This window comes from Sphingobacterium sp. WM, from assembly GCF_029542465.1.
Classification (GTDB): Bacteria; Bacteroidota; Bacteroidia; order Sphingobacteriales; family Sphingobacteriaceae; genus Sphingobacterium; species Sphingobacterium cellulitidis.
In genome coordinates this window covers 2,941,249-3,056,591 of the sequence record NZ_CP120709.1, presented here as the reverse complement: position 1 = coordinate 3,056,591, position 115,343 = coordinate 2,941,249, and the positions used below count along the sequence as shown (strand labels likewise).

Sequence of the window (115,343 nt, the reverse complement as noted above, 5' to 3'; positions counted from 1 at the left end):
CAAAATCGGAAGACGCCGTCTAGATACACACTTCCTGGGTTTTGAAAAACTAGGCGCTAAGTTCGTTTATGATGCTGAAAACCATTTCTTCAATGTGGATGCTACCCAATTAAAAGGTACATACATCCTCCTTGATGAAGCATCCGTGACTGGTACTGCCAATATCGTAATGGCAGCAGTATTAGCAAAAGGAACAACAACCATTTACAATGCCGCTTGTGAACCTTATTTACAACAGCTTTGTAAAATGTTGAATAGAATGGGAGCTAAGATCTCCGGAATTGGTTCTAACTTGCTAACCATTGAAGGAGTTGAAAAACTTGATGGAACTACCCATAGAATGCTTCCTGATATGATCGAAATCGGATCATTTATCGGTTTGGCAGCTATGACAGGTTCTGAAATCACCATTAAGAATGTATGCTTCCAAGAGTTGGGAATTATCCCTTCGGTATTTGCTCGCCTGGGAATAAAATTTGAACTTAAAGGAGATGATATTTTTATTCCTGCTCAGGAAAACTACGAAATCGATACTTTCATCGATGGATCTATCTTAACCATTTCTGATGCTCCATGGCCAGGATTTACGCCTGATTTATTGAGCATCGTCCTTGTTACAGCAATTCAAGCTAAAGGAAATGTATTGATTCACCAAAAAATGTTTGAAAGCCGTCTGTTCTTCGTAGATAAACTTATCGATATGGGTGCTCAAATTATCCTTTGTGATCCACACCGTGCTACCGTTATCGGCTTGAACAAGCAAAATAAACTTCGCGGAATCGAAATGACCTCTCCGGATATCAGGGCTGGGGTATCCCTATTGATTGCTGCTTTGTCAGCTCAAGGGAAATCGGTTATCTATAATATCGAACAGATCGAAAGAGGCTATCAACACATCGAAGAACGCCTGAAAGCACTAGGAGCAGATATCAGAAGAGTAGAGGCACAACCTGCTGGACATTAACAAGAATTGTCTTCTTAGTGTTAAAAAAATTATTCTACACTTGAAAATCTACTAAGTCTATATATTTTTGTGCAAAATTAATTGTTCAAACACACAATGAAAAAAATCACATTACTATCTGCAGTTGCTGCTTTCGTATTAGCATCTTGTGCAGGAAACCCTGAAGGTAAAAAAGCAGAAACTAAAGATTCAGTTGCTATCACTCAAACTGAAGTTGTTGGTAATACATTAAATGTAGATACAGCAGCTTCTAAAGTAGTTTGGACAGGAACTAAAGTTACTGGAAAACACACAGGTACTGTATCTATTAAATCAGGTACTTTAAACGTAGATAATGGTAAGTTGGTAGGTGGAAACGTTGTCCTTGACATGAATACCATCAGCTCAACTGATCTAGAAGGTGAATTCAAAGGTAAACTAGACGGTCACTTAAAATCTGAAGACTTCTTCGCAGTTGCAAGTCATCCTGAAGCTACTTTCACTATCACTGAAGTTAAACCTGGTGCTACTGACCAAGATTTAAATATCTCTGGTAACCTAGTAATCAAAGGAGTTAGCAAAAACATTACTTTTGACGCTAAAATTGTTGAATCTACTGAAGCAACAGTGAAAGCTACAGCTAACTTTAACATCACTAGAGCTGATTGGGGTGTAAATTATGAAGGTAAATCTGATGATTTAATCTCTAAAGAGATCAATTTCGATATCAATTTAGTTGCAAATAAATAATTTTATTTAATTCTATATTAAAAGCCCTTAACCTTGGTTAAGGGCTTTTTTATGCAATTTTCCTTCCTTTTGCTTCCTCATAAGCAGTAGATAAGTCTTATTTTTGTAGCTTATCAAATTCGAAACAAATGAAAATTTCCCTGATCTGCATAGGAAAAACTGATGATCAACATATTGTTCAAGGTATTGAAGTATATACCAAAAGACTGAAACATTATGTCAATTTTCAGATTGTAACAATCCCTGATATAAAGAATTCTAAAAACCTGACAGAAGACCAACAGAAAGAAAAGGAAGCCCAGTTATTATTGAAAAATTGTACGAACCAAGATTATATTATCCTCCTCGATGAAAGAGGAAAGGAATATAGCTCAGTGGAGTTTTCAAACTTCCTGGAGAAGCAAATGATCGCCAGTGTTACACACCTGGTATTTATGATCGGAGGACCTTATGGCTTTGATGAATCTGTCTATCAACGCGCCAATACAAAGATTTCGCTTTCCAGGATGACCTTTTCCCATCAAATGGTCAGATTATTCTTCGTAGAACAGATTTATAGGGCCTACACAATTATGCGAGGTGAACCCTATCATCATGAATAATTTTATGTAAATTGAATATATTTAGCATCATATAATTGAATATTTGAATTAACAGAGGGGTTAGGATTATATGTTTTTTTAGGAGTTTAAAATCAAAATAGTAACATTTAGTAAAGAAAATATTATGGATGAAAATAAGTTTAAAAGAGATTATAAGTTCAAGAGCCAAGAAGGGGCTCATGGTGGAAATATTAATAAGTGGATTATTATTATCGGTGGAGCAATTGTAATATTATTGGCTTACTTATTAAGATAATTGCAGGGCGTTAGTCAGGTTAAAATAAATAAGGCGATACGGGGAGTATCGCCTTAAAATCACACTAACTATTAATAAAACCCTATAGAACTAGGTGTTTTCAAAACATAGATCCCAGAATAGACAATAGTCTACCTCCAAGACCCACTGTAAAAGTAAAAACCTTTTATTATAAAATCAAATAAAAGTTGCAACATTTATATTATAATTGAATTTTATCTATATTTTTTAAAAATTCAACCCACGCAACCTGGTCAGTTTTAAATGTTAAGTCATTTTCTTGCAACTCCTGCAAGGGAATTAATCTAAACGCTTGTAATTTTCCTTCTAGTGATTTTTCAGTAAAGTCGAAAGATTTTGTCTTAATGTTTAATTCTACTTCGTTTTTTTGCTCTACCTGATAGTATATTGAAATGATTTGACTCTCATTAAAACTCGATTTCTCAAAAAAATCTGTAGTATAAATATGCTTGATTACCTCAACCTCCATTCCTGTTTCTTCTAGGTACTCGCGCTTCAAGGCATCCAACAAACCTTCCCCATATTCTAAACCCCCTCCCGGAAATTTAGTGAATGAAACATTCTCTGTGCGCTCATCGCTTATTAGGACCTCATTGCGATCATTGATCAATATCCCATAAACCCGAACATTAAATAAAAACATAGTTTAGTATTTTGACCCTGCCTCGTTCCAACAAAGTCTAGATAAGTAATTTGTGTATTTCTTTTAGTATGATGATTTTGGTCAAAACAGGTGCTCCGTCTTGACCAAAATAAACCTATAAAGGCTGAAATCCTGAACCTACAGTTTCCGAATCCAAGCCTACCAATGAATAATGCTTAGGTAAAAACCATGAAATCGTACTCATAGCCTGCTTATATTCTTGTTCATTGGCAAAGTTCTTAGGCGTGATATTAAAAACCAGGTCCTGTGTTACCTGATCTTCATCCGTATAATTTCTTGCAATCAGCATAACCATCGGATTCCTAACCCCTGAATATTGTAGGAATTCGCGAATCTGATGTCGAGCGTAACTAGGTAATATCTCCTCCGAAGGTTGTCCTACCAAGATTTCCTCATCGTTTCCAATTACAAAATCCTCATTGTTCCTTGCAAAATGATGGTCATCCGTGTAAAACTCATTGCGTAATGCATAATTCATCAAATCCCCATAACTGAACATCCAATCCGGATTTTCTTTTCTGGTATTCAATGCTACTCCAAAACCACTTTGAAGTAAGTGCCCCAATTTATTCTTAATGACGTAGGCCTGAAAATTCTCTCCTGGCTCTACCGAACGTAAATTAAAATAGGGAAAGCCTTCTGAGCTCATGATAATCTCCGGTTCAGAAACCGCAAGATTCGCCTCCGCAATATGATCGATAAACTCCGCTACCCAATCGTTGTTCCTTTTTTCTAAAGGTATCGTTAGCAAGTTGTTAACGACTAATGTTTTTTCAAGATCTCCTAAATTCCCGGATCCCGCGTTTGCATCAAAAAAATGTATGTTACTCATAAGTCCTTTGAAAATACGGCTAAAAGTAAGGATTATTGTCTTAATGTTAAATGTTTAATTCAAAAATCATCTGATATAATCCTGAAATTGGCTAAGATAAACTGGTTTATTTTCTTATTTTTGTTAAAAAAGGAACCACTTTAATGTCAGATTTAAATACGACACGATCAGTGCAATACAATACATCAAAAATTAGCTACGAGGAATTCCGCCAGGTACTCATTGAAGATTATAAACTAGCCACCCAAAGCCGATATGTTAGCCTCCTTGGAAGAAAAGAAGTGCTAACCGGTAAAGCGAAATTTGGAATTTTCGGAGACGGTAAGGAATTAGCCCAAATTGCCCTGTCAAAGGTCTTCAAACCCGGCGATTGGCGATCAGGCTATTATAGGGACCAAACCTTGGCCTTCGCGCTAGGAATTAGCAATATCTATCACTTTTTCTCTCAATTATATGCTAATCCCGATATCAAGGCCGAACCTTCCTCCGCAGGAAGACAAATGGTCGCTCACTTCGCAACCCCTATCATTGATGAAAACGGTGAATGGATTGATCAAACAGCCCAGGTAAACTGCTTTTCCGATATCTCAACAACAGGTGGACAAATGTCCAGAATCCTAGGATTGGGGCTCGCCTCGAAATTGTATAAAAACAATCCAAACTTATCCCATAAAGAGAAATTCTCAAATAATGGCCAGGAAGTAGTCTTCTGTACAATCGGTAATGCCGCAACATCTGAAGGGGTATTCTGGGAAACAGTAAATGCTGCCGGAGTGAAGCAATTACCCGTTGTCATCTCCATTTGGGATGATGGCTATGGAATCTCCGTGCCTAATGAAATCCAAACTACTAAAGGCGATATTTCCGCCGTATTAAGAGGGTTTCAGGAAGATGAAGCCGGTCAAGGCTTTGAAATATTCCGGGTCAAAGGATGGGATTATGCCGGCCTTTGTGAAGTCTATGAAAAAGCTGCTGAACTCGCTAGAAATGAAAGTAAACCATGCTTGATTCACGTAGTGGAAATGACACAGCCGCAAGGCCACTCCACTTCTGGATCGCATGAACGCTATAAATCGGAAGAAAGATTGCAATGGGAAACTGATTTCGATTGTAATCAGAAAATGCGCGATTGGCTAATCGAATCTGGAATGGCAACTGAAGAAGAGTTGGCTGATATTGATGCCGAAGCAAAAGACTTTGTTCGTAAGGAACAAAAACGTGCCTGGACCGATTATCGCAAAACCCTACAGGTTGACCTGCAGGAAGCCATTGCTAAATTGGAAGGTATTAACCACCACGCAGCAGAAATCCCTTTAAAAACCTTGCTTTCAACAACAGAGCCTTCCCTAAAGGAGGTATATGTTAATGTTCGCCGTGTAATCCGTGAACTTAGAGGAATCGATGTTCCTGGCAAGGATGAACTGATCGCTTGGTTCCGGGAAAAACAAAAAATTAACCACGATAGATTTAACGATAAACTTTTCGTAGATACCAAATATTCCCCTTTAGCGGTTGAAACAATTGCGCCTCAGTATGATAACGATTCCCCTATCGTAGATGGAAGAGAAGTGCTGAATGCTTGTTTTAAAGCTAATTTTCATAACGATGCCCGATTGTTGGCATTCGGGGAAGATGTAGGTAAAATAGGCGATGTGAACCAAGGTTTCGCCGGCCTACAGGATGAATTCGGTAGCCAAAGAATATTTGATACCGGAATTCGTGAATCTGCAATTATAGGGAAGGGGATAGGACTAGCGATTAGAGGATTTAGACCTATTGCGGAAATCCAATACCTGGATTATCTGATTTATGCAATGCCTGTCTTAAGTGATGACCTTGCAAGCTTGAGCTACCGGACCAAAGGAAGACAAAGAGCTCCTTTGATCGTCAGAACCCGTGGACATCGATTAGAAGGAATCTGGCACTCCGGTTCCCCTATGTCCGTGTTATTGGGTGGATTGAGAGGAATGCATATCTGTGTGCCTAGAAATATGACTCAAGCAGCTGGTATGTATAATACCCTCCTGCAATCGGATGAACCTGCTGTAGTCGTTGAATGCTTGAATGGCTACCGCTTGAAAGAAAAGATGCCAAACAATATCAGTGAGTTCACTGTGCCAATTGGTAAAGCTGAAAAGATTAGAGAAGGCTCAGACATTACCGTGGTATCTTACGGTTCTACCCTTCGGATAGTACAGGAAGCTGCCTTAGAATTGGATAAATTAGGTGTTTCCATTGAAATAATTGATGCGCAATGTCTTCAACCTTTTGATAGAGACCAGATCTCTGTTGAATCATTGAAGAAAACAAATAGATTATTGGTAGTAGATGAAGACTTCCCCGGAGGAGCTTCGGCTTACATAACCCATGAAATATTAGAGAAACAAGGTGGTTATTACCATTTGGATGGCCAACCTAAAACGCTTTCGGCGAAAGCTCATCGTCCTCCTTATGGATCCGATGGTGATTATTTTACTAAACCTGCTGTTGATGATGTCGTTGAAACGGCTTATCAGATGATGGTAGATAGTAATCCAACAACATTTCCTCCTATCTTCTAGGAGGAAATGTTCCTTTTCTTAGTGTCCGTTGGTAAATAAAGATGCCGCGCCAATAATCGCAGCATGCTCTTGATATTGACCGATCTGAACATCAAAATCCGCCAATACTGTTTTATCCGGAAAAATACGATCCCAAGCCTTAACAATATTACCCCCAATTACAAAAGACTTACAATCATGCTTCTGACTAAAGAAGTTCATGAAGTTTAATAGGTGCTCTTGATATTCTGAAAGTAATTGGGAAACCTCCGCACTTTCCCCATGTTTTTCAAGGATCTCTCTTAATCCACTCTCTTTTAAGCCGCTTAACTCCTCAAATCTTTTTACAAACCATCGCGTCACAAGATATTCTTCATAGATGGAATCACGGTAAGCTGTATTCCAAAGATCCGCATCAAATGCTTTGTCCCCTTGATTCCATACCGAACTCCCTAATCCTGTTCCAAGGGTTATCCCTAAAATCCGCTCTTTATGCTCTAGTCCGCATCCAAAAACCTCTCCTTGTAAGAAGGCCGCAGCGTCATTGATAAATAATATCTTCAAATCTGCTTGACCTAAACCTTCTAAAATAGGTGCAGTTACTTCCAGGTTATAAATGCTATCGTATTTGGACTGCCCTTTCATTAAGGCAATTCCTTTTTCATAATCAAATGGACCTGGGGCTGCAATTCCAATGTTAACTACTTCTAAATCAGTCTTTTCTAGACATGACTTCATGTTCGAAGTCCAGTCATGAAAAATCGATTTAGCATTTTCCAGCGAATTTACATGCGAACGAGTGATGGTCTCGTTTAAAATTTTCCACGTATCTTTCTCCACAATTGCAGATGTGATATGGGTTCCGCCAATATCACACGAAAGAATATAATTGCTATTCTGCATTCTTTAAATAGGCCTTATATTTTAATAAATGGTCAGCTATTACTAGGGCTGCCATCGCCTCCACAATAATAACTGCCCGAGGTACTACACAAGGATCATGACGGCCTTTACCGGAAATACTGGTTTCATTCCCTACTGCATCAATGGTGCTCTGATCACGCATGATCGTCGCAACGGGTTTAAATGCTGTCCGAAAGGTAATATCCATTCCATTGGAGATCCCGCCTTGAATTCCTCCTGAAAAATTGGTTATTGTTTTTATCTCATCTTCTTGATTGATGAAGATATCATTATGCTCTGAACCCAACATCTTTGAACCCTCAAACCCTGAACCATACTCAAATCCATGAACAGCATTGATGCTCATCATAGCCTTGGCAAGGTCCGCGTGTAATTTGTCAAAAACTGGCTCCCCAAGTCCTACCGGAACTTTGCGGATGACCGTCGAAATTACTCCTCCAACAGTATCTCCATTCTTGCGAACCTGGTTGATAAATTCCTCCATTTCTGAAGCACTCGCCGGATCAGCACATCGTACAATGTTATTCTCACGGATTTCCAATAATCTAGAAAGATCCTTAAGATCAAGATTTGGAGAATCAATGTTACCTACAGACGAAACATGGGCAAATATTTCGATTCCATATTGTTTTAAAAATAACTTGGCAATAGCGCCAGCCGCAACACGTGCCGCAGTTTCTCGAGCTGAAGAACGTCCTCCACCGCGATAATCACGAATACCATACTTTACCTGATAGGTATAGTCGGCATGTGATGGCCTAAATTTATCCTGAATATGGGAGTAATCCTTGGAGCGTTGGTCCTCATTAGGAATCACGATGGCAATGGGCGTGCCTGTGGATTTTCCTTCAAAAGTTCCCGATAAGATTTGCGCAGTATCACTTTCCTTTCGTTGAGTGGTGATTTTGGATTGTCCTGGACGTCGCTTGTCTAATTCCGATTGAATAAATTCCTCGTCAATTTCAACCAATGACGGACATCCATCTACTATCACCCCAATCGCCTTTCCATGTGATTCCCCGAAAGTGCTTATCTTAAATAAATCTCCAAAAGTATTTCCTGCCATAATTCGATAATGCCCGTAAATATATAAAAATTGATAATAAGTTTGATTAGCTTGCCAGAATATTATTTTTCTGAAATCTGAAAGCCTTGCTCTTCTAAATGCTGCCAAAACATCGGATAGGATTTCTCTACCACATTTGGCTCTTCTATAATAACCTCGCTAAAGACTATCGCTAATGGCGCGAATGCCATCGCCATCCGATGATCTTCATAGGTCGCAAAAGTTAAGTTCCCAGGATCTTTTACCTTCGCAGTTTTTAAATGGTAGGTTTCCCCGTCCGCTATCAACTCTGCGCCAAATTTGCCAATCTCAGTCTGTAAGGCTAAAATCCGATCAGTCTCCTTGATTTTTAAAGTCTCCAATCCTGTAAAGGAAACATCTTTCTTCAATGCCGAAGCTATTACAACAACCGTCTGCGCTAAATCAGGACATTCCTTGAAATCAAATAAGGTCTTGTCAGAACCTGTATCCACCTTTCTAAGGTGTAAGCCGTCGGATTCAAAACTGGATTCTACTCCAAAATGAGTCATTATTTCAACAATTGCCATATCTCCCTGCAAACTACTTTCCTTTAGTCCCGGTAATACGATATGACCATCCTTGGATAATGCCACTATCGAATACCAATAGGAAGCTGCACTCCAATCGGGTTCTACATAAATGGTAGAGGCTGAAAATGGCTGTTTTGATATTTGAATTTTATTTTCTGTAAACTCATACTGAATTCCACATTCCTTCAACATCTCCAAGGTCATCGTAACATAAGGTCTCGAGGTCAATTCTCCTAGGATATTGATGGTTAAACCTTTTTTTAAGGAAGATGAAATTAATAGGAGTGAGGAAATGTATTGGCTACTGATATTCCCTTGAATCGAAATCTGTTCCTTTCCTTGGATCATTCCCCCCTCAATTTTCAATGGAGGATAGCCAACTTTGTTTTCATAATGAATGTCTGCACCTAAGTCTTTCAAAGCATCCACTAGGATACCAATAGGTCTTTGTTGCATTCTTTCAGTTCCAGTCAGAATAAAGTTGCCTTTTATTAAATTCAGGTAGGAGGTCAGGAAACGCATAGCTGTTCCTGCAGGACCAATATCAATTGTTGTAATCGCTGAATCTGCGTTGTTAGCTTGGTTTAAAGCTGCATTTAGGGTTACTGTATCTGCTGCTTCAGAGAGATTTTCTACTTGTACAAGCCCTTTACTCAATGCTCTGATAATAAGAGCACGGTTGCTCTCTGATTTGGAACCAGTAAGCTGAACCGTGCCTTTAATCTTGTGCGAAGGATGGGTTAAAATTAAGCTTTTCGCCGTCATTCTTATGCCTCCGCAACCGGTTTAGTGTTCATAACCTCGTTTTGCTTACGAATCGACTCGTTATGCAACAACTCTAAATATTTTGTCGTGAACTCTTCACTTAAGTTTAATGCTTTCGCTAATTGAATACGTTTTTGAACAATCTCATCCCAACGGTTAATCTGAAGGATAGTAACGTTGTTATCTCTCTTGAATTCACCGATTTTCTCAGCAATCTTCATTCGGTCTGCAATCTGCTTGATGATTTGATCATCCAATTTGTCAATTTGACCACGCAATTCTGCTAATTTATCTTCAAACGCTGGGTTATCTGATTCTGGCTTACGAACCGCAACGCTATCCAATAATTCTGCTAATGCAGCTGGAGTAACTTGTTGTTTCGCATCTGTCCATGCTACAGATGGATCAATATGTGACTCAATAATCAATCCTTGCATATCCATATCCATTGCCTTTTGCGTTACGTATGGAATCAATTCACGATTACCACAAATATGACTTGGGTCATTGATGATAGGTAATTCTGGTGCAATAGCTTTTAACTGGATTGCAATATCCCACATTGGCTCATTACGGAAAGCAGTTTTCTCGAAAGAAGAGAATCCACGGTGAATCGCCGCTAATTTCTTAATTCCAGCTCTGTTTACACGCTCTAAAGCTCCAATCCATAAGGATAAATCTGGGTTAACCGGGTTTTTAATCAAAACGGGTACATCAACACCTTGCAACGCGTCTGCAATCTCCTGTACCGTGAATGGGTTAGCCGTTGAACGAGCTCCAATCCATAAGATATCAATCCCTGCTGCTAAGGCCTCCTCAACATGCTTCGCCGTCGCTACTTCTGTCGCTGTCAATAATCCAGTCTCCTCTTTCGCTCTCTTCATCCACTCTAATCCAATGCTGCCAATACCCTCAAATTCCCCTGGACGAGTACGTGGTTTCCAAATGCCCGCACGTAAAACATTCACCTTTCCAGTGTTCGCTAATAAATGTGCAGTAGAAACTAATTGCTCTTCTGTCTCAGCACTACAAGGACCGGCAATGATTAAAGGTTTATCTCCGGTGTCTAACCAAGATTTTAATGGAAGAATGTCTAATGAATGTTTCATCGTATTTTTTTTTGATTATTTACTTAATTAATTATGTTGATTTAGATTTTTTCGTTCTTTAAGTACTCGCCCATGATACTGAAGTTCACCGTATGCTTAAGTACTTTTCTTATCGCAGCATCATAGTCTGCTTGCTTTTTCCATTCCACATCGACATAGAAATCATATTCGTTTCTTCTGCCTACAACCGGCATGGATTGAATTTTACTGAGATTTACATTTTGCTCAGCAAAACATTGTAACACCATCGCTAATGCCCCGATAGCATGGGAGGTTTGGAAAGATAGAGAGGCTTTATTCGCATTTTTCTGTTCCTCCAACTCATTCGATAGAATCAGAAAACGAGTGGAATTCTTTTTGTTGGTCTCAATTCTCTTTTCTAAAATTTCTAACCCATATAGTTTGGCTGCTGCCTCACTCGCAATTGCCGCCGTCTGGGTTAATTTTTCATCCAAGATCTTCTTCGCACATGCTGCAGTATCCATTCCTTCCTTGATGGTCCATTCTGGATGATCACTTAAAAACTCATCACACTGACGAATCGCAATAGGATGTGACTCTACAAAATGAATATCCGATAGCTTTACCCCAGGTAAGGCTAATAAGTGTTGCTGTATATTCAAATGAACCTCACCAATGATATGAAAGCGGTAATCCCTGAGTAAATTATAGTTCGGTAAGATACTTCCTGCTATGGAATTCTCAATCGCCATCACTACATAATCTGCCTTGCCTTGTTTCAGTAAATCACAAGTCTTTTTAAAGGATGAGCATTCAAGGGTCTCAATTTCTTTTCCAAAATATTTGAAAGCTGCTTCTTCATGAAAGGAAGCTTTAACTCCTTGGATGGCAATCTTTATTTTCTCACTCATTGTATGTCTTCTAATGCTTTTATATTGTCAATAAAAAAGGTCCCAAACTTTTCAGCTGGGACCCCTTAATATTTTCTAAATACCATATACTAGTCCCAGCTCTTATCTTTAAAATAAAAGAACCAAAAGTTGATATATGTATATTGTTTGTTCATTTCCCTTGTTATTGTTGTCAAATATAGAACTTCTTTAATTAAGTGCAAAATATTTTTTAAAAAATATTGTTTTTGAGTGAAAAATATGTGAAAAAATAAGGTAAAAAACAATAAAAAATAACCTGAAAAATAGCCTAAAAAATGATGAAAATACTCGAAAAAATATACTTATTATTTCAGTAAAAATCGTTTTTATGCACTTAAAGGCGCTTTTTGTGTTATTTTTAGTTTAAAAAACAGGAGTAAAAATTGCTTAAAATATGATGGAAATTTACTTAAAAAATATACCTAAAAAACATTTAAAAATAATATTAAAAATGAGGTGAAATGTTCGAAAATCGATAATATTTTATTGTTATTTTCTTAATGAAAGCTTAATAAAATGTTTCATTTCATGATGATAAATGGAAAAGGATATATTTGTACGATTTCTGAAGAGTGAAAAATATATGTTCTATATTCTAATTTCTGTCCTCTGTTCGGTGACTGTAGCTATTATTATTAAGCTAGCAAGACAACGTGGAGTAAATTATCTGCAATTGTTGGTTTGGAACTACCCAGTTGCTCTTTTGCTGACTTATTTCGTCCTAAAACCTCAAATCATTCCCTGGACATCAAATCTTCCCTGGAATCTATATTTACCCCTAGGTTTTCTATTGCCATTTATCTTTATCTGTTTGGCGCTTTCCATTCGCTTTGGTGGAATCGTGAAAACTGAGGTCGCTCAAAGATTATCCTTGTTTATACCTCTCATTGCTGCTTACTTTTGGATGAATGAACAATTTGAATCCAAAAAATTTATTGGTATTGCCGTAGGACTCCTGGCCATTGTGTTTTCGATAGGCTGGAGTAAAAACAATAAGTCAGAAGGTAAGAATACCTGGATTTATCCCTTGCTGGTATTTTTTGGAATGGGAATCATCGATATAATATTCAAGCAGATTGCTCTTCATACGCAGATCAGCTACATGTCTTCTTTATGGATAGTCTTTACCTTAGCATTGGGATTTGCCCTTATTTTTCTTCTTTATTTATTGTTCATTAGAAAGGAAACGTTTGATAAGAAATCCTTGTTATATGGTGCCATCCTTGGAATTTTCAATTTCGGAAATATCGTGTTCTATATGAAAGCTCATAAGGCACTTCCTGATAGTCCATCCCTAGTGTTTACAGGAATGAATATCGGAGTAATTGCTGTCGGGGCAATTGCCGGAGTACTACTATTTAAGGAGAAACTTAGTGTTTACAATAAAATAGGGTTATTTTTGGCCATTATTTCAGTTTTATTAATTGCATTGCTGTGAGTTTATTTGAAGATACATACCAAACTATTGAATTCCCTGCCGAAGGTATTTTTAGGGACAAAGGAAGTAAGTTTATTGCTTATGCCTATCCCTTCAAAGATGAGGCAAACCTGAAAGATATTATTGCCGATCTAAAATCGCAGCACCCAAAAGCCAGACACCATTGCTATGCCTATAGACTAAGCCCTGATAGGTCCGTTTTTAGAGTGAATGATGATGGTGAACCTTCTGGTACTGCCGGAAGACCAATCCTGAATGTACTGCTCTCCATGGATGTAACCAATATTTTGGTGGTAGTCGTTCGTTATTTTGGAGGTACCTTATTAGGAGTGCCCGGTTTAATCAATGCCTACAAAACAGCAACACAAGAAGCTTTGGCAAATGCTCAAATTGTAGAAAAAACTGTTAATGATGTTTATGAATTAAAATTCGATTATTTACAGATGAATGATGTCATGCGAATCGTTAAAGAAACGGACTTAGGGGTTTTAAGTCAAGATTTTGATACGAATTGTAAAATTACTTTTGAAATCCGTAAATTACAAGTAAATGAAGTGATCGGGAGAATGGAGAAGATTGAGGGGGTAGAGATCAATTACTTGCGAACCATATGATTAACGATTCTGAACTAATTATTAATTCCGATGGAAGTATTTACCATTTGAATTTATTGCCATCTGATATTGCCGATACCATTATTTTTGTTGGTGACCCTGACCGTGTTCCTGAAGTATCCAAATACTTTGATAATATCGAAATAAAAAAAGGTAGACGCGAATTTATTACCCATACTGGCTCCGTAAATGGAAAACGGATTACTGTTATTTCCACCGGAATCGGAACGGATAATATAGATATTGTCCTCAATGAATTGGATGCCTTGGTCAATGTTGACTTTAAAACCAAAACCTTAAAGCCCGAAATCAAATCATTGGATATTATCAGAATCGGAACATCCGGTTCCATCCAAGGAAATATTTCTATGGGAACTGTTCTCGCATCTGAATATGCCATAGGTTTTGATACCTTAATGCAATACTATAAAAAGCCCTATACACAGCCCGAAGTAGAACTACAGGAAGCTGTAATCAACCATTTTAAAGGCCTTACCTTCAAGCCATATATCGGTAGAGCATCCCAAAAACTTCTAGATAAATTTGCCTTCGACCTTCCTAAAGGCATCACCATGACCGCCCCAGGATTCTATGGCCCACAAGGTAGAAATGTCAGATCCAATAATACCTATCCCGACCTGATCAAAAACGCCAATAGCTTCAATATCGAAGGACGTAATATCACAAACCTCGAAATGGAAACCGCAGGCATATATGCCTTAAGTAATATGTTTGGTCACCACGCAATTTCAATCAATGCAATCCTTGCAAGCAGAGTGAATGAGTCATTTAGCAAAAATCCTCAGGAAATAGTTGATAAGGCAATTAGGATGGTGATTAATAGACTGAGCCATGATAGATAAATAGGATTAGAGGATTGGCCATGAGCTGAAAGAAAGTAAAACGGCTTATTGGAGTACTTTTGAAGGAGGGATAACTTGTGTTAATTTTGACTAACTGTTTTCTGCATTGATATTGAAGTTTTTGTTGTAGATACGTTTGAATTCAAGTCGGGTATTTCCGAAGTTAATGAGTAAACCAATATTTACGTTGTAGGCTTCGAGGTAATTTTTGGCTTGAGCGAGATGCAAGTTTTCTAAGCCACTTAAGGCTTTGAGTTCCACCATAATTTTATTTTCGACAAAAAAATCAACTCTCCTTGTTCCAACTTTGGTGTTTTTATACATAATAGTCATTTCCATTTCACGCTTGTACGCAATATTCTGACTTTTCATCTCCAACGCCAAACAGCGTTGATAAATCAACTCTTGAAAACCACCACCCAAAGTCCGATGGACTTCCATTGCACAGCCAATAATTCTTCCTGTCAGATCTGTTAAATGATTATAATTTTCTATAGGATACTTCATCTTCCAATTCGTTGCTATTAATAGATATAACAACTAAAAATACTGGAAAATAAAATAACAAAACATGAATATAAGTTACGATTCAATTAAATAATAACTTGACTTCCTTACTGTCCCATTCGCCATATCAAATTCCCCGTTTCACATTTCCGGTTCCACATTTTCCTTTCAAATCTTGGCCCATCCTCAAATCCTGAAATTCCTGGCTAAAAGCCCACCCCACCGATCCCTTTCCTTGCGGAGTCGAATCTCAACAGAATAAATAGTAAAATAGTAAATGACCAGAGCGATGACCCTCCATAACTAATAAATGGAAGCGGAATCCCAATTACAGGTACAATACCTATCGTCATCCCTATATTGATAAAGAAGTGGAAGAAGAGGATAGAGGCTACGCCATAGGCATAGATTCTGGCGAAGGCAGTTCTTTGGCGTTCTGCGATATTCACCAATCGAACCAATAGCGCGACATAGAGTGAAATCAGCACTACGGATCCGACGAATCCCCATTCTTCACCGACCGTACAGAAAATAAAGTCGGTACTTTGTTCTGGAACGAAATTGTATTTGGTTTGAGTCCCTTGAAGGTAGCCCTTACCAAATAATTGACCGGAACCAATGGCAATCATGGATTGGTTTAAGTTGTAACCTTGACCTTTAGGGTCATCCATTTTACCTAGGATAATATCGATACGATTTCGCTGATGCGGTTGTAGAATCTGTTCGTAGGCAAAGTCCACACAGAGAATATAAACGCTGGAAACCACGAATAGGATCGCCATATTGATAAGGTTCTTACGTTTCTTACGCATCATAAAGGCGAAGAAACCACAAACCAACGCAAGTATTCCTATCAGGATCCACTGATTGACCAGAAGTGCCAATACAAATAAGAAGATGGCCAAACCACCGATGATTAGCAATCCGGTACTTACATAACCTTCTCTATAGAATACAAATACCAGGGAGAAGAAGGCGAGTGCAGAACCTGTATCGGGCTGCAACATAACCAAGGCCACTGGAAACAAGACGATACAAACACCGACGAACAGTGTCTTCATATTGGGGTTTTTGTTGGTTTGGTTACTGAGGTAATAGGCCAACAATAGACAGGTTGCTAGTTTTCCAAATTCGGAAGGCTGGAGCCTGAAGCTTCCCAATGGAATCCATGCCTGGTTACCACCTACATTTCGACCGACCACCAGTACGGCGACCAGCAGGAGTATAACCACAATGTAGATAATAGGGGCGGAGGATATAAAAAACCGCGAATCAATTATCAGAATACAGATTCCGATGATTAATGCGGTGAAGATATAAATGGATTGTTTACCATAGTTTGTCGCCAAGTTGAACAAGCCTGGATTTTCAGGATCATACACTGCAGCATGGATATTGAACCATCCTATCAGACATAGTGCAAGCCATAATCCAATGGTCAACCAATCAATTCGTCCAAAAAAACTTTTCTTATGCAAATTATTCATGGTTCCTTCTCACTTGACTATGATGAACTAATACGCCTGAATCTTCGTTTTTCTTAGGCGAAACCGCTGCCGTGCGTACAGTTTGTGTTTTGGCAGATTTGCTCTTTGTACTATCCTTTTTGATACTATCTTCCTTTTTTACTTTTGGTTTCGGCATTAGGTTGCCATTGTAAATTCTATCCTGAATGTACTTTGGTAAGGATATGGTATCCTTCAGATATTTCTCTACCATCATACTCGCAATAGGTGCGGCCCATGTACCACCATAGCCTGCATTCTCCACGAAAACCGCAATGGCAATTTTCGGATTATCACGTGGGGCAAAGGCAAAGAATACAGCATGGTTCTCACCATGTGGATTTTGAACCGTTCCGGTCTTACCACACATCTCTATGCCCGCAATCTTCGATGCTGCTCCCGTACCACCTTGGTTCACGGCTTGGCTCATCCCCTCAATGACAGGTTCATAATGTTTTGCATCAACACCGGCAAAAATCTTTTCCGTGAATTCTTCCTTCACGATCTGTTTCTCACCAATACCTTTGATTAGGTGCGGGCGATAGTAGAATCCGCGGTTTGCTACGATAGCCATAATATTAGCCATCTGCAAAGGCGTAATCCCCAACTCTCCCTGACCAATAGATAAGGAGATATTAAAGCTTGAACGCCAATTTCCACTGCCGTATCGCTTAGTATAAAAATCTGATGTAGGGACCAATCCTGGTTTTTCACCCGGTAGATCTATTCCTAACTTATGGCCTAAACCAAATTTGCCCAAAGCTTCTTTCCATAGGTCATAGGCTTTTGGACCACTCATTCCTCTGGAATCGATCATTTTTGCATAGACATACCCATAATAGGTATTGCATGACATTTTAATGGATTTAACCAATCCTGTTGCACCATCGACGTGGGTACAGCGCATAATCGCACGACCACCGCCATAACGGTAACCACCTGGACAGTAAAATATCGTTTGGTCATTGATCACACCGGCTTGTTGTGCTGTCAATGCAGAAACAACCTTAAATACAGAACCCGGAGGATAAGATGCCTGAATAGGGCGGATAAACATCGGCTTGGTCTCATCATTCAATAACTTCATATAGTTATTTCCTAATTCCCGACCAACCATCATATTTGGATTGTAAGAAGGACTACTTACAAAACTTAAAATCTCACCTGTAGAAGGTTCTATGGCAACGACAGAACCCAATTTATTCTTCATCAGCTTTTCCGCAAGAATCTGTAAATCCTTGTCTAATGAAGAAACTAATCCGTCTCCTGTTACCGCCAAGGTATCGTATTTACCTTCCATGAAACTACCTTGAGGCCTGTTCAGGGCATCAACCATCTGGTTCTCAACCCCACGTTTTCCTCTTAATAATTCCTCATAAGCACGCTCGACTCCTGATGCTCCAATATAATCTCCAGGACGATAAAATCCATTGGACCTTTCGATATCTCGATCATTTACCTCTTGGATATAACCCAGGAATTGTGCCGCAATACTATCCGGATAACTTCTGACAGTCCGATTCAAAGGATAAAATCCGCGGAACTTATAAAGGTGCTCCTGGAATTTTGCATACACGGTCGAAGATACTTGCTTCATGAATTGTGATGCGCGGTATGGAGAATGTGCTTTGGCCTTTTTCATCCGAACATTGAAATCAACCGTATCAATCCCCAATAAATCACAAAGTAAAAGGGTATCTAAATCCTTTACCTCTCTGGGAGTAACCATGATATCATAGACCGGTTCATTTTGAACCAGTACCTTGCCATTTCGGTCCAAGATAACTCCACGCGCAGGATAAATGATTTTCTTACGCATGACATTGTTATTGGCGGATAGTAAATACTTATCGTCAATAACCTGTATGTAAAATAGCCTTGCAACAATAACTAAGGCAATTGCAATAAAAATTCCTTGAATAACGAACTTACGGTTGAAATAACTATTGTTCATGTGAATAAGACCGTAATTATTAATTACTTAATAAGCGAGATTTTCTTTTATAAATCAGTATACTAATCAATATGATTAACAAGATAGTAAAAATACTGCTTAATAATATGCTGAGTAAAGTGCTTAAATAGTTTGAGAAACTAAAATATTCAACGTGTAGGAGAACGATATGGTGAATCAATGTTCCTATCGAAATATAAGATAAAAACCATTTCGATCCCATATTTCCCAAGGATGGGGTTTCAAAAGAATTCTGAACATCCACATCCAAAGTAATGCGATGGAAGAAAATCCTATACCAAGCCAAGGCTACACAAGCTGCCGCATGAACCCCAATGGAGTCATAAAAGGCATCTACCGTCAGACCTGTCAAAAATGCAAGGACATATAATACGAAATTTGGTGTCCCAATCGGCAATAAAAAGATGATCAGGATATAGGGAAATGGGGTTGCTAAATTGTAATACCCAATATTCTTGAATAATACAACTTGCATTGCAATCAATACAATAAATCGAATTATATTAAAAATAACCAGTCTACCCATCGTTATCCTCCGTTACTGATTCTAGTTGATTTTTTTCATTCTCCAATAAATCCTTGACCACATACACGTGGTTAAGATTAGTGAAATTTGTTCTTAACTTAATTTTGATGTCCAAAAATGAACCCCCGGAACTAATCCCTGTTTCTTCAACTGAACCAATCTCGATGCCTTTCGGGAATAAGGAAAATCCCGATGTAAATACTTTCTGACCTTTTTTTACCTTAATATGGTTTGGAATATCCTTCACAATGGCAAACTGCGGATTGGAAGTGTTACCCCATACCAATGACCCAAACACATTGGCAGTGTCCAAAGTCACAGATACTCGGGTATCCGGGTGTAATAAAGATTGAATCGTACTGAAATGCGGCGAAACATTCAAGACAATACCAACGACCCCATTGGAGGTAATTACTCCTAATCCCTTTTGAATTCCTGCGATGGAACCTTTGTTGATTGTGATGAAGTTACTCTTTTGGTGAATACTGTTGTTGACCACTTCAGCCATGGTAAATTGATACCGGTCCATTTCAATAGAATCATTGATTTGAACGGAATCAAGCGTATCTGTCAATAAGTAATGTTGTAATTGCTTGCGAAGCTCTGAATTTTCTAACGCGAGGTTCTTGTTTGTTTCTTCAAGCGCCAAATAACTTTTCCAGGAATTTAGTTTATCATAGAATGAACCGACTAATACATTCGAGGAATTGATAAAGGCCGAACGTTGGTATCTGTTGTTTTGGACAACAAGTAGGAGAGAAGCAACAAAAAAAAGAATAAACCAAAAAAAGGCATTGTATCTAACCAAGAAAAGCCAAAGGTTCTTCATTATTGTTCTCTGTTAATAGTTACGCGATATAACATATTAGGAATGTTATATCGCGTAATAAATATTTTTTTAATTATTTGTTACTGCATTAAGAACTTGAAACGACCGATGTTCTTAAGCGCAATACCAGTTCCTCTAACTACTGCACGTAGAGGATCTTCTGCAACGTGAACAGGAAGTTTCGTCTTAGCTTGAATACGTTTGTCTAAGCCACGAAGTAAAGCACCACCACCTGTTAAATAAATACCTGTTTGGTAAATATCCGCAGATAATTCCGGAGGAGTAATCTCCAATGCTTTCAAAATCGCCTCTTCAATTTTTGAAATGGATTTATCTAAACAGTGGGCAATCTCTGTATAGGATACAGTAATTTGTTTAGGAATACCAGTCATCAAGTCACGACCTTGAACGGCAAAATCCTCAGGTGGATCGGTTAATTCAGGTAATGCAGCACCAACCTCGATTTTGATCTTCTCCGCGGTGCGGTCACCAATCATGATGTTGTGCTGACGACGTATATATTGAACAATATCTGAATCGAAGTTATCTCCTGCAACACGAATGCTCTGGTCACAAACTATCCCTGATAAGGCGATTACGGCAATCTCCGTCGTTCCCCCACCAATATCGATAATCATGTTTCCTACAGGCTCCTCAACGTCAATCCCAATCCCTACAGCCGCAGCCATAGGCTCATGAATTAAGTAAACCTCCTTCGCACCAGCAATCTCTGCCGAATCGCGAACAGCACGCTTCTCAACTTCTGTAATCCCCGAAGGAATACAAACAACCATACGTAAGGATGGAAAAAACCAACTCTTTCCTTTAGTGATAAGTTTTACCATACCTCGAATCAAGTGCTCAGCAGCCGTAAAGTCTGCTATTACACCGTCACGAAGCGGTCTAACCGTTTTTATATTGTCGTGAGTTTTACCCTCCATCTGCATCGCTTGACGACCAATGGCAATTACCTTGTTCGTCGTACGGTCAAATGCTACTATTGAGGGCTCATCTACTACTACTTTATCATTGTGAATGATGAGGGTGTTAGCTGTTCCCAAGTCTATTGCAACTTCTTGCGTAAACCAATTAAAAAGACCCATTTAAATGTGAAAGTATTATTTGTAATTTAATTGCAAACCTAATGAAAAAAAATGGTTTTTTATGAAAGCATTATTTATAAAAAAACATCTTTTCCTAATGAAAATATGGAAAATTTCAAATTCGTAATTGACAACGTATTTGGACCTGTTTTATTGTATTGAAGTGCCAATATAATAGTTGAACGTGTCAACTTTGAAATTTTCTTTGGTCAATCCTTCCAACCTCATGATCTTGAAATTTTCAGTCGGTTTGATTAACATCCTTTTTCCATCTTTGTCAAATATATGAACCGGCATATCAAAGCCCTTAACCTCCGAAATCCAACGAACCATAAATACACCTGGCGAATTTTGAATCACCTCCAAGGTCGGTATACTGGTCCTTTGTACATATTGCTCAAATGTCTTAGCTAAGTTGATGCCAGATTCCTTGCTCATATAATTTAATATATCGTTGTAGTCTACTGTTTTATGATAAAACTCTTTATTTATCCCTCTAAGTAGCCTCAACCAAGTTTCATCATTATCTATCATCGTTCGGATCATGTTATGCAATACACCACCCTTATTGTACATGTCACCCGAGCCTTCTTTATTGACATTGTAGGGACCTTGAATTGGAAGGTCATTTTGAATGCCACGACGATTCCCATTTACATAGGCTTGACTAGCTTCCTTACCATAGAAAAAGTCGATGAATAAGGCCTCAGAATAATTCGTGAAACTTTCATGAATCCACATATCTCCAAGGTCTTTTGCCGTGATGTTGTTTCCAAACCACTCGTGCCCTGATTCGTGAACCACAATGAAATCCCATTTCATTCCCCAACCTGTTCTCGATCCATCATTTCCTAAATAACCGTTCTGATATTTGTTTCCATAGGCTACCGCACTTTGATGCTCCATTCCTAAATGAGCTGTCTCAACGAGCTTATAGCCGTCCTCATAAAAAGGATAAGGTCCAAACCAATGTTCAAAGGCCTTTAAAGTCTCATTCGCATTTTTCTTTAAATGGTCAATTTTCGAAGCATTCTCTTTTAATACATAGTAATCAAGGCTCAAAGGTCCCTTTTCACCAGCATATGTTTCCTTAAAATGGGTATAGTCACCAATATTCAAGGCAACATTATAATTGTTGATGGGATTTTCAACGCGCCAATGGTATTTGGTATAGCCATCTTTCAGGCTTTCAGTTTTGACCAATCTACCATTTGAAACATTCATTACTCCTTTAGGAACTGCTATTGAAATTAACATGCTATTTGCCTCATCGGATTGATGATCTTTATTAGGCCACCACACGCTCGCTCCTAATCCTTGACATGCTGTCGCAACCCAAGGTTTACCATTGCTGTCTTTCTTCCAGTCAAAACCGCCATCCCATGGGGCCCGCGTCGCTTGTATGGGATGCCCCGAATAATACACCTTGAAGGAGTCTATTTTCCCTTTTTCAATAAAATCTGGGAATTCCACAAAGACCGCATTATATTCTCTACTAAAAGGTAAGTCCTTGCCCCTGTATTCTACCTTATCAACGGAAAGGTTGTCAAACAAATCAAATTGTAGCTTGTTAAAGCGTTCTACAGCTTGGAATTTGAATAAATTACTTCCCGATATAAACTTCTGATCGATATCTACCTTAACATCCAAATGATAATATTGCACATCATAACAGGTTCGGAGCGGAGTTAATTCGCCACGTAAAGAATCCGCCTTGTTATAGATTTCTTTTGCCTTCATCAATTGGGCTTGAGTCACCTGACTTGCTGAACATAATAACAGACCAAGAAAAAATGATTTTACTTTTAACATAATAGGTTATATAATGTGGGTTAGTTCTTTTTTTGATTAAAATAATTTTCAATCTGGCTGAGATCAAAGGCATTTAAACATTCTTCTTTGCTTAATCCACCTTTTCTACCTACGTAAACACCATATTCCATGTCCAGAAAACCTTCCTTCCGGTGTGCATCTGGATTAATGGATAATAATACTCCTTTTTCTAAAGCATATTGATGCCATCTCCAGTCAAGGTCCAAGCGCAATGGATTGGCATTGATTTCTATGACAACCTTGTTGGCAGAACAAGCATCGATGACTTTTTTGAAATCCAATGGATAGCCAGCCCTTGATAATAATAAACGTCCAGTGGGGTGTCCCAAAATTGTGGTATAGGGATTCTCAATAGCCTTGATAATTCTTTCAGTGGCCTTGTCCTGATCCATTTTTAAATTGCTATGGATGGAGGCAACTACAAAGTCAAACTTGGCAAGAATTTCATCCGAATAATCCAGGGATCCATCCGAAAGAATATCTGATTCTATCCCTTTAAAAATTTTGAAAGGGGCTAGTTTCTTGTTCAATTCATCTATTTCCAGCCACTGTTGTTCTAATCGTTCTACCGATAAACCATTGGCATAAACCGCGGTTTTGGAGTGATCACAAATCCCAAGGTATTCTAGTCCCAATTCTTCCTTACAATATAAGGCCATATCCTTCAATGAATGAACTCCATCACTATAGGTTGAGTGATTATGCAATGATCCCTTCAGATCCTCATAGCGGATTAATTTGGGTAGTTTATTTGCTTTGGCAAGTTCAATGACTTTGCCACTCTCACGTAATTCAGGTTCAATATATTCCAAACCTAGAGAAGCATAGATCTCCTGCTCGGATCCCAATGCTTGGATTTCGCCAATGGCCCTTAATTGCTGGATATGTTCTGAAGAACCCGTACTGATCAATAATTGCTGGGCATAAGATTTTTCATCCGTGATAATCACCTCAAATGGAATTCCGTTTTCATCTTTGAAGGTGATTTTATGATTTTCTGCATTAATGTCAAATTCGTTGTCCAAGGCTTTTACCGCTTGCTGAACAGCTGTAGCATCCGCTGCGATCAATAGCTCAACATGTTGTAAGACTTCCGACTTCCTTCTGTAATCTCCTGTGAAACTGATAGGTGCTAATGCTAACTCCTTTTCAAAATGCTGGATAACCGTAAGGGCAGAAGGCATAACTTTGGCAAATAAAAACCAACCTTGATTGGCAATGGAAAATTCGATGGCTTTTTTGATATCTTCCTGCGTTTTTAAGCCAAATCCCTTTGCTTCGATCAACCTGTTCTCATTACAGGCATAGTATAATTCACCTACTGATTCTATTTCTAGATCGTTCCAGATTACCTGAATTTTTTTAGGTCCCAATCCTTTGATCTTCAGCATCTCCAAAATGCCTTCAGGAGTCTTGGCGACTAATTTTTCCAATTCAGGAAAAGTTCCGCTATTGACCACTTGCATGATTTTTTCAGCTGTGCTTTTGCCAATATTTGGCTGCTCACTAAGGGTGTCTAGATCTGATTGACTTGCCGAAAAAGGTAATTTGTCAATACGAAATGAGGCAGAGGCCATAGCTTTGGTCCTAAAAGGATTCTCATTATACAACTCCATCAACTGTGAACACAATTTAAATACTTTAGCTATGTCTTTATTTGTCATAATTTCCTTCTTTCTTCTGGGATATCAAAAATAGGAAATTGAATCGAGACATTGACCAAAAGACTGCCAAGGAAAGTCAATTCTGAAGGGAAGGGGTGAAATCATAAAAAAATCCTGAGCTGGGGAAGCTCAGGATTTTTACCAAACCAATTATTAACCTAAATTATGAAATTATATACTCTAATTATTCTTTTGCTTTTCTTTGATATTAAAACGCCATGCCTTTCACTTTCGTATATGGATTGCTCTTTGTTAACATTTTTTAACTTAAGGAGCAATATCCTTCATTTATTAGATATTCCTAATACAATATAGTTTACTTGGTATAGGTCAAATAAAAAGCCCTTTCGATTGGAAAGGGCTTTTTAAGATATTTTTATTTTTAAGCTTGTTTAACTTCTTCTTCCTTGACAATAGGTTCAGATTCAGGTCTGTTGTATTTTTGAATGATCAGACGAATACCTGAGTTTTTAGTCAAGAACTTAATCGACCAGTTTACAAAGGTTACTAATCTGTTTCTAAATCCAAAAATAGATACCAAGTGGACAAACATCCAAGTCATCCAAGCAATAAAGCCTTTCAGGTGTAAGCTTCCCATATCCACAACGGCTCTATTTCTACCAACGGTAGCCATCGATCCTTTGTCAAAATATTTGAAGTTTTCTGTTTCTTGTTTGTTCAGTTTGTTCATGATATGTTTTGCAACATATTTCCCTTGTTGCTGCGCAACAGGGGCAACACCAGGTAAACCTCTAGGGTTTTCATCCGTAATCATAGCCGAAACGTCGCCAATTGCATAAACATCTTCCTCGCCTTCAACCACACATTGCTCATTGGTTTTGATACGGTTACCGCGCTGAATAATTTCTGGGTTAATACCTTCTGGCATCTGACCCATAACTCCAGCACCCCAAATCACCGTTTTTGTCGGGATCTTTTCGCCTGAGGATAGGGTTACTGTATTGCCATCGTAATCCGTTACTACGGTATCCAAGATGGTTTTAACACCTAATTCATGTAAATAGCGTTCAGCATCACGTGAAGATTTCTCAGAAAGTGCACCTAGGATCTTTCCGGTTCCTTCAACTAAATATACTTTCATCTCGTATGTTGACAATTCAGGATAATCCTTCTTCAACATATGTTGTTGATACTCTGCAATCGCTCCAGATAATTCAACTCCTGTAGGTCCACCACCTACAACCACAAAGTTTAAATAACGCTCCCTATCCGATGCATTCTTTCTTAATACAGCCTCCTCTAGATTCTGTAATAAATAACTACGGATATTTAATGCCTCAATGATGTTTTTCATTGGTAAAGCGTATTTCTCAACTTGTTTGTTGCCAAAAAAGTTGGATGTAGCTCCTGTTGCAATAACTAAATAATCGTAATCATAATCTGCTACCGAAGTGTGAACCATTTTGTTCTTGCTATCAATGCTTAATACTTCGGCAAGACGAAAACGGAAATTCTTCTGATTTTTGAACATTTTCCGCAATGGAAACGAAATAGAATCGGATGCTAAGGTTCCTGTGGCAACCTGATACATCAATGGTTGAAAAGTGTGGTAGTTGTTACGGTCTATCAATAGAACTTCCACCTCTTTGTTTTTCAGCTGGCGAGCCAATTCAACCCCTCCGAACCCAGCTCCAATAATGATTACTCGGGGAAAGTTTCTTTCAGAACGATTTAGTAACATAATACTTCCTTGTTATAAGAATTTTAAAATAAGGCACAAATATCTGACATTTTCTTGCATATTTTATCAATTAATTACATTAATTTGAGATAAAACATGAAATTGATGTTTAAACTCATGCTATTCTTCTTGTTTTCAACAAGTTAAATATTGCATACTAAGTGTATTAAGTACACTATAATTTTGCCTATTGTAAACTTCCTTTAATCTTTACGGTCAATCCGTTATTCATTTCTGTCAATCTCAGTTGGCAGGCTAACCTGCTATTATCATCCGCATCGGGGAGGGTATCCAGCATATCCAGCTCCTGATCTTCCGCCTGCGCTAAATTTTCCATTCCCGAAAGTACCTCCACATGGCAGGTCGCACATAAAGCCATACCTCCACATGTCGCCAGTATTTCATACTCCGAGGCCTTCAGGATTTCCATCAAACTCAAGTTGACATCCGTGGGAACCATGACTTCCTGTCTTGTACCATCTCGGTCCTCTACATTTATAGTTATGATATTTTCCATGTTAGAATGCATTGATGCCGTTTACAGTTGTGTATTTAAAACTTAGTTTTTGCTCCGGATAAACATATTTAAAAGCACTTTGGACCATTAAGGCCGCTTCGTGATATCCACAAAGGATTAGCTTTAATTTGCCCGGATAGGTGTTGATATCACCGATGGCATAAATGCGTTCTACATTGGTTGAATAATCAAATGTATCCACCACAATGGCATTTTTATCAATGTTCAATCCCCAATCTGCAATGGGTCCTAACTTCGGACTCAAACCATAGAGCGGAATGAAATGATCTGTCTGTACAACAATTTCCTCCTTAGTTTTGTTTGTCATAAGTACAGATTCTAAATGGCCATTCCCATTGAGGCTCTGTAAGTTATGGGATAATAGAAGGTTGATTTTGCCTGATTTAGCCAGGTTGTAAACCTTCTCTGCAGAGTCTGGGGCTCCCCTGAAGCTATCACTGCGATGCACCAGAGTCAGCTCGCTCGCAATATCACTCAAAAAGATCGTCCAATCCAAGGCGGAATCTCCACCGCCCGCAATAACGATCCGTTGATCTCTGAATTGCTCGGGATTCCGAACCATATAGTGAACATTTTTACCTTCAAAATTGGCTAGATTGGCCAATTCAGGCTTTCTAGGTTCAAAGCAACCTAAGCCACCTGCAATGACAACAACTTGGCAATGTATCTTCGTCCCTTCTGAACCCATTACGATATAGGAGCCATCCTCCTGTTTTTGAAGCCCATCAACACGTTCACCTAAGCTAAAAGTCGGTTGAAAGGGTTCTATTTGCTTCATTTGATTGTTGATCAATTCTTGCGCATTGATGCTGGGGTAACCCGGAATATCATAGATCGGCTTATGTGGATATATTTCTGATAATTGTCCTCCAACCTGAGGCAGAACATCGATAAGATGGCAACGCATCTTTAATAAACCTGCTTCAAATACCGCAAATAATCCTACGGGACCTGCACCGATTATGCATATATCTGTTGTGATCATATCTATTTGGTTTCTAAATTTTTATAAATCGTATTTAATATTCTTGTAAAGTCCTGAAAATCTTCATCAGACAGATTCTCCCAAGCCTTCATCCGAAATTCCTTTACCATGGGAGCTAACTGTTCCACCTGATGTTTACCGCTAGTTGTTAATTGGATATGTAAGCAACGACGATCGGAAGGATGCTCTACCCGCTGGGCATAGCCCTTCTTTATCAGCAAATCAACTATCCTAGTCATGGTTGGCTGATCCTTCCCACATTGATCCGCCAGATCTTTATGGGTTAAATCCTGATGTTCATATAAGGTCTTGAGCACAGACCATTGATCAACCGTCAAATCAATTCCATGATTAGTGAATGAAGATTGCGCAAATTGTTTCACCCTTCTCGCCGTTCGGTCTAGTATGAATGAGTATTGATTGAATTCTTCCTTTAGCATAACAACTATTAGTATGACAAGTAAATTTAAGGATTCTTTGGTTATTAAAAGAATGCATTGAAAAATATTACAAGCAGATGCATTTTACCCAACTTTTCCTTGTTGTTCTAAATCAAGGTTGAGAAGCATATTAACTCAAAAAAAATACAGGATAAATTCGCTGTTTTAACGGACCTTCTTCGGACCTTCTTCGGACTTTTTCCGCATCTTGTTCGAATTTTTTCGAAGGAACTCCCTAGGATGTCCGGACAATCTGCGGCAGAAAACAAAATTTGAGTAGGACTTGAGAGGAATGAATACGGAAACTGTTGGTTGCTGATTGATTAGGAAAATTTGGAACTGGCGGAAACCAGTTACTTAAATGAAAGGTTAATATTCAATTATATTTAGATAACATCGGATAATAAAATCGTCTCCATCAGGCTTAATTTTATCTAAAATTTAAACCTATGCAAGTATTAGTCTGTAAAGAGCCCTCTGAGTTTGAGTACATTGAGGAAGATTATCCTGTAGTTAAACCTGGATATAGTCTATTAAAATTGCAAGCCATTGGTATATGTGGTACGGATTTGCATGCTTATGATGGTAGTCAACCTTTCTTTCAATATCCACGGGTTCTAGGGCATGAAATCGCAGCAGAAATAATAGCTACCGAACATCCTGAATTTAAAGTCGGTCAACTGGTTACTTTCTTACCTTATTTTAATTGTGGTCATTGTTATGCCTGCCAATCAGGAAAGGAAAATTGTTGTCAGGAGTTGGCGGTATTTGGTGTTCATATCGATGGCGGAATGAAGGAATTTATTCAAGTTCCAAATCAGTATCTAGTTGATGCGAATGGATTAAAAAAGGAAGAATTGGCTTTGGTTGAGCCTTATTCTATTGCACTTCATGCGGTGCGTCGCTCTGGTCTGGTTGCTGAAGAAACGGCAGTTATTGTTGGGGCGGGGCCTATAGGTATCGCAGCTGCTACCTTTGCTTTTTTATCCAATGCCAAAGTCCTTGTCATCGATATTAATGAGGACCGCTTAGAACTCTGCAGGAAAATGTTGCCAAAGGTAGAAACCTGCAATGCTCATTCAGGGCTGCTAATTGAAAAGATTAGTGAGTTTAGTAATGGGCGGATGGCAAATGTATTATTTGATGCTACCGGAAATCTAGATGCTATCGAATCCAGTTTCTCTTATTTGGCTCATGGCGGTAGGTTCGTTTTAATCGGTTTGCAAAAAGGAGATATCAGTTTTAATCATCCGGAATTTCATAAAAGAGAAGCAACTTTGATGAGTAGCAGAAATGCTAACCGAAAAGACTTTGAGGATGTTATTGCCTTTATGAAAACTGGCGAACTGAACTTTCAAGATATTATTACTCACCAGATTCCATTTAATCAATTGGCAGAAGAGTTTCCTAATTTAATAAAGCCCGAAAATAAAGTTTTAAAAGCCTTGGTACAATTTCAATAAATCTATTAAATCCTAAATAACCGTCATTATGAAAACTAAAGCAATTAATAAATCGACTATTATTTTTTTGGCTAGCCTCTTTCTTTTGTTTATGCAATTTAATGGCTTTAGTCAAGTCAAGGAACGTGAAATACCCAAAGAATGGGAGAAGCTGGTTGAAGGGGGGCGATTTCGAGATTTGTTCTTACCCATGGAGGGTAGTAAGAAGCAAAAAGTAGGTAATTGGGGAGCAGACGCGGTGAAGAATAGATTTGTGGACAATGGGATAGAAGATAATACGAATTCCTATTGGGGTGGCAATATAAAATTTGCAGATGGGAAGTATCATCTATTTGTTTGTGGTTGGCCGGAATCTTCCAGCAAAGGACATATGGCATGGCCAGGATCCATTGTCTACCATACAGTAAGTAAAGATATCCATGGACCTTACAAAATTGTAGATACCATTGGGAAAGGACATAATCCTGAAATTTTTCAAGCGAAGGACGGTTCCTATATATTATATGTAATCGATGGTTCGTACCGATCCAAAAGTTTGAATGGTCCTTGGGTTTATGAAAAGTTAAGTTTTGATAAGCGGGATAGACCAATTATTGAGGGTTTGTCTAACTTGACTTTTGCAAAACGCGAAGATGGTTCCCAATTAATGGTTTGTAGAGGCGGAGGGATTTGGTTTAGTGAGACCGGCGGTAGTTCTTATCAACAAGTTTCCAATCAAAGGGTATATCCGCCAGTAGAAGGGGAGTTTGAAGATCCAGTAGTATGGAAAGACCATATTCAATATCATTTAATCGTGAACGATTGGTTAGGTAGAATAGCCTTTTATTTAAGGAGTCCGGATGGTATCAATTGGGTAACTGATCCCGGACAGGCTTATACAGTCGGGATTGCTAAACATAAGGATGGAACGTCGGAAGACTGGTTCAAATATGAACGTATCAAAATTTTTCAAGATGATTTAGGCCGTGCTATTTCAGCTAATTTTGCTGTCATTGATACCATAAAATGGGAGGATAAACCCAATGATAAATACAGCTCCAAAAACATTGTTATTCCATTGCGAAAACCACTTCTATTAGAATATTTGAATGCTGGGTTACCTCAAGACAATGAGGAGATTCGAATTTTGGTCAAATCAGAAAAAGGATTCAATGCAGCTAAGGATTTGGACCTTGCCAGCATAAGATTTGGTGCGAATGATGCGGTCAACTATGGAGCAGGTAGCAAAATTCTGCGGACTGAAAAAACTAAGGGTGGACTCATATTGATTTTTGACAGTAAAGGACATCAATTAAAACAGGATGAATTTGCACCAAAACTATTAGGAAAGAATAAAAAAGGCGGTTTAGTCTTTGGTTATACACGGGTGCCATGGGCTCAGTATGAGAAAGGGATCTTGAGTGCACGGAAACCAATCATTAAATCGGAAAATGCGCAATCTCATGCTCAGATTATCTTGGAAAATTTTGGAACGCGTGCCAGTAAAGCTGCTACAGTTCAACTTTTTCAAGTGAAAGAAGGGAAAAGAAAATTGCTTGGAGAATCAAAGTTTGATTCGATTCAACCCTATGCTAAGCGGGAAGTTGAAATAAAGCTCAATGATTACGAATCCAGCAATGACTTCATCTTGGTTATTGATGAGCCTGAAAGTAAAATCAATGAATGGTCTTTTAAGCTAAATGACTAAGAAAATATTGTGGAATTGAAGCTTGGGGAATTAATAAGATACCTTAAGCTTCATTTTTACCAATCAAGCGTTCCTTAAACTGTCTAGGAGTAATCCCCTTTATGGATTTGAATATTTTATTAAAATTAGAAAGGCTTGAAAAACCACAATCATAAGCCACATTGCTGATTAGATTGTCATTTTTCATGATTTCCTGACAGGCGATGCTTATTCGAGTTTCATTCACAAATTGGATGAAACTTTTTTGTGTTCTGGCTTTAAAGAACCTGCAAAAAGCTTGTTTGGTCATATTTGCCATTTCAGCGGCCTCATCCAATTTAATATCCTTGTTATAATTCTCCAATACAAAGCGGATGATATGGTCGATTTGATTTCCTTTAAACTCTTGCGATGAGTATCGATTTCTATAGGAAGTGCTGGAGATATATTGAAAATCCTCTGTCTTGGTCAGCTGATTCAATAATTGTAAAAAGTAAATGGTTCTTTCCAGATTCTCGGCTTCATTGATAGCGAATAATAACTTGGTCAATTGGGCTTTACTTTTACCAGTGAAAATCACACCGCGCTCCATTTGGTTGAAGAAACTTCTGATATTATGGGTTTCTTGCAATTGCTCTAAAATCTGGAGGCATTTCTCCACATCAATAAAAAGCGTAATTGACATGGCTTGCTTTTCATCGGGTTGGCTCGGTTGATTGGAGTACCAAACATGAGGAAGATTGGAACCTAATAATGTTAATTCATCCTTCTCAAAGTTTGAGATGTTGTCTCCTATAACTCGTTGACCACTACCTTCTTGGATATAGTTAATTTGGATTTCTTTATGAAAGTGAAAATTTGTGGAAAACAATTGATCGCTAAAGTGTCGAAATTTATACACTTCATTATCAAGCTGACTTAATATGCGGTCAAATTTGGGCTTCATGTTTTGAATTAATAGGTGATGTTTTTTGAAATTAAGGAATTGCCAAACTCAAAACAAGATATTGCTTGTTAAAATGCATTTAAATGCCCAAAGTATCTAAATTGTTAATATAGTATGCAACCTGGTTAATTCAATTTTAATGAAGAAGTGGAATGAGCGTTATTTTTGATTATTCCGTAATCCGAATTAATCGGATTATTCTCAATTATAACCTTATGTTAAGATTCAGAAGATTTCTATTCCGTAAAAAGGGTTTATTAATAGCCATTGCGAGTTTATTTTATCTCCATGGCTGGAGTCAGGAGCAAGGTCCAAACCGTATTTGGTATGCTGAACCAGCAAATTCTACAGTGAAAGATAATCCAGATGGCTGGGTAAGTGATGAAGAATGGCTGAAAGCTCTTCCACTTGGAAATGGTTCCTTAGGGATCATGGTATTTGGGGATGTAAATCAGGAAAGAATTCAATTGAATGAAATGTCCTTATGGAGTGGGAGTTATGCAGATTCCGATAATCCGGAGGCTTCTAAACATCTTTCCCAGATTCGGGAATTACTATTTGAAAAGAAGTTTAAAGAAGCTACTGATCTTACCAATAAAACCCAGATTACAAATGGCAAGGGATCTGGAAGTGGCAATGGGGCCAATGTTCCCTTCGGTTGTTTTCAAACCATGGGTGACCTTTGGATAGATTTTAAGGAGAAATCTGCCTACAAAAATTATAAACGGGAATTAAATTTAATAGATGGTATTGCAACTGTAGCATATCAACAGAATGCGGTTAATTATAAGCGGACAATCTTCGTCAGCCATCCCGATCAAGCCATTATCATCAATTTCAAAGCGGATAAAAAATCAAAGATTAGCTTTGAATATTCCTTAAATCGTCCTGAGCGATTTAATACCCGCATTGAAAATCAGGTTATGATTATGGAGGGGGAGTTAAATGACGGGCATGGTCAACAAGGTATGCTATATAAAAGCTCTATTATCCCTCAAATAAAAGGCGGCAAAATAAAGGAAAATGGGGATAAAATCAGCATCGAAGCTGCTGATGAGGTTACCCTAATAATCACAGCAAAAACCAATCATAAACTAGAATATCCTACTTATCTAAATCGCAATTACTTAAATGAATTGGATGAGATCAATGAAGGGATAGGGAAGAAAAGCTATGCCCAATTATTAGAGCGGCATATTGCTGATTTTAGTAAGTTCATGAAGCGGATAGATTTTTCATTGGGGGATGGAATGAATGATCTTCCGACCAATGAATTATTAATCAAGAATGCAAAAACAGGGAATGAGCAGGTCTTAATACCTCTTTATTTTCAATTTGGCCGTTATTTATTGCTTTCATCCTCTCGAGAGGGGGGCTTGCCGGCGAATTTGCAAGGGATTTGGGCAAATAAGATCCAAACTCCTTGGAATGGTGATTATCACACGGACATCAATGTTCAAATGAATTATTGGCCTGCAGAGGTTAGCAATCTTTCAGAATCCCATAAACCCTTATTAGAATTTATAGAATCTTTAGTTATTCCAGGTGGACATACTGCAAAAACCCAGTATGGGATGTCAGGTTGGGTGGTGCATCCGATAACCAATGTATGGGGTTATACCGCTCCCGGAGAAAGTGCCAGTTGGGGGATGCATATTGGTGCAAGTGCTTGGTTAGCACAGCATATTTGGGAGCATTATTTATTTACGGAGGATTTAGAATATCTGAAAAAAGCCTATCCAGTGCTCTTAGGTGCAGCCCAATTTTATTTGGATTGGTTGGTAACAGATCCCAAATCTGGGAAGCTGGTTTCTGGTCCATCCCCATCACCTGAAAACACTTTTATTGCGGCGGATGGGACCCGGGCACAAATCAGCATGGGACCGACCCATGATCAACAGGTAATTGATAATTTGTTTTTGAATATTATCCATGCTTCTAAACTGCTGAAGGCAGAAGATTCCGAAATACTAAAGGAAATTCAGGCTGCCCAACAGAAATTATTATTATCCAAGATTGGTCCTGATGGTCGTTTGATGGAGTGGGCAGAGCCTTATGCTGAAGCAGAGCCAACGCATCGACATTTATCACATTTATTTGCGTTTTATCCAGCTTCGGAAATCACCTTGAAAAAGACTCCAGAATTGGCGAAGGCTGTGGAGAAATCCTTGCTTGCTCGAGGGGATGATGGTGTTGGCTGGACTTATGCATGGAAGATATCTCTTTGGGCGAGATTAAAAAATGCAGAAAAGAGTCTTGAATTATTAAATAAACAATTGCGACCGACAGATGATACTGGAACCAAATATTCAGCTGGTGGGGGGACATATTATAATCTTTTTGACGCCTGTCCGCCTTTTCAAATCGATGGTAACTTTGGCGTCATAGCGGGAGTGGCTGAGATGTTATTGCAAAGCCATGATGGTAGCATCGATTTATTACCAGCTTTGCCTTCAGCCTGGAAAAAAGGAAAAATAAGTGGATTGGTTGCTCGTGGAGCAATTGAAGTTTCCATGGTTTGGGATAATCATAAATTGCTGGAAGTGAGTTTAAAATCGAAGTCGAATAAAGAAGTGAAAATTAGTTATCTGGGAAAAGAAAGGTTAGTGCGATTGGAGGCTGGTAAGTTGTTGAAACTTAATAAAATATAGCGAGTATTTTAGCTAGTTATACAGCCTTATATCGGTTAATATTGGATTAATTGAGGGTAATTTTGAGGAAAAGCAGGGTTACTTTTTGATGTATTTTGGGGTTAAATAAACCTAATTCAAATAACATGAGGAAAGTAATCAAGCTAGGCAAAATTGCCATGCTTAATATGGTCATTTTATTATCGACCATATTAAATGCACTGGCTCAGGAGCAGGTTCAGGTAACAGGAAAAGTTACCAATAAGGAGTCTGTATCCATACCGGGAATCACGGTGAAAAATTTGAGTAGTGATGCGGTTGTTTCGAGCAATAGCTCGGGAGAGTTTAGCATCACAGCAAAGATTAATGACAAAATCCAATTTTCAGGGGTTGGCTATGAGCCACAAACCCTAACTGTAACATCATCGAGTCCTTTAAATGTTCAAATGTTGAGCAAGGATGAAGAGATCGATGAGGTGGTGGTTGTAGGTTTTGGACAACAAAAGAAAGTCAATTTAACAGGTGCAGTAGCCACTGTTGGGGGGGATGAATTAACAAAAAGACCCGTTACAGATGCTGGATCGATGTTGCAGGGAAAGATGCCTGGAGTTCGGGTCGTACAAAACTCAGGACAACCTGGTGAAGAAGGGCTATCCATTCGCGTTCGTGGGCAGGGTACTTTCAGTGGTGCTGGTTCTAATCCATTGGTTCTTATTGATGGAGTTGAAGGCAGACTTTCGGATCTTAATCCTAATGATATCGAGAACATCTCCGTTCTAAAAGATGCAGCATCAGCTTCCATTTATGGTTCTAGAGCAGCCAATGGGGTTATTATCGTAACGACAAAATCAGGAGTTTCAGGGAAAACTAAGGTGGATTATCAACTTGGATTAAATGTCCATGAAGTGACAAAAATGCCTGAGTTTATCACCAATTCAGTAGAATACATGGAGCTATGGAATGAGGCTAAGAAAAACTCTAATCTTCCAAGTGGACTATATCCTCAAGAGATAATTGATGCTTATAGAAATGCTACGGATAGAAATCAATATCCTAATACGGATTGGGTAGATGTGATGTTTGATCCTGCCTTTGTTCAGAACCATTACTTGACATTCAATGGCGGTGAAGGAAAAACAAAATATAATGTTTCCCTAGGTTATGTAGATCAACCTGGAACGATGAAAGGTTTTGATTTTCAGCGTTATAATTTCAGGTCGAACATTACTTCAGATATCAATAGCTTCATCACCTTCGGAACGAATCTCGCCTTTAAGCACGGCGTAAAAAACAGCTCGAGATCAGGTGGTACAGATATCTTTTTATCAACCTTAGCGCAAGCACCGACCTATGGTCCGTATCTTCCTGATGGCAGTGGTCGATATGCTTACAAAGCCTATGTTTTTGAAAGCAACAATAAAAATCCACTTGCTATCGCTGAAAATGGTGTAATGAATAGGCTTCGGGACTATACCGGAAATTTACAGGCATGGACCAATGTAAAGCTATTTAAAGGACTTTCATGGTACAGCAAGTTTGCTGTAAACGGAGATTTTTACCGGAATAAAGATTGGAGACCTGTAGTTCCATTATACAATTACCATACTGGAGAATTTATGACGAACCTGGATACTGGTGGAAAAGGTTTGGCCAATCGTTCGGAGCAAAGGATTTATACCAATTTGTATTCTTATTTATTATATGAAACTAGTTTTCAGGAGAAGCATAATTTAAAATTACAATTCGGTTATAGCCAGGAGAATTCCAAGTTTGAAAATTTAAGTGGGTATAGAGAGCAATACCTGAACAACGACCTTCAAGAATTGAACGCAGGAAGTGCAGCAGTCCAAACGGCAGGAGGTTATAGTGAGGAATGGGCGATTCAATCCCTATTTGGACGTGTAGGCTATGATTATTTGAATCGGTATTTATTGGAATTGAATGTTCGATACGATGGGACCAGCCGTTTGAATCCTGAGAATAGATGGGGAGCTTTTCCATCCATTTCTGCTGGTTGGAGGGTTTCCGATGAACCATTTATACGTGAGAATAATTGGACCTGGTTAAATGATTTTAAAATCAGGGGTTCTTACGGGATATTAGGAAATCAAAATATTGGTCTCTATCCTTACCAAAGTATATTGGAGTTAACCGGAGCTTATTCATATGATAATGCCACCTTAATTCCAGGGGTTGCCCAGTTAGGTTTAGCCAACCAGAATATCAAATGGGAAACTACTAAATCAACGGATATTGGGGTAGACTTAACCATCTTTAATGGATTGACAATTACAGCAGACTGGTACCGCAAAACGACCTCCGATATTTTAAGACTTTCTCAATTGACTGATTTAGTAGGTCTATCGGCGCCTTATGTCAATAGAGGAGTGATGGAGAATACCGGAATTGAACTGAATGTAGGTTATCGAAATACGGTTAAGTCTGGAACGATGGAAGGATTGGCTTATGATTTCGGCTTTATGATTGATAAGTTCAAAAATAAGTTAGTCACTTTTGGAGCTGAAGAAATCTCAGGTTATACCATGAAACGTGAAGGATTACCTTACGATAGCTTCTATATGCTAGAAATGGATGGTATTTTTCAATCTCAAAGCGAGATTGATAATTCGCCAAAACAGTTCAATGATAAAACCTTACCAGGTGATATAAAATATAAGGATCAGAATAATGATAACAAGATTGATAATGATGACCGAATCATTATAGGAAACCCATTTCCAAAATTTGAGTATTCCTTCAATATTGGAGCAAGTTGGAAAGGGATAGATATTTCGGCCTTCTTCCAAGGGGTTTATAAGCGGGATGTATTTGTAAACAATTGGGGGACAATTCCATTCGTACAGGGTGCTGTACCTACAGTAGACTGGAGAAATCGTTGGACCGAAGAGAATCCATCGCAAACGATGCCAAGAATATACTGGGGCTGGGATGGAGGTGAGAAAATAACTCGAAACTCATCTTACTACTTAAAAGATGCCAGCTTCCTAAGGTTTAAGAATTTGGTGGTTGGATATACTTTCCCAGAGACCATGACCAGCAAATTAAAATTGAGCAAGGTGAGAGCCTATTTTTCAGGAGACAATTTGTTTACCATGACGGATTATCCAGGTTTGGATCCTGAGCGTACTGGTAATGGAAACTTTTTGAATTATCCTCAAAATAAGATTTACTCTTTTGGTCTTCAACTTAGTTTATAACCCTAAAATAGATTATTATGAAATTCAGATATAAATATTTATTAATCCCAGCTTTAGCCCTTTCATTGGGTTCATGTTCGGATTATCTTGATAAGAACCCCACCGATAAGTTATCCCCAAGTTCATTTTGGAAAACCAAAGGCGATGTAGAATCTGCATTGACAGCTGTATATGCAACCTTGCAAGCTAGCCAGTATTCTTATGGTGCTCCAAATTTTGACAATATTACAGATAATGGTTATGGGCAGCACAATTACGATAATAGCAGCAATATCGCTCAAGGAAATATATCTTCCACAACTGGGGGCTATATCTCTACGATTTATTCAACTTCTTACAGAGGGATTGCGAGAGTAAACATCTTTTTGAAGAATTTAAGTGAATATAGCATGGCTGATATTTCGGATGTGGACCGTAAGAACTATGAAGCCGAAGCCAAATTTATTCGAGCTTTTTATAATTTCCAATTATATATGTTTTATGGATCTGTTCCATTGGTGACTGAGCCATTGGATTTGGAAACTCAATTCCAGGAAAAAACAGATAGTAAAAATATCTATGCGCAGATAATAAAAGATTTGGATGAATCTATTGCGACACTTGATGATGTATCCTATTTGTCGAAACCGGGACATGTTGTTCGATCTTCTGCTCAGGCATTGAAGCTCAGGGTTTTGATGAATGATAGTTTCACGTCAAAAACCGCTGCGGATTTAGCGAAAATGAAAGAAGCTGAGCAAGTTGCCAATGCGATCATTAGCAAAGGGTTGTATAGTTTGGACACAAATTATGAAGGTCCTTTTAAGGATGCAACTCAAAAAAGTAGTAATGAGATTTTATTTTCCATTAACTTCTTAGCGCCAAATAATTCTACCGAAATGGATATGTGGTATGGGGATTGGGTTGTGGTAAGTCCATTGAAAAATTTAGTGGATGCATATGATTATACAGATGGATTGGCTTATGGGGTTTCACCATTGACAGATGCGAATGATCCGTTCAAAAATCGGGATCCCAGATTAGGGAAAACTATATTTAAGGGCACGGTTGTTTGGCCAGATGGGAAAACGCATCGACCATCCAATGGAGCTCCAACAGGGTTTGGATTAAAGAAATTCCTGACACCGGATTTGGTGCCTTATGGCTATGCAACGCGAAGCCAGCAAGATTGGGTGATGTTGCGATATGGCGATGTTTTGTTGCATGCAGCCGAAATTGAAAATGAACTCAACGGTGCTAGCAGCAAAGCCTATTCTTATATCAACCTCGTTCGTAAGCGAGCAGGAATGCCAAACTTGCCTGCAGGATTATCCAAAGAACAATTTAGAGAACGATTAAGAAAAGAACGTAGAATAGAATTGGCTTTTGAAGGATTGCGATACTATGATTTAAAACGTTGGAAGATTGCTGAAGATGTATTAAATAATGTGAATGATGGTATTATTCCATATTCCTTCGAGTCTAAGTTTTATAAGTGGCCTCTGCCACAAACGGAGATTGATAAGAGTCAAGGGAAATTGGTGCAAAATCCAGATTATGGTAAATAGTATGCCCATATAAGAATCAAAGAAAAAGCTGTCAAAATTACTTGACAGCTTTTTTTATAGGTAATCAGATTGAAATTCTATCCTTCTTTTAAAAGAATCTCTTCGCCTTTTTTCAAGGAAATATGGTAATAATTATCCGCTTTTTTCAATGCTTTTCCCGCACTGTTTACCAGATTTTTTCCTACTCTGAGTTTCAATGTTCCGTTGTGATTAGCTTTGATTTTCAATTGTTTTATTTTTCCAGCGACAATTTCTGAGCTGAATAAATAACCGCCTTCAGATCGCAAATTTTCAAATGAATAATCCTGCCATGTATTTGGGATTGCAGGCAACAATTCAACATAGCCTTGTTTGCTTTGGATCATCAGTTCATGGATTCCTTGGGCAAAAGCAAAATTCCCTTCAAGGGTGAACGGTCTATAGGTAAAATTCGAAAATTGACCGCCTTTCTGGTCACCATTTAAATGGAAGGAATTGATAGAGCAGAAGTTATTGGCAAACTTTTGAAGGTTGTCCAATGCAGATTCCGCATTCTTTCCGCGGGCATGTAGAATCGCCATCCAAGAAAAGGAATAACCAACCCAAGCTCTGGTTCCTAAGGTATCTAAATGATGCAAGGATTTTTCAATAAGCGGTTTATCTTTAGCTGAGTTGATATCGAGTGTTCCCATTGGATAAATTGCCATGTAAGGCGACATATGTCTGTGGGAGTGTTCCATAGGAAATCCTGGGGCTACTAGTAATCCGGTTTGATCTTGAGCGAATTCAGGAAATTCAGCTCTTATCTTTAGCCATTTCTGAGCTTCTTCTTTTTTCCCCATGGCATTGCTGATATCTGCTGCGGACTCAAAAAGATAATGTACGAGTGCTAGGTCAAAGTTGGTCCAATCTTTAAACCAGGCGTCTATCCGGTTGTCATTATATTCTGGGCTTGAGCTAATAGGAAGATAGCGTTTTCCGTTTCTTTTGGTCGTTATTTGTTCCAAATAGGTTGCAACATCCTGGATGTAAGGGTAAGCCCTATTTTTTAAGAATTCGGGATCCATACTATATTTCCATTGCCAGTAGAAATGTTGGGCAGTCCAAGCACTTACGGTAGGGGAAAGTGAATATTGAATCCAACCTCCCATAGGAATTCCATTTAGAGTCAATACTCCCGGGACATTGAGCCCTTCAGTTTTGAAATATTGTTTGGTAAATTCCTTATTGACGTCTTTGATGGACCATAACCATTCAGTAAATGAAGCAGCTTCTTCGAGCTTGTTTCCTGTATATCCAGGCCAATAACTAAGTTGAGTATTTAAATCATTATGGAAATCGCCTTTCCAAGGAGGTAAGCCAGCATTATCAGCAGTCCATACAGCCTGTAGGGTGATTGCTGGTGCACCTTTTCTCGCAGCTGAACCAAATTTGTACATTTCTAGGAAATATTGTTTTTCCAATACCGGGTCAGGAATGCGAATACTGGATTGGGCCCAATAGTTCTGCCACCATGCCGTATGTTCCTTTCTGAAATTACCATCCTCAATTCTTTCCAAGCTAGGCTCCAATTGAGCGGATTGATTATCAGAGACCGTCCATAAGCCAATTATGCGATCTGCAGAAACCTGCTTCCATACAAGTAATACTTCAAAAAATCGCTTATCATAGGTTGGTTGATGGATAATTTGATAATTATTTCCTTCTTTTAATGTTCCCTGTTGATAGCCTAATCTGGAAAGTCGTTGACCTTCAACGACGGACTGTTGACCATTATCTGTCGCGGAAGCACCATAGCTATGTGGGATCAAATTAGGCAAAGGTAATTCCTGATTGTTTCCAGTAATTTCAAAATAACCAATAGGTTTGGTTGCGTGAATAAAGTTTTGAATGCGAATGCCGTTTTCAAAAATTATAGTATTGGTAGCATCCGCGAGATTCAATTCATTGCTTTTGACGGTTCCCAATTTAGCGAGGTCAAAAGTCATAGCTGCAGCTGGTAACTTAGTGGGGTAGGGAATAGCGTCATATGGTCGGTCACCCCATTGTTGAGCATTTTGATAAGTATTATTGAACACCTGTTCTTGGACCCATTTAAAATCATGTTTTTCGATGTCCAAGGCTTTTCTTTCATCCCAAAGATCCGCACAGTCCAGAGAGTACCTTAGAGTATTATCTTTTTTCCAGATTAAAGCGCCGATTTCAGCATTACCTAAGGGAATGGCCTCATCCCAGCGTTCAGCAAGTTTAGTAAAGTTCAGATTATGCGTTGGGAAGGGTTGAGCATGTGCACATATACTCCAGCCTAACAAAAAAAGTAGAGGGAAGAATTTTTGTGAAGATATCATATCAGGTTATTTTTTATAAAAATAACGCATTAATATGGCTGGGGATTCTTCTTAATTAACCGAAACTGAAACTATTTTGTCTAATATGGATTTGAGGGATTAGTGAAATTTAGCAGGATTTTTGGAATAAAATCCTATTGTATGTGCTGTAAAAAAGAAAGGGCTGTTATTAAACAGCCCTTTCAAAGATCTTTATAGGATTAATAAATCCATTTAAAGTTATATTCTTTTTCTGGAATCTTCATACGATCTGCCAGACGTAATAAACGGTCAGGAAGACGCATTAAATAATCTCTAGCTTTTTCACCTTGTTCATTCAATCCAGTTACCTGATCAATTTTCCAATCTGTCAAAAGTTCTTTTAGGATATCCACATAATCAACTGCTGTATAAACACCTAAACGTTGAGCTGCATCAGAGAAGTGCGCAAATGCGCCACCTTGAGGTTCTCCAGATTCTCTTAAGAAGTGAGCCGGCATTACGATTTTTTTCTTCATCATATCCTCGAAAGCAATCATGACTTCACTAGGGTCAACGACCATGGCATGGGAGATAAAAGACATATAAGCTTTGGCATGTCTAGCTTCGTCGGAAGCAATGACACCACACATTTTAGCTAATAATTTATCACCACTTTTTTTGGATAATGCAGCCACACGACGGTGAGATACATTGGTCGCCAATTCCTGGAAAGAAGTATAAATAAAGTTTCTGTAAGGGTCAGCACCTGTACCAATATCGAAGCCATCTTTAATTAAATACTGAACAGAGATTTCAAACTGTTTCATATCAATTCGACCCGATAGGTACAAATATTTATTAAGCAAGTCACCGTGGCGGTTTTCTTCAGCAGTCCATGCGCGTACCCATCTCATCCAGCCACCTTGTTCATTTTTATTGACATCCTCTACCATGGTTAACCAGGACTCATAGGTTGGAAGAGCTTCTTCCGTGACAGTATCACCGATTAGGACAGCAACCAAATCATAAGGTAATTCTTTAGCGCTTTCTTGTAAATCGCGAATTTCCTCAAAAAAGGTATCTCTGCCTGCATCCGGAAGGAAGTCAGCTGGTTGCCACATATCCTCAACAGGTTTTAAATAGTCGGACATTTCATTCAACATGAAAGGTTCCAAATAGGTCATAACCTCTTTTCTTGAGCCTTCTGGTAAGTTTAAAGGTAGTTCTTGCATAATTAAACAAAGGTAATCAATATCGACTTAATAATAATTTAATATTTTTTTATTTCCTTCCTTAATTAGGATTATTACTTATAAATAACTTTAATCTTGCCCGATATGTTTTATTATATCTTAACTTTGTAAAAGAATAAAAATATCAAGAATTGGATACACTAGACATCAAATCGATACGCGAGGAATTCCCAATTTTGAAACGTGAGGTAAATGGGAAACCTTTAGTCTATTTAGATAATGGGGCGACTACGCAAAAGCCCAAAGCAGTAATTGATGCAATCCTAAACTATTATACGGACATGAATAGTAATGTTCACCGCGGTGTTCATTACTTAAGTCAGATATCAACAGATGCCTTTGAGGTTACTCGACGTAAGGTTCAGGAATTTATCAATGCCAAGCACGACTACGAAATCATAATCACTAAGGGTACAACCGATAGTATTAATCTGGTTGCTACATGTTTTGGTCAGGAATTTATACATGCAGGGGATGAAGTTATTATCTCCGCAATGGAACATCATTCCAACATTGTGCCATGGCAGATGGTTTGTGAGTCAAAGGGGGCTAAATTAAAGGTTATCCCGATGAACGAAGCCGGAGAGCTGGATATGGAGGTTTATAAATCCTTGCTGACTTCAAAGACAAAGATTGTTTCTGTTAACTATGTTTCAAATGCCTTAGGAACAATCAATCCTGTCAAGGAAATTATTCAACTTGCTCACGCACAGAATGTACCGGTATTAATTGATGCTGCACAAGCTGTACAACATATCAAGATTGATGTTCAAGAACTGGATGTAGATTTCTTAGTATTCTCAGGACATAAAATGTATGGTCCAACTGGGGTTGGTGTGCTTTATGGGAAAGAAGAATGGTTGAATAAAATGCCACCGTACCAGGGTGGAGGTGACATGATCAAGGATGTTACTTTTGAAAAGACAACTTATAATGAATTACCATTTAAGTTTGAAGCTGGTACTCCCAATATTGAAGCTGGGATTGCCCTAAATGCAGCAATCGATTACATCAATGAATTAGGTATTGATAATATCAAAAAATACGAGGATGAACTTCTGCAATATGCTACGGAAAGATTACAGGAAGTTGAAGGGATTCGTTTTATCGGAACAGCCAAGGAAAAATCATCCGTGATTTCCTTTGTTGTAGATGGCACCCATCCTTATGATATTGGGGTCCTTTTGGATAAATTAGGGATTGCTGTTCGTACAGGTCATCATTGTGCACAACCGGTTATGGAGCAGTTTCATATCCCTGGAACAGTTCGAGCAAGTTTAGCAGTTTATAATACCAAAGAAGAAATCGATGCACTGGTAGCCGGCGTAAAGAGAGCCGTAGCTATGTTAGTATAAAAGAATATGACAATTAATGAAATACAAGATGAATTGATTGAGGATTTTTCCTTTTATCAAGATTGGATGGAGAAATATGAATTCATCATTCAATTAGGTAAGGAGCTTCCGATTATCAATGAATCAGATAGACAAGATCAATATATTATCAAGGGCTGTCAATCCAAAGTATGGTTGGTTCCGGAAATGAAAGATGGTAAATTAATATTTACTGCGGATTCAGATGCGGTTATCACGAAAGGATTGGTCAGTTTAATGGTGAAAGTATTATCAGGTCATAGTCCAAAAGAAATTGCGGACGCCGAGTTATATTTTATTGATCAAATTGGTTTGAAAGAACATCTTTCGCCAACTCGCGCCAACGGATTATTGTCCATGGTAAAACAAATAAAATTATATGCAATCGCTTTACAAGCTAAAGCATCTTAATAAAAACGCTGCCTTTGGCAGCGTTTTTATTTTTTAGACTTTTGATTTTCCTCAAAACTTCTTTTAATATATTCTTTGAGGTCATATTCAGACATTTTGGAGAATTCTTGCATGGAAGGCCTATAGATATTTTGGAAAATTAGGGCCTCATCTCCTTCAAGGCCTGTCATTTCTTTTATTAACTCCACGGAAAAAGTCATATCAATATACTGCATTGTATACTCATCGGCTTCCAATTGTTTTTCTAGCGGTATCTTTTCTGGTCTTTTAAAGAGCATTCTTTTAACCGCGAGCAAATCTACAGTAAACAAGGTTGCTGTGCTACCATTTGCGAGAAAACCTCTTGGATTTCCCGACATGTCAGCACGCCCGAGGACGTATTTTCTAAAGGTTGGTGTTTTGGGAATATTAAGATTGAGATTTACCTGATTTGAGTCCTTTTTACTTGTTTTTCCTTCCACGGTGATGGCTTCAATCTCGATATATTTTGGTTTTAACAAAATGGATGTGAGGGTTTTTTCCTTAGTTTCCATGAAAAGATTGATCTTGAGGACTTCATAATTATTAAGATGAATTCTCAGGCTATCATGTTGGTTCACAGCAATCGAGAAATTTCCTTGATGGTCGGTGAATTCTACAGCTTTGCTGCTTTCCACTTTTACCCGATATAATATTCTACCTGTTTGCGAATCCCTAACATTACCTTTTACAGTTTGGGCTTGAATCTGTAGACCTGAAAACAAGAGAAAAAGTAGCAATAGGAATTTCATATAGGTATTATTTAATACCTAAAAATAATTTATAAAACTTTAAATACTAGATTATTAACTTATTTTAACGAATGGTTTTACTAAACTTTAATAAAGCTGGAGGAGATCCTTTTGCCAAAGAAAATTTCAGCCTTTTCATTAAAATCTTCGGGATCATCCGTTGTGAAAAATTGAAGTGATTTCTCTTTGGAGCACTTTTCTTCCACCTCAGGATGTCTTTTGAGGTAGTCCACTAGGCTTTCAGCAACGAGTTTTCCTTGGGAAATAATATTGATTCCTTCTGGGACGTATTTTTGAATCAGAGGGAGTAATAGGGGGTAATGGGTGCAAGCCAAAAGGATGGTGTCCATTTCAGGTGATGCTTGCAATAATTGTTGGATATCTTGTTGGACAAAGAAGTTAGCACCTTCGCTATTAAGTTCATTATTTTCAACCAAAGGAACCCAGAATGGGCATGCATGTTGAAAGACTTCGATATCGGGATGGAATTTATTGATTTCGATTACGTAGGAATTTGAATTGACGGTACCTTGAGTAGCCAGGATTCCGACCTTGTTACTTTTTGTAAATTGATTGACGACCTCCGAGGTTGGGCGGATAACGCCTAAAACCTTCTTGCCTTCTGGCAGGTCGTTTTGTTGAATGGTTCTTAATGCTTTTGCCGAGGCGGTATTGCAGGCAAGGATAACTAAGTTACATCCCAATTCAAAGAGTTTAAAAACACATTCTTTAGTGTATTCATATACCGTCTCAAAAGATCTGGTGCCATAGGGTACTCGGGCATTATCCCCTAAATAGATATAATCATAGTCAGGGAGATGTTTATGGATTTCTTTGAATACTGTAAGACCACCATAACCAGAATCAAAAATGCCAATAGGACCAGGGTTGTTTTGTTGAGACATGTAAAATAACTTTCTTCAAATATTGATACAAAGGTTGTTGATTCTGATTTCAATTGCAAATGATTGGAGAAATTCTTGAGGTTAATTTTTACTTAAATCGGGAAAGCAAGAAAATAATCTTAGCTTTAAGTATGATGGGCCTAAAACTAACTATCCCAATATTTCTTATTTTTCTTAGCAGTTTCAGTTACTCCCAACAGAAAAATTCGATTGTTGTTTCTAGCAGTGGACATTCCCTGGAATATGAAGATGGAAGACCGTTTTTTTGGTTAGGTGATACTGCATGGGAATTATTTCACCGATTGAAAATTGAGGAGATTACAGAATACCTGGATAACCGAAAGGCTAAAGGATTTAATGTCATCCAATGTGTAATCTTGGCGGAATTGGATGGAATTCGAATTCCGAATCGATATGGTGACTTAGCATTAATAGACGAGGATCCAAAACAACTTAACCAAGCTTATTTTAAACTGGTAGATTCAGTGATTGAACTTGCCCAGGAACGCGAGATCTATTTGGCAATTCTTCCTACTTGGGGTGATAAGGTGACTTTGAAATATTCCGGAGCTGGACCTGTGATCTTTTCCAAAGAAAATGCGCATCAATTTGGAAAACTATTAGGAGCGAGGTATAAAAAGTATGATCATATTTTCTGGATATTAGGAGGAGATCGGCCAGCAGCTGACCAGGAAGAAAGCTGGCTTGAGGTTTATCGCTCGATGGCAGTAGGGTTGGATGCGGGCTCTGGAAAGAAAACCTTAAAGTCATTTCATCCCGGAGGATATATTTGGGAGAGCAGTCCAATGCTGCACCAAGAGGCGTGGATGGATTTCAATATGATTCAGTCTGGTCATGCGCGGTTGGATGTTCCGGTTTGGGATTTAATACAGAAAGATTTGAGTTTGCTTCCAAAGAAGCCCAGTTTGGATGCGGAACCCTGTTATGAAGATCATCCTATCAATCCATGGAATGGATGGGATCCTTCGAAAGGGTATTTTCGAGATTGGGATGTTAGAAGACAACTCTATCGTTCTGTCTTTGCGGGTGGATTTGGGGTGACCTATGGGCATCATGCTATTTGGCAATTTTACGGATCTACCTTTTTGCCTGTGAATTACCCAGATCGAAATTGGCAAGAAGCAATGGATAGACCTGCTGCATTTCAAGCTGGCTTCCTTAAGAAATTGATTCTTTCCAGGCCTTCAAAAAATAGAATACCAAATCAATTGATGATCCTGAATCAGGATTCGATAGAAGCAAAGAATTTTATGACCGCATTTACCGATTCCGAAAAATCCTATGCTATGATATATTTACCGAATAATAAGTTTGTTAACCTCAATATGCGTGAGTTTCCTAGTAAAAACATCCGGTATCAATGGTTTAAGCCAGAAACAGGTGAATTAATGGAAAAGAAGGTCGTTAAGGTAGAGGAGAAAATGCAGCTTCATGTTCCCATTAATAAGAATTCAATAGATTGGGTGTTGATTATTGATAAAATAAATTAATTTACTTAATGGAGATTTTTTCTTAAATAACAGTGGTTTTTTTAATGATACTGAGTGGTTTCTTATCAGGATTAAAGCTCAGTGTTAAGTTTATATTAATTCGTAAAAATGAATTAAACCACGTGTAATAAAATCCGTCATTTATATGTATGCTGGATGATATCTTAAAGGCAGACGATATTATTACTTAAAGAAACGAAAATTAATTATTACAAAATTATTTATGAAAAAAATCACATTTTTATTAATCGCTTTATTAGCCGTATTTGCTTCCTGTTCAAAGGAAAATGTAAATCCAAATCCAGAACCAGAGCCTGAGCCTGAGCCTTCTGTAGAATATCCCAAATTTATTATTACTTCACAAGATACCAGTGTGAGTATTTTTCAAAATGTGTTAGCTTCCTTACAGTTGGAAGGGGAAGAAGCAAATGACCTAAAAACTGGTATATTTTTAATGGCGGCCTATGATTCCATTATTTGGGAGATCCCAAAACAATATTATCAACCTGAACCAAGCACTAATTATTCAATAAAAGTTGGTTTTGCATTTCCTTTTCCAGGTACTTACAAGCTTTATGTTTCAGGATATAAGAACAAGGCTATTGTAAGAAGAGATTCCATTAATTTTATTGTCAAGAATTCAAGGGACTTTTTAGGGTTAAATTGGAAGACAGGTAAGGACGAGACCTTTAATTCTGCAGAAAATTCATATACCAAAACCCTTTTAAATTTAAAAAGTGATATTACAGGAGATAAGCCATCAGCTAGATTAGAGTTTATGTATAGCAGTAGTTCTGGGCGGGATCAATATTCTATAATATCTTATAATACCTTAACTGAATGTATCAATAAAAATTATGGTGAAAGTCAATATACTTATACTGGTGATCTAAATAAGTCAAACTTGGTGGCAAAATATGCGGAGCTTTTCAAGAATCCATTAGAGAGTCGATATTTTCCGGTAAAAATATGGCAAACCGAGAAAAATAATATTGTTTTATTAGGAATGAAGGAGGGTTCTGAAGAACGAATTTATTACGTTGTTAAAGCAGAACCTCGGAGTTAAAATTAATTTTAAAATTAAAATAAATGCCCCCAAATTCTCCTAGAATTTGGGGGCATTATTTATGTTAAGCTTTTAAAAGTTCTGGTTTTTCTTTGTATAATTTCCACATCAATTCACCGAATAAAGTATTGGTCCAAGCGAACCAATGTCTGGTAAATTTCTTAGGGTCATCCTTATGAAAAGATTCATGCATAAATCCAGTACCTCCATGGGTGTTCTTTAAAGTTTGCACACATTGGCGGATTTCCTCGTCATTTGTAGAGGTATTGGCCCGCATGATAATAGACATTGGCCAGATCATATCACGACCGATGTGTGGACCACCAATTCCTTCAGCAAATTTTCCCTTGAAGAAGAACGGGTTTTTATCGGAAAGGATAAAGTTTCTTGTTCTTTGGTAGACTTCATCATTAATATCGACTGCACCTAGATAAGGTAAAGCCAATAAGCTAGGAACGTTAGCATCATCCATCATCAAATAACTTCCAAATCCATCAACTTCAAAAGCATAAACGCGTCCGTGAGTAGGATGGTCAATAATACCATATTGATTTACAGCTTGCTCCACTTCGTTGGCCAGCGCTTCCATTTCGGCAGCTAAGGAGTTGTTGTTTTTCACTTTTTTCAGAATTTCTGCGGATTGGCGAAGGCTAACAATAGCAAACAGGTTTGACGGAATCAGGAATCCAAAGATACTGGAATCATCAGATGGGCGGAAGCTAGATACAATAAGTCCAACAGGATTAACTGGATAGCCATAGCCATCTACCTGCAGGGTATCTGAGCCTCTGGAAGTTGTTCTTTCAAATTTATATGGACCTAAACTTGTCTTACGTTGTTGTTCTTTAAAAGTACGAAGGGTTGCTTCCTGTGCTTTTACCCAAGTTTCATCAAATGGGGTAGTGTCATTAGTTTCTTTCCAATAGCGATAAGCCAAACGGATAGGGTAGCATAGAGAGTCAATTTCCCATTTACGTTCATGCATTCCCGGTTTCATATCGGTATGATCGGTAAACCATTCTCCTTTTTTGGTAGGATCATTATAGAAAGCATTAGCATAAGGGTCTATATTGATACATTCTGATTGCTTATTGATCAATCCAAGGATCATATTTTTTAGTTTTTGATCCTTGTTTACAAATTGAATGTACGGCCAAACTTGGGCACTACTATCTCGTAACCACATGGCGTCGATATCACCTGTAATCACATAAGTTAATTTGCGGTTACCTTTGGATTCATCGTATACCGTAGTATCTAAAGTATTAGGGAGACAGTTATTAAACATCCATCCTAATTCTTTATCCGCTACATTTTTTTGAAATTCTTTGATCATGTCTTCCACCAGTTTACTGCTGAAATGACGTTTATTAACAGGCGTACGGACTACCGGAAAATCATTAATTCCCTCAGCAAAAGTGAATTTGCTGGCGAGCATTCCAGCCCCTAATAGGGCTGAATTTTGAAGAAAAGTTCTACGCTTCATATTTATAATAGAATAGTTTTACAATTAATTAGGTAGCAATATACAAATTGTCGTTGATTTTCCCTTGCATAGACTAAACGTTTTAGCTATTAATATGGGTAAAATTATGTTTAGCTCGATTAATAAAAGTACCTTTGATAGTTTTTAGGAATAAAATTTGATAGTATTGCTCAAATATCTCGACTAATAATAATTTATGAAACAGACGTTATCCTATGCAATCGTCGGACTACTAAGTCTAAGTACCTTCGGCACATTGCAAGCACAAGTCAAGAATCAACCTTACTCTTACCAACATTACCAAAAGTATGATGAAGAGTTATATTCGCCAAATACCCGTTATCATACATCCTCGAAGCCTTATTTATTTAAGGGTCGCTTGTTAGAGAAGATGGATTCGATTCAATCGTTGAATTCGGTGGATTCTGACAATTGGTTTATGCGGAAGATATTCAATGAACACCTAGTTCAGGTTGAAAAAGAAGATCATACTTTTTATTTGGATGTTTTACCTGATTTTGTGATCGGGACAGAGATGCTCGATAAAGATAAGAGAACGACATGGTTAAACACCCGTGGGGTTCAAGCAGGAGTTACCATTAAGGATAAATTCACTTTTTACGGTAATTTCTTTGAAAACCAAGGGGTATTTCCACGGTATATAGATGATTATATCAAGGAATCACGAGTGGTACCTGGTCAGGCAATGTCCAAAAGACCTTTGAATAAAACTAAGGATTGGATGTATGCAACAGCCAATTTCACTTATGATTTTAGTGATTATTTTCAAGCGACCTTAGCTTATGATAAGAACTTTCTTGGGGATGGTTATCGTTCGGTTTTATTATCTGACTTTTCATCGAACATGGCTCACTTAAAGCTTACGGGAAAAGTAGGTAATGTACAATATACCTCGATATGGGCATATATGACTGATCCAAATAATCCCAGAGTGGATTCATTGAATTCAGGCGGTAGATATGGTGACGGTATTAAATGGGGTGCCTTTCAATATTTAGATTGGAATGTGACGAATCGCTTGTCATTAGGATTCTTCCAATCAGTAATTTGGGCTAACCGTAATCAAGCGGGTCATCGCGGATTTGATTTTAATTACCTGAATCCTGTTTTATTCCTTAGACCAGTAGAGAATAATAATATTTCATCTCCAGATAAGATGTTCCTAGGGTTAAATGCAAAATATAAGGTGTTGGATAACCTAACAGCTTATGGTCAGTTTTTACTAGGAGAGTTTACTGCGAAGGAATTTTTCTCGAATAATGGTTATAAACATAATAAGTGGGGGGTACAGTTAGGAGCAAAGGCTTTCAATATTTTCGGGGTAAGAAATCTGAATATTTTGGGAGAGTATAATGCTGTTCGTCCATATACCTATCAGCATTTTGTTTCCATATCCAATTATAGTAATAGAGGGGAGCCATTGGCACATCCAAGAGGGGCAAACTTTAGAGAATTGGTTGGTGTTGCGAATTATTCGTGGAACCGTCTTGATTTTTCGGTTCAAGGATTATATAGCAGATATGGCACAGACCCTATTGGTAAATTTGGGGTTCCTATCAACTATGGCGGCGATATCTTCCAATCTTATAATACTGCGCCGAATACCTATGGTAACAAAATTGGTCAAGGGGTTCAGAATGATCTGTTTTATGCAGATTTGAGAGCCGCTTATGTATTAAATCCGAAATATAATTTGAGATTTGAGGTAGGTTATACCCAACGTTATAATCGAATTGAAGATGAGCCGACTCAAAAATCTGGAGTAATTACGGTTGGATTACGTTCAAGTTTCCGTAATCTTTATGGAGATTTTTAGGATTATAGTATCTTTAGCATATAAAATCAAATCATGAAAAAGATATTAATCCTAAACGGACCGAATTTGAACTTATTAGGGGTTCGGGAGAAAGGCATTTACGGTGATCAATCCTTTGAAGTTTATTTTGAAGCGTTGAAGTCTAAATTTTCGGATTTAGAGTTACATTATTTTCAAAGTAATTCAGAGGGGGCTATCATTGATAAACTTCATGAAGTTGGATTTTCATTTGATGGAGTTGTATTGAATGCTGGAGCTTACACTCATACTTCGGTTGCTATTGCAGATGCGATTGCGGCGATTAATACTGCAGTTGTCGAGGTTCATATTTCCAATGTCCACCAACGTGAAGAATTTAGACATCATTCCTATTTATCTAAAAATTGCAAGGGGGTGATATTAGGTTTTGGTTTGGATAGTTATCGATTAGGTTTAGAAAGTTTTAAGAACGACTAAAAAAAAATCAAGATAAAACAGAAAGAGAGGAATTATTCCTCTCTTTTTTGTTTTATAATATCTTCGTTTAATTGCTGGAAGTTTCCAGTTCTTTTTGAAATTTATTTTTGACCATCAGGTGCAGTATTAGAGATAAAATTCCTCCTGCGCACATGACGGATAACATAGGCCAGGCAGTTCCATTATGGAAGAAACTTACCAATGCGGAGGCAAGTGCTCCGATTGCCATTTGAATACAACCTAATAAAGCAGAGGCACTACCCGCTAAACCTTTAAATGGGGTAAGGGCTACTGCAGATGTATTTGGAAAAATAAAGCCATGCCCAAATAAGAAGCAGAAAATTAAAATTAGCATGACTGGGAAACTCAATAAATTCGTCATTAAGGCCACAATCATCAATATCCCAATAAAGGCTTGCCAGGTATTGGCCATCCTGCTGATATATTCGCTACTATGTTTTTTGAGGAAGTATCTATTTAACTGGGTCGCAATAACCATTGCGGAGGCTACAAATGCAAAAGCAATTCCATATTCTTGTTTGGTTAGACCAAAGAACTGTTGCATGACGAATGAAGATCCTGCTAAATAAGCGTATGTGCCGGCAGAAGCAATAGAACCGATCAAACAATAGGATAGGAATATTTTATTGCTTACAACTTGCCAAAAGTTGTTTAAAATAGATTTTGGGGCGAGAGAAAAGCTTTTACTTCCGGCATAACTTTCAGGCAAGAAAAATGCTGTAGCAATAAAGATAAAAAGTGAAAGTAAGGCTAAAAATAGGAAGATATAATGCCAGTCAAAATGAGCCAGCATAAAGGCTCCGATACTTGGTGCCAGAATAGGGGATACCCCAATCACCAACATTAATAAGCTGAAAACTTTCGCAGCTTCACGGCTGCTGTAATAATCCGTCACCATGGCGCGAGCTCCAACCATACCGCCACAACTTCCTAAGGCTTGTAAGAATCTTAAGATGATCAGGTGGTTGATATCCTTTGTGAAAATACATAATAAGGATGCTACAAAGTAGATGGCAAGACCAACGAGTAATGGTTTCTTTCTTCCATATTTATCCAATAAAGGGCCATAGATCATTTGGCCAAAGGCAATACCAATAAAGTAACTCGTCAGTGTAAGTTGCACTTGGTCAACGGAGGTGTTGAAATCTTCGGCGATGACATCAAAGGCAGGGAGGTATAAGTCAATCGAGAAAGGACCAATTGCTGATAATAGTCCAAGGATAAGCAGGGTTACTTTTCTGTTGTTTTTTAAAGTTAAGGTCATCAAAAAATAATAAAAAAAGCCCTACAATTTTGCAGGGCTATATTGTGTTAAGCTTTTTTGTTTTCTTGAGGTTTTCTGAGTAGCAGAAAGATACCTAGCAGAATAAAAGGAATACTTAGAATTTGTCCCATATTTAATAACATACCAGCTTCGAATGCTACTTGGTCGATTTTTACATATTCAATAATAAATCGAGCACCGAATAACAGGATCAGGAATATTCCAAAAAGTTTACCTGGTTTAGGATCTTTATTTTTCTGATACATAGCCCAGAGTATGAAGAAAATTATGACATAAGCGATTGCTTCATACATTTGAGCGGGGTGACGAGGGATTTGATCAATATGTGTAAAAACGACTGCCCAAGGGAGGTCAGTTGGATTACCAATCATTTCTGAGTTGAAGAAGTTTCCAAGTCGAATAAATGCTCCTGCAATAGGTACTACCAATACCAGCCGATCTGCAATCCACATGAAGTTTGTTTTGGTATTTCTAGAGAAAAGCCAAAGGGCTACCAGGATTCCGATAGCTCCACCATGACTGGCGAGACCTGTGAAGCCTGTTAATTCCCAAGCTCCATTAACCTTTTGGAATGGGATAAATATTTCAATAAAATGCTCTTTATAGTAAGCCCAATCATAGAAGAAACAGTGTCCAAGTCTAGCACCAAGGAGGGTTCCTACGAAAATATAGATTGTCAATTTATCCAATAACTCTTGAGATTTCCCTTCTCTCTTGAAGATTTTTAGCATCAGGAAGTAGGAAACGACGAAAGCCAACAACCAACATAGAGAATACCAACGAACGCCAAAGGAACCAATTTTAAAGATTTCAGGCTCAGGTCCCCAAGTAATAAAACTTAAAATATCGATCATATTGTAATAAAATGTGTGGTAAAGATAAGGTTTCGGATTTTATTTTTGCGAAAATAGAGGAAATACTTATTTTGCGAGAATTAATAATACGCTATGGCAAAGAAAGGAACAAAAGTAGAGGAGCAAGCTTCTGTAGTTACAGATGCCTCCTTATCTTTTTTTGAAAAATATATAAATAATCCTTCACCGACAGGATTTGAATGGGGCGGACAACGCATGTGGTTAGATTATATCAAGCCATTTGTTGATGAGACCTATATTGATAATTACGGTACTGCTGTTGGGATCATCAATCCTGAGGCAGAGTATAAAGTAGTCATTGAGGCGCATGCGGATGAGATCTCATGGTTTGTGAATTATATTTCCAAGGATGGATTGATCTATGTAATCCGTAATGGAGGTTCAGATCATCAGATTGCACCATCTAAACGCGTTAATATTCATACGGATAAGGGCATCGTAAAGGCTGTTTTTGGTTGGCCGGCGATTCATACCCGTTCAGGAGAAAAAGAGGAGAGCCCTACCTTGAAGAATATCTTTTTGGATTGTGGTTGCACATCAAAAGAAGAGGTTGAAGAATTAGGGATTCATGTAGGCTGTGTGATTACCTATGAGGATGAGTTTATGATTTTAAACAATCGTTATTACGTAGGTAGAGCATTAGATAATCGTGCTGGTGGTTTTATGATTGCTGAAGTAGCTCGATTACTAAAAGAAAATAAGAAAAAATTACCATTTGGATTATATGTTGTAAATTCAGTTCAGGAAGAGATTGGATTGCGTGGTGCTGAGATGATTGCAAATTATATTAAGCCCAACGTTGCGATCGTTACGGATGTAACCCATGACACGAATACACCGATGATCAATAAGATTACGCAGGGAGACCTTGCATGCGGCAAGGGGCCAGTTGTTTCTTATGCACCAGCGGTACAAATTAATCTGAACAAGCAATTAATTGAGGTTGCGCAAAAGAATAATATTCCGATTCAAAGGCAAGCATCTTCAAGGTTTACAGGAACAGATACAGATGCATTTGCCTATTCAAATGGAGGGGTGCCATCTGCATTGATTTCATTACCTTTACGCTACATGCACACGACTGTTGAAATGATTCATCGAGATGATGTGGATAATGTTATTCGTTTGATCTATGAGATGGTCTTAAGCATTAAGAAAAATCAAGATTTTAGAACTTTTAGTAAATAAAATATAAAGCACAAAAAATTAGACATGGAAAACCCTAATTTAAATCCAGAAGGACAAGAGTTAAGCATTGAATTGACAGAAGAAGTAGCCGAAGGCGTATACTCTAATCTAGCGATCATCACGCATTCAAACACTGAATTCGTAGTTGATTTTGTTAGAATTATGCCAGGAGTGCCAAAAGCTAAGGTCAAGTCCAGGGTTATTTTAACACCAGAACATGCAAAACAATTAATGAAGGCTTTGCAGGAGAATATCAGCCGTTTTGAAGGACAAAATGGGACTATCCAACCAAAGGATATGCCTTACCCTTTAAACTTTGGTACTCCAAAAGGCGAAGCTTAAAATTATTTCATAGCACTTAAAAAGAGCTGCCATCGGCAGCTCTTTTTTGTTTGTTTTCATAATATCAAGAAAACATTCCAAAACGTTAAGGTTGCTTTCTTAAAATATTTGCTGAATGTTTTGTTTTTTAAAGTTTTTTACTGAAATACAATAAATCATGATTTCTGAATTTTCTGTAACAATAGGGTTGGGAATTCTTATAATCGGCTCATATTAAAGAGTTCCTCTAAAAACGCTAAAAATTGGAATGGGATTTGATTAAATGATAATATTGCCGTTTCTGGCATTTCAATCAAATAAAAATGGATATTAAAGTACGAAACCTTAGTAAAAAAGATTATAAGGATTTAAAGAATTCTATGGAGGAGGCTTATCATGGTCTTGGCGATCCATGGACGAAAGAAAATATTGTTGACCTTATAGATATTTTTCCTGAGGGTCAAATTGCAGTGGAGGTAGATGGGAAAGTTGTTGCTTGTGCATTATCTATTATCCTAAATTCTCGAAAAACAAATGTTTATGATAAGTATTACACCATTATTGATGATGGTAAATTTGATAAACACGATACAGATGGAGATACCCTTTATGGAATCGAAGTTTTTGTGCACCCAGATTTCAGATCACTTCGATTAGGAAGAAGGCTTTATGATCAGCGGAAAGAGTTGTGTGAGCAAAGAAACTTACAAAGGATTATCGCTGGTGGACGGATTCCGAATTACCATAACTACTCCGACAATATGACTCCAAGGACTTATATTGAGAAGGTAAAACGTAAAGAAATATATGATCCTACCTTAACATTTCAATTGTCCAATGATTTCCATGTAAAGAAGATTTTGAAGAATTATCTTCCTGAGGATTCTGAATCGATGGAAGTGGCTACGCTTTTGGAATGGAATAATATTTATTACGAACCTGATGCGCCATCCAACTCGGCAACCAAACAAACGATTCGTTTAGGATTGGTTCAATGGCAGATGCGTTTATTTAAGGATTTAGAGGAGTTTTATGATCAAATAGAGTTCTTTGTGGATACAGTGAGTGATTATGGAACAGACTTTATTATGTTTCCAGAGTTTTTCAATAGTCCGTTGATGAGTCCTTACAACGAATTGCCAGAGCGTTTGGCGATGGAGAAATTAGCTGAACATACCAAGGAAATCGTTGAGCGCATACAGCAGTTCGCAGTATCATATAACGTGAATATTATTTCGGGATCAATGCCAATCATGGAAAGAGGAAAACTTTATAATATAAGTTACCTATGTCATCGAAATGGTAGTTTGGATCAGTATAAGAAAATTCATATTACTCCGAATGAGATGAAGTATTATGGCTTGGTAGGCGGATCAGAGGTGAAGGTTTTTGATACGGATTGTGGCAAGGTCGGCTTACTGATTTGTTATGATGTGGAGTTTCCGGAGTTGAGTCGAATTTTAGCAGATCAAGGCATGCAGATCTTATTCGTTCCTTATATGACGGATACACAAAACGGTTATATCCGAGTTCGTTCATGTGCTCAGGCTAGAGCAATTGAGAACGAATGTTATGTAGCCATTGCAGGGTCAGTAGGTAACTTACCTCGCGTTAATAACATGGATATTCAGTATTCGCAATCAGCAGTATTTACACCGTCAGATTTTGCATTTCCAAATAATGCGATCAAAGCCGAAGCAACTCCAAATACCGAGATGGTATTGATTGCAGACGTAGATTTATATGCTTTGCGGGATCTGCATGAATACGGTACAGTCAAGCTATTAAAAGATAGACGAAAAGACTTGTATGAAGTCAAGTTGTTGAAATAATCAAGCATAAAAAAATGGGGTTAATCAAATTAACCCCATTTTTTTATGCTTGATACAAGAACTACAGTTCTCTTATCCAGATATTTCTAAAGGAAACCAAGTCTCCATGATCTTGCAGTCCAATAGGACCAGCGCCATGTGCTTGCATCTTAGGTAATCCAATGTATTCCGTTGTACCTTGGATTTCAGTATTGTTTTGCACCAATACGCCATTATGCAAAACAGTCACCAATCCTCTTTTGATCAGTTGCCCATCTTTATTGAATCTAGGTGCGGTATAAATTACATCATAAGTATGCCATCCACTTTCTGGTTTTCTAGATTCTACTAGGGGAGGGCTTTGTTTATAGATACTACCTGCTTGACCATTGGTGTAAGTTTTGTTATTATCATTGTCAAGGACCTGAAGTTCATATTTCCCTTGCAGGAATATTCCAGAATTGCCTCTACCTTGGCCTTCTCCTTTTATGGTTTCAGGGCTTTTCCATTCAATGTGTAATTGGAAATCCTGGAAGTCTTTTTTGGTATGTATTCCACCGGAACCTGGTTTTACAGTCAGGACATTATCGTTAATGGTCCATTGAGGTTGGCTACTACCATCCTTATCGCTGACCCATTCAGTAAGATTTTTTCCATCAAATAACACAATGGCATCCGAAGGAGCTGCATTTGCTTTAGTGTTTACCACCCTTGGTACAGGTTCATAAAACTCGGTGTCCTGAGGTTGGAATTTGGTCTGAGCGCCAGCGTAAGATACGCCCGCAAATAATGCTATTAGTAAAGAGTGTTTTAACATCGGTTTAAGTATTTTGTTATGGTAATATAAGAAAAAACATTATTTTTAATAAGCAAATTCATAAAACTTTAGTAAGAATGGTCACAATCACGCAAAAAATAGCCCTGGAAGAAGTTCGATTTTATTCTCCGATTGGATATTATGAAGAAGAACAAGTTTTGGGTAATGAGTTTTTTGTAAGTGTTTCTGTAAGTTTTCCTTTTAATAATCCAGATTCAGAAGAGATTCAGAATACGGTTAATTATGAAGAGTTGTATGCCATTTTGGTGGAGGTGATGAGTCCGCGTCGTAAATTACTCGAATCAGCAGCTGAGGATATCTTAAATAGAGTTGTTGAAGAATATTCTCATGTTCAACAAATTGAAGTATCCATTCGTAAAGTAAATCCTCCTTTTGGAGGTGACCTGGCGAATTCTGTCGTATCCCTTTCTTATTCAAAAGATTAGTTAGTTCTTTCTAGCTTAATTCCCTAATATTCTGATTTCCTAAGTTTATTAAAACGGTCATTTTGGCTGTTTAATTTCTTTATTACAAGACAAATTGTCTTGCGAATAATGTTATCTGGCCTTGGTACGTTAGTTGATTAAAGGATGATATAACAAGAAAAAAATAAATAAAACATAAGGAGGAATTAAACATGGCATTAATTAAGTTACCAGGAAAATCTTACAACACAGATGCTGTCAATCCATTTGTAAACAACGTGTTTGACAATTTATTTAATGATTCATTTATCACGGACCGTTTAGTAACACGCGTTCCAGCGGTAAATATTACAGAATCAGCAGAGGCATTTAACATCGAAGTAGCTGCCCCTGGCTTACAGAAATCGGATTTCAAGATCAATGTTGATAAGAATGTGATCAATATTTCTGTAGAGAAACAAGAAGAAAAAGTAGAAGAGGGTAAAGTATACAGTAAAAAAGAATTTAGTTACACTTCTTTCTCGAGATCATTTACACTTCCGGAAGTTGTTGATTATTCAAATATCGACGCGAGTTATGAAAATGGGGTTTTAGATATCAAAATTGGGAAGAAAGAAGAAGCGAAAGTAGCAAAGAGATTAATTGAAGTGAAGTAAGTTTAATTGTGGTTAGTTGATTAGGGTAGCATTTTAATGCTACCTTTTTTTTATGGGATTGTCATAATAATGTCTTTTGTGAGAAAAATATTTAAACTACTTAACACTGTTAAGTAGTTTTGTTTTTGTAAAGATATTATAGGTGGAAAAGAAAATAAAACATAAGGAAGATTTAAGGACTGTGATTTTGGAGGCTGCCAAGAAGCTGTTTGTACAGGAGGGATATGAGGCGACTTCGATTCGCAAGATTGCAAAGGAAATAGGGTTTAGTCCGACTACTATTTATTTATACTATAAGGATAAGAGTGATATAGTATATGCCTTGCATCAAGTAGGTTTTAATATGTTAAAGGATCAGTTTGTACCATTGATGACGGTTGAAGATCCTTTTGAGCGGTTGAAGGCCTTGGGCAGGATATACATGAAATTTGCTTTCTCGCATCCAGAGTATTACCAAGTTATGTTTATGATGCGGGAGCCATTATCCTTTTTGAATGGACAGTTAGGGGATAATTCATGGGTGGAAGGCGAATTGGTAATTGAGTTATTAAAGCATACAATAGTTGAATGTCAAAGTTTGGGTTATTTTAAGGGTATGGATCCTGTTTTTATAACCATTCAGTTATGGAGTTCAGTACATGGTTTGGTTTCCTTACATATTACCCAACATTTGGATTGTATCTCAGACGTATTTGGTCAATCGGGTGAAATGGAAGAGATGTTGAATTCTTCATTTCAAATTTTAATCGGTTTGATCAATTCATCGAAATAGTTTTTTTTGAACATATAGTTAACACTGTTAATAATGAATTTACATCACACACTATCTATTATTATCATAACTCTTGTTGGTTCATTTAGGCTGGCGTCTGCACAGGAGCCTCAATTGGATCTATATGTCAAGCAGGGGTTGGATAGCAACTTAGTTCTTATACAGAAGGATTTATCGCTGAAGAGAGCTATGAATGGTCTTGAAGTTGCCAAGAGTATGTATTTGCCTAATATAACCTTTGACCTTACTTATTCACATGCTGATGGTGGTCGATCTATTGATCTTCCCATTGGCGATATGCTGAATCCTGTATATACCACGCTAAATCAGTTGACGCAAAGTGATAATTTCCCTCAGATAGATAATGAGCAGATTACTTTCCTGCCTAAGAATTACTATGATGCAAAGGTAAGAACCTCGGTTCCAATTATTAATACAGATATCAAGCATAATAAGGTTGTTCGGGAGAAGATGGTGGAGTTGAGTAAAACAGAGACTGAGCTATATAAAAGGGAGTTGGTCAAGGATATCAAGATTGCCTATTTCAATTATTTGAGTGCGGTACAGGCTAAGGAGATTTATGTTAATGCATTAGGCTTGGCTAAAGAGGGAAGAAGGGTTAACCAGAAGTTATTGGAAGCAGGTAAGGGATTACCAGCTTATGTGATTCGGGCAGATGCGGAGATTGCGCAGCATGAATCAAAAATTGCAGAAGCCGATCAACAAATTAAGAATGCAAAGTATTACTTCAATTCCTTGCTGAACCGTTCGGAAGATGCGGAGATTATTTATGATTTGGAAAAGGATAGGTCAGGGGATTTAAAGACTGGGGAGTTATCAGTTGATATCGAAGGCAGGGAGGAATTGAAATCTTTGGAAGGTAATATTGCGATTCAGGAATCCTTGGTAGAGATGAGTAAACAAGCTTTTGTACCGAAGGTAAGTGCTTTTTTGGATTTAGGTTCGCAAGCGGAGGGTTTGAGAGTAAGCCGACATTCACAATATTTTATGGTAGGAGCACAAATGAGTTTTCCGATTTTTCAAGGCAATAGAAACCGGTTAAAGATTCAGGAAAATGAGATTGCAGTCGCGGAGGCTCAAAATAAATTAGATCAGGCGAAGCAACAATTGGGCTTATCGGCTGCGCTGGCAAAGAATGAATTGCTAGCGATGCAGAAGAATTATGAAAGCTCGAAGGTTCAGATGGAGGCCGCCTCAACCTATCAAAGATTAATATTACGAGGCTTCAATGAAGGGGTGAACACCTATATAGAAACCATTGATGCCCGTTCGCAATACACGAATTCCCAAATGGCGAATAACATTGCTGCCTTTAAACTATTATCGGCCATGGCTAAATTAGAAAGAGAAAACGCATCATACCCACTAAAATAATGATCATGAAATTAACACACATAACTATAATACTTGCTTCGGCAGCATTGATTTTAAGCTGTAAAAATGCGGAGCGGAAAACGGAGCTTGCTATTCAGGATACTATCCCAGTAAGGTTGATGCCTATTAATACAGGGTCCAGCGAAACGGGTATTGAAGCGACAGGCGTATTTACCACCGATGATGAAACGGTATTGAGTTTTAAGAATGGGGGAGTTATTTCAAAGATTGCTGTGAAGGAGGGCGATGCGGTTCGTAAGGGACAATTGCTGGCTTCAGTTTTAAGTTCGGAGGTGGATGCGAAAGCAGGTCAGGCTCGATTGGCGGTAGAGAAGGCTAGGCGTGATTATGAGCGGGCAAGCAAGCTGTTCAAAGACAGTGTAGCAACCTTGGAGCAGATGCAAAACGCTAGAACCGCATTGGATTTAGCACAGCAGGACTTGAAATCGGTAAGTTTTAATCAACAATATTCAAATATTTATTCACCGGTTTCAGGCTTTGTATTGGCAAAGATGGCAAACGAAGGACAGGTTGTAGGTCCTGGAACACCAATCTTGCAAGTGAATGGTGCTGGGAATGCAAAATGGCAGTTGAAAGTAGGTGTTGGAGATCAGCAGTGGAGCCAAATCAAAGTTGGTGATGCTGCCAAGATTAGTACGGACGCTATGCCTACGGATACCTTGGATGCGGTGGTCGCAAAAAAATCTGAGGGGATAGATCCGCAATCCGGAACCTTCAGCATATTCCTGGAATTAAAAGAAAAACCAAGCTATAAGTTGGCTTCAGGAATTTTTGGGAAGTCTATTATCCAAAGTTCCGGAATGAAAGAAGGAAATCAATGGAGAATACCATTCTCAGCCTTATTGGATGGCAATGGTCGTGAGGGTTATGTTTTTGTCACCGAAGATGGTAAGAAGGCAAAGCGTCAGAAAATTAAGGTTTCCAAAATAGAGAATGATGATGTGTTGGTAGAGTCTGGGCTTGAGAATGCTCAATCCTTGATTATATCCGGCAGTCCATATTTGTTGGATGGATCAGCAATTACAATCAAAAAATAACATCATAACCAGAAATCATGAGCTTAATAAGATATCCTATTAAGAATTACCAATTTACGATGATCATGGTTTTGATGATCATGGTGGTGGCCATCACTTCGATGATGACCATGCCTAGAGCTGAAGACCCTGACATGAAAGGAGTATCCTTTCCGGTGTTGGTAGTGCATCCTGGGACAAGTCCGAAGGATATGGAACAATTGGTGGTGAAACCTTTGGAAGCTAGATTCTATGAACTAGATAATATCAAGGATATAAAAACTACCATCAATAATAGTGTTGCCTTTTTCTTTATTGAATTTGAATATGGTCAGAACTATGATGATAAATATCAGGAGTTAGTACGTGAATTGAATGCTTCGCGTTCGGAGCTTCCTGATAATATCTACAGTATGGAGGTTTTGAAAATCGACCCTACGAATGTGAGTGTTATACAGACGGCATTAATTTCTGAGAATGCTTCACAAAGTAGCATGAAGAAATATGCGGATAAGCTGAAGCAAGAGTTGGAAAAGGTGAAGGCCTTGAAAGCGGTGGAGATTTCCGGCCTCCCGGACCAGCAGGTTCGCATAGATTTAAAACAGGCAAAGCTGGCGGAATTGGGTATCCCGATGAACAGAATTATTCAAGCTGTTCAGAGTGAGAACCAGAATATTCCTGCGGGTAGCGTAAATGCTGGTAGCTTATCCTTCAGTGTGAAAAGTTCTGGGAACTATCAGAGTATTGAGGATATTCAGAATACTATTATATCCAGTGCTCAGGGTCGAAATATCTTATTAAAAGATGTAGCTGATGTTTATCCATCTTTTGGAATAAACAACCATATCACCCGATTAAATGGCTTTCATTGCATTTTGATCAATGCTGCTCAAAAGGAGGGAATGAATATCTCCGATACCCAGAAGGAGTATAAAAAGGTTCTGGACGAATTTAAAGCTGGACTTCCAGAAAATATTGACTTGGTATTGAATTTTGACCAGGCTAATAATGTCAATAAGCGTCTTGGGGGCTTGGCTGTAGATTTTGGAATTGCGATTTTCTTGGTGCTATTTACCTTATTGCCATTAGGAACGCGAGCTTCCTTGGTTGTTATGATAGCCATTCCATTATCCTTGGGGATAGGTTTGATTGCCATGAATTCATTTGGTTATTCGTTGAATCAATTGAGTATTGTGGGCTTTGTGGTGGCATTAGGACTGGTGGTGGATGATAGTATTGTGGTCGTTGAGAATATTGAGCGTTGGATGCGCGAAGGTTACAGTAAGATCGAAGCGGCTATCAAAGGAACAGAGCAAATAGCATTGGCGGTATTGGGATGTACGGTGACCTTAGTCATTGCTTTTATGCCTTTGGTATTTATGCCGGAGATGGCCGGTGAATTTATCCGAAGTATGCCGATTGCCGTAATTTCATCAGTTATAGGTTCGATGTTTATTGCTTTATTGGTTGTTCCATTCTTATCGAGTAAACTCTTGAAGCCACATGAGCATGAAGGTGGAAATGCGATTTTGAGAGGGATGCAGAAGGTGATCCATAAGTCTTATGGTGTATTTTTGGATAAAGCCTTAAAACATCCGGGCCGTACGGCAATCATTGCGTTGGCGATATTTTTAGGGTCTTTGGCATTGATTCCAATCGTAGGATTTAGTTTATTTCCAGCTTCTGAGAAGCCACAATTCATGATCCATATCAATTCTGCACTTCAATCGAATATTCAAACCACAGATAGTATTACTAAGGCGATTGAAAAGGAGTTGAAGCAAATTCCAGAGGTGAAATACTATACCTCCAATGTAGGAAAAGGAAATCCAAGGGTGTATTACAATATGCAACAGGCACGTGAAGATGTTTCCTATGCGGATATCTTTGTTCAGTTGCATGATGATATTAAGTCCAAGGATAAGATTGCCTTAATTGAGCAGTTGCGAGCCACGTGGACACCTTATTTAGGAGCGAAGGTTGAAGTTCGAGATTTTGAACAGGGAGTTCCTATTATTTCTCCGGTTGAGGTTAGAATTCTTGGTGAAAACTTGGATACCTTACAAGCTCTGGCATTTAAGGTTGAGGATTTATTGAGAAATACGGAAGGTTCGGAATATGTGAATAATCCTATCAAGAACAATAAGACCGATATCAAGGTTAAGATCAATCGTGAGAAAGCCATGGCTTTGGGTGTTCCGACCTCTTCTATTGACCAAACGATTCGTGTTGCCTTATCTGGTTATAGCGTAGGAACCTATACTGATCCTAATTCGGATGACAATGATTATGATATCATGGTCACTGTTCCGCGCAATGGTGAACCGAATATTGAAACATTAGAAGGGATATTTGTGGATAATGTAGCTGGGACTTCAATTCCATTATCTCAGTTAGCAAGTTTGGAATTTGAGGAGTCTCCGTCGAATATCTATCATAAGAATAAAATCAGAACGGTTTCGGTGAATTCATTTGTGAAAAAGGGTTATGGAAATGATGAAGTCATCAATTCAGTAATCGATCAAATGGATAAATTCCCATTCCCAGAAGGATACTCCTATGAAATGGGGGGTGAGGTTGAAAGTAGGGAGATGGCTTTTGGTGGATTTGGGACTATTATTTTGATTACCGTCTTTATGTTTATTGCGGTGTTGATCTTGGAGTTCAAAACCTTTAAGAGCACCTTGATTGTGTTGTCAGTTATTCCGTTGGGAGTAGTGGGTGCTGTGTTGGCATTGTTAGTGACTGGAAATACCTTGTCCTTTGTTGCGACGATTGGTATTGTTGCGCTAGCAGGTATTGAGGTTAAGAATACAATTCTGTTGGTGGATTTTACCAATCAATTAAGACGTGAGGGGATGGCATTAAATGAGGCTATTGAGAAGGCAGGAGAAATTCGGTTCCTTCCAATCATACTAACGACCTTAACGGCTATTGGAGGGTTATTACCGATCGCTTGGTCATCTAATCCATTGATATCTCCATTGGCGACCGTCATGATTGGAGGATTGATTAGTTCAACATTATTATCACGAATTGTTACACCGGTGATTTATAAATTAATTCCTCCAAAAATAGAAGAAGAGGAAAATTCAACACAAATAGAAACGAAATAAAAATCAAGGGCCGATTGATATCTGATATTAACCGGCCCTTTTTATTGCTAATTGTTATGGATTTTCTGATTTGAATCGACGATATTCATCTTTTAATTCTTCATATCTTTTCTTCCAGTCTTCTGGTGTCCTTTGGGAGATATTCTTTAATTTCTTCAGTTGAAACGAAAGGATACAAGATGCTATCCCCGCTGAGATAATTGCCATTCCAGTCCAGATAACTATGGTTAGTCCAGCGAATACAGGATTCCATAGGAGGATAAAACTAAACAGGATTCCAAGGATGGCGAAGAATAAGATCCATCCCCAATTCTTTATTCCATATTGTTTGAGGTCCAAAGCGAAGGATAGATATTGAATGGATTTAAACATGGCGAAGAAACCGATTACAAAAGGCAATGTTGCCAAAGAGATTGCTGGGTTGCTCAATAGTAACAATCCGAAAAGGGTATTTAAAATACCGCCGGTCAGATACCAACCCCAACCATCAATTTCATTTTTATTATTGAGGGAGAAAATAATTTCTGCGACGCCTGAGAATAGAAATGAAATACTAAAAACAAATGATAATGCTAGAAAAGAGGTTACTGGTGTTGATAGCACATAAAACCCTAGAACAATAAGAATAATACCTACGATTAAGGGCAGATACCACTGTTTAACAGCGGTTTTGATGGTTTTGAGAAAATTTTCCATGATAGTATGATTTAAGTAGCATGATAATCTAGATTATAAATTATAACCTAATACAAATCAAATTTCATTAAGTTTTCTTAAATATTAAACCATTATGATGAGTGTCATTTTATCCTGTGATATATTAATTATTGAGGTTAATGAATTTTCCTTTCAAACAAAAATTGTCTATGCTTGTTTGTTTGAAAAAGGAGTAAGTATGAAAAAATTATTGATCATAGGAGCTGCATTTTTAATGTTAGCCTGTAATAATCAGAATAAAAAGAATTCAAATGGAGCCGATTCGGCGATAGCAGAAGGTTCAACGGAAGGAGCAATTCCTGCAAATAATCCAGCGGATGTATTGCCACATGTTGCTAAGAAATTTATTGAAGAGCATTTTCCAAATGCAACGATTCAGCATGTAGAAAATAAACAAAGTCCTGTTTCGGATGGTACTGTCTTCGATGTTGATTTATCAGATAAGACGGAAATAGATTTTGATAAGGATGGCGAATGGCGAGAAATCAGTACGAAAGACAACGTAGTTGTTCCATTAGCTGTATTACCGGCATCTGTTCAAGAGTATATCAATGCCAATTATGCCGGACAAAATATTAAATCTGTAGATAAAGAAATTGATGTAATGGCAGTAGAGTTAGCAAATGATACTGATTTGGTTTTCGATTTAGACGGTAAATTCTTGCGAGTAGATAAATAATAAATATATCCATAATAGAAAAGCCTCCGTATTGTAAAATACGGAGGCTTTTTTTATTGTTGGAGAATTAACCTAAGCTATTCAAGCTTTCAACTAAGATTTGAATCTTAGCTTCAGCATCTGCTTTTTTGTTTTTCTCATTTTCTACAATCTCTGGTTTTGCATTTTGAACAAAACGCTCATTGGATAACTTCTTATCTACAGATACCAAGAATCCTTTAAGGTATTCAATTTCCTTGGTGATTCTTTCTTTCTCGGCATCAACGTCGATATTATTTTCCAAAGCAACATAACATTCATCTTTACCAGCCAAGAAACTCACGGCACCCGTAACTTTTTCTTTTACAAAGGTTAATTCCTCAACATTCGCTAGTTTTTTGATACTATCCTGATAAGTACTGTAGTCAATATTTGTCGCATTGATAGCTAATGGGAGAGCTATTTTAGGAGAAAGTCCTTTTGAATTTCTGATATTACGAACCTCAGAGATGATTTGTTGTACGATAGAAAATTCTTTGATGATATTTTCGTCGAACCCTTGTGATTTCGGGAATTCAGCAACGATAATACAATCTTTTTCATCGCGTTCTCCAAAAATCTCATCATGCCATAATTCTTCTGTGATAAATGGCATAAATGGATGCGCTAATTTCAGAACCTTTTGGAATAATCCTTTTACAGTCTCATAGGTTTCTTTTTCAATAGGTGCTTGGTAAGCAGGTTTTACCAGTTCCAAGTACCATGAACAGAAATCATCCCAGATTAATTTATAAGTTGCCATCAAGGCATCTGAAAGTCTATAGTTTGCAAAATGTTCTTCAATTTCCACAAGGGTTTGGTTGAATCTAGCTTCAAACCATTTTGCTGACATCTTTTGCGAATCAGTTGCTTCCTTGTCTACCACTTCCCATCCTTTTACCAAACGGAATGCATTCCAGATTTTGTTGGCAAAGTTTCTTCCTTGCTCACAATAAGAAACATCAAACATCAGGTCATTTCCTGCAGGTGAAGATAACAACATACCCACGCGAACACCGTCAGTTCCGTACAATTCCATTAACTCAATAGGGTCAGGGGAGTTACCCAATGATTTAGACATCTTACGGCCTAATTTATCCCTTACAATTCCAGTAAGATATACATTACGGAATGGAGGTTTTTGGGTATAATCATGTCCCATAATGATCATACGTGCAACCCAGAAGAATAAAATCTCAGGTGCAGTCACTAGATCATTTGTTGGGTAATAATATTTAAAATCAGGATTTTCTGGATTTCTTACGCCGTCAAATACAGACATTGGCCATAATCCCGAAGAGAACCAAGTATCCAAAACATCATCTTCTTGACGAATTCCGGAAGTTGATTTGCCTAAGCTTTCAAATTCCTGAATAGCTTCAGCTTCAGTTTTAGCAATTACCCATTCATTCTTTTCATTGTACCATGCTGGAATTCTTTGACCCCACCATAATTGGCGAGAAATACACCAGTCTTTAACGTTTTCCATCCAGTGTTTATACGAGGCAAAAAACTTGTCTGGTATTAACTTGATGGTTCCGTCTTCTACATATTCTAAAGCCGGTTTAGCTAGGGTATCCATTTTCAAGAACCACTGCATGGAAAGCTTAGGCTCGATAGCAGCATTTGTTCTTTCTGAAAAACCAACCTGTGATTTATAGTCTTCGATTTTCTCAATCTGTCCAGCCTCTTCCAATAATACAGCGACTTTCTTACGCGCAATGAAACGGTCTTCACCTACCAGGATCTGAGCCTTTTCATTTAAAGTACCGTTATCATTTAAGATATCAATAACTTCAAGATTGTGTTTTTGACCAAGTTCATAGTCATTTAAATCGTGAGCAGGGGTAACCTTTAGACATCCTGTACCGAATTCCATTTCTACATATTCATCTTGAATAATTGGAATCTCGCGGTTGATCAAGGGAACTAAAACTGTTTTTCCTTGTAGGTGTTTATACCGTTCATCCGCGGGGTTGATACAGATGGCAGTATCGGCCATAATCGTTTCCGGACGAGTAGTCGCAATAATCATATACTCATCGGAATCTTTGATTTTATAACGAACGTAATAAAGTTTTTGATTGACTTCTTTACGGATTACTTCTTCATCAGAAAGGGCAGTTTTACCTTCAGGATCCCAGTTTACCATACGGATTCCGCGATAGATATAACCTTCTTTATAGAATTTGATAAAGGTGTCGATTACAGCTTCAGAAAGGTCTGGATCCATCGTGAATTTGGTTCTTTCCCAATCACATGAAGCGCCTAGTTTTTCTAATTGCTTAAGGATGATACCGCCATATTTCTCTTTCCATTCCCAAGCATAGCTCAAGAACTCTTCACGAGTAATAGATGACTTCTCGATTCCTTTTTCTTTCAACATAGCGACAACCTTTGCTTCAGTTGCAATGGATGCATGGTCTGTTCCAGGGACCCAGCATGCATTTTTACCCTGCATACGAGCACGGCGGATCAATACATCTTGAATAGTATTGTTCAACATGTGTCCCATGTGAAGGACTCCGGTGACGTTTGGTGGAGGCATTACAATTGTATATGGCTCACGCTCATCTGGTACCGAACGGAAAAATCCATTTGACATCCAGTAGGAATACCATTTCTCTTCAGCTTCTTTTGGATTGTACGTTTTTGCTATGCTCATTATGATAATTAATGTTCTAAAAGGTTACAAAAATACGCATTTATAGCCTTATTTCCCACCTGTTAGCCGTAAATAAATATCCTAGATTTAGTAATTAAAAATTTAATGTTAATTAACTGTTACTATCTTCAATTAAATGTAAATTTGGCGATTGAATTTTTTAGTAACATGAAAAATGTTGTCAAAGATTTAAGGGGCTTTTTCTTCTATTTCGGCTTTTGGCTAATGATGAGCTTCTTGGATCGCAGTATATTTTTAATTTTTTTCTCGGAGAAGCTTGATAACCCTAATATAACCGATGTTTTAAGGATTTTCTTTCATGGGCTACCGCTCGATTTCTCTGTAGCATCATATATCTGTGTATTGCCTTTCTTGGGGTATTTGCTGTTGAATTATTATTCAAATGATACTCTGAAACGGAAGCTTCTAAAAGCATACACCTTTGTCATTCTTTTATTTTATCAGATTGTCACCTTTGCCAATGTAAATATTTACAGGGAATGGGGGGATAAAATTTCCAAGCGAGCGATTGATGCGATTGCTGAAGATGCTGCCGGAGCTGCAGCTTCTGCGGAATCTACTCCGATACTGATACCAGTATTGGGAATTGTATTGTTGACTGCGGGTAGTTATTGGTTATTCTTAAGGCTTTTTAAAGGGGTAGAGTTTCCTAAAAAACTACCTATATGGAAGCTGTGCATTCAGATTTTCATAGGAGCTCTATTTTTATTCGGGTTTATCCGTGGCGGCTTTGGAAGAGCTCCACTGAATCCTAGTAAGGCGTATTTTTCGTCGAAGACTTTTTATAATCATGCTGCGGTAAATACCCATTATGCATTATTGAGGGAATATTTTACTCGGAACCAAAGAATGCGTTCGCCATATAAATACTTCCAGGAGGAAGGTGAAGTGTTAGAAAAAATAAAACCAGCATTTATTGAGAATCCTGACTCTTCCTTTAATATTCTGAAGACCAAGCAACCAAATGTTGTTTTATTGGTATTGGAAAGTTTTGTTGCTGATCTCATCGAGTCTACCGGTGGCGAAAAAGGTATCACCCCGCATTTTGAAGAAATGATTTCTAAGGGAGTATTCTTTGATCAGATTTATGCAGCATCAGATCGTTCCGATAAAGGAATTGTTGGAGTATTCAGTGGATTTCCAGCACAAGGACCAGAAAGTATCATCAAGTATATTGATAAGCATGAGAATATGCCTGCCATAGGCCAGGAGTTTTTCAATGCCGGCTATACCACCTCATTTTACCACGGAGGACAGAGTGAGTTCTATAACTTTAAATCGTACATGTTGACCCATGGAATTGAAAGGGTAGTGGATATCATGAATTTCAGTCCTTTGCTGCCTAGAACATCATGGGGAGTTTATGACCATATTGTATTTGAAAAAATGATCGAAGACCTGGATGAAGATAAACAGCCTTTCTTTTCGAGTATTTTTACCTTGGTCAACCATGAGCCCTTTGAGCTGTATGAGGATTACAAGTATGGTAAGGACAATAATGTAAATAAGTTTAAGAGTACAGCCTTCTATACGGATCACTCGGTCTTTCAATTTATTGAAGAGGCCAAGAAAAAGGATTGGTATAAGAACACCTTGTTTGTCTTGGTTGCAGATCATGGTCATCGATTGCCAGCAGAGAAATGGGATATCTCAAGACCGCAGAGGTTCCATATTCCATTGTTGTTTTTTGGGGATGTGATCAAAGAGGAGTACAGAGGGAAAAAGTTTAATCAAATCGGAAATCAAACCGACCTTGCAAAAACTTTGTTGAATCAATTGAATCTACCTTCGGATCGATATAAGTGGAGTCGGGATTTATTTAATTCCACTATGCCACAAGTAGCCTTTTATAATTCAAAGGATGCATTTGGAATCATCAGTCCAGAGGAAGTTATCTCCTATGATCGAGTAGGTAATCGAATAAACTATAATTCCAGTGAACAATATCCTCAAGTTAAAGCAGATAGCTTATTAAATATGGCTAAAGCTTATTATCAAGAGGTGTATGAAGACTTTATGAAGTATTAAGATGATAAAGCTAAAAGGATGGTTTGGACCTTATTTAGCCCTGGCAATTCGCCTTGGCTTGATGCTGGTTTTGTATGCGCTTCTAAGGTTAGGTTTCTACGCTTTTAATATTTCGCAGTTTCCACAGGTATCATTCGGTGAATTGATGACCATGATGGCTGGTGGTATTAAATTCGATATAGTTGCCTTGTTGTATATTAATATTTTATATATCCTACTGGTTTCTTTTCCGATTCCATTCAAGTATAATCGAGTATATTCCAAGATTACGAAATGGGTTTTTGTAGTGTGCAATAGTATTGGCATTGCATTAAACCTGATAGATTTCGCTTATTATCCATTTACATTAAAGAGGACAACAGGAACTGTTTTCGGTCAGTTTGCCAATGAGGAAAACCTGTTGGAACTATTTCTGGACTTTGGTTTAGAATATTGGTATCTAATCTTGGTTTTTGCATTGATTGTTTGGTTATTGATCAAACTATATGATTTAGTTCGGGTTGAACCACCGGTTGCATTTAATTGGAAATTTTATTCGGTTCAATTGGTTCTTTTGCTTACGGTCGCATTTTTATTCGTTGGAGGTGTTCGTGGTGGTTGGGCACATAGTACACGTCCGATTACCTTGAGTAATGCTGGGGATTATGTGAAATCACCAGAGGAGATGAATATTGTGCTGAATACACCCTTCTCCATTCTGAAAACATTAAAGGCTGTAAGTCTAAAAGAGGAGCATTTCTTCTCGGATGAAGAGTTGAATAAAATGTATCCGGTTGTACATCAGCCCAAAGACTCGGCGGAATTCAAAAAATTAAATGTCGTTATCCTGATTTTGGAAAGCTTTGGTAAAGAACATATTGGTTTTTTCAATAAGGATTTAGATAATAGAACCTATAAGGGGTACACTCCATTCTTGGATTCCTTGATTCAGCAATCCTATACTTTTACAAGATCGTATGCGAATGGTAGAAAATCTATTGATGCATTGCCTTCGGTGATCACAGGAATTCCTTCTATTGGAGAGCCATTTGTGCTTTCGGTTTATTCTGGAAATAAGACTACCAGTTTGGCGAAGTTGTTATCCGATGAAGGCTATGAAACCTCCTTTTTCCATGGGGCTCCCAATGGAAGTATGGGCTTCTCTGCCTATATGCAATTGGCCGGGATTAAACATTATTACGGCAAAAACGAATATAATAATGATGCTGACTTTGATGGTGTCTGGGGGATCTGGGATGAGCCATTTATGCAGTATATGGCGAAAGAAATGGACCAGATGAAAGAGCCTTTCTTTAGTAGTTTTTTCTCCTTATCATCACACCATCCATTTAAGGTTCCTGAAAAATATGCTGGTAAATTCCCGAAAGGAACATTAGCCCTCCATGAACCATTAGGCTATGCTGATCATGCCCTAAAAGAGTTTTTTGCAACAGCCTCTAAAAGTAAATGGTATAATAAAACGTTGTTCGTTATCTGTGCCGATCATGCAAGCATGACTCACTTTAAGGAGTACAATACGATGCCGAACTCTTTTGCCATACCTATTATATTTTATTACCCAGGTGGAGAGTTGAAAGGGGTATCTGATAAATTAGTTCAGCAAATTGATATTATGCCGACCGTATTGAACTATTTGCAATATGATAAGCCATATTTTTCATTTGGCTTTGATGCCATGTCAGCGGATAGGAACAATTTTGTGGTTAGCAATATTGGGAATATTTACAACTTCTTTATGGGGGATTATTTCATGACCTATGGAGATAAGGAAGTAAAATCAATGTATAATCTAAAAACGGATAAGTTCTTGGAGAATGATCTTAAAGGTAAAGAGTTGGGAGTCCAGGACTCGCTAATGAAGCATTTAGAATCCTTTATGCAACAGTATAACAACCGAATGATCCACAATAAACTGGTTGCTGAAAATTAATTTACGATTGGCTTTCCGAATTTATATCTCAAAGTGAATACTTGTTGATTATCCACTTTTCCTGGTGAAAAATGGAATGAGGCAGTAAACTTTCCTTCTATGTGGTTTGATTTAAAAGGCATCCATCCAATATCCAATCGGTCATAGGTTTTACGATGGTAGAAAGAATCTCCATTCGGAAGGTTTAGAGCTTCTCCCAAATAAAGGGTGTTTTCTAGGAAGAACCGTTTATAGCCCATATATACATTGGAGATAAAGCCAGAAGCTTTTTGCATATCATAAACTGATCTCACTCGATCAAATCCCATGGCTGCTCCAGCATCAATAGTCAATGAATCAAATACCGTTTTATGACTTAGATCTACACCCAAACGAAGCATCACCACAGCATTGTCTTGTATATGTTCGTCAATGCTATCATTGCTGGTCAATGCATTGTGGTACATCATTCCATCGTTCCTGATATAGAAATTCCCTATGGAATACTTACCTGTTATGCCTGCAACAAATTGTTCCCGATTTTGATAACCTTGTTTGCTCATCCAATCGATAAAAACCGTTTGTTTGAAGTTCTCATTTTTATAATTGAAATACATTCCTTCAATATTGGGACGATCATACATCAAGGTGTCAGCAAGCACCATTCTTGGGATATCCTTGAGCCTTTCATATCGAGGCATAAATCCCAATGCAAAATCAAATTTTTCCGTTTTGTAATTATAATATGCAATAGGGTTTACTCGACTTTTATTCTCAGTATTGATTCCAAATTCCTGATTGAAATGAACCCCTCCATAAATCCTATGGTTTTCTTCAATTTGGAAATAAACGTTAGGGGAGATGGTCGCACCGAAGAAGGTTTTAGGAATAGTATACTGTGCTCCATATTCTCTGTTGTCCGCATATCCAAAAAAATCAATTCCTAATCCGATCTTTTGGGCATAAGAATTAAATGAGAATACCAATAAAATAGCGCAGAAGAAAATACGTAACATGTAGGAGCCTTGAAGGTGCATATAATAATTTGGAACAACTTAATAAGAATCTCTCAAAAAACAAAAGGTCGCCTGAATTTTCAGACGACCTTTTGTTTTTTATCTGGATTGGAATTAAACTTCCAATAATAATCTAGCTGGGTCTTCTAGTAATTGTTTAACACGTACTAAGAAGCTTACAGACTCACGACCATCAATGATACGGTGGTCATAAGATAACGCGATATACATCATCGGACGGATTACCACTTGACCGTTTTCAGCGATAGGTCTTTGGATGATGTTGTGCATACCTAAGATCGCTGACTGTGGAGCATTGATAATAGGAGTAGACATCATTGATCCAAATACACCACCATTGGTAATTGTAAATGTACCACCAGTCATTTCATCGATCGTCAATTTGTTATCACGAGCTTTTGTAGCAAGTTCAGCAATTGCTTTTTCGATTTGGTATAATGCCATAGACTCAGCATTTCTGATAACTGGAACTACAAGTCCTTTAGGAGCAGAAACAGCGATAGAAATATCCGCGAAGTCAGAATAAACGATTTCATTTTCGTCGATACGAGCATTTACAGCAGGCCATTCTTTCAATGCAGTAGTAACTGCTTTGGTGAAGAAAGACATAAATCCTAAACCGATACCATGTTTTTCTTTGAATGTATCTTTGTATTTAGCACGAAGATCCATGATAGGTTGCATGTTTACTTCATTGAATGTAGTTAACATGGCTGTATCATTTTTAACAGCTACTAAACGTTTAGCGATTGTTTTACGCAATGAGCTCATTTTCTCACGGCGTTCAACACGATCACCAGCTTTAGCTGGAGCTGTTGGAGCAGCGGTTGCAGCCGGAGCAGCAGGTTTAGATTCAGTTTTCGCAGGAGCTGCTTGAGCTTTCTCAGCGTCCTCTTTCGTGATTCTACCGTCTTTACCAGTTCCTTTGATTGTAGATGGATCGATACCTTTTTCTCTTAAGATTTTAGCAGCAGCAGGTGATGCTGTGCCAGCAGCGTAAGTTTCAGGACTCTCGTCAGCAGCTTCAGCAGCTTTTGCTTCAGCTTGTGCCGCAGGAGCTTCTTCTTTTTTCGCTGGAGCATCTCCAGATCCTGAAGGAGCAGAACCTTCTTCGATCGTACAAACTACAGCACCGATTTCAAGAGTATCTCCCTCTTGAGCGATTATGCGTAAAATACCCGCTTTTTCAGCTGGTAATTCAAACGTTGCTTTGTCAGATTCCAATTCGGCAATGTTTTCGTCCATTTCGACGTAATCACCATCTTGTTTTAGCCATTGGGCCAAGGTTACTTCGGTAATTGATTCGCCAACCGAAGGGACTTTGATTTCTAAGCTCATATTTACTTCTTTTAAACCGTCGTTAAATATACTATAATATTACAACGGACGGTTAAACATTTTGTTTATTCAAATGATTTATTAATTATCGCTTCTTGTTGCGCTACATGTTTTTTCATGTAACCTGTTGCAGGGCTACCACTTTCAGTACGTGCGATATAATCTGTAAAATCTAAATCAGTTTTACGGAAAATACGGCAGTAATATGGCCAAGCACCCATGTTTTCATTTTCTTCCTGAACCCAGATGAATTCGGTCGCTTTCTTGTACTTCGTACGGATCGCTTGGAATTTCTCTACTGGTGCCGGATATAATTGCTCTACCCTTACGATAGCAACATCAGTGCGTTTCTCTGTTTGTTGTCTCTCTAATAGATCATAATAGATTTTACCAGAACAGAATAAAACACGTTTTACGGTAGTTGCTTTTGCGTATGAATCATCAATAACTTCTTGGAAGTTCTCTTTCGTAAAGTTATCTAATTTTGAAACAACTTTAGGATGACGCAATAAACTCTTAGGAGTGAATACCACCAAAGGCTTACGGAATTCTCTTACCAATTGACGACGCAGTAAGTGGAAGTAGTTGGCAGGAGTTGTACAGTTCGCAATAATCATATTGTCGTTAGCACATAATTCCAAGAAACGCTCGATACGTCCAGATGAGTGCTCAGGTCCTTGACCTTCCATACCGTGTGGTAGCATCATCACCAAGCCATTCGATCTTTTCCATTTTGTCTCCGCACTTGACAAGTATTGGTCAACAATGATTTGAGCACCATTGTAGAAGTCACCAAACTGTGCTTCCCAAATAGTTAAGGCTTGTGGGTTAGCTAATGCATATCCATATTCAAAACCTAAAACTGCATATTCTGAAAGTAGGGAGTTGTAGATATTGAATCGCTCACCGCCATTAACATTTGCCAATGGGATATATTTTTCTTCAGAATCTTCTAATGTAAGAACCGCATGTCTATGCGAGAAAGTACCACGTTGAACGTCTTGTCCAGAAATACGAACGCGTTTTCCTTCATCCAATAAAGTCGCATAAGCCATTAATTCACCCATTGCCCAGTCGTAGTTGTCATTTTTAACCATGGCAGCACGATCTTCGAACAATTTCGAAATCTTACGGAAGAATTTTTTGTCCTTAGGAAGGGTAGTGATCTCATTCGCTAACTTCAAGAATTCTTTTGCAGGAACCTTCGTGTTAACTTCTTCATAGATCTCAGCTTTCTTAGCAGCATGTAATCCTTTCCATGCTCCACCGAACATCGGAATCTCATCATCCAATTTATCCGTTTTCTTAGCGATGTCCAATTGCTCCTGAAGGTAATCCTTAAATTCCTTCTCTATGTTTTTTACATAGTTTTGGTCAATTGATTTTTCATCCACTAATTTTTTCGCATATACATCTTTTGGATTTGGATGCTTCTCGATTGCTTTGTACAACAATGGTTGAGTGAACTTAGGCTCATCCGCCTCATTGTGTCCATAGCGACGGTAACATAGTAAATCGATGTACACGTCTGTTTTATATTTTTGACGGTATTCTACCGCTAAATTAATCGCATAAACTACAGCTTCTGCATCATCTCCATTTACGTGGAATACTGGTGAAGAAGAGATTTTCGCTACATCTGTACAGTAAGTTCCAGAACGAGCATCTTTATAGTTTGTTGTAAAACCAACTTGGTTGTTGATTACGATGTGGATTGTACCACCTGTACGGTATCCCTCAAGTTTTGACATTTGAGTAACCTCGTAAACAACACCTTGACCAGCAATCGCTGCATCACCATGAATTAAGATAGGAGCAATCTTCGAAGAGTCTCCATTATATTTCATGTCAATTTTAGAACGAACGATACCTTCAACAATTGGATCTACAGTTTCTAAGTGTGATGGGTTTGGAGCTAATGAAAGGTGGATAGATTTACCATCTTCCGTAGTAACGTCGGATGAATATCCTAAGTGATACTTCACGTCACCACCAAATTGCAATTCAGGATCTTCTTCCGCATACATCTTACCTTCAAATTCAGAGAAGATTGTTTTGTATGGTTTTCCCATGATGTTTGCCAATACGTTCAAACGACCACGGTGAGCCATGCCGATCATGAACTCCTGAATTCCTAGGCTAGCACCTTTTTCAATAACTGAATCTAATGCTGGGATTAAGCTTTCTGCACCTTCTAAAGAGAAACGTTTTTGACCTAAGAATTTGGTTCCTAGGAAGCTCTCGAAAATAACAGCTCTGTTTAATCTCTTGAAAATGCGTTTCTTTTGGTCAACATCATAATGAGGTTGATTTCTATCCGCTTCCATATGGTCTTGCAACCATTTAATTTTTTCAGGGTTACGGATGTATTTAAACTCAGCACCAATTGAACGACAGTAGGTGTCTTCAATCAGCTGACGAATATCTCTTAATTTGGCAGGACCTAAGCCGACTTCAACACCCGCATTGAAAACAGTATCCATATCAGATTCTGATAATCCGAAAGTTTCCAATTCTTTACCAGGGTAGTATTTACGGCGCTCGCGAACAGGGTTGGTTTGTGTGAAAAGGTGTCCACGGTCTCTATAACCATGGATCATGTTTAGTACGTTGATTTCTTTTAATGCGTGATCAGATACTCCTTCAACTGATTCAACTGAACCGCCTTCAGATGTCTGACCAAAATCAAATCCTTCAAAAAACTTCTGCCAACCAAAATCTACTGAATTCGGGTCAGCCTTGTATGCTTGATATAAACCGTCGATGTAACTCGAATCAGCATTACTCAAAAATGTCAAATTGTCCATGTGGATTGGGATCATAAAATTTTGCCAAATTTATAAATAATAAACATACTTTTCCGCATTTAATCGATATAAAATACAATGTTTTAGCATGTTTTTTAGTCTATTCTGTATCAGAAATAAATAATAGTCAATTTTTGATAAAACTTAAGGTTTTTAGAATGAAATGTCAAGTTTTAGAGCAGCCTTAATGCCTAATCTCTTATTTTGAAACATATAATCTTTTAGCAAGGTCTTGCCAGTCAGCGCAGCTGTTTTCTTTTGGACTAGTGCCAACAGCTGCCATGTGCGACCAAAAACCGTATGTCGTTGCGGGTGCATAATCTAAAAGATGTTCCTCAAAAAAACTTGCTCCAGCCAACCAGTTTGACCCTAGTTCTTGGGTGAAGTATTTGGAAATCAATCTTCTTTCTGCATATGTAATGTTTCCAGTGTCCAAAAGGTTTTGGATGATCTCATCAATGCCACTTTCACCTGTGTTGGCCGTTTTCCAACTCATAACCAGTTCTTCATTGATGGACTCAGAATTCTTCGCCTCCGATTCAATGCCATTCAGTTTAAAAAATACATTCGGGTATTTCTTCAACATAAAGCGGAAATAATCACGCCATAACAACATTGTCATCAATCGATCAAACCTTTTCTTGTTTTGGCTTAAGGATGAATTCTGCATCTCATGGTAAACATAAATAGGAGATAAGGATCCTATTGCAATGTATGGAGAGACTAAGGAGAAGTTTTGGAAATTATCATAACTCGGATCCAATAAGTTTTGAAGCTTATCAATTCCGTTTTGTTCACCACCTTGGAAATTCTGCGAACCCAATTGATTAATCTCTTCATCTGAATAACCGAGATCCAATAAACTTGGTAAGCTTGTTGATTCCAAATGCTGAGGACTTAAGATCTTATCAGGTGCTACCAATGGTGCCCGAACTGAACTCTCTCTTTCGATTTTCTTTCTGAAAATATTGAACTTATCAGGAATATCCTTGATCGGAAATGGAAGATCCTCTTTATGAAACAAAGTGTGACCTATGAAATGGCGGAGGTTGATTTTGTTATCCCACAATGCTGCTTCCACCAGCTCTGAGATTTGCGTCTCGCGTGAAGCGACTTCACGATGATGATAAACTTCACTAACCTCATATTTGGCACATAATATTGGAAGGATATCTTCGGGCTTACCGACAAAGGTCATAAGGTCACTGCCCATACTTAGCAATTTTTCCTTTAGATCCAGTACGGATTCCAATAGAAATTGCGCCCTTTTTATGCCCGTATTGTTGAATTGGAATTTGTTTTTGCGGAAATAACGTGGGTCAAAACAGTAAACAGGGATGATTAAGTCTGATTTTGTTATAGCTTCAGTTAATACTTCATTATCATGCAGCCTTAAATCATTCCTAAACCAAACAAGAACTACTTTTTTACTCATACTATTTTCCCAGAAATGCGTTACTTAACAAATATAGGCTATTATATGCTTCTAGGGGTAAGCCTGCCCCGAATTTTTACATCCCCTAGACAATGTGATTAATTGTTAATTTTTGTTTTTTTTGTAAAATTTTTAGAAATTTTAAACTTTCGCAGTTTAATTCTGTTAGCATTTAATAAAATATAATAAATACCGGAGGTGAGATGGAAGTGTTATTATCTGGTCTGAATTCCTATTTAGGTAATCGGGCAATGGGTAACTTAAGTAGGGAGGACTTTAATGTACATGGTATTGCTCGTGACCTCGATTTATTTAAATCGAAAGTCTTCGAATCAATAACAGCCACGCTTGATAAAGTTGATTTATTAAGAAAAGGGAAGGAATTTGATGGTTTTTCTATCGATTCTGGAATTGGCTTGTCTATATATATTACTCATGTTCCTACATTAGGCGAACTTGTAAATCTTAATTTAGAACTTATAACGTTGAAAAACTTTATTGAGCTCACTAAGCGCAATGGAGGTAAACGTATTGTATATATCGCTAGATTGATGGATAAGCCCTTTATCAAAGATATTGAAGCACTCTTGAAATCGTCTAATATCACTTACACCATTGTGCTCAAAAACCTAGCGATAGGCAAGGGTAGTGTCCTGGATAAATACATGCACCGCTTGATCAATGGGAAATATCTGCCTTATGATAAGCTGTTTGCCAATGTGAGATTTAACCCAATCTCTTCTTTGGACTTACTTCGATGGATCTATAATGTCGATTGGGATAAGCATTTCATCAATGAAACCATTGAAATAGGAGGCCCTAGTACCATTACTGTTCAAGAAATGTTCCGCCTTTACAAGAAAATGCTGTATCCGAATGCTGATGTTAAAAGTATTCTGTTGCCACACTTTATCATGAGCTTGGTCTTTCGGAAAGCTTACCATATTCACAAGGAAGATATCATCGATTTCAAAAGACTGATGGAGAAAGAATATCCCATCGACAATACCTCATGGAAAAATGATATGCTTTTTTCCTTTACCCCTCTAGATCAGGTCATCAAGCTTGACCAATAATTCTTAAACCTTCTTAAATTGCCACTATTAGCTTACATTTGTAGCTATTCGAGCTATTTATTATGGGATATAAGAGTTTACAAGAATGTGTGACGGACCTGGAAAGAAATGGTCATTTAATTCGTATCAAAGAAGAAGTTGATCCTTATCTAGAAATGGCGTCTATCCATATGCGGGTGTATGATGCTCAAGGACCTGCCTTACTCTTTGAAAATATTAAAGGATCTAAGTTTCCTGCAGTTTCCAACCTTTTTGGAACTTTGGATCGCTCAAAATTCATGTTCCGTGATACCCTGGAACATGTTAAGAAATTGGTGGAAGTCAAGATGAATCCAATGTCTGTCTTGAAAAAACCATTTTCCTATGCTGGTTCTTCGATGGTGGCCTTAGGTGCATTGCCATGGAAAAAAAAGTCCTCAGCACCTATTCTTTATGGTCAGACTCAAATCTCTGAACTTCCGCAAATTGTAAATTGGCCAATGGACGGAGGTCCCTTTGTGACCATGCCACAAGTTTATTCGGAGGATATTACCAAGCCTGGAATAATGAATGCCAACCTAGGTATGTATAGAATTCAATTGGCTGGGAATGAATATATCCAGAATCAAGAGATCGGATTGCATTATCAATTACATCGTGGAATAGGGATACATCAGACCAAGGCAAATGAGCTTGGAAAGCCTTTGAAGGTAAGTATCTTCGTGGGTGGCCCGCCTTCGCATCCTTTGTCTGCTGTTATGCCTTTGCCGGAAGGTCTTTCAGAAATGCTTTTTGCAGGAGCATTAGGGAATCGCAGGTTCCGATATTTTTATGATGAGGAAGGGTTCTGCATTTCTGCAGATGCCGATTTTGTCATTACTGGGACAGTCTACCCAAATGAGAATAAACCTGAAGGTCCTTTTGGTGACCATATCGGTTATTATTCACTCATTCACCCATTCCCATTAATGAAAGTGCATAAGGTTTATCACCGTCAAAATCCTATTTGGTCTTTTACGGTCGTAGGTAGACCACCTCAAGAGGATACCAGTTTCGGAGCATTGATCCATGAAATTACTGGAAATGCAATTCCTCAGCAAATTGGTGGCCTGCATGCGGTGCATGCTGTGGACCCTGCTGGTGTTCACCCACTTTTATTTGCCATTGGAAGTGAAAGATATACGCCTTATCAAAAGGTAGATAGACCCCAAGAGGTACTGACCATTGCGAATCAGATATTGGGGACAAACCAATTGAGTTTGGCAAAATATTTATTTATCTCAGCTTTTGAAGATAATCCTAAACTTGATATTCATAGCATTAAGGATTTCTTTACCCATATTTTTGAAAGAATTGACCTCAGCAGGGACTTACACTTCTTGACCAACACCACCATCGATACCTTGGATTATACAGGTGATGGATTGAATGCTGGTTCGAAAGTAACTTTTGCAGCAGTAGGGGATGTGAAAAGAAAATTGGTCACAGAGTATCCAGCAGGACTTGACTTACCAAGACCGTTTAATCAAGGGAAATTAGCATTGCCTGGAATCATTGTTGTGGATGGTAAAGCTTTCACAAGTTATGAAGAGGAAGCAAAGGTTATGGAAGAATGGTGCGAGGCAGCAAAGGATCAAAATTGGAATGGTATTCAATTGATCGTTCTGGCTGATGATGCTGCTTTCACTGCTGAAAATGAAAATAATTTTGTCTGGGTTACTTTTACTAGATCCAACCCGGCTTATGATATCTACGGTATTGACAGTTTTACTTCACATAAGCATTGGGGCTGTAAGGGTCCTGTAATTATAGATGCCAGAAGTAAACCTCATCATGCCCCTGATCTTATTAAAGATCCTGAAGTAGAAAAAAGAGTTGATCAGTTAGGTGCTAAAGGTGGTTCTTTACACGGAATTATCTAATTGAGATAACAGTTTTATAGCAAAGCCGATTCATTTAAATGAATCGGCTTTTTTCGTTTTTGAAACAATTAGATCTAAAGAAAGTCCATGAATGAAGGATATTTTTAACAAAAAGCTTGTTTTCCTGTAAATAATGCAACCATTCGAATAAATAATTATTAAATATTCAATAAAAATTAAAAAACATTATGAATATTGTTTTTTATTACTTTACTTTGTGTCAATAATTCATAGAAACAGATAAAAAATTAACAAAACAATAATCGTATGTGCGGAATTGTCGGAGCATTTGAATTGAAGCAACCCTTGGAGTCCTTAAGACCGCAGGTCTTGGAAATGTCGAAAAGAATTCGTCATAGAGGACCAGATTGGTCAGGGATTTATAGCTCAGAGAAGGCTGTATTAGCCCATGAGCGTTTAGCGATCGTAGATCCAAAATCAGGAAGTCAACCCTTATTCAGCCCAGATGGGCAAGTGGTACTTGCTGTAAATGGTGAAATCTATAATCATAAGGAACTGCGAAATTCATTGCCTAATTATCAATTCTCGACCTTATCAGACTCTGAAGTTGTACTGGCTCTATATCTTGAGAAAGGTCCCGCTTTTGTGGAAGAGCTCAACGGAATTTTTGGATTCGCATTGTACGATTCACGTGAGGATTCCTTCTTTATCGCCAGAGATCATATGGGAATTATTCCTCTATATTATGGGAAAGACGAGTTCGGACAACTGTTCGTCGCGTCTGAATTAAAATCATTGGAAGGGTTCTGCTCAGTAATTGAACAATTCCCTCCGGGACATTACCTATACAGCAAAGAGAGCCTAGAGCCACAGCGCTGGTATAAAAGAGATTGGGAAGCCTATGATACGGTAAAAGATAATGAAACAGATATTGCCAAATTAAGAAAGGGATTAGAGGATGCTGTATATCATCAGTTGATGTCTGATGTACCTTATGGTGTTTTACTATCAGGTGGTTTGGATTCTTCCGTAATTGCAGCTATCACCAAAAAATTCGCTTCCAGAAGGATTGAATCCAATGATGAGGAGGAAGCTTGGTATCCGCAATTGCATTCATTCGCCGTAGGATTACAAGGTTCTCCAGATTTGATTGCAGCCCAAAAAGCTGCCGACCATATCGGTACTATTCATCATGAGGTAAACTTTACTATTCAAGAAGGTTTGGATGCCATCCGGGATGTAATCTATCATTTGGAAACCTATGATGTAACTACTATTCGGGCCTCTACACCAATGTATTTATTGGCCAGGGTCATCAAATCCATGGGGATTAAAATGGTATTATCCGGCGAAGGATCTGACGAATTATTTGGTGGATATCTTTATTTCCATAAAGCTCCAAATGCCAAGGAATTCCATGAAGAGACTGTTAGAAAATTGAAAAAACTTTATCTATATGATTGCCTCCGCGCCAATAAGTCTTTGGCTGCATGGGGGGTAGAAGGTAGGGTTCCTTTCTTGGATAAGGAGTTTATGGATATTGCTATGACCATCAACCCTGAGGATAAAATGATCAAGGATGGTAGAATGGAGAAATGGGTTGTGAGAAAAGCTTTTGAAGATTATTTGCCGGAATCAATTGCCTGGAGACAAAAGGAACAATTCTCAGACGGTGTTGGCTATTCATGGATTGATACTTTGAAAGCCCAGGCTGAAGCAAAAGTTACCGATACTGAATTTGAAACTGCAGCAAAAAGATTCCCGATCAATACTCCGAAAAACAAAGAAGAATATCTATACAGAAGTATTTTTGAGACACATTTCCCATCCGATGCTGCTGCTAAAACAGTACCATCCGTGAAATCAGTTGCTTGTAGTACGCCAGAAGCTTTAGCTTGGGATGCCTCATTCCAAAACCTGAACGACCCTTCCGGTAGAGCTGTTGCCAATGTACATAATGAGAGTTATGGAAAAACAACACAAGAAGAATTGCTTAAATCTTAGTTTAATCATATCATATCAACTTGTATTAAGGTAGGCCGTAAGAAATTATGGCCTATTTTTTTTGGTCTAGGATTATCCCTGCAGTGATCCCAAACTGGGCAAGAATATAGGTGCTCATGATGTATAGACCCGAATCCGCAATATAAGCCACAAATTTATTGACAGCCAATATGGAATCGGATACAATGAATAAAATAGCACCTAGCATACAAATGATAAAACTGGCTAGGTTGGTTTGATATTTCCTGGTATAGGCAAAAAACGCCATCGCAGCAATCACAATGATATATAGAATTACAGGAATTTTTAAAGGTCCTAAACTTGGCTGTAGGATGGTATAGAGATAGTAGGAATAGCTTGCCAAAATACCTGCAACCAGAATATAACTCTTATGCCGGCTTAATTCTTTAGGACTGCTTTGTTTGATAAATGCAGTCACATAAAGGACATGGCCTATCAAAAATGAAGCTAATCCAGCAACGAACATATCCTTCAACATCAGAAAAATATCCCCCAAACAACCAAAGAACAGACCAATGCCAACAAGCTTGTCAATATTTCTTTTAAATCCGGTTTCCTTGAATAGGATATAAATAAGGCTGATACAAATTAATGGCTTGCTGATATACCGAAGGGTAGGAAGATTAGCATAAACACTATACAGATGAAGCAGCGCAATGACAATAAATGCTATGTATAATTTGTACTGCTTCATCTCAGGATTAATTCGTTTCTATCGGATTGTTCTTTGCTTTATTCCGTTTTACAAGAATATAACTGATCCATAGAATCAACATCCATGCTGGAATCAATTCCACAGAAATTTTCAGCCCCGTAAACCACATCATTACCAAAACACCTACTAAAAATAGTAAGCTGAAGTAGTTACTGATTGGATATAGAATGGTAGGGAACTTAGTTTTTATGCCTTGCTTGTCTTTTTGCTTTCTAAAGAACATATGGGTCAAGGTAATCATGATCCAGTTGATGATTAAGGCAGAAACAACCAAGGACATCAAAATTCCTAAGGCTTCTTTCGGAATAACTTTATTGATTACAACGGTAATTGCCACAATTGCGGCAGAAACCAAAATGGCATTTACAGGGGAGAAGTTGGAATTTAATTTCTTCAAAAACCTAGGTGCATTTCCTTGTTCAGCAAGTCCGTAAAGCATTCTTGAATTACTATAAACACAGCTATTGTAAACCGATAGAGCGGCCGTCAATACTATCACATTCAATGCGTTTGCAATGATACTGGTGAAGTAAAAGGTCTTTCCAAATAACTCAAATTGGAAACCTTTTAGGGTCGCAAAAACCTCGACGAAAGGACTGGTATCTGCTGTAATAGTTCTCCAAGGCATTAGGGCAAACAAGATAAAAAGCGCTCCTACATAAAACACCAAGATTCTCCATAATACTTGATTGGTTGCTTTAGGGATGTTTCTTTCAGGATTTTCGGCCTCAGCAGCTGTAATACCTACCAATTCCAATCCCCCAAAAGAGAACATTATTATGACGAGTGCTGCCAGTAATCCGGAATACGCGATATCTCCACCGCCACTGAGCCAACCGTGAGGAAAGAATCCGCCATCATTGTAGAGGTTTTCTACCGTTGCTCTTTCTCCACCATTTCCTGAAAGTAGGAGGTATGCTCCAAAGATAATCATGGCAATGATCGCAACAACCTTAATGATCGAAAACCAAAATTCAGTTTCCCCATATACTTTCACAGAAGCTAGATTGATTACATTGATAACGATAAAGAAAAATAAGGAAGACGTCCATAAAGGTATTTCTGGCCACCAAAATTGTACATATTTACCGATGGCAGTCAATTCAGCCATACTCACCAAGATGTATAATAACCAATAATTCCATCCCGAAGCAAATCCTGCAAAGGGTCCCCAGTATTTATTGGCAAAGGAGCTGAAACTTCCTGAAATAGGTTCTTCAACGACCATCTCACCTAATTGCCGCATGATAAAAAATGCAACCAAGCCCGCAATCGCATAGCCTAAAATAACGGAGGGTCCAGCCAATATTGCTGCCTGACCAACCCCTAAAAATAATCCGGTTCCAATAGCTCCACCTAAAGCAATTAACTGTATATGTCGATTACTTAGACCTCTTTTTAATTCTTTATTGTTGTTTTCTTGCACGCTGAAGAAGGTTAATTCCTGATGTTAATGATTATCGATGGGGCTAAACCCGATCTTAGATTAATAAATGCCACAAGATAAATTTTTCATTTTAATTTTTGTGCATCAAATAAAATAAAGAAAACATCTTGTCGATATTTAAGACGTAATAATTTTTCTTATGTTAAGTAGGTGTTGCTTCTATTCCATAAAAAAACGGGCAAACATTTCTTGTTTGCCCGTTTTTAATCCTTACTTTTTATTGTTGTTTTGCAGTCATATCAACGCTGCAACATCCCTTACCACATCCCGATTTGGGTTTCTTCGAAAAGAAGGGTTTGAAAATCACATATACTGCGATAACAAATAGGACGAAAATGATTATGTACTGAATAATTAAGCCCATTACTTTAAAATTTGATATGCAATTAATGCAGCTATGTAGGCTAATCCAGTCATGAAGAAGGTTTGAATCAAAGTCCATTTCCACGAACCGGTTTCCTTACGAACCACACCAATCGTTGCCATACATTGCATGGCAAATGCGTAAAATAATAATAACGAAATTCCCGAGGCAAAATTGTATGCTGGCTTGCCTGTATTGGTATTGATTTCAGAACGCATCCGGGATAATAATGATCCCTTTTGCCCCTCATCTTCAATATCCACATCTGGCCCCATACTGTAAACAACCGCCATTGTTCCAACAAATACCTCTCTAGCTGCAAAGGATGAAATTAATCCGATTCCCATTTTCCAGTCATAACCCAGTGGTCTAACGATTGGTTCAATTCCCATTCCTATATAGCCTAGGAAGGAGTGTTCCAATTTGTAGGAACCAATCTCACGCTCCAGGTCTTCAGCGCTTAGTGTTGGGTTGTTCTGTTGAATAATCTCTTCAGCGTCATAGAACTTTCTGTTCGGACCGAAGTTTCCAAATACCCATAAGACAATTGAAATCATCAATATAATCTTACCCGCTTCAATAATAAATCCTGAAGCTTTATCCCAAACATTGGTCAAAACGTTTTTCCAATCTGGTAATTTATAAGTCGGAAGTTCAAAAATTAAGAAAGAGGAACGAACGCTTTTGATCACTTTATTTAAAATCCAAGCGGAACCCAAAGCTCCTACAATCCCAAGGATATACATGATAAATAATGTGATTCCCTGTAAATTAAATCCTAGGAATGTATCTGCAGGAATGATCAAGCCGATGATAACGATATAAATTGGTAATCGCGCCGAACAGGTCATAAATGGAGTTACCAAGATAGTCAGCAAACGTTCCTTTGGATTTTCGATGTTCCGTGCTGACATCACTGCTGGAATAGCACAGGCAGCACCTGACATCAATGGAATTACTGATTTACCATTCAACCCGAATGGTCTTAACCATCTGTCCATTAAAAATACAACCCTGCTCATGTAGCCTGATTCCTCCATCAAGGATAGAAATAAGAATAAGATTACAATCTGAGGAACAAATATCACAATACCACCAATACCGGCTACTATACCATCCACAAATAAAGAGGATAGGGGACCTTCTGGTAATACGGAGGATAAATAGGCTGTTAATTCTCCAAACGACCCGTCGATCCAATCCATTAACGGACCTGACCAACTAAAAATGGCTTGGAAAATCAAGAACAATAAGCCAAAGAAAATCACATATCCGAATACCGGATTCAATAAGATCTTGTCAATTTTTCCAGTTGTCCCTAAAGTTTGATTTTCAGATTTAACTAAAATTCGCTCTAGTTCTGCAGTGATTTTATCTTGTCTGATCAAGGATTCAGTCTTCTGCATTTCATGTGCATCAAGCTGATATTTATCTCGGATATTTTTTAGAGCGATTTGCTTCTCTTCATCCAGATAACTTACATTTTCCTGAGCCAGATATTGCCATGTTAGGTATTCAGTAGCTAAAGGAAATATTTTCTTGGCTTCATTTAATGCATCTGTATATTTTTCAGGAATTTGAAATGTTCCAAGATAGATGGAAGGTTTCTCATCGAACGATGCAATAAGCTTTTCCAAACCTAATCCCGAACGGGCATTGGTCTGATAGACCTTGGTCTTTAAGTAAGATTCTAACTTTTGGAAGTCAATATTTACCCCTTTACTTTTTACCTCATCAATCATGTTGACTACGAAAATCGCAGGTAATCCAAGTTCACGTGCTTGTTGGTAAAGGATAATTCCTCTTTTTAGTGTGGAGGGTTCTGCCACCACGACGGTCAAATCGGGCTTATATTTATTTTCCTTCTGGCTTAAAATTTTAAAAACAATTTCCTCATCTAAAGAGTTAGGAAATAGAGTGTATGTGCCAGGAAGGTCAATGATATGATAAGTTCTATTATTGGCTTTTAAAGTACCTTCTCTTTTCTCAACGGTAATGCCTGGGTAATTTCCGACTTTTTGGTTGAGTTTTGTTAATCTGTTAAATAGGGAGGTCTTACCGACATTTGGGTTTCCAAGTAAGACAATGTTAGGATCTTTCATTATATTAATTCTGCTATGATGAGTTTAGCTTCAGATTTACGGATAGCGATCAGGGCATTGTTTTCAATAATGTTGACACAGATTGGTCCACTTAGAGGAGCTTTATGTTTTATTTCAATCACTGAACCTGGGTAGAATCCAAGTTCATAAAATTTTGCAGGAATATCTGCAGATTGTATTGCATTAATCTTAGCGAGGTCTCCGATTTTTAATTTATCAAGGCTAATATTTTGCGGCATTATTCGTGAATTATTTATGTGTTTTTAAAAAAAATCAACATTAGCAAAGATAAATAATTAAAATCTTTTAAATTGCGGATTAAGTCACACTAATGTATTATTAAATATGCCGAAGATCGAAGAATTGGTTAAAGTCAGGCAATTCGCAAGTCCTTGGCATCGCGCAACGATCAATATTATTTACACTAACAACTGGTTGAACGTGATGCTTGAAAAGAGAGCGAATGCCAAACAAATCACCTTGCAACAGTTTAATGTGTTGCGCGTCTTACGCGGTCAGTATCCTAAACCCGTTACCAATAACTTGTTAAAGGAAAGGTTGCTCACCAAAACCCCTGACATCAGTAGGTTGGTGGACCGTATTGTAAGCAAAGACCTAGTTTCTAGGGAAAAAAACAGCGTCGACAAGCGCGCAGTAGATCTGTTAATCACAGAGAAAGGCTTGGAATTGCTTCAAGAAATCGAAACAGAGATGATGTTGGATGATGTTCTTCCTCAAAACATTAGCGCTGAGGATTGCTTGAAACTCAGTGAACTGTTAGATAAGTTTCGAGGACATCTCGATGTCTCCGACTTCTAATTAATGTTCATGATCATGATGGTCATGATCGTGATGATCATGATTGTGGGTTTCCTCAGTTTGTTCTGATGGCCCATGATTATGGTGAGAATGATCGTGACCTTCAAATAAAAAGTTAGCCATCGAAACCAAAATCCCCAGTAATACCGCCAACATCTTTTTCTTGTTGAAGGTATGGTGATCCGCAGAACCTGATTCAAATAAAATGGTCGTCGAAATATGTAGGAATATACCAATGACAACTGCCATGATCTTATCGAAATATTGAGCTATATTTCCAATTTCTCCCGCACTGATTCCTTTACTTGTTATAAAACCAAGGGGTGTCATCGCTGCAAAAACCGCAATAAATAAGACGATGGTCTGCTTATTCAAGCGTGTACCAATCAATAAACTACCTAATGCAAAGGCTGCTGGGATATGGTGGATGGCAATCCCAAAGACCAGTTCGTTGCGGTGTCCTGAAGCTAAAGGAAATCCCTCCAAAAAGGCATGCAAACATAAACTGATTAGAATCGCAATCGGAAAAGCCTGATGCTTGTGACCCTCATGACTCTGGTGGATGTGTCCATGCTCAATCCCCTGAGAAAAATGTTCCAATACCAATTGAAATAAAAATCCTCCTAGGATGTAAAGACCAATTACCTCCCCCGGAGTTTGGTTGCTATGGTATACCTCAGGAATAAGGTGTAATACCGTAATGGCAAATAAATAGGCCCCACTGAAGGATAAAACCAATTTTAATAATTGGGTATTATCTCTTTTAACAAAGAATACGGCAATACCACTTAGTAATGCGGAGAAAAATAAAATGGATACGATCAAGAAACTACTCATGCAGCTGTTGGTGTTGGAATGGGTTTGGGTTCAAAAAATTGAGGATAAAACCTCTTAAATAAATATCCTGTTCCTAATCCAATCAGGGTTCCTAATATTGCCCCACAGAGAATATCCAATGGGTAATGAACGCCGACATAGATTTGAGAAAATGAAATAGACGCCGCCCATAGAATACACAACCAAAGAGTGTGTTTCCATTTGCGACGGAATAATACGATCCAGAAAAAGGCAAGCGCAAAATGATTTGTAGCATGGGAGGAAGTAAAACTAAACCCTGAACCACATCGAGCTCGTAAATTGACTTCATTCTTGAATACTACATCATTACATGGCCGAACCCGTTTAACTGTTTTCTTTATCAAATGTGATGATGTCGCATCTGAAATTCCAAAAGTTGCCAAGGTACAGGCCACGATTAAAACTCCAGTCTTGCCATAATGCTTGATAAAGAAAATAATCAAAAATAAATAAAGCGGTGACCAGGTATAAGGATTTCGTAAAATAGGTAGCAACCAGTCAAAAACAATATTGCTTAAGCCCTGATTGATTAATAGAAATAATTCTTGATCGAAATGTATTATTTTCTCTAACATATTTTTGAAGTAGAACTGTCCAATTTTATTAATTAAATCAAATCTAAAAAAATAAGACGTAATACCTTATGTAATATCGTAAACGAAACAAAGTTGCAACAAAGATATGCATTAGAAGGAAAAAAAGAATAAAAAACCACAATAATTATTTTAATACACTATTTTTACGAGCATTAATAACAATTAAACTTATGGCTTTAATAAAATCAATTTCAGGAATTAGAGGAACCATAGGCGGTAGACCAGGTGATAACTTAACACCTGTAGATATTGTGAAATTTACCGCTGCCTACGGAAAAATTATTACGGAAAACGCTGAAAATAAAACTATTGTCGTTGGTCGTGATGCTCGTATTTCTGGAGAAATGGTTTCTAATCTTGTGATCGGAACGCTTCAAAGTATTGGTGTCAATGTGATTGACCTTGGTTTGTCTACAACTCCAACCGTGGAGATTGCAGTCCCTAAATTAAAAGCTGCTGGCGGAATTATTCTAACAGCATCCCATAATCCAGGTCAATGGAATGCCTTAAAACTTTTGAATGATAAAGGCGAGTTTATTGACGATGCAAAAGGTAAAGAAGTTCTTGAGCTTGGTGAAAGTCTGAATTTTGACTTTGCAGAAGTGGATCAATTAGGTTCTGTTACAAAGGATGATTCTTTCCTACAGAAACATATCGATGATGTTCTTGCATTAGAGTTTGTGGATGTGGATGCTATCAAAAAAGCAAACTTCAAAGTTGCTGTTGATGCGGTTAATAGTACTGGTGGTACTTTCATCCCTGCATTATTGAAAGCTCTTGCTGTAGAAACTGTTTATAAGATTCACTGCGAACCTAATGGACATTTTCCACATAACCCTGAGCCTTTAAAGGAACATCTAACTGATCTTTCGAAAGCGGTATTGGATAATAAAGCTGATTTAGGTATCGCTGTTGACCCTGATGTTGACCGTTTGGTGTTCATGATGGAAGATGGGGAATTATTTGGCGAGGAATATACCTTGGTTGCTGTTGCTGATTTTATTTTGGGTCAGAAAAAAGGAAATACCGTTTCCAACCTTTCATCCACGCGTGCATTGCGTGATGTGACGGAAAAACATGGTGGCCAGTATTTCGCTGCTGCAGTAGGAGAGGTGAATGTGGTTACTAAAATGAAAGAAGTGGATGCTGTTATTGGTGGTGAAGGTAATGGTGGGGTGATTTATCCTGCTTCACATTATGGTCGTGACTCATTGGTAGGAGTGGCTTTATTCTTGACTCACTTAGCTAAATTAGGTAAGAAAGTAACAGAATACCGTGCTGAATTGCCTCAATATTATATGTCCAAAAACAAGATTACTTTAACTCCTGAATTGGATATTGATAATCTATTGGCAAAAATGCAGGAAAAATATGCGCATGAACAACATTCTACAATCGATGGCTTAAAAATCGATTTTCCAAATGAATGGGTGCATCTGCGTAAATCGAATACTGAGCCTATTATTCGTATTTACTCTGAAGGACCTAGTCCTGAAGCTGCTGAAGCTATAGCACAAAAAATAATGAATGAAATTCAGGAAATTGTAGGCTAGTCTACAACCCCAAAATAGGAAATCCTCCAATGACTAAATGTCTTGGAGGATTTTTTTTATAGTTACAATTTAGCTGACCAATATTATGTTCCTGTTTACAAGGATTTTGTTTTAAAAAGTTACAATTCTCGTTTATCATAAAAATTTTACTGAATCAAAAATGATTTTTTAGTATCTATTTCAAGGAAAATATTTTTTTTTATAGCTATTCGTCTACAAGATATTATACTATTCAATAAATTTGGCAATAAATTAAAATGATTTCGCCGTGAAAACACAAACCCGCTTATTAAGCTTATTATTTTTGTCTACTGCTTTGTGTCTTTCATCTTGCGAGAAAGAAGCAGAATTCAAAAATGTTCTTGTCAAGGAGGAGAAAGCTAACATTGAAACCAACACAGGCTTCACCGATAGAGAAGTCAAGATGTCTTCCGGCTCATGGAAGGTGGTTTACGTAAAAAACATTAACCCTACTCATTACTTATTGGATGGTGGATTACAATTAATGCGTCTCGGCAGTTTCGGTCGTGTGGATTGTTCTTTAGGTTTTATTTCCTTAGAAAAGAAATCCTCCGATCCTGACAAACTATTTATCTCAATGACCGAGAATCTTAGTAATGATCCTCGTCGAATCCTTATCGGTATTGAAGATGAGAATTCAGCTCGTGAAGTTGAAATTACACAACAAAAAGGTAATGAATATGAATGGGTGAAAACAGAGGTAAAGGAGAATACCGCTGCTCGTAAAATATGGAAACAGAAGTTGCCAGCAGTTACAATTGATAACAAGGCTACAACTCCGTTAACATTAACAACGCCTGTAAAGGAGTTTTATAAGGAAGCTGCCTTCATCTCTGACTTTACTTCTGATTACTACGGAACCTTTGATTGGGCTCCAGATACTTTAATTGGAATGGCACCTTTTATATACCAAGGTATCAAGTATTGGGATGCTAAAGTGAAGTATGTAAAAGGAAAACAAACAACAGCATTTATGGCTGATGCAACCCAGCCTGTAAATGTGGTGACTCCCGCTAATTCTAAAAGATCGGTATTCGCTGAGGTAACTTTTATTTCTCGTGAATGCGACTATACGATAACTCTCAAAAATAAAACTACTGGATTCTTGGCTACCCTTGTTGGACGTTGGAAACAAACCGTTCCGATCAAGGGGGAAATCAAGAGTCTGTAGTTAAAATTTCCATTTCGCTATTTCGTGTCCATAGAATACGATTATAGATAAAATAGTTTTGTTCAATTAAAAAATATATTTTATCTTTGCGACTCATTAAATATTAACAATTTTAATAAATAACAATGTACGCAATAGTAAATATAGCAGGACAGCAATTTAAGGTTGCAAAAGACCAATATCTTTTTGTACACCGTTTACAAGGAGACGAAGGCGCTAGTATTGAATTTGACAATGTATTGTTAGCAGAAGACGGTGGTAAGTTTACTGTAGGTACTCCAAGTATCTCAGGTGCTAAAGTTTCAGCTACTATTTTGTCACATTTGAAAGGTGAAAAAGTTATCGTTTTCAAGAAAAAACGTCGTAAAGGTTACAAGAAGAAAAACGGTCACCGTCAACAATTCACTAAAATCCAGATTACTGGTATCAGTTTATAATCGAATTTTTAATCTGACGCAAGTCTTAAATTAGAATAAAGAAATGGCACATAAAAAAGGTGCGGGTAGTTCCAAGAACGGCCGTGAGTCACACAGTAAGAGATTAGGTATTAAAATTTTCGGTGGTCAACAAGCAATCGCTGGTAACATCATCGTACGTCAACGTGGTACTCAACACAACCCTGATGCTAACGTTGGTATCGGTAAAGATCATACCTTATACGCTTTAATCGACGGAACAGTAGTTTTCCGTAAAAAAGCTAACAATAAATCTTATGTATCTGTTCTTCCAGTAGAAGAAAATAACTAAGGTTTAAATAAAAACATAAAAAAAGCCTGTTTGGAACTCCAAACAGGCTTTTTTTATGAACATCAATTCCAGAAAACAATGGTGGTCATTGGAGGGCGTATCGCATACGCCCTTTTTATTCCCCCACGCAATACGCCCTTTTTATTCCCCCACGCAATACGCCCTTTTTAATACCCCACGCATACGCCTTTTTTATTCCCCACCCATACACTTCTTTTTAATTACCCCTTTATTCCCCCTATAAATAACCATACCATCATCGGTCATTAGAGGGCGTATGCAATACGCCCATACAATTCGTTTCATTTATCTGACATACCTTCCGCGTTGTATTCACAAGCCCCATAGGGGCGATATGTTTGTAGCAACGAACATTCCCCAACGTACAGCCCCATAGGGGCGAAATATCTGTAGCAAGGACCATTCACCAACATACAGCCCCGTAGGGGCGACATGTTTGTCTATCAATCGCCTAAAAATAGATTTCAAATCGAAAATTTGGAATGACAATTACATAATTATATTGGGATTTAGGGAAAAAGCTTCCAAATTTCCTGTCCTTCTGAGCGTAGCGAAGAATCTATTTTTATCCAACCATGGGTAGGGGCGTATCGCATACGCCCTTTTTATTCCCCCACGCATACGCCTTTTTTATTCCCCCACGCATACGCCCTTTTTAATACCCCACGCATACGCCTTTTTTATTCCCCACCCATACACTTCTTTTCAATTACCCCTCTATTCCCCCTATAAATAACCATACCATCATCGGTCATTGGAGGGCGTATGCAATACGCCCGTACAATTCGTTTCATTTTTCCGACATACCTTCCGCGATGTATTCTCAAGCCCCATAGGGGCGGCATATCTGTAGCAAGGACCATTCACCAACATACAGCCCCGTAGGGGCGGCATATCTGTAGCAACGAACATTCCCCAACGTACAGCCCCATCAGGGCGACATATCTGTAGCAACGAACATTCCCCAACGTACAGCCCCATAGGGGCGATATATCTGTAGCAATGAACATTCAACAACATACAGCCCTGTAGGGGCGACATATCTGTAGCAACGAACATTCAACAATGTACAGCCCCTTCGGGGCGACATGTTTGTCAATCAATCGCCTAGAAATAGATTCCAAATCTTCGATTTGGAATGACAATTCCGTTGTGTTTTATAAAACAGATTCTTCGGCCTTGCTCAGAATCCCTCTCTGGGATCTAGCCATGCAGGGCTTAATTGGTTTAACACCTCCTTTTACTAACATTAAACTCCTCTGGAGTTTCTTCCTCCCATTCCCAAAAAAAATAGGCGGACCAATTAATTGGTCCGCCTATAATCACGTGGAGAATACCGGATTCGAACCGGTGGCCTCTTGCCTGCCAGGCAAGCGCTCTAGCCAGCTGAGCTAATCCCCCTTAGCGCAGCAAATATACTGGAATTTCCGATATTTCCTATTTTAGCGCCAAATTATATTTTGTCCCATCTAAAAGGGATACTTCCAACATAAAATTGCTGAAATCAGCGTAGCTAGCTGCTGGATAGACTCCTTCTTTGATTTGTAATTTCCGGTAGCAAACCATTTTCCCATCCTTGATATCAACTGTTAACTCGTAAACCCCCATGGGAACCTCATACTTCTTTTTTAAGGGGATTATTACATGATGTAGGTTATCTGGTAATTGAATTTCTGTTTCATCAATATCGGTATATCCGCGTGTGATTTTAACTAGGTTACTGCGATTGCGAATATCTGGAATTGGAGAAATACGATTTAGGAAATTTGGAAATACGGTGATGTTATTATTGTTTTTTATTCCGAAATTCTCGGCCTCAATGCTCAGCTCCTCCGTTAAGGAAAGCTTGGGACCATCATTGATGCTGTATTTGATGTCGTTAAATTGAATTCTATTGATATCGTATTGGCGACGTAGGTTTTTGATTTGATCATCCTTTATTTTTTTAACATTGACAAAATGATTTTCAAATTGTGTCCCTGCGAATTCTGTATTGATTGTACCACTGATTTTTCCTTCAGGTGATAACACGAATGAACTTTTGCGGTGTTGCAGGTTTTGATCGTAGGAATAAACTGCGGTACGCATTATTTTTCCACCGTTTTCAGTAACTGTAAGGACCAGACGATCATCTGTAAAATCACCAAGGTATCCGAATGGAAGCTCTTGACTAGTGCATTCCAACCAAGTCGTATCATTTTCAAAAGGCAAACATAAAATGATATGGTTTCCATCAATTAGATTGGCGAATTCGGGATCAACATCCATCTTTCTGTTGCCAGCTTCAACAATACAATAATAGGACGGTATTTTGACCACATCCAACAATGCCTGCATATAGTTTACCAGGGCTTTACAATCGCCATATCCTAATCGGTCCACATCAGATGCCGGAAATGGCTCCTGACCACCTATACCGATCTGAACTGAAATATATCGTGTTTTCTGTTGGAGATATTCATATAAGGCTTTTGCCTTCTCCTTATCTGTTTTTAAATCCTTACATAGGTCATTTACCTTAGCAATGGTCGCATCAGGTAGCTTTCGCTTATCTTTCAATAAATTGACGTTTAGCCAATTGCCGAAATCATTCCAACTGTTGACCTGGCCAGCATGCTTGTAGTATTCAAAGGATTCCGGAACTACAAAAACCCGCATCCCTGTTTCAAAACGATTTGGACTATATGGTTCAGAACGCACTGCCGGGATATTGCTGACTTCCCAAAAATAAGATTTCTGTTTCCCCTTGATTTCCTCTTTGCCTTCGCTTTTAAGGTTTTTCTTCAGGATCCTCAATTTATTATTCGGATCCGCTAAGATCTCATAACTGCTTTTTTGGACAGATACATCTCCATAGAAATTTGGTCTCCAAGAATTTATAGCCAGGGTTTGATTATGACGGATTTCATAATCAAATACCACCGTATATGGAAAGGAGGAGAGTGATGGCGCTAAATACTTAATCCTCGCATTGGTGAACAAGGTGCTCTCTTCAGAGGCACTGTAATCCTTAAAATCTTTAACTGAGAATTTTTTTACAGTTTTGCCATCCGCATCTAAGACCTCGCCTTTGATGTTTTTTATCTGACGAGATTTATCATAAGAAAATTCAATCCGATTATAATCTTCACCAGCGTTATTATGGATAGTAATAACCCTTCTGCCCGTTTCAATCATTTCACTTGGACTTAGGATGTTAAAAGTCTGATGTTCTTCACGAACGGTAGCAGAAGCCCTGCTCAGGAGCTCTTTTGGGATGTCACTTACTTCATATTGAGCATGCGCATTCAGATGAAACAGTACAGCTATAAATGCGAATATTCTGATTTTTCCCATCATATCTTTTTGAATTGAAAGTCTGTCATTTGTTGTTGGATTATCCTTGCGAAAAATTCCTTCAAATGGAAGTATTCCTCTTGGTTGTAAATCGCCTTATTTAAAGCGATCGATTGCTGAACCATCAATAAATCTTCATTCACTAGAGATTTAAAGATATATTTGGCAGTACCTTCTGGCAAAGCCATCGAAGTATCCTTTGGTTTACTGCTGTTTACAAAGCCTTTGGGTAGACTAATGGAGATATTAAAACTTTCTAATTGAGGAGCACCAAGATCTACATGATAGGTCCTTTCTTCCAGTTTAAAGGGGTTTTTTGTTGTTCTTTCATAGAAGGTCGGATTCAATAAAAAATTAGCCTCTTTGTAATTTTCCCTCAAATCCATTTCAAAACTTAATGTTTCTATGAAATCCTTATCTAAATTTTCTAGATTTTCTACTTTGACCCCCAAAACCCGCATACTGCTGATTTTCTCCATAATTCCTTCTTCGTATTCCTCAAAACTGTTGTATTCGTCAATTTCTCTCCGTTTAAATAATGCATCCAAACCAGAGTATAATACCCGAATAGTACCGGTAATCTTGCCTGTAGAATCCAACTGTCCTAAAATATTAATCGATTTCTTCGCTGGAACCACATTTTTTAGGTCTATCCAATCAGATTGATTTTTTGAATAGATTACTCGACCGCGGTCATTGATTGATTCTATGGATAACTCACCGAATGGAAGAAACTTTTTGGAAGCATCCAATAGATAATCCTTGCCATCAATCTTTGCTAAACAGATCACAGCATTAAAATCACTCATTGAAGGGTATAAGTAATTGGGCATTCCATTCTGACGAGTAGAGATAATCACGGGGAATGCTTCTATTTCAGCAGCATTTAATGCCGCAATCAAACTGAAATTAATATCACCGATATTTCCCTTTTTTGTTTCCAGGGCTTTCTTAATTCCGACTTCGGAAAACTTCCCAATGATATGGTTCCAAACGATGTTTTTTTGAATGTAATAGTAGATCGCCTTTGCCTTATCCAATGCCGATTCCTTGTTGCCTATTATTTCTGGTAAAATATCCTTAAATGCAGATTTGTTCTTTATCTGACCACCGAATTCTTTGTCTTGCATCAAGTCCTGATCAATGTCGGACCATTTTTTCGCAAAGTTGGTATGTGGACCATTGGGGTCAAGATAAGTTCGTAGTTCATAATTGATGGATGAAATATAGTTAATCGGGGCTAGCATATAATCCTCCTCTTTAAAAGCGGGGATATCTTTCATGGTATAAGTGAACTTGGAACAATCTTGACGAACTCCATTCAGAAGGAAATGCTTATAAAGGACTTCGGATTTACGATCCGTTAAGGGAAGGAAACCTTTTAAGTTAATATTGTAATCAAATGTAGCCGGAATTATGGATACATACTCACTGTGAATTTTTGGAAATTCAGATTGGAAATACCAGGTACGATAGGTTCTTATTGCTGGTGAATATAATCGATATGAATACTCAATAATGGAATTATCCTTAATATTAGGAAGAGTAAACTTTACTAATTGGTTATATTGTGAAGCCTTTTCCGTGAAGATGGCTTCTTTTTTTAGTTCATCTGTGATGAGTTTGCCATTATCAAAGTTTATTGTTTTTCCCTGAATTTCCCGAACATATTCCATATCTGGACCATATTTATAAAGTGTGATCGTGACATTCGCAGCATTTACACCTTCTTTATCTAGGATTTTTATCCTGACATAGGTGGAATGAACCACACGCATTCCCCGATCACTTTCGCTATATTCCAAATCTGTTCTCCCATGTTCATAGATGACTATGGCATGGGCAGAAGTGTCAATTTGCTTATGATCTGTAAGGAATAAACCAACATCAAGTTTTGGCAATGGATTTTCCTGGGTATAACCCATTAGACATGCACATAGCATACCTAGCCCTAGTAAGATAGATTTCATAATGATTTGGTAATAATTTAGGTCAAATGTAAATAATTTACATCTAATTTAATAAGGGCTATTTAATGTAATTATTACTTTTTTGTTAAAGTATAATCTTTATGCTTCTAACAATTGTTTTTCATATAAAGAAGCATATTCTCCATTGATGGCTAGCAGCTGTTCATGTGTGCCTTCTTCGATTATTTTACCATCTTCAAGGACTAAAATATGATCTGCATTTTTAATGGTAGAAATTCGATGAGCGATAATAATAGAGGTTCTTCCTGCCATGATTTTCCCTAGATTATGTAGGATCTCTTCCTCAGTTTTCGTATCTACCGCAGAAAGACAATCATCAAACATTAAAACTTTAGGATCTTTGACCAATGCCCTTGCAATCGACACTCTTTGTTTTTGACCACCTGAAAGTGTGATTCCGCGCTCGCCAATATGTGTTTCAAAGCCTTCATCAAAGCCGATAATATTTTCATATACCACAGCATCCTTAGCCGCTTGTTCAACTCTATCAATCTCAACTTGATCCAAGCCGAAGGCTATATTTCTAGCAATGGTATCCGAGAATAAAAAGACTTGTTGTGGTACAAATCCAAATTGTTCCCGAACAGATTTTAAATCATATTCCCGAATATTACGTTGGTCATATAAGATTTCACCTTGATCCGCATCAAACATACGCATCAGCAAATTAGCCAAGGTTGATTTTCCAGACCCTGTACGTCCTATAATAGCCATGGTCTTGCCTGCTGGAATATGAAAGCTGATATTATCAATAGCCTTGATCCCAGTTTCCGGATACGTGAATGAAACATTTCTCAACTGTATATCGCCTTTGATTTCGTGATCCAAGGTTCCACCTTTAATTTCAGAATGAGTATGTAGGAATTCGTTTATTCTTTTTTGTGATGCTGCCGCTCTTTGAACCAAGGAGGTTACCCAAGCTAAGGACATCGCCGGAAAGGTTAGTTGATTCACATAAATAATGAATTCCGCAATATTACCAGCAGTAATATTTCCAGCATTTACCTCTAATCCACCCACATAAACTGTTACAATGGTACTGAATCCAATTAAGAAGATAATCAATGGAAAGAAGATCGCTTGAACTTTTACCAGATTTAAATTGATATCCTTGTATCGATCGCTCTCTACCTTGAAATTCTCCATTTTATCCTGCTCTCGCGTATAGGTTTTGATCACCCGAATACCTGAAAAGGTTTCCTGTACAAAGGATGATAATTGCGATAACTGACGTTGAATGCGTTCACTTCTTCTATTGATGACCTTATTTACAAAAAGGATGATGACCGAGATAATAGGAATCGGTAGGAGGGAATAGGTCGCCAATGTAGCGTTTACATTATACATGGCGTAAATAATCATAATAGACAATACAATGGTATTAATCGCATACATGATTGCTGGGCCTAAGTAGTTTCGAACCTGATTGACATCCTCAGTTGCTCTATTCATCAAATCCCCAGTATTGTTCTTTCTATAAAATGAAAAATCCAACTGCTGATAATGCTGGTAAATTTCATTCTTAATATCGTATTCAATATGTCGGGAGGTAAGGATCAGGGTTTGTCGCATCATAAAGAGAAAAATTCCTCTTAATAAGGCGAGCACCAACACGACAATTCCGAAGAATAATAAGCTTTTACTGAATACCTCATAGATGATCGATTGGCGGTCGAATCCATCATATAATCTATATAAATCGATGTTTTCCTTGACCAGGTCAAAAGCTTCACGGATGACCTGTGCAGGAAGAATTCCGAAGTAATTTGATATGATTACGAATATCACACCTGGAATAATGCGCCAACGGTACTTATAGAAAAATTTATTGAGGTATGATAGTTCCTTCATTTGAACAAAAATAATGGATAATTTTCAATAAACTATGGAGTAAAGTTGTGATAATGTCAATAGTTTGCCTTTATTCGAATATTTTAAGCCTTTTCCTTAAAGAACTAAATAATTTACTAATTTTGTACCTGTTAAATTTTGTTTGTTTATGCAAAAAGATTCTACCTCCTTATTTGATTTGATGCGTGTTTCTGACCATCAAAATATCTTCATTTGTAATGATAAAGAAGTCGGCTTGAAGGCTATTGTAGCGATTCATGATACGACATTAGGTCCAGCAATCGGCGGTGTCCGGATGTTGCCTTATGCAACCGAAGCAGAAGCAATTGAAGATGCTTTGCGTCTTTCGAAAGCAATTACCTATAAAGCTTCCTTAGCTGGTCTTAACCTTGGTGGTGGTAGTGCAATTATCATAGGAAACAATAGAACTGAAAAATCTGAAGTTTTAATGCGTCGTTTCGGAAGATTCATCAATGGATTGAACGGAAACTTTATTGCATCGATTGATGTAGGTACTACGCAAAAAGACTTAGAATATATTCATGCTGAAACGGATTATGTTGCTGGCCTGCCAACTTCATTAAACGGTTCAGGTGATACAACGGTTTTCGCAGCCAAAGGTGTTTACTACGGTATCAAAGCCGCAATCAAAGAATTGTATGGCGATGATAACCTTGCTGGTAGAAAAATTGCCGTTCAAGGTGTGGGTAGCGTAGGGGAACATTTGGTATCCTTATTACGCGCTGAAAATGCAAGAGTATATGTTTCTGATATGACTGAGGAGCGAAAAATGAAAATCGCTGCCAAATACAAAGCAGAACCTATTACCTATTCGACAAGCTTTGAATTGGATGCTGACGTGTATGCACCATGTGCATTAGGTGGAACTGTAAATCCAGATACCGTACCTCGTATGCGTTGTAAAATTATCGCGGGTTCTGCAAACAACCAACTTTTGGAAGAAGAAAAAACTGTAGAGTTATTAAAGGAAAATAATATCCTTTATACCCCTGATTTTTTAATCAATGCTGGTGCTCTTATCAGTTGTTACTCTGAATTAGAAGGTTATGGTGCCGATCGTACAGATCATTTGATCCGTTACATCTACACTGCAACCAGACACGTGATTCAAAAATCAAAAGAAGAAAATATTTCAACTCATCAGGCCGCTAAAGAATTAGCTGAAAAGCGTATTGCGGACATGAAGAAATTAAAATAATATAGTATAATATCGTTCTTTATTAAATATTCGTTCTTTCATTAAATTATGCTAAATAGAAGACACCTTAGGGTAAAGGTCATGCAGACATTGTATGCCTACAGCTTGTCGGAAGACAAGAGCATTGTAAATTTTGAGAAAAGTCTGCTCAAAAGCGTTGAGGAAGTCGATGAAATGTATATCTGGACACTAAATCTTTTGGATGAAGTGGCAGAGTATGTTTTGATCGATGTGGAAGGTATTGCCAATAAGTGGATACCAACCGATAAGGATAAGACCTTTACTTCTACAAAATTAAATAGCAATACTTTTATCGACTCCTTGCGACAAAATCGTGAGTACCTGGAAAAAGTAAAACGCTATAACGTTGACTGGAATTATGATCCTGAAATCGTGCGTTCTATTTTCGCTCAATTAAAGGATTCTGAAGCCTATTTGGAATACCTAAATCTAGAAGACCGTTCTATTTCGGCAGAAAAGGATATCATTAAATATATCTTTAAAAAGATTATTCTGAAATCACCAGATATTGAACAAGCCTTGGATGAGCGTTTCATCAATTGGCAAGTCGATAAAGAAGTGTTACAGGCGATGATTGCCAAAACTTTCAAGAACTTCAGTTCTGAGGTGCCTGCAAAAAATAAATTAGCAGATTTGACCCCTAGTTGGATCGAAGACAAAGATTTCATCATCGACTTATTAAAGTTGACCATTAAATATGGGGAAGAATATCAGGATATGATTGCTGCTAAAACTAAAAACTGGGAATCGGACCGTATCGCCTTAGTGGATAATTTATTGATGCGTATGGCCATTACAGAATTGATTAATTTCCCTACTATTCCAGTGAAAGTTACAATTAACGAATACATTGAATTATCCAAATCTTTCAGTACCTTGAAAAGTAGTACCTTTATCAACGGTATCCTTGATAAGATCCTTGCGGATTTGAATGCGCAAAGAAGAATCAAAAAAGAGGGTAGAGGATTAATTGCATAATGAAATAAACATGAAAAAATTAATTTTATCTTTCGTTGCTGCAGCTGTTTTTATGAGCTCCTGTAATCAGGAAGCAAAAAAATCTGATGCTGATAATTCAGCTGAAGCATCTGCAAATGCAGCATCTGCGGAAGGATTTGATGGAATTGGGAAAATGGATTTTGAAAGTTCTGTTTATGATTTCGGAAAGATCAAGGAAGGTGAAGTGGTGAAACATGTTTTCAAGTTTGAAAACACAGGCACAAGTCCGGTTATTTTATCTCAGGTTTCAGCAAGTTGTGGTTGTACAACTCCAACATTTACAACTACACCTATTCTACCAGGAAAAACAGGCGAGATAGCTGTTGAATTTAATAGTGCCGGACAGATTGGATTGCAACAAAAAATTATTACGATTGCTTCAAATGCTGAATCCAATATTACGACTGTTCAACTAAAAGGTGAAGTTGAAGCAATTTAATAGCAAACTATAAATTATAATATACAGATGATTTCAACAATTTTATTACAATTAGGTGGAAGTGGCTTTGCACAGTTAATTCCTATGGTATTGATCATAGTGGTTTTCTATTTCTTTATGATTAGACCACAAATGAAAAAACAAAAGGAACACAAAAAATATATCGAAGAAATTGGCGTAAACTCTAGAATCGTTACTACTGCTGGTATCCATGGTCGTATCGTTGAAGTTAGCGACAAAACTTTTTTAGTTGATGTTGGTAACGGTGTTAAAATTCGCTTCGACAAAACTGCAATTTCTCTTGAAGCTTCTAAAGCATTGAATACTGAGAAAACTGCGTAAGCATTAAAACCATAAAAAAAGTCTGTTTGGAATTTCCAAACAGACTTTTTTTATTCCTTATAATTTCTTCCTATTCCCCATTCCACTTTCCTGTTATTTTCTAACCCCTCTTATCTCTACTGATCTTAAGTTTATTCATCCTTCTTTGGTTAAACCTTAAATAGTATTCTTTAGCACTAAAAATTCGATTCAAATAGCAGGTTTCTAGGGATTTTTCCCGGACCTTCTCCGGACCTTCTTCGGACATCCTTCGAAAATTTGCGGACAAGGTCCTGAGAATCTCAGAAGGAAGTGAGGCTGAAATGTGCTAGTATTTAGAATTAGCTTGGAACATGAATTGAATTAATATGAAATTTCATTGGATATCAGAATGGGAATTGATTTCTCTCCTAAGGAACCTATGGGAGAGGTGGAAGTCTTCCATAAAAAAATCTGATTGCTTTCTTCTGTAAACAGAATCAGCAACCAGATTATTACTAAACTATCAATTTTTAATATGGACTCTTTATTGCGGGAATTCTAAAATTCGAACTTCAGACATCTGGAAGTTACTACCGCCATTCAATTCTAACATAGAGAATTTATAGTAATTATAAACCTCCTTATTTGTAAATCTAAAGGTTCTTGATTGTCTTCTTTCGGTGAAGAATTCATTGGACCTTTCATCGACGGTCACCCAGGTTTTACCATCCAGGGATCCTTCTACTTTCCAGCGTTTTGGATCACGGTCTGGTGAGTCATTACCAGAAGTCATACTATATCCATTCACAATTTGTGGTGCATCAAACAAGAATTGCCAACTCATATTGCCACCCACACCACCAACAAATAATTTGGTTGTAATATCACCGTCAATCATCTTCTTAGAGCCTTCACCAGCATCTGGACCACCACTGTTCTCATGAGATACCGTGAATGTGTTTTGGAAGGTTGTAACATCCTTAATCAAGCCCAATTCGGCAACAAAAAGATCCAAGATGGCTGTTGATCCTTTCGATGTGGTCACCTTTAACTGAATTTCCTTAAAAGTGCCTGGCTCAAAAGTCAGATCAATGGTTTTATCCGTACTTATGACCGCCGATGTATTTTTGTACCCATCTCTCCATTCCGTTTTGGATACAGCCATATTCGTGGTAAAAGAAAGGTTCAATTTACCTGCCCCTAAGCTCTTGGTGTTCACCTTGATTAGGTTCGCCGCAGATATTCGGATAGTTTCCTCTCTTTGCGCCCAATATCCTTCGCCATTTAATGCTGTCATGGTAACCACAAAAGTTCCAGTTTTTAGAAACGTATGGGTGGGTGCAACCACTGAGGATGTACTATCATCCCCAAATGCCCAACGGGTTTCCTTAAAATTAGTGCCTTTGTTATCAAATTTATAAGTGAAAGGGTCATTGGCGCTGACCAAGGCATAATTAAATGATGCCGTTGGTTTTGGTTCTTTCTCGACAATTTCCGGAACCCCTTGTTCTTCTTTCTTACATGAACTGCTTATCAATCCTATGATTAAACAGATAAATGCATATTTCATTATTTTCATAATTCTGTAAATTGCTAGTTAAGGAATTCTAACCATTCTCCATTCTGCCATTTGGAATAAACTACTACTTCTAGTTCTTTCTATGTGCAGCTTAAATTGTTTGTAAGCTTTCGGGAACTCAATATTAAAGCGCTTAGTTTCTTTCCGACCATTGAATACCTCCGTACGGCGAACATCGATTGCCTCCCAGGTATTACCATCATTTGATCCATATAACACCCATTCTGCTGGGTCACGCTCTTGAGCATCATTACCTGATGTAAAGGTGTAAGCACCAATTTTCTGAGCTTCCGTATAAACTAGCTTTAATTCCAAATCAACGAAGTCAAACAATAAGAATTTAGAATCATAATTGTTGTCAATTAGTTTTAATGCATTTTCATTTTGGTTACCATTATCACGGCTATAACTGTAGACGCCATCATTGGTAACATCGACTTCTACCACATTTTCAGAATCAATCAAAAAGATACCATAGCTTTTCTCTGGGTTGATTACATGTAGGGTAGAGGAAGTTAACTCCACCATGACAGCTAATTTTTTATCCAGATTCGCACTGATAACCGACCAGGGTACTGTCAATTCAAGTCCTGCATTTTTTGCATTACTTGGAAACTGTACTTTTGAAGCGATTGTATATTGGTCTGGATTTAAACCAATGGTGTTTGCAGGAAGTGTCCCGGCTTTGATTAATTGGGCGATTGTATCCGTTGAGGTTCCGATATCTACTGAAAATGCAGATCCCGGGAAACTCGCCAAGCTGACTCCAATAGGGATCGTCAATCCCGAAGATGAACTTTCATAGTTCATTTGGTTCTTCGCAACCAAAACTTCTCCAGCACCATTCGTTAAGGAAAGAAAGTGAATATCAGATTGGGTTATTAAATCATTTACCTTTAAGATCAATACGCCGATCGCATTGTTTTTATCAATGTTATTTCCTTTTCCCGCATTTGTAATGCTGTAACCAATTACAATATTCTTTCCAAAGTATTTTTCAACTTCGGTGCGTGTTATGGTTAAACTGAATACTGTAGAGTCAGCTCCAAAATTTACCTTGGTACTGTTTGGCAGGAAAATAGACTCTGCTCTGATAGCGACATAATTACTGCCCAAGTTTTTGGATTTAATATGATCAGCAGCGGCTTTTTGATTGACTGCCAAATTAACTTCAAATGCTTTGGAAGCAGGAGTACTGAGCTTAATGCTCACAGGAACCGTGATTTGCTCATTGGTCTTGGTGATTCCCCCAGCAATATCCCCAGAACCAACCGTGGTCGAGGAGCCTGGTTTGATGGCGAAATCTTCCAATGCCGTATCCTTACAACCCCAAATAATGGAGAAGAGTAGGATAGGTAGGAATATATTTTTGAATAATTTCAACATGGTTTTCATAATCTAAAGGTTTATTTATCAATCCACACTCGACCATCTAATCCCCAGCTCAACTGTCTCGGAACTTTTAACCAGCTAATGATTTGGGTAGCAACATCAATGTTTCTAGGAACCAAAGCACTCAGGGTTTCTGCAGACGGTGCACAGATGAAATCATTCAAATTGGTGATCGGATAATTTCCGTGAGTTTTCATATGTGAACCAAATGGGCCTTCATCCAAAAGAACAGAACCATCGGTGGAGTTCATTGGCCAATAACCAGCTAGGAAATTAATATTCGGGTGATTCGATTCTACTCCGACTTCACAGCTATACTGTTTAATGGTTTGAGGTGAGAGAGCTTCTTTCCAAATTTTTACATCCGCTAGGTAAGCATCAGAACGCCATCCTTCACGTGTTTCTAGGAATCCGATTCTTAATTTAGCTTCTGAAGTGATGGATCCCCAGCCAGTAATTTCCGCCTCTTTTGATAATTCCCCATTGGTGTATAATCTTACCGTTCTCTTACCATCTACGGTTTGACCGGTTACTGCAATAGAGTTCCAAGTACCACGGTTCAAGTTCTTATCTGCTTTCACTTCTCCGGTACCTTTATCTCCACGCGCATTGAAAATCCATGATTCACCAGAAAGGTGAATTACCCAACCGATACCAGTTGGATCTTCGCCCCAACCACCTTGCCAATGTTTTCTCTTTCCGATAATGGAAGGATACCAAAAGGCGTAGTTGTTGTCGCGACCTTTATTCTTTTTGATTTTTAGCTCAATGGTGAAATCCTTATTGTCCAGATTGAAGATGCTGTTATCACCAGAATCCAATTGGGCATAGTTTTCAGCATTAAAGCGCATGAAATCCCCGATAAATTTATTTCCAATAAATGGTTTACCCACAAATTTGGTACTGAATTTAGGGGAGTAAATTACTGTAAAAGTATTTACAGCAGCATTACTAAAAATGGTATTATCATTTTGCGCAGGAGGGATTTCATATTCTCCACCTTGACTGGAGGTAATTACGACCATCCAGTTTTCCTTTGCATAACTAGGTCGAGCTTCCAAAGCTTTGATCATTTGCCCAACCTGAGCATCAAACTTCTCGATAGCTGCTTTATAGGCAGGCTTTGAAACATCATATCCTGCGGATTTGCCAGCAGCATCAACAGCGGAGAAATGTCCTGTAATAAGTGATAACTTTTCATCTTTCAGGTCGTTGATTACTTTAGTTGTTACATCATCATCATTTTGAGCTGTTAGAGCTTTGGTATTTGCGCCAAAATATTTAAGGAATGTTGCATTCGAACTTATGGTACTCATTTTTATTGAGTCATTTGTTGCATCCTTAATGCGTTGTGCCAATAGGGGATACGCATCGAATTTATTGTTTTCAATAGTATTATCCCTAACTCCATGCTTGCTAAAGTTAACACCGGTGAATAAATTTGACCAATTGGAATAAATTCCAGCGGCATTTTCTTCACTTAGCGATACCCATGAATAGATAGAATGGGGAATAAGTGCATTGATATTGGGAATATTGGAAGTTCGAACGGATTCCCCGCGAGCACCATCCACAATCAATAATAATACTTTTGGAGTTCCATAGATAACATCTATGGAATCATTATTATTTTCTGGGATCACCTTAGAAAATTCCTCCTGACAGGAAGTAATAGTAGTAAGGCCCAGAATCATCAGCATGAATGCTGATATGGAGTTTAAAATACGTTTCTTCATAATTAGGAGTTTATTCAATTGTAATTCTTGTTATACCACGGGCATCGACATTGTCAAATTTCGAGAAGCCACCCAATAACAATAAAGCTCTTTTACCATCATCAGATTTTGTTTCAATAACTTTACTAATATAACCTTGCACCAAACCTGAATTGTTCATGCCTTTTACCAGGTCTCCTTTACTGTCCAAAATCATAAATCCAGATCTTGCAATTCCATTGTACTCTTTAAAGCCTCCGGAAACAACGATTAAGCCATCATCCAATTGTTTGGCATAACCGGCACTGCCCGTTCCAAAACTTTTTACTTTAAAAGTATTATCAATAGACCCATTGGAATTCAAAAGGATTAAATACGGAGAGTTCACATTATTAAACATTTTAAAGCCACCTGTTAAGACATATTTGCCTGTTTTATCATTATAGGTTACATTACTAACAGTGAAGTTTGCACCTGTACCGATATTAAATGTTTTATCTACGGTTCCATCTTCATTCAGACGGACAATATTCCCTGCGGCTTGCCCATCAAAGTTGCTGAATTTACCATAAACGACAGTTTTACCCTTTAAGGCACCTGTTTCATGGTAGTATGCATTGACAAATCCATTTGCCCCAGACAAGGCTTTATTTCCAGAGAACCTAAAGGTTTTATCCAGGGTTCCATCCAGATTCAAAAGAGCCACAGAACGAATCTCGGTACTATCCAAAATAACAGAGTCACGTGTTTCCATATAATTTGGTTTACCATAAATCCGGTGAATATGGAATCTGAAATCTCCGACAGCTAATATTTTTCCTCTATGTTGGAAAATTCTGGAAACAGCTTGGTTGAAGCCACCATTGAATTTAGGATAGTATTTTAGGGTATCCGGTAAATGCGGAGGTCTAAATGGTTTAACTTCCATCGTATCGATCTGACCGTTTAAATTAATCCTGGTTAGATTGGAGATATTGTCGGTCCTTTGGTCGAAACCAGAAAAATTACCAGCAATATAATAAGCATTCTGAATTTGAATAATAGAATTTAACGATCCATTAGATCCATTTCCGACTCTAAAACTTGCGTCATATTCTCCATTTCTAAAGGTTCTAACAATACGATTATTTGGTTTGATATTACCTTTGTTTTCATAATTCGAGAAATCGCCCACCAAGACTCTTTTGTCCTCAATGGTTGTTAGGATATCAGCAATATAGCTACTACCACCAGAAACACCATATTTCGCTTGCCAGGTAGGGTCTAATTGAACCTTGCCAAGAACAGTGAAGTTCGGACCATAGAAGACAATGTCATCTATCAGAATGGTTGTTTTTCCTGTACTTGCGAATTCAGGAACTTTAACCGTAATTTCTCCATCGGTAATGGAAACAATTTCTGCTTTTTGACCATTGAAGGTGAAAATTGCTTTCTCCTTATAGTTTGTCAATCCAGTGACCTTAAATTTTACCAGGGTACCTGGTCCACCAGTTTCAGGAGCAGGTTTCTGTGTACTTTCAATAACAATTCCCAAAGGTTCTTTTCCTTGTTGATAAGGGTCAGAATGGAATTCAACATCTTTGGAACATGAGAATAATCCAAAGAAGCTGATTGAAAGCATATAATATATTAATTTCTTTATCATAATTTTAGCGTTTACTTTGAACAACATCTGATATAAAATCCATTGAAAGTATATCCAATCCGAAATAAGCCTTCGTATAATCAAGTACATGAATTACACCATTTTTTGGTTGTATATCCGAAGTTGAAACCGGGTAGGAAAGGAAAGCAGTTGGATTTGATTCATTTTGAATATAGGATAATTGCAACTGCCTGTAACCTTTATATTTCAATCTTGAAACCACTGTGGACCCATTCATCTGAACGATATCGTTAAATACCACTCCAATGTTGCACACAGAACCTTCCAAAGAGATATAGTTTTGTCCAGGATAAGTACTCAATAAGTCCACATCTATTTGAGGATAATCCGCCAATTTATTTTTACCATTGAACATATGTCTCAAGAGGTATTTTCTCCAAATTTCCCCATCCACATCGGCCAAGGTTTTTATGGTATCCAATCCATTCGAAAATAAGGTTGGATTAAGTTGGTTTCGGACTAAACCTTTAATATCTGGATCAGCAGGGGCAAAGAAGGTAAATTCTTTTTCCTGAAAATCTTTTTCAAGTCCGGCTAATTTGATGATTTCGACAATGGTGTCAAAAAGAACAGGTTTTGTTTCCAGATATTGTATGATACTACCATCGAACTCTGCCTTCGCTAAGCCTCCATCTTCATAATAATCATCTTTACTGCACGCACTCAGGAATAGGATTCCAAAAAAGAACAGTGCAATGTATTGAGGTTTAAATAATCTTTTCATAATTAACGTCCAATTGTTGTCCAGTATTCATTCAGTTTCATATTCGGGTTATTGTTCATGGCCGAAGGATCAATTGGCCAGGTCCAACCTCCACGGTTGTATTGGTCAAGTGTTAATGGACTCATGGTCCATTCTGCACTCATTAATCTTCTGGTCCGAATCAAATCAAAATAACGATGACCTTCTCCTATTAATTCTCTTTCTCTTTCTAGGAAAATAAAGTCTTTCAGGGCTCCGCCGCCACCGCCACTATAGCGGGTAGCTTGGGCTCTATCACGGACCATATTTACGGCAGCAATAGCCTCGTTATTTTTACCTAATTCAGCACATGCCTCCGCATATAATAGAATGGCATCCGCATATCGGAAGATACTAAAAGTATTGTCCGGGTTTTTGTCCTCATTACCTGAGGCATAAACGTTTGTACCAAATTTACGAAGGACGAAACGGCCATTATCCGAAGTAATATCTTCAAACCACATTTCCCTACGTTTATCAGCATCGCCTTCAGGGAAAATTTGATTCATATAGGTAGAGATAAAGAAACAGTGACTTAACTGATTCGTGTATCTCGGGAATTTATATGGCCAACGAAGAAAGTGATCCCAAAATGGTGCTAAGGGTTCAACAAAATCACCATAGTTAATACTTTTGTAGAATTCAAAAAGAGACTCCTCACTTCTACCTTTGGTTACAACCGCCCAGTTTTGGTCCGTAAAAGGAGCAATAAGTTTATGTTGCTTACTGTCGATCAACTGTTTGCCCAAATTTGCTGCTTCATTAAGGTATTTATTTTTATTACCTGGGTCAAAGCTTGAATTCCACATATTCATATGCATCAATAAGGCTATAATCGCCCCTTTTGCAGGTCTAGCGCCTCTTAAACCTGGATCATTTAATGACCATGGCATTAAATCTTTTTGCGGAGTTAATTCGGCAATACACTTATTTAATACCGAAACCATGTTTTCACGAGCTAAAGGTTCGGTATGATAAGGATCGGTGTAGTATGGGACATCCCCAAATAGGCGTACCATCCAGAAGTAGGTGAAACAACGCAAGAATTTTGCTTCCGCAATATATCTAGCTTGGTC

Annotated in this window: 92 protein-coding genes and 1 tRNA gene (2 of these 93 only partly in view); 43 read left to right on the top strand and 50 right to left on the bottom strand. The window is 37.9% G+C overall.

Annotation, left to right across the window (positions count from 1 at the left end; translation table 11 throughout):
* From murA to PZ892_RS13060, 4 genes are all read left to right on the top strand, one after another.
* Positions 1-964, top strand: partial view of a UDP-N-acetylglucosamine 1-carboxyvinyltransferase gene (murA, locus tag PZ892_RS13075; RefSeq protein ID WP_094256110.1) — the 3' portion only. It extends 362 nt beyond the left edge of the window; only the last 964 of its 1,326 coding nucleotides appear in the window; its start codon lies beyond the left edge, outside the window; the stop codon is at positions 962-964.
* A gap of 96 nt (positions 965-1,060) precedes the next feature.
* Positions 1,061-1,693, top strand: a complete 633-nt coding sequence (locus PZ892_RS13070) for a YceI family protein (RefSeq protein ID WP_094256109.1) — start codon at positions 1,061-1,063, stop codon at positions 1,691-1,693.
* A gap of 128 nt (positions 1,694-1,821) precedes the next feature.
* Positions 1,822-2,295, top strand: coding sequence for a 23S rRNA (pseudouridine(1915)-N(3))-methyltransferase RlmH (gene rlmH / locus PZ892_RS13065; RefSeq protein WP_094256108.1), 474 nt, complete (start codon positions 1,822-1,824; stop codon positions 2,293-2,295).
* A gap of 124 nt (positions 2,296-2,419) precedes the next feature.
* Positions 2,420-2,551, top strand: a complete 132-nt coding sequence (locus PZ892_RS13060; RefSeq protein WP_256962472.1) for a hypothetical protein — start codon at positions 2,420-2,422, stop codon at positions 2,549-2,551.
* 202 nt (positions 2,552-2,753) lie between these two features.
* Here PZ892_RS13060 and PZ892_RS13055 read toward each other — a convergent pair whose 3' ends face one another.
* Together PZ892_RS13055 and PZ892_RS13050 are read right to left on the bottom strand one after the other, a co-directional pair.
* Complete coding sequence (locus PZ892_RS13055) at positions 2,754-3,215, bottom strand: NUDIX hydrolase (protein ID WP_094279914.1); 462 nt, start codon at positions 3,213-3,215, stop codon at positions 2,754-2,756.
* Positions 3,216-3,330: 115 nt separating this feature from the next.
* The gene (locus tag PZ892_RS13050; RefSeq protein WP_182499681.1) at positions 3,331-4,068 is read right to left on the bottom strand and encodes a hypothetical protein; all 738 of its coding nucleotides are present in this window, start codon (positions 4,066-4,068) and stop codon (positions 3,331-3,333) included.
* 143 nt (positions 4,069-4,211) lie between these two features.
* Here PZ892_RS13050 and PZ892_RS13045 point away from each other — a divergent pair, with 143 nt between their 5' ends.
* Positions 4,212-6,629, top strand: coding sequence for an alpha-ketoacid dehydrogenase subunit alpha/beta (locus PZ892_RS13045; protein ID WP_182499680.1), 2,418 nt, complete (start codon positions 4,212-4,214; stop codon positions 6,627-6,629).
* 18 nt (positions 6,630-6,647) lie between these two features.
* Here the strand turns inward: PZ892_RS13045 and PZ892_RS13040 are convergent, their stop codons facing one another.
* From PZ892_RS13040 to PZ892_RS13020, 5 genes are all read right to left on the bottom strand, one after another.
* Positions 6,648-7,511 (bottom strand): ROK family protein, encoded by an 864-nt coding sequence (locus PZ892_RS13040; RefSeq protein WP_094279917.1) that lies wholly within the window; start codon positions 7,509-7,511, stop codon positions 6,648-6,650.
* Positions 7,501-8,598, bottom strand: coding sequence for a chorismate synthase (aroC, locus tag PZ892_RS13035; RefSeq protein ID WP_094256103.1), 1,098 nt, complete (start codon positions 8,596-8,598; stop codon positions 7,501-7,503). Before aroC ends, PZ892_RS13040 begins: the two co-directional genes overlap by 11 nt.
* Before the next feature lie 62 nt (positions 8,599-8,660).
* On the bottom strand, positions 8,661-9,914 hold the full coding sequence (locus PZ892_RS13030) for a 3-phosphoshikimate 1-carboxyvinyltransferase (RefSeq protein WP_182499679.1): 1,254 nt from the start codon (positions 9,912-9,914) through the stop codon (positions 8,661-8,663).
* Positions 9,915-9,916: 2 nt separating this feature from the next.
* Positions 9,917-11,023: a chorismate mutase gene (locus tag PZ892_RS13025; RefSeq protein ID WP_094256101.1), complete on the bottom strand. Its 1,107-nt coding sequence runs from the start codon at positions 11,021-11,023 to the stop codon at positions 9,917-9,919.
* A gap of 41 nt (positions 11,024-11,064) precedes the next feature.
* Positions 11,065-11,895, bottom strand: a complete 831-nt coding sequence (locus tag PZ892_RS13020) for a prephenate dehydratase (RefSeq protein WP_094256100.1) — start codon at positions 11,893-11,895, stop codon at positions 11,065-11,067.
* A 559-nt stretch (positions 11,896-12,454) separates the two neighbouring features.
* On the opposite strand from PZ892_RS13020, the gene PZ892_RS13015 reads away from it, so the two are divergent.
* Genes PZ892_RS13015 through PZ892_RS13005 form a run of 3 tightly spaced genes read left to right on the top strand, consistent with a single transcriptional unit; the run spans position 12,455 to position 14,831 of the window.
* A complete protein-coding gene (locus tag PZ892_RS13015; protein ID WP_229678362.1) occupies positions 12,455-13,354 on the top strand; it encodes an EamA family transporter in 900 nt (299 codons plus the stop codon).
* Positions 13,351-13,968: a YigZ family protein gene (locus PZ892_RS13010; protein ID WP_094279921.1), complete on the top strand. Its 618-nt coding sequence runs from the start codon at positions 13,351-13,353 to the stop codon at positions 13,966-13,968. The genes PZ892_RS13015 and PZ892_RS13010 overlap by 4 nt, the downstream gene beginning before the upstream one ends.
* On the top strand, positions 13,965-14,831 hold the full coding sequence (locus PZ892_RS13005) for a nucleoside phosphorylase (RefSeq protein ID WP_182499678.1): 867 nt from the start codon (positions 13,965-13,967) through the stop codon (positions 14,829-14,831). The genes PZ892_RS13010 and PZ892_RS13005 overlap by 4 nt, the downstream gene beginning before the upstream one ends.
* Before the next feature lie 90 nt (positions 14,832-14,921).
* Here the strand turns inward: PZ892_RS13005 and PZ892_RS13000 are convergent, their stop codons facing one another.
* The 12 genes from PZ892_RS13000 to PZ892_RS12945 all read right to left on the bottom strand — a co-directional run bounded on the left by PZ892_RS13000 (position 14,922) and on the right by PZ892_RS12945 (position 28,438).
* Complete coding sequence (locus PZ892_RS13000; RefSeq protein ID WP_094279923.1) at positions 14,922-15,338, bottom strand: GxxExxY protein; 417 nt, start codon at positions 15,336-15,338, stop codon at positions 14,922-14,924.
* Between the two features lie 206 nt (positions 15,339-15,544).
* Positions 15,545-16,825, bottom strand: coding sequence for a rod shape-determining protein RodA (gene rodA, locus PZ892_RS12995; RefSeq protein ID WP_094256095.1), 1,281 nt, complete (start codon positions 16,823-16,825; stop codon positions 15,545-15,547).
* A complete protein-coding gene (mrdA, locus tag PZ892_RS12990) occupies positions 16,818-18,797 on the bottom strand; it encodes a penicillin-binding protein 2 (protein ID WP_182499677.1) in 1,980 nt (659 codons plus the stop codon). The genes rodA and mrdA overlap by 8 nt, the downstream gene beginning before the upstream one ends.
* A 19-nt stretch (positions 18,798-18,816) precedes the next feature.
* Positions 18,817-19,293 carry a rod shape-determining protein MreD gene (locus tag PZ892_RS12985; protein WP_229678361.1) on the bottom strand — a complete coding sequence of 159 codons (477 nt, stop codon included), beginning with the start codon at positions 19,291-19,293 and terminating at the stop codon, positions 18,817-18,819.
* Positions 19,294-19,336: 43 nt separating this feature from the next.
* Positions 19,337-20,173, bottom strand: coding sequence for a rod shape-determining protein MreC (gene mreC / locus PZ892_RS12980; RefSeq protein WP_182499676.1), 837 nt, complete (start codon positions 20,171-20,173; stop codon positions 19,337-19,339).
* A gap of 80 nt (positions 20,174-20,253) precedes the next feature.
* Positions 20,254-21,276, bottom strand: a complete 1,023-nt coding sequence (locus tag PZ892_RS12975) for a rod shape-determining protein (RefSeq protein WP_094256091.1) — start codon at positions 21,274-21,276, stop codon at positions 20,254-20,256.
* A 150-nt stretch (positions 21,277-21,426) separates the two neighbouring features.
* Entirely contained in the window at positions 21,427-23,088 is a 1,662-nt protein-coding gene (locus tag PZ892_RS12970) for a M1 family metallopeptidase (protein ID WP_182499675.1), read from the bottom strand.
* A gap of 20 nt (positions 23,089-23,108) precedes the next feature.
* Positions 23,109-24,773, bottom strand: a complete 1,665-nt coding sequence (locus PZ892_RS12965) for a DNA polymerase/3'-5' exonuclease PolX (protein WP_182499674.1) — start codon at positions 24,771-24,773, stop codon at positions 23,109-23,111.
* Positions 24,774-25,155: 382 nt separating this feature from the next.
* Entirely contained in the window at positions 25,156-26,475 is a 1,320-nt protein-coding gene (locus tag PZ892_RS12960; RefSeq protein WP_094279927.1) for an NAD(P)/FAD-dependent oxidoreductase, read from the bottom strand.
* Between the two features lie 187 nt (positions 26,476-26,662).
* Positions 26,663-26,992, bottom strand: coding sequence for a 2Fe-2S iron-sulfur cluster-binding protein (locus tag PZ892_RS12955; RefSeq protein ID WP_094256087.1), 330 nt, complete (start codon positions 26,990-26,992; stop codon positions 26,663-26,665).
* Position 26,993: 1 nt separating this feature from the next.
* Positions 26,994-27,998, bottom strand: coding sequence for an NAD(P)/FAD-dependent oxidoreductase (locus PZ892_RS12950; RefSeq protein WP_182499673.1), 1,005 nt, complete (start codon positions 27,996-27,998; stop codon positions 26,994-26,996).
* 2 nt (positions 27,999-28,000) lie between these two features.
* A complete protein-coding gene (locus tag PZ892_RS12945) occupies positions 28,001-28,438 on the bottom strand; it encodes a MarR family transcriptional regulator (protein ID WP_182499672.1) in 438 nt (145 codons plus the stop codon).
* A 449-nt stretch (positions 28,439-28,887) separates the two neighbouring features.
* Here PZ892_RS12945 and PZ892_RS12940 point away from each other — a divergent pair, with 449 nt between their 5' ends.
* Positions 28,888-29,901, top strand: a complete 1,014-nt coding sequence (locus PZ892_RS12940; protein WP_182499671.1) for a zinc-binding alcohol dehydrogenase family protein — start codon at positions 28,888-28,890, stop codon at positions 29,899-29,901.
* Positions 29,902-29,929: 28 nt separating this feature from the next.
* Positions 29,930-31,588 carry a glycoside hydrolase family protein gene (locus PZ892_RS12935; RefSeq protein ID WP_277711431.1) on the top strand — a complete coding sequence of 553 codons (1,659 nt, stop codon included), beginning with the start codon at positions 29,930-29,932 and terminating at the stop codon, positions 31,586-31,588.
* 43 nt (positions 31,589-31,631) lie between these two features.
* On the opposite strand, the gene PZ892_RS12930 is transcribed toward PZ892_RS12935, so the two are convergent.
* Positions 31,632-32,513 carry an AraC family transcriptional regulator gene (locus PZ892_RS12930; protein ID WP_094256082.1) on the bottom strand — a complete coding sequence of 294 codons (882 nt, stop codon included), beginning with the start codon at positions 32,511-32,513 and terminating at the stop codon, positions 31,632-31,634.
* Positions 32,514-32,728: 215 nt separating this feature from the next.
* Between PZ892_RS12930 and PZ892_RS12925 the strand changes: the two genes are divergently transcribed.
* From PZ892_RS12925 to PZ892_RS12915, 3 genes are all read left to right on the top strand, one after another.
* Positions 32,729-35,164: a glycoside hydrolase family 95 protein gene (locus PZ892_RS12925; protein WP_277711430.1), complete on the top strand. Its 2,436-nt coding sequence runs from the start codon at positions 32,729-32,731 to the stop codon at positions 35,162-35,164.
* 125 nt (positions 35,165-35,289) lie between these two features.
* A complete protein-coding gene (locus tag PZ892_RS12920; RefSeq protein WP_277711429.1) occupies positions 35,290-38,361 on the top strand; it encodes a TonB-dependent receptor in 3,072 nt (1,023 codons plus the stop codon).
* Positions 38,362-38,378: 17 nt separating this feature from the next.
* Positions 38,379-39,908, top strand: coding sequence for a RagB/SusD family nutrient uptake outer membrane protein (locus PZ892_RS12915; protein WP_277711428.1), 1,530 nt, complete (start codon positions 38,379-38,381; stop codon positions 39,906-39,908).
* A 77-nt stretch (positions 39,909-39,985) separates the two neighbouring features.
* On the opposite strand, the gene PZ892_RS12910 is transcribed toward PZ892_RS12915, so the two are convergent.
* Complete coding sequence (locus PZ892_RS12910) at positions 39,986-42,235, bottom strand: glycoside hydrolase family 95-like protein (RefSeq protein WP_277711427.1); 2,250 nt, start codon at positions 42,233-42,235, stop codon at positions 39,986-39,988.
* Between the two features lie 200 nt (positions 42,236-42,435).
* Positions 42,436-43,428, bottom strand: coding sequence for an acyl-ACP desaturase (locus PZ892_RS12905; protein ID WP_094256077.1), 993 nt, complete (start codon positions 43,426-43,428; stop codon positions 42,436-42,438).
* A gap of 152 nt (positions 43,429-43,580) precedes the next feature.
* Here PZ892_RS12905 and PZ892_RS12900 point away from each other — a divergent pair, with 152 nt between their 5' ends.
* Together PZ892_RS12900 and PZ892_RS12895 are read left to right on the top strand one after the other, a co-directional pair.
* Positions 43,581-44,804, top strand: coding sequence for a cysteine desulfurase (locus PZ892_RS12900; RefSeq protein WP_094279934.1), 1,224 nt, complete (start codon positions 43,581-43,583; stop codon positions 44,802-44,804).
* A gap of 6 nt (positions 44,805-44,810) precedes the next feature.
* Positions 44,811-45,233 (top strand): SufE family protein, encoded by a 423-nt coding sequence (locus tag PZ892_RS12895; protein WP_277711426.1) that lies wholly within the window; start codon positions 44,811-44,813, stop codon positions 45,231-45,233.
* Between the two features lie 26 nt (positions 45,234-45,259).
* Here the strand turns inward: PZ892_RS12895 and PZ892_RS12890 are convergent, their stop codons facing one another.
* Both PZ892_RS12890 and murI read right to left on the bottom strand, forming a co-directional pair.
* Positions 45,260-46,003: a hypothetical protein gene (locus PZ892_RS12890; protein WP_277711425.1), complete on the bottom strand. Its 744-nt coding sequence runs from the start codon at positions 46,001-46,003 to the stop codon at positions 45,260-45,262.
* 80 nt (positions 46,004-46,083) lie between these two features.
* Positions 46,084-46,908, bottom strand: a complete 825-nt coding sequence (gene murI, locus PZ892_RS12885) for a glutamate racemase (RefSeq protein ID WP_277711424.1) — start codon at positions 46,906-46,908, stop codon at positions 46,084-46,086.
* A 131-nt stretch (positions 46,909-47,039) separates the two neighbouring features.
* On the opposite strand from murI, the gene PZ892_RS12880 reads away from it, so the two are divergent.
* Both PZ892_RS12880 and PZ892_RS12875 read left to right on the top strand, forming a co-directional pair.
* Positions 47,040-48,419: a DUF4038 domain-containing protein gene (locus tag PZ892_RS12880; protein ID WP_277711423.1), complete on the top strand. Its 1,380-nt coding sequence runs from the start codon at positions 47,040-47,042 to the stop codon at positions 48,417-48,419.
* A 223-nt stretch (positions 48,420-48,642) separates the two neighbouring features.
* Positions 48,643-49,485: a hypothetical protein gene (locus tag PZ892_RS12875; protein WP_277711422.1), complete on the top strand. Its 843-nt coding sequence runs from the start codon at positions 48,643-48,645 to the stop codon at positions 49,483-49,485.
* Positions 49,486-49,549: 64 nt separating this feature from the next.
* Here PZ892_RS12875 and PZ892_RS12870 read toward each other — a convergent pair whose 3' ends face one another.
* Entirely contained in the window at positions 49,550-50,971 is a 1,422-nt protein-coding gene (locus tag PZ892_RS12870; RefSeq protein WP_094256070.1) for a glycoside hydrolase family 125 protein, read from the bottom strand.
* A 196-nt stretch (positions 50,972-51,167) separates the two neighbouring features.
* On the opposite strand from PZ892_RS12870, the gene PZ892_RS12865 reads away from it, so the two are divergent.
* Entirely contained in the window at positions 51,168-52,808 is a 1,641-nt protein-coding gene (locus tag PZ892_RS12865; protein WP_277711421.1) for a gliding motility protein RemB, read from the top strand.
* A 33-nt stretch (positions 52,809-52,841) separates the two neighbouring features.
* Complete coding sequence (gene aroQ / locus PZ892_RS12860) at positions 52,842-53,264, top strand: type II 3-dehydroquinate dehydratase (RefSeq protein ID WP_094279939.1); 423 nt, start codon at positions 52,842-52,844, stop codon at positions 53,262-53,264.
* A gap of 67 nt (positions 53,265-53,331) precedes the next feature.
* On the opposite strand, the gene PZ892_RS12855 is transcribed toward aroQ, so the two are convergent.
* Together PZ892_RS12855 and lgt are read right to left on the bottom strand one after the other, a co-directional pair.
* Positions 53,332-54,549 (bottom strand): multidrug effflux MFS transporter, encoded by a 1,218-nt coding sequence (locus tag PZ892_RS12855; RefSeq protein ID WP_094256067.1) that lies wholly within the window; start codon positions 54,547-54,549, stop codon positions 53,332-53,334.
* A 47-nt stretch (positions 54,550-54,596) separates the two neighbouring features.
* Positions 54,597-55,424 carry a prolipoprotein diacylglyceryl transferase gene (lgt, locus tag PZ892_RS12850; RefSeq protein ID WP_094256066.1) on the bottom strand — a complete coding sequence of 276 codons (828 nt, stop codon included), beginning with the start codon at positions 55,422-55,424 and terminating at the stop codon, positions 54,597-54,599.
* A 93-nt stretch (positions 55,425-55,517) separates the two neighbouring features.
* On the opposite strand from lgt, the gene PZ892_RS12845 reads away from it, so the two are divergent.
* The 3 genes from PZ892_RS12845 to PZ892_RS12835 all read left to right on the top strand — a co-directional run bounded on the left by PZ892_RS12845 (position 55,518) and on the right by PZ892_RS12835 (position 58,786).
* The gene (locus tag PZ892_RS12845) at positions 55,518-56,633 is read left to right on the top strand and encodes a M42 family metallopeptidase (RefSeq protein WP_094256065.1); all 1,116 of its coding nucleotides are present in this window, start codon (positions 55,518-55,520) and stop codon (positions 56,631-56,633) included.
* A gap of 24 nt (positions 56,634-56,657) precedes the next feature.
* Complete coding sequence (locus tag PZ892_RS12840; protein ID WP_094256064.1) at positions 56,658-56,975, top strand: DUF3467 domain-containing protein; 318 nt, start codon at positions 56,658-56,660, stop codon at positions 56,973-56,975.
* A 302-nt stretch (positions 56,976-57,277) separates the two neighbouring features.
* Positions 57,278-58,786 carry a bifunctional GNAT family N-acetyltransferase/carbon-nitrogen hydrolase family protein gene (locus tag PZ892_RS12835; RefSeq protein ID WP_094256063.1) on the top strand — a complete coding sequence of 503 codons (1,509 nt, stop codon included), beginning with the start codon at positions 57,278-57,280 and terminating at the stop codon, positions 58,784-58,786.
* A 61-nt stretch (positions 58,787-58,847) separates the two neighbouring features.
* Here the strand turns inward: PZ892_RS12835 and PZ892_RS12830 are convergent, their stop codons facing one another.
* The gene (locus PZ892_RS12830) at positions 58,848-59,582 is read right to left on the bottom strand and encodes a DUF1080 domain-containing protein (RefSeq protein ID WP_094256062.1); all 735 of its coding nucleotides are present in this window, start codon (positions 59,580-59,582) and stop codon (positions 58,848-58,850) included.
* A 77-nt stretch (positions 59,583-59,659) separates the two neighbouring features.
* Here PZ892_RS12830 and folB point away from each other — a divergent pair, with 77 nt between their 5' ends.
* The 6 genes from folB to PZ892_RS12800 all read left to right on the top strand — a co-directional run bounded on the left by folB (position 59,660) and on the right by PZ892_RS12800 (position 66,983).
* The gene (folB, locus tag PZ892_RS12825) at positions 59,660-60,028 is read left to right on the top strand and encodes a dihydroneopterin aldolase (protein WP_094256061.1); all 369 of its coding nucleotides are present in this window, start codon (positions 59,660-59,662) and stop codon (positions 60,026-60,028) included.
* Positions 60,029-60,219: 191 nt separating this feature from the next.
* Positions 60,220-60,663 carry an Hsp20/alpha crystallin family protein gene (locus PZ892_RS12820; protein ID WP_094256060.1) on the top strand — a complete coding sequence of 148 codons (444 nt, stop codon included), beginning with the start codon at positions 60,220-60,222 and terminating at the stop codon, positions 60,661-60,663.
* 142 nt (positions 60,664-60,805) lie between these two features.
* Complete coding sequence (locus tag PZ892_RS12815; RefSeq protein ID WP_094279942.1) at positions 60,806-61,435, top strand: TetR/AcrR family transcriptional regulator; 630 nt, start codon at positions 60,806-60,808, stop codon at positions 61,433-61,435.
* A gap of 33 nt (positions 61,436-61,468) precedes the next feature.
* Positions 61,469-62,830 carry a TolC family protein gene (locus PZ892_RS12810; protein WP_094256059.1) on the top strand — a complete coding sequence of 454 codons (1,362 nt, stop codon included), beginning with the start codon at positions 61,469-61,471 and terminating at the stop codon, positions 62,828-62,830.
* Between the two features lie 5 nt (positions 62,831-62,835).
* Positions 62,836-63,888 (top strand): efflux RND transporter periplasmic adaptor subunit, encoded by a 1,053-nt coding sequence (locus PZ892_RS12805; RefSeq protein WP_256962476.1) that lies wholly within the window; start codon positions 62,836-62,838, stop codon positions 63,886-63,888.
* A gap of 17 nt (positions 63,889-63,905) precedes the next feature.
* On the top strand, positions 63,906-66,983 hold the full coding sequence (locus tag PZ892_RS12800; RefSeq protein ID WP_277711420.1) for an efflux RND transporter permease subunit: 3,078 nt from the start codon (positions 63,906-63,908) through the stop codon (positions 66,981-66,983).
* A gap of 54 nt (positions 66,984-67,037) precedes the next feature.
* Here PZ892_RS12800 and PZ892_RS12795 read toward each other — a convergent pair whose 3' ends face one another.
* Positions 67,038-67,679: an HdeD family acid-resistance protein gene (locus PZ892_RS12795; RefSeq protein ID WP_277711419.1), complete on the bottom strand. Its 642-nt coding sequence runs from the start codon at positions 67,677-67,679 to the stop codon at positions 67,038-67,040.
* 199 nt (positions 67,680-67,878) lie between these two features.
* Between PZ892_RS12795 and PZ892_RS12790 the strand changes: the two genes are divergently transcribed.
* Positions 67,879-68,379, top strand: a complete 501-nt coding sequence (locus PZ892_RS12790; protein WP_182499536.1) for a PepSY-like domain-containing protein — start codon at positions 67,879-67,881, stop codon at positions 68,377-68,379.
* 67 nt (positions 68,380-68,446) lie between these two features.
* Here the strand turns inward: PZ892_RS12790 and PZ892_RS12785 are convergent, their stop codons facing one another.
* Positions 68,447-71,062, bottom strand: coding sequence for a valine--tRNA ligase (locus PZ892_RS12785; RefSeq protein ID WP_277711418.1), 2,616 nt, complete (start codon positions 71,060-71,062; stop codon positions 68,447-68,449).
* Positions 71,063-71,230: 168 nt separating this feature from the next.
* Here PZ892_RS12785 and PZ892_RS12780 point away from each other — a divergent pair, with 168 nt between their 5' ends.
* On the top strand, positions 71,231-73,111 hold the full coding sequence (locus PZ892_RS12780; protein ID WP_277711417.1) for an alkaline phosphatase family protein: 1,881 nt from the start codon (positions 71,231-71,233) through the stop codon (positions 73,109-73,111).
* A gap of 1 nt (position 73,112) precedes the next feature.
* Positions 73,113-75,041, top strand: coding sequence for an alkaline phosphatase family protein (locus PZ892_RS12775; protein WP_179221409.1), 1,929 nt, complete (start codon positions 73,113-73,115; stop codon positions 75,039-75,041).
* On the opposite strand, the gene PZ892_RS12770 is transcribed toward PZ892_RS12775, so the two are convergent.
* The 4 genes from PZ892_RS12770 to PZ892_RS12755 all read right to left on the bottom strand — a co-directional run bounded on the left by PZ892_RS12770 (position 75,038) and on the right by PZ892_RS12755 (position 81,637).
* Positions 75,038-76,036 carry a hypothetical protein gene (locus tag PZ892_RS12770; RefSeq protein ID WP_094280111.1) on the bottom strand — a complete coding sequence of 333 codons (999 nt, stop codon included), beginning with the start codon at positions 76,034-76,036 and terminating at the stop codon, positions 75,038-75,040. The genes PZ892_RS12775 and PZ892_RS12770 overlap by 4 nt on opposite strands.
* Positions 76,037-76,150: 114 nt before the next feature.
* Positions 76,151-77,395, bottom strand: coding sequence for a 2-oxoglutarate dehydrogenase complex dihydrolipoyllysine-residue succinyltransferase (gene odhB, locus PZ892_RS12765; RefSeq protein ID WP_094279950.1), 1,245 nt, complete (start codon positions 77,393-77,395; stop codon positions 76,151-76,153).
* Positions 77,396-77,460: 65 nt separating this feature from the next.
* On the bottom strand, positions 77,461-80,202 hold the full coding sequence (locus PZ892_RS12760) for a 2-oxoglutarate dehydrogenase E1 component (protein WP_094279951.1): 2,742 nt from the start codon (positions 80,200-80,202) through the stop codon (positions 77,461-77,463).
* Positions 80,203-80,401: 199 nt separating this feature from the next.
* Positions 80,402-81,637 carry a deoxyribodipyrimidine photo-lyase gene (locus PZ892_RS12755; RefSeq protein ID WP_094279952.1) on the bottom strand — a complete coding sequence of 412 codons (1,236 nt, stop codon included), beginning with the start codon at positions 81,635-81,637 and terminating at the stop codon, positions 80,402-80,404.
* A 203-nt stretch (positions 81,638-81,840) separates the two neighbouring features.
* Here PZ892_RS12755 and PZ892_RS12750 point away from each other — a divergent pair, with 203 nt between their 5' ends.
* The 3 genes from PZ892_RS12750 (at position 81,841) to asnB (ending at position 86,579) form a co-directional block, all read left to right on the top strand.
* Positions 81,841-82,713 (top strand): hypothetical protein, encoded by an 873-nt coding sequence (locus PZ892_RS12750; RefSeq protein WP_094279953.1) that lies wholly within the window; start codon positions 81,841-81,843, stop codon positions 82,711-82,713.
* Between the two features lie 62 nt (positions 82,714-82,775).
* Complete coding sequence (locus tag PZ892_RS12745; RefSeq protein ID WP_094279954.1) at positions 82,776-84,614, top strand: UbiD family decarboxylase; 1,839 nt, start codon at positions 82,776-82,778, stop codon at positions 84,612-84,614.
* A gap of 267 nt (positions 84,615-84,881) precedes the next feature.
* The gene (gene asnB, locus PZ892_RS12740; protein WP_094279955.1) at positions 84,882-86,579 is read left to right on the top strand and encodes an asparagine synthase B; all 1,698 of its coding nucleotides are present in this window, start codon (positions 84,882-84,884) and stop codon (positions 86,577-86,579) included.
* 52 nt (positions 86,580-86,631) lie between these two features.
* Here asnB and PZ892_RS12735 read toward each other — a convergent pair whose 3' ends face one another.
* The 4 genes from PZ892_RS12735 to PZ892_RS12720 form a co-directional block, all read right to left on the bottom strand.
* Positions 86,632-87,294 carry a lysoplasmalogenase gene (locus tag PZ892_RS12735; protein ID WP_094279956.1) on the bottom strand — a complete coding sequence of 221 codons (663 nt, stop codon included), beginning with the start codon at positions 87,292-87,294 and terminating at the stop codon, positions 86,632-86,634.
* 7 nt (positions 87,295-87,301) lie between these two features.
* Positions 87,302-88,741 carry an amino acid permease gene (locus PZ892_RS12730; protein WP_094279957.1) on the bottom strand — a complete coding sequence of 480 codons (1,440 nt, stop codon included), beginning with the start codon at positions 88,739-88,741 and terminating at the stop codon, positions 87,302-87,304.
* A gap of 384 nt (positions 88,742-89,125) precedes the next feature.
* Positions 89,126-91,228 (bottom strand): ferrous iron transport protein B, encoded by a 2,103-nt coding sequence (gene feoB, locus PZ892_RS12725; RefSeq protein WP_094279958.1) that lies wholly within the window; start codon positions 91,226-91,228, stop codon positions 89,126-89,128.
* Positions 91,228-91,467 (bottom strand): FeoA family protein, encoded by a 240-nt coding sequence (locus PZ892_RS12720; RefSeq protein WP_094256044.1) that lies wholly within the window; start codon positions 91,465-91,467, stop codon positions 91,228-91,230. Before PZ892_RS12720 ends, feoB begins: the two co-directional genes overlap by 1 nt.
* Positions 91,468-91,573: 106 nt before the next feature.
* On the opposite strand from PZ892_RS12720, the gene PZ892_RS12715 reads away from it, so the two are divergent.
* Complete coding sequence (locus tag PZ892_RS12715; RefSeq protein ID WP_094279959.1) at positions 91,574-92,047, top strand: MarR family transcriptional regulator; 474 nt, start codon at positions 91,574-91,576, stop codon at positions 92,045-92,047.
* Here PZ892_RS12715 and PZ892_RS12710 read toward each other — a convergent pair whose 3' ends face one another.
* Both PZ892_RS12710 and PZ892_RS12705 read right to left on the bottom strand, forming a co-directional pair.
* Positions 92,048-92,884: a ZIP family metal transporter gene (locus PZ892_RS12710; protein ID WP_094279960.1), complete on the bottom strand. Its 837-nt coding sequence runs from the start codon at positions 92,882-92,884 to the stop codon at positions 92,048-92,050.
* On the bottom strand, positions 92,881-93,480 hold the full coding sequence (locus PZ892_RS12705) for a phosphatase PAP2 family protein (RefSeq protein WP_094279961.1): 600 nt from the start codon (positions 93,478-93,480) through the stop codon (positions 92,881-92,883). Before PZ892_RS12705 ends, PZ892_RS12710 begins: the two co-directional genes overlap by 4 nt.
* Before the next feature lie 191 nt (positions 93,481-93,671).
* Here PZ892_RS12705 and glmM point away from each other — a divergent pair, with 191 nt between their 5' ends.
* The 4 genes from glmM to rpmA all read left to right on the top strand — a co-directional run bounded on the left by glmM (position 93,672) and on the right by rpmA (position 96,993).
* On the top strand, positions 93,672-95,054 hold the full coding sequence (gene glmM, locus PZ892_RS12700; RefSeq protein ID WP_094256040.1) for a phosphoglucosamine mutase: 1,383 nt from the start codon (positions 93,672-93,674) through the stop codon (positions 95,052-95,054).
* A gap of 268 nt (positions 95,055-95,322) precedes the next feature.
* Positions 95,323-96,246 (top strand): hypothetical protein, encoded by a 924-nt coding sequence (locus PZ892_RS12695; RefSeq protein ID WP_094279962.1) that lies wholly within the window; start codon positions 95,323-95,325, stop codon positions 96,244-96,246.
* Positions 96,247-96,371: 125 nt separating this feature from the next.
* Positions 96,372-96,683 carry a 50S ribosomal protein L21 gene (rplU, locus tag PZ892_RS12690; RefSeq protein ID WP_093098124.1) on the top strand — a complete coding sequence of 104 codons (312 nt, stop codon included), beginning with the start codon at positions 96,372-96,374 and terminating at the stop codon, positions 96,681-96,683.
* A 43-nt stretch (positions 96,684-96,726) separates the two neighbouring features.
* Positions 96,727-96,993 (top strand): 50S ribosomal protein L27, encoded by a 267-nt coding sequence (gene rpmA, locus PZ892_RS12685; RefSeq protein ID WP_094256038.1) that lies wholly within the window; start codon positions 96,727-96,729, stop codon positions 96,991-96,993.
* 1,348 nt (positions 96,994-98,341) lie between these two features.
* Here the strand turns inward: rpmA and PZ892_RS12680 are convergent.
* The 4 genes from PZ892_RS12680 to PZ892_RS12665 form a co-directional block, all read right to left on the bottom strand.
* A tRNA-Ala gene (locus PZ892_RS12680) sits at positions 98,342-98,415 on the bottom strand.
* Positions 98,416-98,451: 36 nt separating this feature from the next.
* Positions 98,452-100,353 carry a DUF3857 domain-containing protein gene (locus tag PZ892_RS12675; RefSeq protein WP_094279965.1) on the bottom strand — a complete coding sequence of 634 codons (1,902 nt, stop codon included), beginning with the start codon at positions 100,351-100,353 and terminating at the stop codon, positions 98,452-98,454.
* Positions 100,350-102,320 carry a DUF3857 and transglutaminase domain-containing protein gene (locus PZ892_RS12670; RefSeq protein WP_277711416.1) on the bottom strand — a complete coding sequence of 657 codons (1,971 nt, stop codon included), beginning with the start codon at positions 102,318-102,320 and terminating at the stop codon, positions 100,350-100,352. Before PZ892_RS12670 ends, PZ892_RS12675 begins: the two co-directional genes overlap by 4 nt.
* A gap of 99 nt (positions 102,321-102,419) precedes the next feature.
* Positions 102,420-104,192, bottom strand: a complete 1,773-nt coding sequence (locus tag PZ892_RS12665) for an ABC transporter ATP-binding protein (RefSeq protein WP_094279967.1) — start codon at positions 104,190-104,192, stop codon at positions 102,420-102,422.
* Positions 104,193-104,340: 148 nt separating this feature from the next.
* Between PZ892_RS12665 and PZ892_RS12660 the strand changes: the two genes are divergently transcribed.
* Genes PZ892_RS12660 through yajC form a run of 4 tightly spaced genes read left to right on the top strand, consistent with a single transcriptional unit; the run spans position 104,341 to position 107,212 of the window.
* Positions 104,341-105,411 carry a Glu/Leu/Phe/Val dehydrogenase dimerization domain-containing protein gene (locus PZ892_RS12660; RefSeq protein WP_094279968.1) on the top strand — a complete coding sequence of 357 codons (1,071 nt, stop codon included), beginning with the start codon at positions 104,341-104,343 and terminating at the stop codon, positions 105,409-105,411.
* Between the two features lie 48 nt (positions 105,412-105,459).
* Positions 105,460-106,410, top strand: coding sequence for a transcription antitermination factor NusB (nusB, locus tag PZ892_RS12655; protein ID WP_169715150.1), 951 nt, complete (start codon positions 105,460-105,462; stop codon positions 106,408-106,410).
* 10 nt (positions 106,411-106,420) lie between these two features.
* Positions 106,421-106,870, top strand: coding sequence for a DUF1573 domain-containing protein (locus tag PZ892_RS12650; protein ID WP_094279969.1), 450 nt, complete (start codon positions 106,421-106,423; stop codon positions 106,868-106,870).
* Positions 106,871-106,897: 27 nt separating this feature from the next.
* A complete protein-coding gene (gene yajC / locus PZ892_RS12645; protein WP_094279970.1) occupies positions 106,898-107,212 on the top strand; it encodes a preprotein translocase subunit YajC in 315 nt (104 codons plus the stop codon).
* A gap of 505 nt (positions 107,213-107,717) precedes the next feature.
* On the opposite strand, the gene PZ892_RS12640 is transcribed toward yajC, so the two are convergent.
* The 6 genes in view from PZ892_RS12640 to PZ892_RS12615 are tightly spaced (at most 18 nt apart) and all read right to left on the bottom strand, a layout consistent with a single transcriptional unit that may run on beyond the window.
* A complete protein-coding gene (locus PZ892_RS12640) occupies positions 107,718-108,752 on the bottom strand; it encodes a PKD domain-containing protein (protein ID WP_094279971.1) in 1,035 nt (344 codons plus the stop codon).
* Positions 108,753-108,770: 18 nt separating this feature from the next.
* Positions 108,771-110,147, bottom strand: a complete 1,377-nt coding sequence (locus PZ892_RS12635; protein ID WP_094256028.1) for a DUF1735 domain-containing protein — start codon at positions 110,145-110,147, stop codon at positions 108,771-108,773.
* A gap of 11 nt (positions 110,148-110,158) precedes the next feature.
* Positions 110,159-111,880: an alkaline phosphatase family protein gene (locus PZ892_RS12630; RefSeq protein ID WP_094279972.1), complete on the bottom strand. Its 1,722-nt coding sequence runs from the start codon at positions 111,878-111,880 to the stop codon at positions 110,159-110,161.
* A gap of 10 nt (positions 111,881-111,890) precedes the next feature.
* Complete coding sequence (locus PZ892_RS12625) at positions 111,891-113,504, bottom strand: DUF5008 domain-containing protein (protein ID WP_179221411.1); 1,614 nt, start codon at positions 113,502-113,504, stop codon at positions 111,891-111,893.
* A gap of 4 nt (positions 113,505-113,508) precedes the next feature.
* On the bottom strand, positions 113,509-114,249 hold the full coding sequence (locus PZ892_RS12620; protein ID WP_094256025.1) for a fasciclin domain-containing protein: 741 nt from the start codon (positions 114,247-114,249) through the stop codon (positions 113,509-113,511).
* 2 nt (positions 114,250-114,251) lie between these two features.
* Positions 114,252-115,343 carry the 3' portion of a RagB/SusD family nutrient uptake outer membrane protein gene (locus PZ892_RS12615; RefSeq protein WP_094256024.1) on the bottom strand. 453 nt of this gene lie beyond the right edge of the window, so only the last 1,092 of its 1,545 coding nucleotides appear in the window; the start codon falls outside the window, past its right edge; it ends in the stop codon at positions 114,252-114,254.

Coding starts and splice junctions, on each gene's coding strand:
- PZ892_RS13070 (WP_094256109.1), top strand. CDS start 1,061: ATGAAAAAAATCACATTACTATCTGCAGTTGCTGCTTTCGTATTAGCA.
- rlmH (WP_094256108.1), top strand. CDS start 1,822: ATGAAAATTTCCCTGATCTGCATAGGAAAAACTGATGATCAACATATT.
- PZ892_RS13060 (WP_256962472.1), top strand. CDS start 2,420: ATGGATGAAAATAAGTTTAAAAGAGATTATAAGTTCAAGAGCCAAGAA.
- PZ892_RS13055 (WP_094279914.1), bottom strand. CDS start 3,215: ATGTTTTTATTTAATGTTCGGGTTTATGGGATATTGATCAATGATCGC.
- PZ892_RS13050 (WP_182499681.1), bottom strand. CDS start 4,068: ATGAGTAACATACATTTTTTTGATGCAAACGCGGGATCCGGGAATTTA.
- PZ892_RS13045 (WP_182499680.1), top strand. CDS start 4,212: ATGTCAGATTTAAATACGACACGATCAGTGCAATACAATACATCAAAA.
- PZ892_RS13040 (WP_094279917.1), bottom strand. CDS start 7,511: ATGCAGAATAGCAATTATATTCTTTCGTGTGATATTGGCGGAACCCAT.
- aroC (WP_094256103.1), bottom strand. CDS start 8,598: ATGGCAGGAAATACTTTTGGAGATTTATTTAAGATAAGCACTTTCGGG.
- PZ892_RS13030 (WP_182499679.1), bottom strand. CDS start 9,914: ATGACGGCGAAAAGCTTAATTTTAACCCATCCTTCGCACAAGATTAAA.
- PZ892_RS13025 (WP_094256101.1), bottom strand. CDS start 11,023: ATGAAACATTCATTAGACATTCTTCCATTAAAATCTTGGTTAGACACC.
- PZ892_RS13020 (WP_094256100.1), bottom strand. CDS start 11,895: ATGAGTGAGAAAATAAAGATTGCCATCCAAGGAGTTAAAGCTTCCTTT.
- PZ892_RS13015 (WP_229678362.1), top strand. CDS start 12,455: ATGGAAAAGGATATATTTGTACGATTTCTGAAGAGTGAAAAATATATG.
- PZ892_RS13005 (WP_182499678.1), top strand. CDS start 13,965: ATGATTAACGATTCTGAACTAATTATTAATTCCGATGGAAGTATTTAC.
- PZ892_RS13000 (WP_094279923.1), bottom strand. CDS start 15,338: ATGAAGTATCCTATAGAAAATTATAATCATTTAACAGATCTGACAGGA.
- rodA (WP_094256095.1), bottom strand. CDS start 16,825: ATGAATAATTTGCATAAGAAAAGTTTTTTTGGACGAATTGATTGGTTG.
- mrdA (WP_182499677.1), bottom strand. CDS start 18,797: ATGAACAATAGTTATTTCAACCGTAAGTTCGTTATTCAAGGAATTTTT.
- PZ892_RS12985 (WP_229678361.1), bottom strand. CDS start 19,293: ATGCAAGTTGTATTATTCAAGAATATTGGGTATTACAATTTAGCAACC.
- mreC (WP_182499676.1), bottom strand. CDS start 20,173: ATGAAGAACCTTTGGCTTTTCTTGGTTAGATACAATGCCTTTTTTTGG.
- PZ892_RS12975 (WP_094256091.1), bottom strand. CDS start 21,276: ATGGGTCTTTTTAATTGGTTTACGCAAGAAGTTGCAATAGACTTGGGA.
- PZ892_RS12970 (WP_182499675.1), bottom strand. CDS start 23,088: ATGTTAAAAGTAAAATCATTTTTTCTTGGTCTGTTATTATGTTCAGCA.
- PZ892_RS12965 (WP_182499674.1), bottom strand. CDS start 24,773: ATGACAAATAAAGACATAGCTAAAGTATTTAAATTGTGTTCACAGTTG.
- PZ892_RS12960 (WP_094279927.1), bottom strand. CDS start 26,475: ATGTTACTAAATCGTTCTGAAAGAAACTTTCCCCGAGTAATCATTATT.
- PZ892_RS12955 (WP_094256087.1), bottom strand. CDS start 26,992: ATGGAAAATATCATAACTATAAATGTAGAGGACCGAGATGGTACAAGA.
- PZ892_RS12950 (WP_182499673.1), bottom strand. CDS start 27,998: ATGATCACAACAGATATATGCATAATCGGTGCAGGTCCCGTAGGATTA.
- PZ892_RS12945 (WP_182499672.1), bottom strand. CDS start 28,438: ATGCTAAAGGAAGAATTCAATCAATACTCATTCATACTAGACCGAACG.
- PZ892_RS12940 (WP_182499671.1), top strand. CDS start 28,888: ATGCAAGTATTAGTCTGTAAAGAGCCCTCTGAGTTTGAGTACATTGAG.
- PZ892_RS12935 (WP_277711431.1), top strand. CDS start 29,930: ATGAAAACTAAAGCAATTAATAAATCGACTATTATTTTTTTGGCTAGC.
- PZ892_RS12930 (WP_094256082.1), bottom strand. CDS start 32,513: ATGAAGCCCAAATTTGACCGCATATTAAGTCAGCTTGATAATGAAGTG.
- PZ892_RS12925 (WP_277711430.1), top strand. CDS start 32,729: ATGTTAAGATTCAGAAGATTTCTATTCCGTAAAAAGGGTTTATTAATA.
- PZ892_RS12920 (WP_277711429.1), top strand. CDS start 35,290: ATGAGGAAAGTAATCAAGCTAGGCAAAATTGCCATGCTTAATATGGTC.
- PZ892_RS12915 (WP_277711428.1), top strand. CDS start 38,379: ATGAAATTCAGATATAAATATTTATTAATCCCAGCTTTAGCCCTTTCA.
- PZ892_RS12910 (WP_277711427.1), bottom strand. CDS start 42,235: ATGATATCTTCACAAAAATTCTTCCCTCTACTTTTTTTGTTAGGCTGG.
- PZ892_RS12905 (WP_094256077.1), bottom strand. CDS start 43,428: ATGCAAGAACTACCTTTAAACTTACCAGAAGGCTCAAGAAAAGAGGTT.
- PZ892_RS12895 (WP_277711426.1), top strand. CDS start 44,811: ATGACAATTAATGAAATACAAGATGAATTGATTGAGGATTTTTCCTTT.
- PZ892_RS12890 (WP_277711425.1), bottom strand. CDS start 46,003: ATGAAATTCCTATTGCTACTTTTTCTCTTGTTTTCAGGTCTACAGATT.
- murI (WP_277711424.1), bottom strand. CDS start 46,908: ATGTCTCAACAAAACAACCCTGGTCCTATTGGCATTTTTGATTCTGGT.
- PZ892_RS12880 (WP_277711423.1), top strand. CDS start 47,040: ATGATGGGCCTAAAACTAACTATCCCAATATTTCTTATTTTTCTTAGC.
- PZ892_RS12875 (WP_277711422.1), top strand. CDS start 48,643: ATGAAAAAAATCACATTTTTATTAATCGCTTTATTAGCCGTATTTGCT.
- PZ892_RS12870 (WP_094256070.1), bottom strand. CDS start 50,971: ATGAAGCGTAGAACTTTTCTTCAAAATTCAGCCCTATTAGGGGCTGGA.
- PZ892_RS12865 (WP_277711421.1), top strand. CDS start 51,168: ATGAAACAGACGTTATCCTATGCAATCGTCGGACTACTAAGTCTAAGT.
- aroQ (WP_094279939.1), top strand. CDS start 52,842: ATGAAAAAGATATTAATCCTAAACGGACCGAATTTGAACTTATTAGGG.
- PZ892_RS12855 (WP_094256067.1), bottom strand. CDS start 54,549: ATGACCTTAACTTTAAAAAACAACAGAAAAGTAACCCTGCTTATCCTT.
- lgt (WP_094256066.1), bottom strand. CDS start 55,424: ATGATCGATATTTTAAGTTTTATTACTTGGGGACCTGAGCCTGAAATC.
- PZ892_RS12845 (WP_094256065.1), top strand. CDS start 55,518: ATGGCAAAGAAAGGAACAAAAGTAGAGGAGCAAGCTTCTGTAGTTACA.
- PZ892_RS12840 (WP_094256064.1), top strand. CDS start 56,658: ATGGAAAACCCTAATTTAAATCCAGAAGGACAAGAGTTAAGCATTGAA.
- PZ892_RS12835 (WP_094256063.1), top strand. CDS start 57,278: ATGGATATTAAAGTACGAAACCTTAGTAAAAAAGATTATAAGGATTTA.
- PZ892_RS12830 (WP_094256062.1), bottom strand. CDS start 59,582: ATGTTAAAACACTCTTTACTAATAGCATTATTTGCGGGCGTATCTTAC.
- folB (WP_094256061.1), top strand. CDS start 59,660: ATGGTCACAATCACGCAAAAAATAGCCCTGGAAGAAGTTCGATTTTAT.
- PZ892_RS12820 (WP_094256060.1), top strand. CDS start 60,220: ATGGCATTAATTAAGTTACCAGGAAAATCTTACAACACAGATGCTGTC.
- PZ892_RS12810 (WP_094256059.1), top strand. CDS start 61,469: ATGAATTTACATCACACACTATCTATTATTATCATAACTCTTGTTGGT.
- PZ892_RS12805 (WP_256962476.1), top strand. CDS start 62,836: ATGAAATTAACACACATAACTATAATACTTGCTTCGGCAGCATTGATT.
- PZ892_RS12800 (WP_277711420.1), top strand. CDS start 63,906: ATGAGCTTAATAAGATATCCTATTAAGAATTACCAATTTACGATGATC.
- PZ892_RS12795 (WP_277711419.1), bottom strand. CDS start 67,679: ATGGAAAATTTTCTCAAAACCATCAAAACCGCTGTTAAACAGTGGTAT.
- PZ892_RS12790 (WP_182499536.1), top strand. CDS start 67,879: ATGAAAAAATTATTGATCATAGGAGCTGCATTTTTAATGTTAGCCTGT.
- PZ892_RS12785 (WP_277711418.1), bottom strand. CDS start 71,062: ATGAGCATAGCAAAAACGTACAATCCAAAAGAAGCTGAAGAGAAATGG.
- PZ892_RS12780 (WP_277711417.1), top strand. CDS start 71,231: ATGAAAAATGTTGTCAAAGATTTAAGGGGCTTTTTCTTCTATTTCGGC.
- PZ892_RS12775 (WP_179221409.1), top strand. CDS start 73,113: ATGATAAAGCTAAAAGGATGGTTTGGACCTTATTTAGCCCTGGCAATT.
- PZ892_RS12770 (WP_094280111.1), bottom strand. CDS start 76,036: ATGTTACGTATTTTCTTCTGCGCTATTTTATTGGTATTCTCATTTAAT.
- odhB (WP_094279950.1), bottom strand. CDS start 77,395: ATGAGCTTAGAAATCAAAGTCCCTTCGGTTGGCGAATCAATTACCGAA.
- PZ892_RS12760 (WP_094279951.1), bottom strand. CDS start 80,202: ATGGACAATTTGACATTTTTGAGTAATGCTGATTCGAGTTACATCGAC.
- PZ892_RS12755 (WP_094279952.1), bottom strand. CDS start 81,637: ATGAGTAAAAAAGTAGTTCTTGTTTGGTTTAGGAATGATTTAAGGCTG.
- PZ892_RS12750 (WP_094279953.1), top strand. CDS start 81,841: ATGGAAGTGTTATTATCTGGTCTGAATTCCTATTTAGGTAATCGGGCA.
- PZ892_RS12745 (WP_094279954.1), top strand. CDS start 82,776: ATGGGATATAAGAGTTTACAAGAATGTGTGACGGACCTGGAAAGAAAT.
- asnB (WP_094279955.1), top strand. CDS start 84,882: ATGTGCGGAATTGTCGGAGCATTTGAATTGAAGCAACCCTTGGAGTCC.
- PZ892_RS12735 (WP_094279956.1), bottom strand. CDS start 87,294: ATGAAGCAGTACAAATTATACATAGCATTTATTGTCATTGCGCTGCTT.
- feoB (WP_094279958.1), bottom strand. CDS start 91,228: ATGAAAGATCCTAACATTGTCTTACTTGGAAACCCAAATGTCGGTAAG.
- PZ892_RS12720 (WP_094256044.1), bottom strand. CDS start 91,467: ATGCCGCAAAATATTAGCCTTGATAAATTAAAAATCGGAGACCTCGCT.
- PZ892_RS12715 (WP_094279959.1), top strand. CDS start 91,574: ATGCCGAAGATCGAAGAATTGGTTAAAGTCAGGCAATTCGCAAGTCCT.
- PZ892_RS12710 (WP_094279960.1), bottom strand. CDS start 92,884: ATGAGTAGTTTCTTGATCGTATCCATTTTATTTTTCTCCGCATTACTA.
- PZ892_RS12705 (WP_094279961.1), bottom strand. CDS start 93,480: ATGTTAGAGAAAATAATACATTTCGATCAAGAATTATTTCTATTAATC.
- glmM (WP_094256040.1), top strand. CDS start 93,672: ATGGCTTTAATAAAATCAATTTCAGGAATTAGAGGAACCATAGGCGGT.
- rplU (WP_093098124.1), top strand. CDS start 96,372: ATGTACGCAATAGTAAATATAGCAGGACAGCAATTTAAGGTTGCAAAA.
- rpmA (WP_094256038.1), top strand. CDS start 96,727: ATGGCACATAAAAAAGGTGCGGGTAGTTCCAAGAACGGCCGTGAGTCA.
- PZ892_RS12675 (WP_094279965.1), bottom strand. CDS start 100,353: ATGATGGGAAAAATCAGAATATTCGCATTTATAGCTGTACTGTTTCAT.
- PZ892_RS12670 (WP_277711416.1), bottom strand. CDS start 102,320: ATGAAATCTATCTTACTAGGGCTAGGTATGCTATGTGCATGTCTAATG.
- PZ892_RS12665 (WP_094279967.1), bottom strand. CDS start 104,192: ATGAAGGAACTATCATACCTCAATAAATTTTTCTATAAGTACCGTTGG.
- PZ892_RS12660 (WP_094279968.1), top strand. CDS start 104,341: ATGCAAAAAGATTCTACCTCCTTATTTGATTTGATGCGTGTTTCTGAC.
- nusB (WP_169715150.1), top strand. CDS start 105,460: ATGCTAAATAGAAGACACCTTAGGGTAAAGGTCATGCAGACATTGTAT.
- PZ892_RS12650 (WP_094279969.1), top strand. CDS start 106,421: ATGAAAAAATTAATTTTATCTTTCGTTGCTGCAGCTGTTTTTATGAGC.
- yajC (WP_094279970.1), top strand. CDS start 106,898: ATGATTTCAACAATTTTATTACAATTAGGTGGAAGTGGCTTTGCACAG.
- PZ892_RS12640 (WP_094279971.1), bottom strand. CDS start 108,752: ATGAAAATAATGAAATATGCATTTATCTGTTTAATCATAGGATTGATA.
- PZ892_RS12635 (WP_094256028.1), bottom strand. CDS start 110,147: ATGAAAACCATGTTGAAATTATTCAAAAATATATTCCTACCTATCCTA.
- PZ892_RS12630 (WP_094279972.1), bottom strand. CDS start 111,880: ATGAAGAAACGTATTTTAAACTCCATATCAGCATTCATGCTGATGATT.
- PZ892_RS12625 (WP_179221411.1), bottom strand. CDS start 113,504: ATGATAAAGAAATTAATATATTATATGCTTTCAATCAGCTTCTTTGGA.
- PZ892_RS12620 (WP_094256025.1), bottom strand. CDS start 114,249: ATGAAAAGATTATTTAAACCTCAATACATTGCACTGTTCTTTTTTGGA.